This is a genomic window from Arthrobacter glycogeni (genome assembly GCF_054511155.1).
This window is the reverse complement of sequence record NZ_JBTNDE010000002.1, coordinates 114,179-227,678: the sequence shown is the minus strand read 5'-3', so window position 1 is coordinate 227,678 and position 113,500 is coordinate 114,179. Positions and strand designations below refer to the sequence as shown.

At 63.4% G+C, this 113,500-nt stretch carries 111 protein-coding genes, 1 tRNA gene and 2 riboswitches (2 of these 114 cut by a window edge); of the genes, 48 read left to right on the top strand and 64 right to left on the bottom strand.

From position 1 onward, the window contains the following. Positions 1–848: the 5' portion of an aldo/keto reductase family protein gene (locus ACX80O_RS02620; protein ID WP_459305328.1), read on the bottom strand. It extends 157 nt beyond the left edge of the window; 848 of the gene's 1,005 nt are visible here — the first part of the coding sequence; it begins with the start codon at positions 846–848; its stop codon lies off the left edge, out of view. 120 nt (positions 849–968) lie between these two features. On the opposite strand from ACX80O_RS02620, the gene ACX80O_RS02615 reads away from it, so the two are divergent. Both ACX80O_RS02615 and ACX80O_RS02610 read left to right on the top strand, forming a co-directional pair. Then, positions 969–2,042, top strand: a complete 1,074-nt coding sequence (locus ACX80O_RS02615; RefSeq protein WP_459332433.1) for a lipid II:glycine glycyltransferase FemX — start codon at positions 969–971, stop codon at positions 2,040–2,042. A gap of 48 nt (positions 2,043–2,090) precedes the next feature. Beyond that, the gene (locus tag ACX80O_RS02610; protein WP_459332432.1) at positions 2,091–3,869 is read left to right on the top strand and encodes a threonine/serine exporter family protein; all 1,779 of its coding nucleotides are present in this window, start codon (positions 2,091–2,093) and stop codon (positions 3,867–3,869) included. Here ACX80O_RS02610 and ACX80O_RS02605 read toward each other — a convergent pair whose 3' ends face one another. Beyond that, on the bottom strand, positions 3,870–4,634 hold the full coding sequence (locus ACX80O_RS02605) for a uracil-DNA glycosylase (RefSeq protein ID WP_459332431.1): 765 nt from the start codon (positions 4,632–4,634) through the stop codon (positions 3,870–3,872). Positions 4,635–4,776: 142 nt separating this feature from the next. On the opposite strand from ACX80O_RS02605, the gene ACX80O_RS02600 reads away from it, so the two are divergent. From ACX80O_RS02600 to groL, 4 genes are all read left to right on the top strand, one after another. Next, on the top strand, positions 4,777–5,064 hold the full coding sequence (locus tag ACX80O_RS02600) for a DUF3263 domain-containing protein (RefSeq protein ID WP_459305354.1): 288 nt from the start codon (positions 4,777–4,779) through the stop codon (positions 5,062–5,064). A 52-nt stretch (positions 5,065–5,116) separates the two neighbouring features. Continuing rightward, positions 5,117–5,797: a LytR C-terminal domain-containing protein gene (locus ACX80O_RS02595; protein ID WP_459332430.1), complete on the top strand. Its 681-nt coding sequence runs from the start codon at positions 5,117–5,119 to the stop codon at positions 5,795–5,797. A 221-nt stretch (positions 5,798–6,018) separates the two neighbouring features. Beyond that, complete coding sequence (locus ACX80O_RS02590; RefSeq protein ID WP_459332429.1) at positions 6,019–6,861, top strand: GNAT family N-acetyltransferase; 843 nt, start codon at positions 6,019–6,021, stop codon at positions 6,859–6,861. 189 nt (positions 6,862–7,050) lie between these two features. Further along, on the top strand, positions 7,051–8,688 hold the full coding sequence (gene groL / locus ACX80O_RS02585) for a chaperonin GroEL (RefSeq protein WP_459305323.1): 1,638 nt from the start codon (positions 7,051–7,053) through the stop codon (positions 8,686–8,688). Between the two features lie 183 nt (positions 8,689–8,871). Here the strand turns inward: groL and ACX80O_RS02580 are convergent, their stop codons facing one another. The 6 genes from ACX80O_RS02580 to ACX80O_RS02555 all read right to left on the bottom strand — a co-directional run bounded on the left by ACX80O_RS02580 (position 8,872) and on the right by ACX80O_RS02555 (position 15,951). Next, entirely contained in the window at positions 8,872–9,165 is a 294-nt protein-coding gene (locus ACX80O_RS02580) for a WXG100 family type VII secretion target (RefSeq protein ID WP_459332428.1), read from the bottom strand. Positions 9,166–9,256: 91 nt separating this feature from the next. After that, a complete protein-coding gene (locus tag ACX80O_RS02575; protein WP_459332427.1) occupies positions 9,257–10,717 on the bottom strand; it encodes a sensor histidine kinase in 1,461 nt (486 codons plus the stop codon). 7 nt (positions 10,718–10,724) lie between these two features. Continuing rightward, positions 10,725–11,435 (bottom strand): response regulator transcription factor, encoded by a 711-nt coding sequence (locus ACX80O_RS02570; protein ID WP_019483824.1) that lies wholly within the window; start codon positions 11,433–11,435, stop codon positions 10,725–10,727. A gap of 63 nt (positions 11,436–11,498) precedes the next feature. Further along, entirely contained in the window at positions 11,499–13,142 is a 1,644-nt protein-coding gene (locus ACX80O_RS02565) for a DNA repair helicase XPB (RefSeq protein WP_459332426.1), read from the bottom strand. Beyond that, positions 13,135–15,615, bottom strand: coding sequence for a helicase-associated domain-containing protein (locus ACX80O_RS02560; RefSeq protein ID WP_459332425.1), 2,481 nt, complete (start codon positions 15,613–15,615; stop codon positions 13,135–13,137). Before ACX80O_RS02560 ends, ACX80O_RS02565 begins: the two co-directional genes overlap by 8 nt. A gap of 72 nt (positions 15,616–15,687) precedes the next feature. Further along, positions 15,688–15,951 carry a hypothetical protein gene (locus ACX80O_RS02555; protein ID WP_459305318.1) on the bottom strand — a complete coding sequence of 88 codons (264 nt, stop codon included), beginning with the start codon at positions 15,949–15,951 and terminating at the stop codon, positions 15,688–15,690. A 183-nt stretch (positions 15,952–16,134) separates the two neighbouring features. Here ACX80O_RS02555 and ACX80O_RS02550 point away from each other — a divergent pair, with 183 nt between their 5' ends. The 3 genes from ACX80O_RS02550 to ACX80O_RS02540 are packed head-to-tail and all read left to right on the top strand — an operon-like array spanning position 16,135 to position 18,344. Further along, positions 16,135–16,518 (top strand): cold-shock protein, encoded by a 384-nt coding sequence (locus ACX80O_RS02550; RefSeq protein ID WP_459332424.1) that lies wholly within the window; start codon positions 16,135–16,137, stop codon positions 16,516–16,518. An 8-nt stretch (positions 16,519–16,526) separates the two neighbouring features. Continuing rightward, positions 16,527–17,018: a DUF3027 domain-containing protein gene (locus tag ACX80O_RS02545; protein WP_459332423.1), complete on the top strand. Its 492-nt coding sequence runs from the start codon at positions 16,527–16,529 to the stop codon at positions 17,016–17,018. A gap of 48 nt (positions 17,019–17,066) precedes the next feature. After that, positions 17,067–18,344, top strand: coding sequence for an MFS transporter (locus ACX80O_RS02540; protein WP_459332422.1), 1,278 nt, complete (start codon positions 17,067–17,069; stop codon positions 18,342–18,344). A gap of 16 nt (positions 18,345–18,360) precedes the next feature. Here the strand turns inward: ACX80O_RS02540 and serC are convergent, their stop codons facing one another. Then, positions 18,361–19,485, bottom strand: coding sequence for a phosphoserine transaminase (gene serC / locus ACX80O_RS02535; protein ID WP_459305314.1), 1,125 nt, complete (start codon positions 19,483–19,485; stop codon positions 18,361–18,363). 247 nt (positions 19,486–19,732) lie between these two features. Here serC and ACX80O_RS02530 point away from each other — a divergent pair, with 247 nt between their 5' ends. The 7 genes from ACX80O_RS02530 to ACX80O_RS02500 all read left to right on the top strand — a co-directional run bounded on the left by ACX80O_RS02530 (position 19,733) and on the right by ACX80O_RS02500 (position 26,658). Next, positions 19,733–20,440 carry an iron-dependent transcriptional repressor DtxR gene (locus ACX80O_RS02530; protein ID WP_459305313.1) on the top strand — a complete coding sequence of 236 codons (708 nt, stop codon included), beginning with the start codon at positions 19,733–19,735 and terminating at the stop codon, positions 20,438–20,440. Positions 20,441–20,578: 138 nt separating this feature from the next. Then, a riboswitch (cyclic di-AMP (ydaO/yuaA leader) is annotated at positions 20,579–20,752 on the top strand. A 2-nt stretch (positions 20,753–20,754) separates the two neighbouring features. Further along, positions 20,755–21,558, top strand: a complete 804-nt coding sequence (locus ACX80O_RS02525) for a M23 family metallopeptidase (protein ID WP_459332421.1) — start codon at positions 20,755–20,757, stop codon at positions 21,556–21,558. Positions 21,559–21,682: 124 nt separating this feature from the next. Then, positions 21,683–21,847: riboswitch (cyclic di-AMP (ydaO/yuaA leader) on the top strand. 5 nt (positions 21,848–21,852) lie between these two features. Further along, positions 21,853–22,728, top strand: a complete 876-nt coding sequence (locus tag ACX80O_RS02520) for an NlpC/P60 family protein (RefSeq protein ID WP_459332420.1) — start codon at positions 21,853–21,855, stop codon at positions 22,726–22,728. 30 nt (positions 22,729–22,758) lie between these two features. After that, positions 22,759–23,637 (top strand): NlpC/P60 family protein, encoded by an 879-nt coding sequence (locus tag ACX80O_RS02515; RefSeq protein WP_459332419.1) that lies wholly within the window; start codon positions 22,759–22,761, stop codon positions 23,635–23,637. A 230-nt stretch (positions 23,638–23,867) separates the two neighbouring features. Continuing rightward, positions 23,868–24,368: an HNH endonuclease gene (locus ACX80O_RS02510; protein ID WP_459305309.1), complete on the top strand. Its 501-nt coding sequence runs from the start codon at positions 23,868–23,870 to the stop codon at positions 24,366–24,368. After that, positions 24,365–25,312: an NTP transferase domain-containing protein gene (gene mobA / locus ACX80O_RS02505; protein WP_459332418.1), complete on the top strand. Its 948-nt coding sequence runs from the start codon at positions 24,365–24,367 to the stop codon at positions 25,310–25,312. The genes ACX80O_RS02510 and mobA overlap by 4 nt, the downstream gene beginning before the upstream one ends. Next, positions 25,309–26,658, top strand: coding sequence for a molybdopterin molybdotransferase MoeA (locus ACX80O_RS02500; RefSeq protein ID WP_459332417.1), 1,350 nt, complete (start codon positions 25,309–25,311; stop codon positions 26,656–26,658). Before mobA ends, ACX80O_RS02500 begins: the two co-directional genes overlap by 4 nt. Positions 26,659–26,753: 95 nt before the next feature. Here ACX80O_RS02500 and ACX80O_RS02495 read toward each other — a convergent pair whose 3' ends face one another. Further along, positions 26,754–29,075, bottom strand: coding sequence for an FdhF/YdeP family oxidoreductase (locus ACX80O_RS02495; protein WP_459332416.1), 2,322 nt, complete (start codon positions 29,073–29,075; stop codon positions 26,754–26,756). Positions 29,076–29,139: 64 nt separating this feature from the next. Between ACX80O_RS02495 and fdhD the strand changes: the two genes are divergently transcribed. Continuing rightward, positions 29,140–29,979 carry a formate dehydrogenase accessory sulfurtransferase FdhD gene (gene fdhD / locus ACX80O_RS02490; protein WP_459332415.1) on the top strand — a complete coding sequence of 280 codons (840 nt, stop codon included), beginning with the start codon at positions 29,140–29,142 and terminating at the stop codon, positions 29,977–29,979. 29 nt (positions 29,980–30,008) lie between these two features. Next, positions 30,009–31,046: an LLM class flavin-dependent oxidoreductase gene (locus ACX80O_RS02485; protein WP_459305304.1), complete on the top strand. Its 1,038-nt coding sequence runs from the start codon at positions 30,009–30,011 to the stop codon at positions 31,044–31,046. Positions 31,047–31,222: 176 nt separating this feature from the next. On the opposite strand, the gene ACX80O_RS02480 is transcribed toward ACX80O_RS02485, so the two are convergent. From ACX80O_RS02480 to ACX80O_RS02465, 4 genes are read right to left on the bottom strand one after another with little or no spacing between them, the layout of a single operon-like run. Further along, positions 31,223–32,077, bottom strand: a complete 855-nt coding sequence (locus ACX80O_RS02480) for a DUF1684 domain-containing protein (protein ID WP_459332414.1) — start codon at positions 32,075–32,077, stop codon at positions 31,223–31,225. A 34-nt stretch (positions 32,078–32,111) separates the two neighbouring features. Further along, positions 32,112–32,903 carry an amino acid ABC transporter ATP-binding protein gene (locus ACX80O_RS02475; RefSeq protein WP_459305302.1) on the bottom strand — a complete coding sequence of 264 codons (792 nt, stop codon included), beginning with the start codon at positions 32,901–32,903 and terminating at the stop codon, positions 32,112–32,114. After that, positions 32,890–33,549, bottom strand: a complete 660-nt coding sequence (locus ACX80O_RS02470; protein ID WP_459332443.1) for an amino acid ABC transporter permease — start codon at positions 33,547–33,549, stop codon at positions 32,890–32,892. Before ACX80O_RS02470 ends, ACX80O_RS02475 begins: the two co-directional genes overlap by 14 nt. A 47-nt stretch (positions 33,550–33,596) precedes the next feature. Further along, complete coding sequence (locus ACX80O_RS02465; RefSeq protein ID WP_459305301.1) at positions 33,597–34,424, bottom strand: amino acid ABC transporter substrate-binding protein; 828 nt, start codon at positions 34,422–34,424, stop codon at positions 33,597–33,599. A 216-nt stretch (positions 34,425–34,640) separates the two neighbouring features. Here ACX80O_RS02465 and ACX80O_RS02460 point away from each other — a divergent pair, with 216 nt between their 5' ends. After that, positions 34,641–36,524, top strand: coding sequence for an ABC transporter ATP-binding protein (locus ACX80O_RS02460; RefSeq protein ID WP_459332413.1), 1,884 nt, complete (start codon positions 34,641–34,643; stop codon positions 36,522–36,524). A gap of 24 nt (positions 36,525–36,548) precedes the next feature. Here ACX80O_RS02460 and yczE read toward each other — a convergent pair whose 3' ends face one another. Both yczE and ACX80O_RS02450 read right to left on the bottom strand, forming a co-directional pair. After that, on the bottom strand, positions 36,549–37,178 hold the full coding sequence (yczE, locus tag ACX80O_RS02455) for a membrane protein YczE (RefSeq protein ID WP_459305299.1): 630 nt from the start codon (positions 37,176–37,178) through the stop codon (positions 36,549–36,551). A gap of 11 nt (positions 37,179–37,189) precedes the next feature. Then, a complete protein-coding gene (locus ACX80O_RS02450) occupies positions 37,190–37,681 on the bottom strand; it encodes a DUF6314 family protein (RefSeq protein ID WP_459332412.1) in 492 nt (163 codons plus the stop codon). 1,127 nt (positions 37,682–38,808) lie between these two features. On the opposite strand from ACX80O_RS02450, the gene ACX80O_RS02445 reads away from it, so the two are divergent. After that, the gene (locus tag ACX80O_RS02445) at positions 38,809–39,327 is read left to right on the top strand and encodes a tyrosine-type recombinase/integrase (RefSeq protein ID WP_459332411.1); all 519 of its coding nucleotides are present in this window, start codon (positions 38,809–38,811) and stop codon (positions 39,325–39,327) included. Between the two features lies 1 nt (position 39,328). On the opposite strand, the gene ACX80O_RS02440 is transcribed toward ACX80O_RS02445, so the two are convergent. Beyond that, positions 39,329–39,400, bottom strand: a tRNA-Arg gene (locus ACX80O_RS02440). A 514-nt stretch (positions 39,401–39,914) separates the two neighbouring features. Here ACX80O_RS02440 and ACX80O_RS02435 point away from each other — a divergent pair. Next, positions 39,915–40,775 (top strand): hypothetical protein, encoded by an 861-nt coding sequence (locus ACX80O_RS02435; protein WP_459332410.1) that lies wholly within the window; start codon positions 39,915–39,917, stop codon positions 40,773–40,775. A gap of 11 nt (positions 40,776–40,786) precedes the next feature. Next, positions 40,787–43,456, top strand: a complete 2,670-nt coding sequence (locus tag ACX80O_RS02430) for an ATP-binding protein (RefSeq protein WP_459332409.1) — start codon at positions 40,787–40,789, stop codon at positions 43,454–43,456. A gap of 35 nt (positions 43,457–43,491) precedes the next feature. Here ACX80O_RS02430 and ACX80O_RS02425 read toward each other — a convergent pair whose 3' ends face one another. The 27 genes from ACX80O_RS02425 to ACX80O_RS02295 form a co-directional block, all read right to left on the bottom strand. Beyond that, positions 43,492–43,776, bottom strand: coding sequence for a hypothetical protein (locus ACX80O_RS02425; RefSeq protein WP_459332408.1), 285 nt, complete (start codon positions 43,774–43,776; stop codon positions 43,492–43,494). 183 nt (positions 43,777–43,959) lie between these two features. Continuing rightward, on the bottom strand, positions 43,960–44,262 hold the full coding sequence (locus ACX80O_RS02420) for a hypothetical protein (RefSeq protein WP_459332407.1): 303 nt from the start codon (positions 44,260–44,262) through the stop codon (positions 43,960–43,962). A 3-nt stretch (positions 44,263–44,265) separates the two neighbouring features. Further along, positions 44,266–45,234, bottom strand: a complete 969-nt coding sequence (locus ACX80O_RS02415) for an N-acetylmuramoyl-L-alanine amidase (RefSeq protein ID WP_459332406.1) — start codon at positions 45,232–45,234, stop codon at positions 44,266–44,268. 20 nt (positions 45,235–45,254) lie between these two features. Beyond that, positions 45,255–45,401, bottom strand: a complete 147-nt coding sequence (locus ACX80O_RS02410) for a hypothetical protein (protein WP_459332405.1) — start codon at positions 45,399–45,401, stop codon at positions 45,255–45,257. A gap of 74 nt (positions 45,402–45,475) precedes the next feature. Beyond that, on the bottom strand, positions 45,476–45,862 hold the full coding sequence (locus ACX80O_RS02405) for a hypothetical protein (RefSeq protein ID WP_459332404.1): 387 nt from the start codon (positions 45,860–45,862) through the stop codon (positions 45,476–45,478). Further along, positions 45,859–46,278, bottom strand: a complete 420-nt coding sequence (locus ACX80O_RS02400) for a hypothetical protein (RefSeq protein ID WP_459332403.1) — start codon at positions 46,276–46,278, stop codon at positions 45,859–45,861. Before ACX80O_RS02400 ends, ACX80O_RS02405 begins: the two co-directional genes overlap by 4 nt. A 52-nt stretch (positions 46,279–46,330) precedes the next feature. Continuing rightward, complete coding sequence (locus ACX80O_RS02395) at positions 46,331–48,613, bottom strand: polysaccharide deacetylase family protein (RefSeq protein ID WP_459332402.1); 2,283 nt, start codon at positions 48,611–48,613, stop codon at positions 46,331–46,333. 3 nt (positions 48,614–48,616) lie between these two features. Then, complete coding sequence (locus ACX80O_RS02390) at positions 48,617–50,893, bottom strand: hypothetical protein (protein WP_459332401.1); 2,277 nt, start codon at positions 50,891–50,893, stop codon at positions 48,617–48,619. A 1-nt stretch (position 50,894) separates the two neighbouring features. Further along, a complete protein-coding gene (locus ACX80O_RS02385; protein ID WP_459332400.1) occupies positions 50,895–51,713 on the bottom strand; it encodes a hypothetical protein in 819 nt (272 codons plus the stop codon). Then, complete coding sequence (locus tag ACX80O_RS02380; protein WP_459332399.1) at positions 51,714–54,200, bottom strand: phage tail protein; 2,487 nt, start codon at positions 54,198–54,200, stop codon at positions 51,714–51,716. 115 nt (positions 54,201–54,315) lie between these two features. After that, positions 54,316–54,741 (bottom strand): hypothetical protein, encoded by a 426-nt coding sequence (locus ACX80O_RS02375; RefSeq protein WP_459332398.1) that lies wholly within the window; start codon positions 54,739–54,741, stop codon positions 54,316–54,318. Further along, positions 54,738–55,307 (bottom strand): hypothetical protein, encoded by a 570-nt coding sequence (locus ACX80O_RS02370; RefSeq protein WP_459332397.1) that lies wholly within the window; start codon positions 55,305–55,307, stop codon positions 54,738–54,740. The genes ACX80O_RS02375 and ACX80O_RS02370 overlap by 4 nt, the downstream gene beginning before the upstream one ends. After that, on the bottom strand, positions 55,307–56,332 hold the full coding sequence (locus tag ACX80O_RS02365) for a phage tail tube protein (protein ID WP_459332396.1): 1,026 nt from the start codon (positions 56,330–56,332) through the stop codon (positions 55,307–55,309). The genes ACX80O_RS02370 and ACX80O_RS02365 overlap by 1 nt, the downstream gene beginning before the upstream one ends. Next, positions 56,329–56,538, bottom strand: a complete 210-nt coding sequence (locus ACX80O_RS02360; protein WP_459332395.1) for a polysaccharide biosynthesis/export family protein — start codon at positions 56,536–56,538, stop codon at positions 56,329–56,331. Before ACX80O_RS02360 ends, ACX80O_RS02365 begins: the two co-directional genes overlap by 4 nt. A gap of 8 nt (positions 56,539–56,546) precedes the next feature. Further along, complete coding sequence (locus tag ACX80O_RS02355; RefSeq protein ID WP_459332394.1) at positions 56,547–57,020, bottom strand: hypothetical protein; 474 nt, start codon at positions 57,018–57,020, stop codon at positions 56,547–56,549. Beyond that, positions 57,020–57,808: a hypothetical protein gene (locus tag ACX80O_RS02350; RefSeq protein ID WP_459332393.1), complete on the bottom strand. Its 789-nt coding sequence runs from the start codon at positions 57,806–57,808 to the stop codon at positions 57,020–57,022. The genes ACX80O_RS02355 and ACX80O_RS02350 overlap by 1 nt, the downstream gene beginning before the upstream one ends. After that, a complete protein-coding gene (locus ACX80O_RS02345; RefSeq protein ID WP_459332392.1) occupies positions 57,808–58,182 on the bottom strand; it encodes a hypothetical protein in 375 nt (124 codons plus the stop codon). The genes ACX80O_RS02350 and ACX80O_RS02345 overlap by 1 nt, the downstream gene beginning before the upstream one ends. Before the next feature lie 95 nt (positions 58,183–58,277). Further along, the gene (locus tag ACX80O_RS02340; protein ID WP_459332391.1) at positions 58,278–59,492 is read right to left on the bottom strand and encodes a phage major capsid protein; all 1,215 of its coding nucleotides are present in this window, start codon (positions 59,490–59,492) and stop codon (positions 58,278–58,280) included. A 106-nt stretch (positions 59,493–59,598) separates the two neighbouring features. Then, positions 59,599–60,285 carry an HK97 family phage prohead protease gene (locus ACX80O_RS02335; RefSeq protein WP_459332390.1) on the bottom strand — a complete coding sequence of 229 codons (687 nt, stop codon included), beginning with the start codon at positions 60,283–60,285 and terminating at the stop codon, positions 59,599–59,601. Next, positions 60,275–61,621, bottom strand: a complete 1,347-nt coding sequence (locus tag ACX80O_RS02330; protein ID WP_459332389.1) for a phage portal protein — start codon at positions 61,619–61,621, stop codon at positions 60,275–60,277. Before ACX80O_RS02330 ends, ACX80O_RS02335 begins: the two co-directional genes overlap by 11 nt. Continuing rightward, complete coding sequence (locus ACX80O_RS02325) at positions 61,618–61,788, bottom strand: hypothetical protein (RefSeq protein WP_459332388.1); 171 nt, start codon at positions 61,786–61,788, stop codon at positions 61,618–61,620. Before ACX80O_RS02325 ends, ACX80O_RS02330 begins: the two co-directional genes overlap by 4 nt. A 12-nt stretch (positions 61,789–61,800) precedes the next feature. Then, positions 61,801–63,237, bottom strand: a complete 1,437-nt coding sequence (locus ACX80O_RS02320) for a terminase large subunit domain-containing protein (protein WP_459332387.1) — start codon at positions 63,235–63,237, stop codon at positions 61,801–61,803. After that, entirely contained in the window at positions 63,230–63,712 is a 483-nt protein-coding gene (locus ACX80O_RS02315; protein WP_459332386.1) for a hypothetical protein, read from the bottom strand. The genes ACX80O_RS02320 and ACX80O_RS02315 overlap by 8 nt, the downstream gene beginning before the upstream one ends. A gap of 122 nt (positions 63,713–63,834) precedes the next feature. Then, complete coding sequence (locus ACX80O_RS02310; RefSeq protein WP_459332385.1) at positions 63,835–64,221, bottom strand: HNH endonuclease signature motif containing protein; 387 nt, start codon at positions 64,219–64,221, stop codon at positions 63,835–63,837. Between the two features lie 112 nt (positions 64,222–64,333). After that, a complete protein-coding gene (locus ACX80O_RS02305; RefSeq protein ID WP_459332384.1) occupies positions 64,334–65,185 on the bottom strand; it encodes a hypothetical protein in 852 nt (283 codons plus the stop codon). Continuing rightward, positions 65,182–65,520, bottom strand: a complete 339-nt coding sequence (locus ACX80O_RS02300) for a VRR-NUC domain-containing protein (protein WP_459332383.1) — start codon at positions 65,518–65,520, stop codon at positions 65,182–65,184. Before ACX80O_RS02300 ends, ACX80O_RS02305 begins: the two co-directional genes overlap by 4 nt. A gap of 11 nt (positions 65,521–65,531) precedes the next feature. Beyond that, entirely contained in the window at positions 65,532–66,449 is a 918-nt protein-coding gene (locus ACX80O_RS02295) for an HNH endonuclease (RefSeq protein WP_459332442.1), read from the bottom strand. On the opposite strand from ACX80O_RS02295, the gene ACX80O_RS02290 reads away from it, so the two are divergent. Further along, entirely contained in the window at positions 66,387–66,641 is a 255-nt protein-coding gene (locus ACX80O_RS02290) for a hypothetical protein (protein ID WP_459332445.1), read from the top strand. The two genes, ACX80O_RS02295 and ACX80O_RS02290, sit on opposite strands and share 63 nt — an antisense overlap. Here the strand turns inward: ACX80O_RS02290 and ACX80O_RS02285 are convergent. From ACX80O_RS02285 to ACX80O_RS02245, 9 genes are all read right to left on the bottom strand, one after another. After that, positions 66,638–66,952 (bottom strand): hypothetical protein, encoded by a 315-nt coding sequence (locus ACX80O_RS02285; RefSeq protein ID WP_459332382.1) that lies wholly within the window; start codon positions 66,950–66,952, stop codon positions 66,638–66,640. The genes ACX80O_RS02290 and ACX80O_RS02285 overlap by 4 nt on opposite strands. Next, a complete protein-coding gene (locus ACX80O_RS02280) occupies positions 66,949–67,731 on the bottom strand; it encodes a hypothetical protein (RefSeq protein WP_459332381.1) in 783 nt (260 codons plus the stop codon). The genes ACX80O_RS02285 and ACX80O_RS02280 overlap by 4 nt, the downstream gene beginning before the upstream one ends. A gap of 78 nt (positions 67,732–67,809) precedes the next feature. Beyond that, positions 67,810–67,941 (bottom strand): hypothetical protein, encoded by a 132-nt coding sequence (locus ACX80O_RS02275; RefSeq protein ID WP_459332380.1) that lies wholly within the window; start codon positions 67,939–67,941, stop codon positions 67,810–67,812. Positions 67,942–68,061: 120 nt separating this feature from the next. Next, a complete protein-coding gene (locus ACX80O_RS02270) occupies positions 68,062–68,418 on the bottom strand; it encodes a hypothetical protein (RefSeq protein ID WP_459332379.1) in 357 nt (118 codons plus the stop codon). Further along, a complete protein-coding gene (locus ACX80O_RS02265; RefSeq protein ID WP_459332378.1) occupies positions 68,415–69,191 on the bottom strand; it encodes a hypothetical protein in 777 nt (258 codons plus the stop codon). The genes ACX80O_RS02270 and ACX80O_RS02265 overlap by 4 nt, the downstream gene beginning before the upstream one ends. Further along, the gene (locus tag ACX80O_RS02260) at positions 69,188–69,451 is read right to left on the bottom strand and encodes a hypothetical protein (RefSeq protein ID WP_459332377.1); all 264 of its coding nucleotides are present in this window, start codon (positions 69,449–69,451) and stop codon (positions 69,188–69,190) included. Before ACX80O_RS02260 ends, ACX80O_RS02265 begins: the two co-directional genes overlap by 4 nt. Beyond that, positions 69,448–69,642: a hypothetical protein gene (locus ACX80O_RS02255; RefSeq protein ID WP_459332376.1), complete on the bottom strand. Its 195-nt coding sequence runs from the start codon at positions 69,640–69,642 to the stop codon at positions 69,448–69,450. The genes ACX80O_RS02260 and ACX80O_RS02255 overlap by 4 nt, the downstream gene beginning before the upstream one ends. Continuing rightward, positions 69,639–69,911: a hypothetical protein gene (locus tag ACX80O_RS02250; protein WP_459332375.1), complete on the bottom strand. Its 273-nt coding sequence runs from the start codon at positions 69,909–69,911 to the stop codon at positions 69,639–69,641. Before ACX80O_RS02250 ends, ACX80O_RS02255 begins: the two co-directional genes overlap by 4 nt. Next, entirely contained in the window at positions 69,908–70,390 is a 483-nt protein-coding gene (locus ACX80O_RS02245; protein WP_459332374.1) for a hypothetical protein, read from the bottom strand. The genes ACX80O_RS02250 and ACX80O_RS02245 overlap by 4 nt, the downstream gene beginning before the upstream one ends. A gap of 725 nt (positions 70,391–71,115) precedes the next feature. Here ACX80O_RS02245 and ACX80O_RS02240 point away from each other — a divergent pair. Then, positions 71,116–71,961, top strand: a complete 846-nt coding sequence (locus ACX80O_RS02240; protein WP_459332373.1) for a hypothetical protein — start codon at positions 71,116–71,118, stop codon at positions 71,959–71,961. A 161-nt stretch (positions 71,962–72,122) separates the two neighbouring features. Continuing rightward, on the top strand, positions 72,123–72,347 hold the full coding sequence (locus tag ACX80O_RS02235) for a hypothetical protein (protein WP_459305259.1): 225 nt from the start codon (positions 72,123–72,125) through the stop codon (positions 72,345–72,347). A 149-nt stretch (positions 72,348–72,496) separates the two neighbouring features. Here the strand turns inward: ACX80O_RS02235 and ACX80O_RS02230 are convergent, their stop codons facing one another. After that, a complete protein-coding gene (locus tag ACX80O_RS02230; RefSeq protein ID WP_459332372.1) occupies positions 72,497–72,703 on the bottom strand; it encodes a helix-turn-helix domain-containing protein in 207 nt (68 codons plus the stop codon). 116 nt (positions 72,704–72,819) lie between these two features. Here ACX80O_RS02230 and ACX80O_RS02225 point away from each other — a divergent pair, with 116 nt between their 5' ends. Continuing rightward, positions 72,820–73,140 carry a helix-turn-helix domain-containing protein gene (locus tag ACX80O_RS02225; RefSeq protein WP_459332371.1) on the top strand — a complete coding sequence of 107 codons (321 nt, stop codon included), beginning with the start codon at positions 72,820–72,822 and terminating at the stop codon, positions 73,138–73,140. Positions 73,141–73,193: 53 nt separating this feature from the next. Here ACX80O_RS02225 and ACX80O_RS02220 read toward each other — a convergent pair whose 3' ends face one another. Further along, a complete protein-coding gene (locus ACX80O_RS02220; RefSeq protein ID WP_459332370.1) occupies positions 73,194–73,832 on the bottom strand; it encodes a hypothetical protein in 639 nt (212 codons plus the stop codon). 149 nt (positions 73,833–73,981) lie between these two features. Between ACX80O_RS02220 and ACX80O_RS02215 the strand changes: the two genes are divergently transcribed. The 11 genes from ACX80O_RS02215 (at position 73,982) to ACX80O_RS02165 (ending at position 89,017) form a co-directional block, all read left to right on the top strand. Continuing rightward, positions 73,982–75,553 (top strand): alanine/glycine:cation symporter family protein, encoded by a 1,572-nt coding sequence (locus tag ACX80O_RS02215; protein WP_459332369.1) that lies wholly within the window; start codon positions 73,982–73,984, stop codon positions 75,551–75,553. A 126-nt stretch (positions 75,554–75,679) separates the two neighbouring features. Beyond that, complete coding sequence (pcrA, locus tag ACX80O_RS02210; protein ID WP_459332441.1) at positions 75,680–78,217, top strand: DNA helicase PcrA; 2,538 nt, start codon at positions 75,680–75,682, stop codon at positions 78,215–78,217. A gap of 107 nt (positions 78,218–78,324) precedes the next feature. Then, complete coding sequence (locus ACX80O_RS02205; protein ID WP_459332368.1) at positions 78,325–79,581, top strand: glycosyltransferase 87 family protein; 1,257 nt, start codon at positions 78,325–78,327, stop codon at positions 79,579–79,581. Between the two features lie 155 nt (positions 79,582–79,736). Then, positions 79,737–80,906, top strand: coding sequence for an ADP-forming succinate--CoA ligase subunit beta (sucC, locus tag ACX80O_RS02200; RefSeq protein WP_459332367.1), 1,170 nt, complete (start codon positions 79,737–79,739; stop codon positions 80,904–80,906). A 59-nt stretch (positions 80,907–80,965) separates the two neighbouring features. Beyond that, the gene (gene sucD, locus ACX80O_RS02195) at positions 80,966–81,868 is read left to right on the top strand and encodes a succinate--CoA ligase subunit alpha (protein WP_459305252.1); all 903 of its coding nucleotides are present in this window, start codon (positions 80,966–80,968) and stop codon (positions 81,866–81,868) included. Positions 81,869–82,088: 220 nt separating this feature from the next. Beyond that, a complete protein-coding gene (locus tag ACX80O_RS02190) occupies positions 82,089–83,144 on the top strand; it encodes a zinc-dependent alcohol dehydrogenase family protein (protein WP_459305251.1) in 1,056 nt (351 codons plus the stop codon). A gap of 140 nt (positions 83,145–83,284) precedes the next feature. Then, positions 83,285–83,908, top strand: coding sequence for a TetR/AcrR family transcriptional regulator (locus ACX80O_RS02185; RefSeq protein WP_459332366.1), 624 nt, complete (start codon positions 83,285–83,287; stop codon positions 83,906–83,908). Continuing rightward, positions 83,905–85,554: an MDR family MFS transporter gene (locus ACX80O_RS02180; RefSeq protein ID WP_459332365.1), complete on the top strand. Its 1,650-nt coding sequence runs from the start codon at positions 83,905–83,907 to the stop codon at positions 85,552–85,554. The genes ACX80O_RS02185 and ACX80O_RS02180 overlap by 4 nt, the downstream gene beginning before the upstream one ends. 166 nt (positions 85,555–85,720) lie before the next feature. Then, positions 85,721–87,277 carry an alkaline phosphatase D family protein gene (locus tag ACX80O_RS02175; RefSeq protein ID WP_459332364.1) on the top strand — a complete coding sequence of 519 codons (1,557 nt, stop codon included), beginning with the start codon at positions 85,721–85,723 and terminating at the stop codon, positions 87,275–87,277. Continuing rightward, positions 87,274–88,536: an alkaline phosphatase family protein gene (locus ACX80O_RS02170; protein WP_459305247.1), complete on the top strand. Its 1,263-nt coding sequence runs from the start codon at positions 87,274–87,276 to the stop codon at positions 88,534–88,536. The genes ACX80O_RS02175 and ACX80O_RS02170 overlap by 4 nt, the downstream gene beginning before the upstream one ends. Positions 88,537–88,579: 43 nt before the next feature. Beyond that, entirely contained in the window at positions 88,580–89,017 is a 438-nt protein-coding gene (locus ACX80O_RS02165) for an SRPBCC family protein (protein WP_459305246.1), read from the top strand. A gap of 21 nt (positions 89,018–89,038) precedes the next feature. Here ACX80O_RS02165 and ACX80O_RS02160 read toward each other — a convergent pair whose 3' ends face one another. Continuing rightward, positions 89,039–90,136 (bottom strand): VIT1/CCC1 transporter family protein, encoded by a 1,098-nt coding sequence (locus ACX80O_RS02160; protein ID WP_459332363.1) that lies wholly within the window; start codon positions 90,134–90,136, stop codon positions 89,039–89,041. 342 nt (positions 90,137–90,478) lie between these two features. On the opposite strand from ACX80O_RS02160, the gene ACX80O_RS02155 reads away from it, so the two are divergent. From ACX80O_RS02155 to ACX80O_RS02140, 4 genes are all read left to right on the top strand, one after another. Next, the gene (locus tag ACX80O_RS02155; RefSeq protein ID WP_459332362.1) at positions 90,479–90,874 is read left to right on the top strand and encodes a YidH family protein; all 396 of its coding nucleotides are present in this window, start codon (positions 90,479–90,481) and stop codon (positions 90,872–90,874) included. A gap of 10 nt (positions 90,875–90,884) precedes the next feature. Beyond that, the gene (locus ACX80O_RS02150; RefSeq protein WP_459332361.1) at positions 90,885–91,220 is read left to right on the top strand and encodes a DUF202 domain-containing protein; all 336 of its coding nucleotides are present in this window, start codon (positions 90,885–90,887) and stop codon (positions 91,218–91,220) included. An 82-nt stretch (positions 91,221–91,302) separates the two neighbouring features. Continuing rightward, positions 91,303–93,009, top strand: coding sequence for a long-chain-fatty-acid--CoA ligase (locus ACX80O_RS02145; RefSeq protein WP_459332360.1), 1,707 nt, complete (start codon positions 91,303–91,305; stop codon positions 93,007–93,009). Positions 93,010–93,044: 35 nt separating this feature from the next. Continuing rightward, on the top strand, positions 93,045–94,286 hold the full coding sequence (locus ACX80O_RS02140; RefSeq protein ID WP_459332440.1) for an AI-2E family transporter: 1,242 nt from the start codon (positions 93,045–93,047) through the stop codon (positions 94,284–94,286). Between the two features lie 100 nt (positions 94,287–94,386). Here the strand turns inward: ACX80O_RS02140 and ACX80O_RS02135 are convergent, their stop codons facing one another. After that, entirely contained in the window at positions 94,387–95,919 is a 1,533-nt protein-coding gene (locus ACX80O_RS02135; RefSeq protein WP_459332359.1) for a sodium:solute symporter family protein, read from the bottom strand. Between the two features lie 186 nt (positions 95,920–96,105). On the opposite strand from ACX80O_RS02135, the gene ACX80O_RS02130 reads away from it, so the two are divergent. After that, a complete protein-coding gene (locus ACX80O_RS02130; RefSeq protein WP_459305349.1) occupies positions 96,106–96,684 on the top strand; it encodes a helix-turn-helix domain-containing protein in 579 nt (192 codons plus the stop codon). Positions 96,685–96,711: 27 nt separating this feature from the next. Here ACX80O_RS02130 and ACX80O_RS02125 read toward each other — a convergent pair whose 3' ends face one another. After that, the gene (locus tag ACX80O_RS02125) at positions 96,712–98,520 is read right to left on the bottom strand and encodes an APC family permease (protein WP_459332439.1); all 1,809 of its coding nucleotides are present in this window, start codon (positions 98,518–98,520) and stop codon (positions 96,712–96,714) included. 353 nt (positions 98,521–98,873) lie between these two features. Between ACX80O_RS02125 and speB the strand changes: the two genes are divergently transcribed. The 3 genes from speB (at position 98,874) to ACX80O_RS02110 (ending at position 103,483) form a co-directional block, all read left to right on the top strand. Continuing rightward, positions 98,874–99,866, top strand: coding sequence for an agmatinase (gene speB, locus ACX80O_RS02120; RefSeq protein ID WP_459332358.1), 993 nt, complete (start codon positions 98,874–98,876; stop codon positions 99,864–99,866). Next, positions 99,867–101,537 carry a thiamine pyrophosphate-binding protein gene (locus ACX80O_RS02115; protein ID WP_459332357.1) on the top strand — a complete coding sequence of 557 codons (1,671 nt, stop codon included), beginning with the start codon at positions 99,867–99,869 and terminating at the stop codon, positions 101,535–101,537. 563 nt (positions 101,538–102,100) lie between these two features. Next, complete coding sequence (locus ACX80O_RS02110) at positions 102,101–103,483, top strand: HNH endonuclease signature motif containing protein (protein WP_459332356.1); 1,383 nt, start codon at positions 102,101–102,103, stop codon at positions 103,481–103,483. 223 nt (positions 103,484–103,706) lie between these two features. Here the strand turns inward: ACX80O_RS02110 and ACX80O_RS02105 are convergent, their stop codons facing one another. From ACX80O_RS02105 to ACX80O_RS02090, 4 genes are all read right to left on the bottom strand, one after another. Beyond that, positions 103,707–104,834, bottom strand: coding sequence for an FAD-dependent oxidoreductase (locus tag ACX80O_RS02105; RefSeq protein ID WP_459332355.1), 1,128 nt, complete (start codon positions 104,832–104,834; stop codon positions 103,707–103,709). After that, positions 104,827–105,546 carry a class I SAM-dependent methyltransferase gene (locus ACX80O_RS02100; RefSeq protein ID WP_459332354.1) on the bottom strand — a complete coding sequence of 240 codons (720 nt, stop codon included), beginning with the start codon at positions 105,544–105,546 and terminating at the stop codon, positions 104,827–104,829. The genes ACX80O_RS02105 and ACX80O_RS02100 overlap by 8 nt, the downstream gene beginning before the upstream one ends. Continuing rightward, positions 105,547–106,677 carry a type III polyketide synthase gene (locus tag ACX80O_RS02095; RefSeq protein ID WP_459332353.1) on the bottom strand — a complete coding sequence of 377 codons (1,131 nt, stop codon included), beginning with the start codon at positions 106,675–106,677 and terminating at the stop codon, positions 105,547–105,549. It abuts the gene before it with no gap. A gap of 62 nt (positions 106,678–106,739) precedes the next feature. Continuing rightward, positions 106,740–107,210 (bottom strand): SRPBCC domain-containing protein, encoded by a 471-nt coding sequence (locus ACX80O_RS02090; protein WP_459332352.1) that lies wholly within the window; start codon positions 107,208–107,210, stop codon positions 106,740–106,742. Between the two features lie 206 nt (positions 107,211–107,416). Between ACX80O_RS02090 and ACX80O_RS02085 the strand changes: the two genes are divergently transcribed. After that, a complete protein-coding gene (locus tag ACX80O_RS02085; protein ID WP_459305233.1) occupies positions 107,417–108,094 on the top strand; it encodes a hypothetical protein in 678 nt (225 codons plus the stop codon). 86 nt (positions 108,095–108,180) lie between these two features. Continuing rightward, positions 108,181–110,622 (top strand): Tex family protein, encoded by a 2,442-nt coding sequence (locus ACX80O_RS02080; RefSeq protein ID WP_459332351.1) that lies wholly within the window; start codon positions 108,181–108,183, stop codon positions 110,620–110,622. Positions 110,623–110,755: 133 nt separating this feature from the next. Here ACX80O_RS02080 and ACX80O_RS02075 read toward each other — a convergent pair whose 3' ends face one another. Continuing rightward, on the bottom strand, positions 110,756–111,475 hold the full coding sequence (locus ACX80O_RS02075) for a transglycosylase family protein (protein WP_459305231.1): 720 nt from the start codon (positions 111,473–111,475) through the stop codon (positions 110,756–110,758). Positions 111,476–111,745: 270 nt separating this feature from the next. On the opposite strand from ACX80O_RS02075, the gene ACX80O_RS02070 reads away from it, so the two are divergent. Further along, a complete protein-coding gene (locus ACX80O_RS02070) occupies positions 111,746–112,216 on the top strand; it encodes an acyl-CoA thioesterase (RefSeq protein WP_459332350.1) in 471 nt (156 codons plus the stop codon). Positions 112,217–112,303: 87 nt separating this feature from the next. On the opposite strand, the gene fdhA is transcribed toward ACX80O_RS02070, so the two are convergent. Continuing rightward, positions 112,304–113,500: the 3' portion of a formaldehyde dehydrogenase, glutathione-independent gene (gene fdhA, locus ACX80O_RS02065; protein ID WP_459305229.1), read on the bottom strand. The gene runs 21 nt beyond the window's last position; the window shows 1,197 of its 1,218 coding nt (coding positions 22–1,218); its start codon lies off the right edge, out of view; the stop codon is at positions 112,304–112,306.

The window sequence follows — 113,500 nt, the reverse complement described above, 5'->3', positions numbered from 1 at the left end:
ATCGCTGCTGCAACATTCTTGTTCTGCAGTACCCAGGCCACAGCCAACTGCGCCATCGTCAGGCCCAGATCATCGGCGATCGGCTGGAGCTTCTGGACGCCGGTAAGAGTCTCATCGGACATCCATCGCTTGATCATGTTCGAACCGCCCTTCTCGTCGGCAGCCCGCGATCCCTGCTCCGGAGTTCCACCCGGCTGGTACTTACCGGTCAGCACACCCTGAGCCACCGGTGACCAGACAATCTGGGACAGCCCCAGCTCCTCCGATACCGGAACCACCTCTTCCTCAATCACCCGCCACAGCATCGAGTACTGCGGCTGATTGGAAATCAGCTGAAACCCCAGGTCCTTCGCCAGCGCATGCCCGGCCCGGATCTGCCGCGCATCCCATTCGCTGACCCCGATGTACAGCGCCTTGCCCTGGCGGACGACGTCGGCGAAGGCCTGCATGGTTTCTTCGAGGGGTGTTTCGTGGTCGTAGCGGTGCGCCTGATAAAGGTCGACATAGTCGGTCTGGAGTCGTTCGAGTGAACCGTTTATCGACTCCATGATGTGCTTGCGGGAGAGTCCGACGTCATTGGGACCCTTCGGCCCGGTGGGTCCCCACACCTTGGTGAAAATCTCCAGGGATTGGCGCCGCTCGCCCTTCAATGCTTCGCCGAGCACCGTCTCGGCGGCAGTGTTGGCGTATACATCCGCTGTGTCAAAACTGGTGATGCCCACATCCAGTGCCGCGCGCACGCACTGGGTGGCGACGTCGTTCTCCACCTGCGAGCCGTGGGTCAGCCAGTTGCCGTAGGTGATTTCCGAGATCTTGAATCCGCTATGTCCGAGGTATCGATAGTCCATGCTTCCGATGCTATGGCACTCGCCGACGAATGGGGAGGGCCGCCGGGGGAATCCTGACGGTCGCCGTCAGGGCCAACCGTTACACTGAACTGTCTTTGTATCACCACTGATTGAGGGATTTTGGTTAAGTTCACCGCGCGTCTAGCCACGGCCGAGGAGCGGGACAATTGGGACGCGTTGGTGACAGTAAACCCCAACGGCGGAAATATTCTTCAGTCGGCATCTTTCGCGGAAGTGAAGTCACACCACGGCTGGACCCCCCAATTCCTGGTTTTCGAGTGCCCGGACTACACCACGTACAACTTGGTGATCGAGAAGCGGCTGCCCCTCCTGGGTGCCCTCTGGTACCTCATCAAGGGTCCCGATGTGGCGGATCCCGCCCACGTACCAGCCATCCTGGATGCCTGCCGCGATCTGGTCCGCTCCGGGCGGCACAAAGTCTTTGCCGTGAAGGTGGAACCCGACATCCCGGCCGACGACGACGTCGACCGGCTGTTCCTGAATGCGGGCCTGGTCAAGACCTTCGACCTGCAACCCAACGATCACACAGCAATCCTTGACACCACCCCGGAACCGAACCAGTTGCTGCGCAATCTTCATTCGCGGGGTCGCAATGCCGTGAGACGAGCCATCCGCGAGGGCGTCGAAGTGCGCCGGATGGAACCCACCGACGAAAATTTCAGCACCATGTACCGGCTGATGGCTCACATTGAGGATCGCTCGGCCGCAAAGCTCCGCTCCTACGACTATTACAGCCGGTTCTGGAAGAACTTCTCCGATGCAGGCCAGGGCCGACTGTACTTCGTCTACGAGGACGGCGAACCTTCGGTGGGAGCGTTTGTCATCAACTACGGGTTGAAGGGTACCTACAAGGACGGCGGGTCCAAACCCAAGCGTTCCCAGTACGGTGACTCCCATCTGGTGCAGTGGCAAGCCATCAACGATCTGAAGGAAGAGTTTGGGATTATGGAGTATGACTTCTGCGGCACCCCGCCCAGCGACCGGCTCAAAGATCCCACCCATCAGCACCACGGACTGGGACTGTTCAAAACCAGTTTCACCAGAACTGTGACGGACTTTGTCGGCTGTTATGACCTGCCACTCAGTGCGTGGAAGTATCGGGTGTGGAACGCCATTGGCGAACGGGTCGCTCGACAAATCTACTGGCGCAGACACCACCAACCGTTCTACTAAACACCAGCTCCGCTTCTCGCGGGCACACCGGACGAAGGGGTGAATCCCATGGGTGAGAAGACCGAGGCCGACGACGGCCGCAACCCCAACACCAACCCCGCCCCGGTAGCAGAACAGCTGCCGATCGTCCCCACCGCCGGTACCGCGGGCAGCTCGCGCCCGCCGGGCGTCTCGCCGGCCAGCCCACCGGGCGTCCCGCCGGCCACCCGGCCGGTCCACTCGCTGCCAGGGACCCCCGGCGCTCCGGCAACCGGAGAACGCCCGGTGCCAACTGGACGCGCACGGGCAACCAGCAAACCAGACAGGGCCTCGACGGCGAAAACCAAGACCCGGCCCCGTCAGGTAAACGGCAAGCCCGACCGCAGGACATACTCAACACCGACCGACGCGCTGCCCACCACACCACGCTCGGTCCGTCCGGACCGGTCAAACGCCGCTGCCCGCAAGGTGCTTCGACGCCTGGTCCAGGGAGAGGCGCCGCCCACCCAGGCGATGAGCATCGTGGAACGGTTGGCTGGCAGCCCCTACGCCAACCCCATGATCCAGGCCGTCGGTCCGGATATCAACGCCCGCAGGACCCTCGATTTCGCGCTCGGCCTGGCCGAGACGATGTTCCGCTACGGCGCCGGTGCCCTCGAAGTTGAAACCAGCATCATCGCGGTCACCGCAGCGTTTGGGCTGGATAACATTGAGGTGGACATCACCAACCAGTCGGTCATCCTCAACTACTCGGCGAAGGACCAGGCCCCGGTTACGGTATTACGTGTTGTCCGCTCGTGGACCAACAACTATGCCGGTCTGCTGAAAGTGCACCAGCTCGTGACTGACATCGTCGACGGCGGGACCTCCCGGATCGACGCCGCAGCGCGCCTGGATGAGATTACCCACAAACCTAAACCCTTCCCCCGCTGGATGGTGACCGCAGCGTTCGGCATCTTCGGTGCTGCCATCGTGAGTTTCATCGGCGGTGGTCCGCTGGAGTCGTTCATCAGTTTCGCCAGCTGCATTGGTGTCGACCTCCTGTCCCGGCAGCTGGGGAAATGGCGGGTCCCGGAATTCTTCGCCGTCGCCACTTCAGCGGGGATGGTCACTATCGTCGCCATGTTCTTCTGGTGGCTCGACATTGGAGTAGCCCCGTCGCTGGTGGTCGTGGGCGGCATTTTGTTGCTCCTACCCACAGGTCGTCTCGTCTCGGCTACCCAGGATGCGATCAACGGGTACCCGGTCACGGCGGCTGGCAGGTATCTATCAGCATTTCTGGTGTTCGCCGCAATCATCTCGGGAATCGCCGTCGCCCTGGTGGCGGGAGCGTTGGTCGGTATCCCTGAACTCCAGTTGACGACGTCGGCCGAATCCCTCTACCCGCTGCCGGTGGTTGCAGTGCTGGTCTTCATCGCCGTTGCGATGATTTGCGTGGCGGAGCAGACCGACATGAAACTGGTCCTCCCCACATCCCTCATCGGGGTCACAGGGTTCCTGCTGTACTCGCTGGTGGTCACGCTGGGGGTAGGTTACCGGTTGGCCCCTGCGATCGCTGCCGTGCTGATCGGGATGCTGGCCAGGATGGTGGCGCTGAGGATGGGCGCACCACAGCTGGTCGTGGCGGTCCCTGCGGTGATGTTCCTCTATCCGGGGCTGATGGTGTTCAGGTCAATGTATGGACTGACCATCGAGGCCGAGCTGGTGGGCGCCGGAAGTAACAGCCTGTTTAACGCACTGACCATCATCTTGGCCATTGCCGGCGGGGTGGTTCTTGGTGACAACCTGGCCCGACCGCTCACGAAGGGTGTCGGCAGCAACGAACGTCGTCGCAACCGTCGTCGTTAGCTACTGCAGCTGCCAGTCCACCGGATCGGCGCCCAGCTCAGTAAGCAGTGCGTTGGACCGGGAGAACGGTCGGCTGCCGAAAAACCCTCGTGATGCCGACAGCGGACTGGGATGGACAGACTCGATCACCGGAGTATCGCCCAGCAGCGGCTTGATCTGCTGGGCGTCCCGCCCCCACAGCACAGCAACCAGCGGCAGTTTCCTGGCGACGAGTGCTTCGACGGCCGCGCTGGTGACCACATTCCAGCCCAGTCGGCGGTGCGAGGCGGCGTCACCGGCCCGCACCGTCAGGACCCGGTTCAGGAGGAGCACCCCCTGCTGAGCCCACCCCGTAAGATCCCCGTGAGCGGGAACTGAGGCGCCGGTATCGGCGGCGAGCTCCCGGTAAATGTTGACCAGGCTCCTCGGAAGGGGACGGGTGGCGCCCGCTACTGAAAACGATAGCCCGACGGCGTGTCCCGGCGTCGGGTACGGGTCCTGGCCGAGAATCAGCACCTTGACCTGATCCAGGGGGTAGCTGAATGCCCGAAGAATGTGCTGCGCAGCGGGGAGCACCTCTGCGCCGCCGTCAACCTCCGCACGCAGGCGATCAGCGAGAAGATGCAGCTGTGGCTCAACCGGCGCCAGGGCGGCCGCCCAGGACGGATGGACGACATCGGCCACCGGGGCCGGTGCCGCGAAAGGGAACGCAGGGCTGACCGGACCGGTGGACGGTTTGGGGGAGGGGGCTGGCTCGGGGAAGAGAGCGCTCTGGTAATCCGACACCATCCCATCCTTGTGCCCCAGCGCGCCAAATGACAACAGTGTTATTCCCAATTACCATGAAGGGCAGACCAGGTGGCGTGCCAGCACGCTGCATCCAGCTAAGGGGCGATCGGTAGTGACTGAGGCAGCGAGCGCTGACAATGTGGTGCACCCGGAACCTGGGAGCCCCCGCAAGGCGGACGTACTAGGAGATCGGGAGCAGCAGATGCTGGCCCTTGAACGCCAATGGTGGAAGTACTCGGGAGCCAAGGAACAGGCCATCCGGGAGCTGTTCGATCTGTCGGCTACCCACTACTACCAGATCCTCAACGCCACGATCGATACCGAGGCGGCGTTGGCTCACGACCCCATGCTGGTCAAACGACTGCGTAGACTACGTACATCCCGTCAGCGCGCGCGCTCGGCCCGCCGACTCGGCGCTGACATCTGAACGCCCCAGGCGACCTCTTTCCAGCGGCAATATTCAAGGACTACGCAACATTATGAGCCAATACCCCCGGGACGAGTTCGACAAAATCCCCGAATCCGCATCGCGGCAGGGAGTTCACCGGGAGAGGCTGGTTCCCCCGCGGTCCAGCGGACTGGCGTTGAAACTTATTGTGGGAGTGCTGGCGCTCGCCGTCGGGCTGGCCGCGTACTTCATCCTCCCGCGGCTGGGTATCGGCGAGGGCGCAGCGCCCGCGTCCAGTCGGGCCTCCAGCGCACCTGCCTCCGAAACTGCGACGTCGGAGCCGTCACCCTCGCTATCACCCGACGACGAGACCTTCGAGCCTTCACCGCCCGAAGCAAGTCCGCCCGAAGCAAGACCGTCCGAGGAACCGACCACCGAGCCACCGACCACCGTGCCCACGACGACTTCGCCATCACCGGGCGAGGACCCGACGGCGATCGATCGAACCCAGCCAGTGAACGTCTACAACTCCACCGGCATCGGCGGGCTGGCCGGCTCGGCTGCCGGTCGGGTTTCCGGCGGAGGCTGGGCTGTCGGCCAGATCGCTGACTGGGGTGGCGTTCCACCACAGACCTCAGTGATCTTCTACAACAACGCCTCCCAGCTGGCCGCAGCACAGGAATTGGCTGGCATCCTGGGGGTTCCGACCCTGGTAGAGACCACCGGAGTGTCTCCCAACATCACTGTGGTTGTCGGACCCGGGTTCCAGTAGGCATGTACGCAGACGCTGAAGCTGCGAACCTCTACAACCTTCTGAACTCGTGGGGTGCGAGTGACGGGGGCGTATGTGCCGCTCGGCATGGCTGCCGAGTCAGTGCTCGACGTCGGCTGTGGAACGGATGGGTACCTGCACCGGCTCCGCGATGACGGGCACCGGGGACGTCTGGTCGGGCGCGCGCGTGGGAGACCTGGACGCCGGACAACGCCCAGGACGTGGTCGACGGCGCCGGTCGCCCCTTGCGCATCGTCCATGTCGAGGGGCTCGACGGCGACGTGGTGACGTCAACCGAAACCACCGCGAACCCGGACGGCACGACCCTTCGCGCGGACCGCGCACGTCCGCGGTTCCTGGACGCGGATTCCCTCGACAGGTTCCTGGCTGATGCAGGATTCGCGATGGCATCCCGTCACGGCGGCTGGGCGGGCGAGCCATTCACCGCATCGAGTGCCACCATTCTCACCTCCGTGCGGGCTGTCTCCGATGGCCGGATCTCAAGTCATGCTGGAAGGGCAACAGATCCGGCTGCACGACTGGAATGCGACGGATCTTTCCGCCTACCGCGGTGGAACGGCCCCTACTTCCCGCCGCCCACGGAACAGGATGCCGACGACGCCGTGACACGGATCAGCTCACAGCTGGACATTGACGAATGGCCCGGGGTGCGGTGGCGGCTGGTGATCGCCGATCGGCTGACCAACCTGCTGGTGGGGACTGTTTCCTGGCACTGGGAATCGAAGGAAACCGACTGGCCCAGGGCCGGAATGACCGTGTTTGACCCGTCAATGCGGGGTCGGGGAGTAGGTACCGAGGCGCTCGCATTGTGGGCGGACTATCTGTTCACGGCGACAGCCTTCCGCCGCCTGGATTTTTCCACCTGGTCCGGTAACCTCGCCATGTGCGGTGTGGGAGCGAAGCTGGGATGGACCGAAGAGGCCAGGTTTCGTGACGCGCGGGTGGTGCGCGGGACCGTGTACGACTCGGTGGTCTACGGCGTGACCCGTGTTCAATGGGAGAGCCGTCACTTGCACTCAGACAGTCAGAGTGCTAATTATTGAGTTAGCACTCTAAGCCGCTGACTGCTAATTGTTGGTGGTTTTGGATGTGACACGCACACCACTGTGGTGAGGTTCTCGGCAGGACGTAAAGAGATCGTCCGGCCGTTATCCGTCCGTCGCGGGCACCGCAGCAGGTGAGCACAAAGTTTGCTGATAAGCAGGACTGTCCCCGAAAGGACCTAAGCCACTATGGCCAAGATCATTTCTTTTGATGAAGAGGCACGCCGCGGCCTTGAGCGAGGGCTCAACATCCTCGCCGACGCCGTCAAGGTAACGCTGGGCCCACGCGGCCGCAACGTAGTCCTTGAAAAGAAGTGGGGCGCCCCCACGATCACCAACGATGGTGTATCCATCGCCAAGGAGATCGAACTGGACGACCCGTTTGAAAAGATCGGCGCAGAGCTGGTTAAGGAAGTTGCCAAGAAGACTGACGATGTCGCCGGCGACGGTACCACCACCGCCACCGTTCTTGCACAGGCACTGGTCAAGGAAGGCCTGCGGAACGTCGCCGCCGGCGCCGACCCCCTGAGCCTGAAGCGCGGCATCGAGAAGGCTGTTGAAGCAGTCACTCGTGAGCTCCTCGCCTCCGCCAAGGAAATCGAAACCAAGGAAGAGATCGCTGCCACGGCATCCATCTCCGCCGGCGACAACGAGATTGGCGCCCTGATTGCCGAAGCACTGGACAAGGTCGGCAAAGAAGGCGTCATCACCGTCGAGGAATCAAACACTTTCGGCCTCGAGCTTGAGCTCACCGAGGGCATGCGGTTCGACAAGGGATACATCTCCGGTTACTTCGTTACTGACGCCGAGCGCCAGGAAACCGTGCTGGAAGACCCGTACATCCTGATCGTCAACTCCAAAATCGCTAACGTCAAGGACCTGGTTGCTGTTCTCGAAAAGGTCATGCAGTCCGGCAAGCCCCTGCTGATCATCGCCGAGGACATCGAAGGCGAAGCGTTGGCCACCCTGGTTGTCAACAAGATCCGTGGCACGTTCAAGTCGGTAGCCGTCAAGGCCCCAGGCTTCGGCGACCGCCGCAAGGCCCAACTGGCCGACATCGCCATCCTCACCGGTGGCCAGGTTATTGCCGAGGAAGTGGGTCTCAAGCTTGAGAACGCGACCCTTGACCTCCTGGGAAGCGCACGCAAGGTAGTTGTCACCAAGGACGAGACCACCATCGTCGAGGGTGCAGGCAACGCCGAGGAGATCGCCGGACGCGTCAGCCAGATCCGCGCCGAGATCGAAAACTCCGATTCCGACTACGACCGCGAGAAGCTGCAGGAACGCCTGGCCAAGCTGGCCGGCGGCGTTGCAGTCATCAAGGCCGGAGCAGCAACTGAGGTTGAGCTCAAGGAGCGCAAGCACCGCATCGAAGATGCAGTCCGCAACGCCAAGGCAGCAGTCGAAGAGGGAATCGTCGCCGGTGGCGGCGTTGCCCTCATTCAGGCTGGCGCCAAGGCTTTCGCCTCACTGCAGCTCGAAGGCGACGAGGCAACCGGCGCGAACATTGTTCGCGTTGCCATCGACGCCCCGCTGAAGCAGATCGCCTTCAACGCTGGCCTCGAGCCAGGCGTGGTCGTCGACAAGGTCCGCGGACTGCCTGCAGGTCACGGCCTGAACGCAGCCACTGGGGTCTACGAAGACCTGCTGGCTGCCGGAGTCAATGACCCCGTAAAGGTGACCCGCTCTGCCCTGCAGAACGCGGCCTCCATCGCTGGTCTGTTCCTCACCACCGAAGCCGTCGTAGCTGACAAGCCTGAAAAGGCTGCAGCCGGTGGCGGCGGCGGAGACGACATGGGAGGAATGGGCGGAATGGGCGGCTTCTAGCCCCCGTTAGGTCCAGTAGCTCACCAACGCTGTTCAGGAAGGACGGTATCCCACCCGGGGTGCCGTCCTTCCGGCGTTGGTCGGCGAAAGGACGCTATGACCCAGGTACAAGGTACTACGAGCCCAGGGCAGGTGCGGTGCTGTGCCGGTTTGACCGGCACCGGGGCCCAAGGCAGGTGTGGCTCAGTACAGGAACATCCTGGCGTTGCTCAGCTCGGCGTCGGCGTACTGCTGGATGGCAACTGTCAAGGCTTGGTTGAGCTCCGCGAGCGACTCCTCGACCCGCGCCTGGGTGGCACGCCACTGCCTCACTGCCTCCAGAAAGTTGGCTGCAGCCTGGCCCTTCCACAGCATCTCAATATCCAACAGCCCGGCCTGCATGGTGTTCACCTCGGACTGCAGGCGGCCGATGGTGCCCTGAACCTCGTTGCTTTTGGCTGCAAGCGCGTCTGTGTCGACCTGAAAGTTTGTCATCATGGATCTCCTCATCTGCTGACACCTTCGACCCTAGGCCCAGGATGAACGGCAACGGAGGCGAAGCCCCCACATGTGGATAAGGCTCTCGGATTCAGGAACCTGTGGAGGGGGAGTCCTCAGTCTCGGGGGCGCTGTACGGCAATCGGATCGACAGGGTCGCGCCGCCATCGGGCGTCTCCTCCAGCCGGACCGAACCGTCATGCTGGGCTACCAGGGCGGCAACAATCGCCAGCCCCAGGCCGGTGCCCCCGGTTTCCCGATACCTCGACGAATCGGCCCGGTAGAATCGCTCGAAGACCCGGGCCGCGTCTTCCTCGGAAATGCCGGGGCCGTGGTCCCTGACTTCGATGACCGAGTCCATTCGGTCGTGGATTACCGGCTCAACGCCGATGGCAATCTCGATGGGGGTGCCGTCAGGGGTGTAGCGCAGCGCATTGGTCATCAGGTTTGCCACCACCTGCCGCAGCCGTGCCTCGTCGCCCACCGTTGGAGCTGACCGGGCCTGCCCGCCGTCGAGACCGATCACCGTGATCGCCCGGTCCGGGGCGATGGCGCGGGCGTCCAGGGCGGCGTCGTTACCCAGAATGACCAGGTCCAGCGGCTCGGATTTCAGCGGGCGCTGTTCGTCGATCCGGGCCAGGGTCAGTAGATCTTCGACCAGCTCGCCCATCCGCTTGGCTTCGCTCTCGATCCGGCCCATCGCCGACCGCACGTCGTCGTCGTTCTGCAGGGCACCGTGCCGGTACAACTCCGAGAACCCCCTGATGGTCACCAGCGGGGTACGCAGTTCATGGGAAGCATCGGCCACGAAGCGGCGCATCTTGCGTTCGGATTCGGTGCGGGCGGAGAAGGCGGCCTCAATATGGGCGAGCATCGCGTTGACGGAGCGGGACAGGCGCCCCACCTCGGTGGCGGGCCGCTCCACCTCGACCCGGCGGGACAGGTCGCCGGCGGCAATCGCCGCAGCGGTCCGTTCCACTCGCCCGAGGGGCCTGAATTGCCGGGTCACTGCAACGAAGGCGATACCGCTGGCCACGATTGTGGCACCGAGGCCGACGACGAAGATGATCTGCCCTGCCTCCTCAAGAGACCCGTTGATGGTGGACAGATTCGACGCGATGGCGACGCTTCCCTGCCCGTTAGTCAGCTCGATGAGGACCACCCGCCAGCCGGGGCTACCCGGGGCGCTGCCGGGAACGGAGAAGCCCACCTGCCTCCGCTCAATCACCGCCTCAACGCTCACCTCCGGAATGACCGGCACATCGGTCGATTCTTCGGGCAGGGTCGACCTGACCTTCTGCCCCGCCTGATTTCTCAGCTCGCCGTAGAACCTGAGCAGGGTCCCATCGGAAGCACCTGCGGGAAGAATATTCTGAGCCACGTCGTATGCGTTGGCGCGAATGTCCCGATCCATCTGGTCGAGGAGGCTGTTGCGTAACAACGAAACGGTGACGATTCCGGTAATCGCAATGGTGACCACCATGAGCAACGTCATGGTGGCCACCAGTTGGGTGCGGAGCGACGCGGCTTTCCACCGATCGACCAGGTCCAAGCCTGGCCTACCGCTTGTCGGAGGTGCGCAGCAGGTAGCCGACGCCTCTCTTGGTCTGGATCAGGGCTACAGCATCGGGATTCTTGTCGATCTTGCGCCGTAGGTAGGAAATATAGGACTCAACAATCGAGGCGTCACCGTTGAAGTCGTACTCCCACACGTGATCGAGGATCTGCGCCTTGGAGAGCACCCGGTTGGGGTTCATCATCAGGTACCGCAGCAACTTGAACTCGGTGGGGGACAGGTCAATGACCTCCCCGGCGCGGCGGACCTCGTGGGCGTCGTCGTCGAGCTCGAGATCGTCAACCCGGATCACGGCGTCGTCGTCGTCCATCGGTTGGGTGCGGCGGAGCACAGCCCGGATCCTGGCCACCACCTCGTCCAGACTGAACGGCTTGGTGACGTAGTCGTCGCCGCCCACGGTGAGCCCGGTGACCTTGTCGTCAGTGTCATCGCGGGCGGTCAGGAACACCACGGGGAAGTGCCGGCCAGCGGCACGTAGCCGGCGGGTGACGGTGAAACCGTCCATATCCGGGAGCATGACGTCGAGGACTGCCAGGTCTGGGTTGTGGGTCTCGGCAGCGGCCAGCGCCTCACGGCCATTGGCCGCGGCGACGACGTCGAAACCGGCGAACCTGAGGGAGGTGGAGAGGAGCTCACGAATGTTCGGCTCGTCGTCCACTACGAGAAGTTTTGCTTCGGGTCCAGTCTTTTTCACAGTTCCCAGTATCCTCCCAGACACTGGGAGTTCGCTGGATGGTTCGTGATAACTCCCCGCATGTCAGCCTTGAGGAATGTCCGCGGCGTCCATGATGCGGTACGCGTAGCCCTGCTCCGCGAGGAACCGTTGGCGTTTGGCCGCGAAGTCCTGATCGATCGTGTCCCTCGCCACCACCGTGTAGAAGCGGGCGGCGCGGCCGTCGGCCTTGGGGCGCAGCAGACGCCCCAGCCGCTGGGCCTCCTCCTGGCGCGACCCGAAGGAGCCGGACACCTGGATGGCCACCGACGCCTCTGGTAGGTCGATGGAGAAGTTGGCCACCTTCGAAACGACGAGGGTGTGAAGTTCCCCGTTACGAAACTCGCCGAAGAGACGCTGGCGTTCCTTCACGGGGGTGTCGCCCTTGATGACCGGTGCGTTCAGGCGTTCGCCGAGCTCGTCCAACTGGTCAATGTACTGGCCGATCACCAGGAGTTGTTCGCCCTGGTGCGAGGCGACCAGTTTCTCGACCACGCCGGATTTTGTCTCAGAGGTGGCGCAGAGCCGGTACTTGTCGCCGTCGTCGGCCATAGCGTAGGCAACCCGCTCGTCGCGTGGCAGATCCACCCGCACCTCGACGCAGTCGGCCGGCGCAATGTAGCCCTGCGCCTCAATGTCCTTCCATGGCGCGTCGTAGCGTTTGGGGCCGATCAGCGAGAACACTTCGCCCTCCCTGCCGTCCTCCCGGACCAGAGTGGCGGTCAGGCCCAGCCGCCGTCGTGCCTGTAGGTCGGCGGTCATTCGGAAGATGGGGGCGGGCAGTAGATGGACCTCGTCGTAGACGATCAGGCCCCAGTCGTTGGCGTCCAGGAGTTCAAGGTGTGGGTAAAGCCCGCCGCGCCGCAGGGTCAGCACCTGATAGGTGGCGATGGTGACCGGCCGGACCTCTTTGACCGCACCTGAGTACTCACCGATCTCGTCTTCGGTGAGGGTGGTCCGCTTCAGCAGTTCGTCCTTCCACTGACGGGCGGAGACGGTGTTGGTCACCAGGATCAGTGTGGTGGTCTGGGAGGTGGCCATCGCCGCGGCACCCACCAGGGTTTTGCCCGCACCGCAGGGGAGGACGACCACGCCGGAGCCGCCCGCCCAAAAGTTCTCCATCGCCAGCTTCTGGTAGGGGCGCAGGGTCCAACCGTCCTCGAGCAGAGCGATCGGGTGCGGTTTGCCGTCCACGTAGCCGGCGAAGTCTTCGGCCGGCCAGCCCAGCTTCAGGAGCAGTTGCTTGAGCTGCCCGCGCTGGGACGAATGTACGACGACGGTTTCCCCGTCGATCCGGGGGCCCAGTAGCGGCTGGATCTTCTTGGCGTGCAGGACCTCCTCAAGCACCGGGTAGTCGTTGGTGCGCAGGACCAGCCCGTGCTGGTCGTCCTTCTCTAGGCGCAGCCGCCCGTACCGGGACATGGTCTCCTCAATGTCGACCAGCAGGGCGTGGGGGACCGGGAAGCGTGAGTACTTGAGCAGGGTATCGAGGACGTGTTCGGCGTCGAGGCCAGCCGCGCGGGCGTTCCACAGCCCCAGCGGGGTCAGCCGGTAGCTGTGGACGTGTTCGGGGGCGCGTTCCAACTCGGCGAAGGCCGCGATGGCGTGCCGAGCCTCGGTGGACTGTTCATGATCCACCTCAAGGAGGATGGTTTTGTCGCTCTGGACGATCAGTGGGCCGTCAGGCATCAGTTGTTGCCCCTTCATCGAGTGAAACGAGTTCTACGTCCATGATCCGGTGGATGGACACGACCTTCTCTACCTCGTTGGCGGGGTCAATGACTCTCACCCGGCCACCGGATACCGATAGTGGAACAAGGATCTGGCGGGTGGAATTCCCTTGGCTGTCAGCGAACCCGAGCCGGACCGGGCTGCGCAGCCGGATCGCCTTCCGCAGGGTTTCCAGGCCCAACAGGGTGTCACTCTCCGTGGTGGACATGCCGCCCGCTGCCGCGACGCCGGCGCCGCGCAGCACCGCCACCTGGTTGGCGATGTCTTCGGCCGACAGCGTCCACGGGTTGAGTACCACCCGCGACGACGACGCCGTCACGCTGCCTGCGCCGCCTGCGAAGGCGGAGCGCCCAGGACTGGACGGCGCTGAGGAGCCTTCGAGAGCTGGGGCGTAGCCCAGCTCTCGGAGCACCGCAGCGAGTTCCGGCCCGGACGCCTGGGAGATCACCACCGTCGGTGCCAGCTGGACCAGCCCGAGTGCGGCAGCCCGGGGATCCGTCAGGAGAGCTGAGAGTGCGGCGTCGTCGTCACTGCGGACGTAGCTGTTGGCCCGGCCAACGCGCAACCGTCCGTACCGTGACGCTGTGTCATCGACGAGATACTTCAGGGGCTGCGGGACATCGGTGGCCGAGTGGCGCGCCAGAAACGCCAGGATTGCCGTAGCGTCCTGGCCGGCGTCGAATGCTCGGCGCAGTGACTCGGCCGAGAACCGGAAGATGCCGGCCGGGCCCTGCCCTTCGGGGGTGGAGAGGAGCGCCAGCTCGGTGGCCACCTCAGGTTCAAGATAGCCGGGTGCGACGGCGGTCAGATCGGCTTGCAACATGAAGTGGCGCAGCGGAGCGGGCAGGGCACCGCTGAGGACAGCGGCGGCGGCGTCGTGCTGGCCGGCCTCGGTCAGGGCGCCGAGCTCGGTCAGGGCACCCGAGCCCACCAGGCCGAGCTGCGAGGCCTCGGTGAGCATGCCGGGGACCAGCCGGGCAAAGCGCCGCTGTAGCCGGGGCTGGCTCCAGGTGAGCCATTCGATGACATCGGGGACCTGCAGTACCGGGGAAACGGCGCCGTCGTCGGGCCGCCCGGCGGGGTCGGGGCTGAGCGCCGCCAATGCTGCCAGCATCCGGGACCTGATGTGCGGTGCGTCGGGGCGGACCGCCTCGGCGGCCAGCGTGTTGACGGCGGTGCCAGCAGTCAACTGGGTTCCCACCAGGGACGGGGCGCGTTGCGCGTCGAGCCACGAGGTTACCAGCCGGTGCCACTGCTCGACCCGGCTTTGGGCCAGCCAGAGTGTTCCCGGCTCGACCCGCCAGCGGGAAGTGTCGACGTCGAGCACCAGCAGCCCGGCAAGAGCACCGAGCTCCACCAGCCAGGCCGCCTGGTCAGGCTCGACCCGCAGCGACTCGGCGAGCCGCCGGATCTCCCTGACCCCCACCCCGCCGGAACGCAAGGTGGTGATGGGAGAGGCGTCAACGGTCGCCACGAGGTCGGTGACCAGTCGCAGGGTTTCCGCCACAGCGCTGTGGGCAGCGTTGTCCCGCATACTGTTCCGGATGGTGCGAAGCGGTGGTGCGGGGGGATCGCACCGCAGCTGTGCAACGATGAAATGGCCGCGGGCAGCCCGCCCCACGGCGCGCGGCAATTCAACGTGGCCCGCATCGAGACGGGCAAGAAGGCCATGTCGGAGCAGCCATTGAATAGGAGAGGTGTCGTCCTCGGCGCTCGCCGGGGACGCACCAACAGCCGAGACGCTGAACTTGCTCAGAAGATCGCCGGTCCTCGCCGGTGCCAACGCCAGTAGTGCTGTCCAGCCGGCGGGGGAGGACACCGCCCGGTGCAGGGTCTGCGCAGCAGCGTCGGCGGCACTGATCGGCTGGAGTTCAGGATCCCCCGTCTCAGGACCCCCCAATTCGAGACCAAGGTCGCGCAGCCGGTCGACGGCAACGGGCAGCTGTCTGGCGTAGCCGGGCAGCAGCCGCGCCAGCAGTGTGAGCTCCCTGCCCAGACCTGCCGGGTAGGGTCCCAGGGCTTCAGCGAGGGATGCTACCGGCAGATAGAAGCGCCGGTTCCGGTCGGACGCCGGAGTATCAGCGGGCGCCGGCGCGCGCCGGAGCAGCGCCAGCGCATGCAGGTGGGCGAGCAGCGTGTCGAGGACCTTGACCGTCGCACCCTTAATCTCCGAACGGAGCCAGACGGCAGTGGTGCTCTGCCCGGTGTCGGCATGGGTTGAGAGCTGGACGGCGGTCAGCACATCAAGCTCGGGCTCGCTGAGATTTTCCAGGGCTCGTTGCACACTGACCCGGGTTGAGGCGCGGGCGGAGAGCGCAGCGAAATCGGGGACTGGCGGGAGGATGAGATCCGGGCGCGCCGTGAGAAGGTCACGGAGCCGGGCGTCGCTGCGTGCAGCCAGATCGGTGGCTAGATCGCGGATAGCGGACATTATGACAACGTTACCCCGTCTGCAGGCGAGGGCCCCGGGCAGTTCTCCCGGAAGTACCCGGGATAGGGGCGGCTAGGCCCGTTTGCGGGCCCAGATTCCGGAGATCACCAGCAGCATCATGAGGATGAAAGCAACAGGGAGGCATACGTAGGCGCCAGCGACGAAGCCAGGCCACACAGTGCCCTCCAGGAAAGCGGTGACCAGCACAGCGGCCAGGCACAGCAGCCCGACGGCGGCCAGCACCACTGCGGTCACCATCAGGGCGAGCCGCGGGAGATTCCGCCCCGGGGCGCGGGAACCGTGGTCTGGGAGAGGGTGTGGGGAGGTATTTGCCATAACGCTAACAGCGTACACAGCGCGGCCCCTTCGCCGAGCACACTGCCGCAGGGGATATTCTTAGGAGCTAGAGACTTCTCCGACGAGACGCCGGCCGCCGCACGAGCCATGGCACCGGATCCATCCAAGGATCGGCGCAGGTATCAGGTGTCCGTTGCAGCACCGACAGAACGAGGTAATGACGTGCCTATTGGCAAGGTCAAGTGGTTTGACGCTGAAAAGGGCTTTGGTTTCCTGGCTACCGACGACGGCCAGGAGGTCTTCCTGCATGCCTCGGCGCTACCCGCTGGCGTAACCGAGGTGAAGGTCGGCACCAAGCTGGAGTTTGGCGTCGCCGACGGGCGCAAGGGGCAGCAGGCGCTTTCCGCCCGCATCCTTGAGGCCCCGGCGTCGGTAGCGAAGGCAACCCGCAAGAGCGCCGATGACATGGCGGTTATCACCGAAGATCTGATCAAGTTGCTCGATGACGTCTCCAACGGCTTGCGACGCGGCAGGTACCCTGACAAGTCGCACGCCGGCAAGGTGGCAGCTGTCCTCCGCGCGGTTGCCGACGACCTGGACGCGTAGGCGCCACGGTGGACTCAGACCTGGAAATCATTGCGCATACGCCGGACGACCGATTGACCGGTGACCCCTCGGCTGATGCCCCTTCGGCTAACGTCGAGGCCAGCGGGAAAGCCGCAGCCGTTCCGGCTAAGCGCCGCGCGCCCCGGAAGCCCTCCAAGCCCGACGCCGTCCTGGCCGACGCAGTGGAGTTCGCGCGGAACGGTCTCAGTCAGGTGGCAGAGCCCGGGCAGCTCGGCGCCCATGTGGGTGCCTACCCTGACGCCGAACGGGTGGTCACCCACCGGTTCGAAGCCCATCTACCCGGCTATGGCGGCTGGCACTGGTTCGCTACCCTGGCCCGGGTACCACGCGGTAAGGAACCTACTATCTCCGAGGTGGGCCTGCTTCCGTCGGAAACCTCTCTGCTCTCACCACCCTGGGTTCCCTGGGCGGAACGGGTGCGGCCGGAGGATTCCGCCCAGGACGAATCGGTTTCCACCGACGCCGCCGGAGGCGAATAGCCAGTTGGCCCACGGTAGGCGTGGAGCGCTACGGGCGGCACGCAGCTAATGGGAATGTTCCGCTCGCTACACATCCATAATTACCGGGTCTGGTTCTTCGGAGCCTTGGTCTCCAATATTGGCACCTGGATGCAACGGACCGCCCAGGACTGGCTGGTGTATGACATCCTCACCGACCAGGATGCAGCGGCCATGGGCATTGTGATGGCGCTGCAGCTTGGGCCGCAGCTCCTCGTCGCCCCCTGGGCCGGCCTGATTGCCGATTCGGTGGATCGGCGCAAACTGCTCATCATCACCCAATTGTCCATGGCCGCGCTCGGCGTCGGGCTGGGCCTTCTGGTGGTGCTCGGGGTTGCCGAGCTGTGGCACGTCTACGCGTTCGCCCTCGCCCTCGGGTTCGTGTCGGCCGTTGACGCGCCAGCCCGCCAGACCTTCGTCTCGGAACTGGTCCGCGACGACTACCTGCCCAACGCCGTCGCACTGAATAGTGCCTCCTTCAACGGGGCGCGGATGGTTGGCCCCGCGGTCGCGGGGCTGCTGACCGTAGCGGTTGGCCCCGGCTGGGTGTTCTTGATCAACGCCCTGACCTTCGGTGCCATGATCTTCGTGCTGATGACTATCAGACGCTCCGAGCTGCGGGTCCTGGAAAAGTCTCCGCCGGGAAAGGGCCGGATCCGTGAAGGCTTCCGATACGTGCGCAACCGGCCGGACCTGATGATGGTGATGCTCGCCATCTTCATCGTGGGAACGTTCGGACTCAACTTCGCCGTCTTTATCGCGGCGATGGCCCGCACCGAATTCGACAGTGGTGCCGGCGTGTTCGGGGTCCTGTCCTCGGTGATGGCAGTCGGGTCAGTGGCCGGGGCGCTGCTCTCCGCACGGCGCAGCAAGCCGAGGCTGCGGTTCATCTACGGCGCGGCAGCAGCGTTCGGCGTCGCCTGCGCCGCGGCGGCCCTGGCACCTACCGTCTGGCTGTTCGGTCTCGCCCTGGTTCCTGTCGGCCTATTCGCGCTCACCCTCCTGACCAGCGCCAACGCCTACGTCCAGACCACCACGGAACAGGTGATGCGCGGCCGGGTGATGGCCCTGTACTTCGCCATCTTCCTCGGCGGCACCCCACTCGGCGCGCCGATCGTCGGCCTGGTCTCCAACACCTTCGGCCCGCGGTGGAGCCTCGCCGTCGCAGCAGCGGCGGGACTTATCGCTGCGCTGGCCGGGATGATCTGGGCCTGGCGGGCCCACCACCTGCGACTTCGCTTCGACGGGTCACCCCGCCGCCGGCTGCGGATCGTGACCGATTTTGGGGACCCGGTCACCGATCCATGACGCTCTTCGCCGATGGTCAGCCGCCGACGACGTGATCAATACACGTCAGCAGCGCTGATACGTCGTCCGGTTCGATCGAGACGAACGTGGCGATGCGCAACTGGTTGCGGCCCAGCTTCCGGTACGGTTCGACGTCGACAATGCCGTTGTTTCGCAGCACCTTCGCCAGCAGTGCTGCATCGACCGATTCGTCGAAATCAATTGTCGTAATGACATTGGAGCGGTCCTCGACGCGGGTCACGAAGGGGGTTGCGACGTCGGACGCTTCGGCCCACTGGTAGACCCTGCCCGCTGACTCGGCGGTCCGGGCGGCGGCGAACCCGAGCCCGCCGCTGGCGTTCAGCCACTCGACCTGGGCGTTGAGGGTCACCAGGGTGGCCAGCGACGGGGTGTTGTAGGTCTGGTTCAGGAGCGAATTGCCGATGGCTGTCTTGAGGTTCAGGAAGTCGGGGATCCACCGGTCGCTCGCGGCGATCCGGTCCGCGCGTTCCAGCGCCGCGGGGGAGAACATCCCCAGCCACAGTCCGCCGTCGGATCCGAAGTTCTTCTGCGGTGCGAAGTAGTAGACATCGGAGGCGTTCACATCAACGTCCAGCCCGCCCGCGGCTGAGGTTGCGTCGATGAGGACCAGCGCGTCCGGCGCGGCTCCGTCCACCCGGTGGACTGGGGCTGCGACACCAGTGGACGTCTCGTTTTGTGGCCAGGCGTAGACGTCAACGCCGGCTTCCGCCTGCGGGGTCGGCCGGGTTCCCGCCGCCGAGGTGATCACCGACGACGCTTCAAGGAACGGCGTCCGATCAGTAGCTGAGGCGAATTTCGACCCGAATTCGCCGAAGGACAGGTGCTGGGCTTTTTTGTCGATCAAGCCAAAGGATGCTGCATCCCAGAACGCAGTCGCCCCGCCGACGCCCAGGATCACTTCGTAGCCATCCGGTGCGCTGAACAGCTGGGTCAGGCCAGCCCGGATCGACCCAACCAGATGACGCACCGGCGCCTGGCGGTGTGACGTGCCCAGCAGGGTGTGCCCGGCCTGGGCGAGTGCTTCCAATTGTTCGGTGCGAACCTTCGAGGGCCCAGCGCCGAAGCGCCCGTCAGCGGGGAGGAGCCCAGCGGGGATCGTATGGTCCGGGGAAATGCTCATGGTTCCTCCAAGGGATAAGCGCGCAACTTAGAACGGGTTTCATTCTGCCGCACTGCCTGGCTCCCGCGGCATTTATGACCAGGCAACGGGGGTGTGCGTGGTGGCGGCTGGTTGCCGCGGCCAGCAGGAAATAGGTTAACCTTGGGAGGCGGAGAACTCACGTTCGACGCTGGCGTTACGTGCCGCGCTCGCACCGCGAAACCTGCCCGCTGTTCCAACCCGCACCAGTGCCAAGGAGCTGAACCGCATGACGGACCTCATCGATACCACTGAGATGTACCTGCGGACCATCCTGGAACTGGAGGAGGAGAACATTGTCGCCCTCCGCGCCCGGATCGCCGAACGGCTCCGCCACTCAGGTCCAACCGTTTCGCAGACCATCGGGCGGATGGAGCGTGACGGGCTGGTGGTGGTCTCGGGCGACCGCCACCTTGAATTCACTGATCTGGGCCGACGCCGCGCCATCGGTGTCATGCGTAAACACCGCCTCGCTGAACGACTGCTTTCCGATGTGATCGGCCTCGATTGGGCGTACGTTCACGAAGAGGCATGCCGCTGGGAGCACGTGATGAGCGAACGGGTCGAACAGCGCCTGTACGAGCTGCTGGGAAAGCCCACCGAGTCGCCCTACGGCAACCCCATCCCCGGGCTGGAGGCACTCGGTGGACCGCCGACCGAGAACTTCACCGCCGGTGTACGCAGTCTCCTGGCGGTGATGGGAACGAATCCGCTGGGATCGGTGGTCACCCTCGTCCGCCTGGCCGAGCCCATCCAGGTGGATCCCGAGCTGCTGTCGCAGCTTGATGAGGGCGGATTGCGGCCGGGAACGGTTATCAGCGTGCAAACCGTCGGCGATTATGTGTCGGTCCGGGTTGAGGGGATCGAGGGAGCTCTCGAACTACCGCCCGAGGTCGCCGCGCACGTCTTCGTCTCGGTCAGCGAAACGGCACTTTAGGGCGGTAAAGCGCGGTGTAGCCGCAAGTTATCCACAGGAAAAGATAACGAACGTATCTCTTTTGCTTCTGGTCGTGCATAGTGGAAAACTGGCGTTGATACATCAGCGTTACCCGATCCGCACGCCTAACCCTGTCAGCGGATCGGGATGCTCATCACCCGTGACAGGGGCGGAGGACCCATCAACGGCGGCTAATCTGCCGCCTTGGGGTGAAGCTCAGATCCGCTGCCGCTCCGACGGAACAGATCAGGGCCGAGTTCTTTCCCGACTCGAATCCGACAGCTAACTTCGCAGGCATAGACGAAAGGGACCCTTTGTCGAAGCACAACGCTTCGGGACGCCGCCGTGCCGCCGCCGCGGTACCCGCCGCGCGTCCCCGAGACGCCCAGCGACTTGAACGACGACGTCGTGCCGTCCGCGTCCGGAACGACCTCTCACTGACCGGGATGAGCCAGAAGGTCGCGATCGCCGCTGCCGCCTCGGGTCTGGTGCTCACCATCGCACTACCCACTACCGCGGCATCCAGTCCCGCCGAGGGTGTGGCTGCCGCCACCCGCGAGACCGTCTCCACCGTCGAAGCAGCAGCCGCCCCCCGCGATATCACGGTTCCTGACGCCGCGCTGGTCGATTTCGGCCGCACCGCACTGCAGAGTACGTTCGACGCCGACGCCAAGCTCAGCGAGATCATGACCGCGGCAGGATCCGCCGCGGTGCCCGCCTCGGCCGGGGGTTCCCTGTCAGCGCCGATGAGGGATCTAGTCGTCACCTCACCCTTCGGCTACCGGGTTAGCCCGATCACCGGCATGAGCGGTGAGCTCCATTCCGGCCAGGACTTCAGCAGCTCTTGCGGCACCGAAGTTTTCGCCGCAGCGGCCGGCACCGTCTCCTTCACCGGGTGGCACCCCTACGGCGGAGGGAACCGCGTGGTGATTGATCACGGCAACGGGCTCGAATCCACCTACAACCACCTCTCCCTCAGCAGCGTCAAAGAGGGGCAGAAAGTTGGCCGTGGCGAGGTAGTTGCACAGAGCGGCAGTACCGGCGCCTCAACCGGTTGCCACCTGCACTTCGAAGTAGTGGTTGACGGACAGACGGTCGACCCGATGGGCTGGCTGTAACCAAGGACACACCGTTCCGTGACCGGAATGTGACATTGCTCTCGATCTGCTGTACCGTCAACCCCGTGCCAAAATCTCACAGGTTCGGCACTCCCGAGCAGATCGCCTAGCTCTGCCACTGCCCGGGGTCCGTTCGCACAATTCGCATGGCAGAGGCGGGGGAACCAATTAGTGGATTTCGCGAGAAATCCTTGGGGTTAAGTTGCGTACTTCCAGCAGGAAATCATGTGACCGGGTGACTCCCATCCGAATCCGACAGCTCACCCCGCAGGCAATTGGGAGAGGCAATCAAACGTGTCAACCAGCTCTTCTCCGGGCCGCCACCGGGCCGCCCGCCCGCATAACGGCCCCTTGACAGTCATTTCGACCGCCGTCTCGTCAAATGCTGGATCAGTAGGTCGCCAGGCCGCCGTCATTGTCGCAGCGTCAGGACTCGTCCTGACCGCCGGACTGCCAGCACACGGTATTGGCGAGTCGGAGCGTGTTGTCCTCTCCACCCCCCTCAACTCCGTATCGGTCACCGCCGACGCTGTTAGCGCCGCTGCCGCCGCCGACATCACCTTCGAGCGCACCGCCGTTACCGCAACGCCCGCCGTGGTGGAAGCTGCACCAGTAGTCGAATCCGCACCAGTAGCGGAAGCTGCACCAGTCGTCCGGGCCCGTGCCCAGGCCGTCGTCGAGCCAATAGCCGAGGCTGCTGCTCCAGTTGCCGTTGTGGCGCTCGCTGTGCAGGAAGCACCCCCCGCTGCCGAAGCGCCAGCAGCGGCGCCCACGGCCCCCGCGCCCGCACCAGTCGCAGCACCGGTCACAGCTCCTCCAGCCCCCGCTCCAAAGCCGGAGGTCGTTGAAGCTTCCGCAAATGGAGCCGGCGCGGCTCTTGTGGCCAGTGCCTACTCGCAGATCGGCGCAGTGCAAGATTGCACAGTTCTGGTTGAAGTGGCTTTGCGGTCGATTGGTAAAACCGTTGGGGACCTCGGGCCCGAGCAGTTCTACGCATACGGCGACGTGGTCGGTTCACCTCAGCCGGGGGACCTGGTCATCCGCCCGGGACACGTTGCCATCTATGTCGGTAATGGGCAGGTCATCAGTAGCGGAATGAACGGCGTCAATGCGACCATCCTGCATCCGCTCTCCGACCTCGCCGGCTCCAGTTTTGTCCGCGTCCGCTAGAGCTCGAGAATCAAACCAGAGAGTTTCACAATGACTACACATGCAGCTACTGCACGGCACCGTGCCGACAAGCGCCACGACACCAGCTTCTCGACCTTGGCCAAGGCAGTCACCGAAAACGCCGGTGGCGTCGGCCGTCAGGCAGCTGTGATCGTCGCAGCATCCGGCCTCGTTCTGGCGGGTGGTGTGTCGGCCAACGCCGCCGACCTCCCGCTCGAGTCAGTTGAACGGGTGGCCCTCACCTCGGCTCTGGAGATTCAGGCGGCTCCAGCCGTGGTCGAGGCTCCGGCCGACGCAGAGATTGCCTTCAACCGCACTCCGGTCAAGGCGGTAGCAGCACCAGTCGTCGTCGAGGCACCAGCGGTCACCGCACAGGTCGAGACCGTCGTCGAGATCGACGAAGCCCCCGTCGTGGTTCCGGGCGCCGAGGTCGCAGAGGCCGAGGTCGCAGACGTTGAGCCGGTAACTGTTGCACCCGCGGTAGAGGTCGAGCAGGCCGCGCCGGCCCAGACGGCGCCAGCCCAGGCCGCGCTGGCCCAGACGGCGCCAGTAGCCAAGAAAGCCCCGGCCGTTTCCTCAGGGGTGGCAGCCACCATCGCCGCCGCAGCGCAGGGACAGCTCGGGGTCACCCAGGACTGCACCCGCCTCGTCAGCAATGCGCTCGCTGCCGCTGGCATCAACTTTCATGGCTGGCCAGCCGGTTACCTGTCGCTCGGACGCACCGTCAGCGCTGGCGAGGCCATCCCAGGCGACCTAATCTACTATGCAGATGGTGGCGCCGGAGTGGCCCATATCGCCGTCTACATCGGTGGTGGACAGGCCGTACACGGCGGATTCAACGGCAACCAGACAGTCGTCGCACCAGCCGACCTCGGCTCAGGCCCCGTCTTCATCCGCGTCGGCGGCTAAGGCACACAACCCCGTACGCAGGAAGACCCGGGAATTTCGATTCCCGGGTCTTCCTGCGTACCATCCCCGTGCTGTCCCAAGGTCGTCTTCCGACGACACACGCTATGCCGGGCCGCCGGATTAGCAAACCGGGCATCCGTCGAACTACCCTTACTCTCAATAAGTCAGTTGTCGTCCTGCTCTCCCGGACCACAGGGACGCAGGCCCGAAGTCGGCAAAGAGGAATGTGCATGCGCACTCTCGTTCTGAACGCTGGGTATGAGCCATTGGCGGTAGTGACCTTCCGCCGGGCGCTGGTCCTTGTGCTGGCCGGAAAGGCGAGCGTGGTCGCGGAAGGGGAGGACCCGGTGGTGGGACCCACCGACGTCCTGGGCCGCCCCTCGGTTATCCTGCTGAACCGCTACGTAAAGATCCCGTACCGCCACAGCGTGGTGGTGACCCGCCGGGGAGTGTTGCGGCGCGACAACCACCTGTGCGCCTACTGCGGGAAGAGCGCTTCAACTATTGATCATGTGTTCCCACGCTCCCGCGGCGGAGCATCCAGTTGGGAGAACCTCGTGGCATGCTGCCTCCGGTGTAACAATGACAAGAGTGACAAGACCCTCACCTCGCTCGGCTGGCACCTGCGTATAACCCCGCAACCACCGCGCGGCGCTTCGTGGCAGTTCCGCGAAATTGAGAAGCCAGCACCGCAGTGGAGCGCATTCCTCCGGGCGGAGTCCGCCGCTTGAATTCAACACCCCTCGACTTCAACGCCGTAGTGCTGTCCGGGGGCAGGTCGTCGCGCCTCGGCGGTGTCTCGAAGGCACATCTGCACCGTGGAGGACGCACTCTCCTCAGTCTCACATGTGATGCAGTCGCCGCTGCACACCGCACGATCGTGGTGGGTCCCGACCGCGACGACGGACTGCCGGGGGACCCCGTGGCGGGCTCGATGGCGCAGGACTGCGAGTTCATCCGCGAATCCCCTCCCTTCGGTGGGCCAGCAGCAGCCCTGGCCGCCGCCGTCGACCACTTACTTGAGGACACCACGCCGTGGGTGCTGGTTCTCGCCTGCGACATGCCGCGCATCGCGCAGGCCATCCCGGTGCTGTTGGCAGCGGCAGCAGAGTGTCCTGAGTCCTCAGTAGTCGCTCACGACGGCGGCCGGGACCAGCCGCTGGCTGCGCTGTACCGACTGGGGAGCCTCCGCACCGCCGTGACGGCAGCCCAAACCAGCGGTGGAGCCCAGAATCTGTCGATGAAGGCACTCCTTGCTAGGGTGCAATGGAGAACAATTGACGTTCCGCCGGGAAGCACAGCGGATGTCGACACCTGGGCTGACGCCCAATCACTCGGTGTCTCAGGCACGGCACCGACCGAAACCTCAGGAGCAGCGATGAAAAAGCAGGATCAGATCCTTCAGGAATGGAGCGCCCAGCTCATCGAGGCTTTGGAGCTTGAGGGCACCACGATCGACATCGATGCCATCCTGTCCCTCGCCGGGGACGCAGCGCACTCAATTGTTCGGCCCGCCGCGCCGCTGACCACCTTCATTGCGGGCTACGCCGCGGGACTTGCGGTGGGCAGCCAGCAGGCGAGCGAGCGTGTGGCCATGGAATCGGCCATTGAGGCTGCCCGTAGGCAGTGCCCCACCGGCGATGCGGCTGCGCCAACGTCGTCGGACGCCTCGTGAACGAAGCCCCGATGAACGAGTCCGAGACCGGGGAAACGCCCCTGAACGACGCGGGGCAAAGCGAAAGCCCACACAACGAGAGCCGCCCTGAGGCGAGCCCCACCGGGCGGAACCTTGGCTGGGAAGCGGCGCGCCGGGCAGCTTATGATGCGGGATCTCCTCTGGCGAACCAGACCGTCCCCCTCTCCGACGCCCTGGGGCAGACGCTGGCAGAGCCGGTCCGGGCGCTGCAGGCCATCCCGCACTACGCGTCGTCGGCAATGGACGGGTGGGCGGTCAGCGGCAACCCGCCCTGGCAACTGGTCAGCCCCGCCCCGAAGGAAGGGCATCCCTGGCCGCGCGCCACACCACATCGCGACTCAGGCGCCCGGCCGCTGGCCACCGGGGAGGCAACGTTCATCCTCACCGGGGGAGTAGTACCTGACGGAGCCACAGGGATCCTGCGGATGGAACACGGCGCGGCGCGGGGTGCTGTCCTGGACCGCAACGACAGCGCTCGCCCCGACGAGCCGCGGCCGCAGGAACACATTCGCCCGGCCGGTGAAGAGGCATCCGAAGGAAGCGAAACCATCCCGGCGAACGTGACCTTAAACCCAGCGCAGATCGCGCTTGCCGCGGTCTCCGGTTACGACACGCTTCCAGTGCTGCGCGCCCCCCGCGTATCACTGCTGCTCACGGGGGACGAGGTGATCGAGGCGGGTCTGCCCGAGCCTGGGCAGGTCCGTGACACGTTCGGGCCGCAACTCCCCGGCCTGGTTCAGATGATGGGTGGGCATGTCGACACGTCCGGCCGTGCCAAGGACGACCTCGACGACGTCGTCGCCGCCATCAGTGCTGAGGCCATGGACGAGCTATCCCTGGCCCGGGCTTCCGGGGATGTCCTGATCACCACGGGCGGAACAGGCGGTTCGTCGGCTGATCACATCCGGCGTGCGTTGGAAACACTTGAGGCTGAGTTCATCATTGACGGCGTGGCCATGCGTCCCGGACACCCCACGCTCCTTGCCAGGCTCCCGGATGGGCGGTTCCTGGTTGGACTGCCGGGCAACCCGCTGGCAGCGATGATGGCCATGTTCACCGTCGTCGGGCCCTTGCTGGCGGGATTGCGCGGCGCTCCGTTCCCCGAGACCGAGGAAACGACGGTGGGGGAAGATTTCGATGAGCTCGCTGGGCGGAGCCGGTTGGTGCCGTACCGACTGGAATCCGGCAGGGCTGTTGCCGCAACACATCAGCGTTCGGGTATGCTCCGCGGCCTTGCCGCCGCGAGCGGAGTGATGGTGGTGCCAGCCCAGGGATGTGTAGCCGGAGACCGCCTACAAGCCCTGAAGCTTCCCTGGATCAGGTAGCACTGGGTCGCGAACACGGCTTTGGTTCGCACCTACAGAAGCCCCCGTTCGCATGAACGGGGGCTTCTGTAGGTCTAGCTCAGATCGTGTTTAGCTCAGGCGATCTTTTCGAGCCGGATGATGACCGACTTGGAGGTCGGCGTTCCGCTGACGTCGGCTGTTGAATCCAACGGCACCAGGACGTTGGTTTCCGGGTAATACGCGGCGGCGCAGCCCCGCGGTGTGGGGTAGGTGACGGCCCTGAAGTTCTCGGCCCGCCGTTCCACACCATCGGAGAACTGAGACACCAGATGCACTATTTCCCCTTCCGCGATCCCGGCGGCGGCCAGGTCGTCCTCGTGGACCAGTACCACTCGTCGTCCGCCGTGGATGCCGCGGTAACGGTCGTCCTTGCCGTAGATGGTGGTGTTGTACTGGTCGTGCGACCGCAGGGTCTGCAGCAGGAGCCTGCCCTCAGGGACCTTGGGGTACTCGAGGGTGTTGCCGGTGAATACTGCCTTGCCTGACGGAGTGGTGAACATCCTGCCGTCGCGGGGACCATTCGGCAGCACAAATCCGCCGGTTTCGATCCGCGTGTTGTAGTTCTCGAAACCCGGGATGACTACTTCGATGTGGTTCCGGATCACCGAGTAGTCGGCCTGCGCCGCGACCCAGTCGAGCTGGGGGGCGTTGTCGCGGAACGGGCTTTCGGGTCGGGCGAACAACCGGTCACCGAGCTCGCACACGATCGAGATCTCCGAGCGCACGTCTGGTCCGGGGGGACGGAGCCGCCCCCGGGACGCATGCACCGCGCTCATCGAATCCTCGACCGTGACACGCTGGTCACCGCTCGCCTGGGTGTCCCTATCCGTCCGGCCCAGGGCCGGGAGGATCAGGGCACGGCGGCCGGTGATCAGGTGGGAACGGTTCATCTTCGTTGACACCTGGACCGTGAGGCGAGTGTTGCGGAGCGCCTTATCGGTGACGTCGGAGTCGGGGGTGGCTCGCACAAAGTTGCCGCCCATCGCCATGAAGACCTTAGCGCCGCCGTCGCGCATGGATCGGATGGCTGCAACGACATCGACGCCGTGCTTACGTGGCGAGGCGAAGTTGAAGTGGGAGTCCAGCGAGTCGTGGAAGCCGTCGGGCATGCGCTCGAAGATGCCCATGGTGCGGTCGCCCTGCACGTTGGAGTGGCCGCGCACCGGACAGACGCCGGCACCCGGCTTGCCGATGTTGCCCTGCAGCAGCAGGACGTTGACCACATCGCGCAGCGTCTTCACGGAGTGCTTGTGCTGGGTCAGGCCCATCGCCCAGCAGACCACGGTGCCGGGGGAGGCGATCATCCGGTCGCCCACCGAGGTGATCTGCGACTTGGGGATCCCGCTGGCTTCGACAATCTCGTCCCAGGAGACGTCCCGAAGTTCCTGCAGGTATTCCTCCAGGCCGGTGGTGTGTTCCTTGATGAACTGGTGGTCGAAGACCGTCCCGGTCTTTTCCTCCTGCTCCAGCAGATGCTTGCCGAGGCCCTGGAAGAGTGCCTGGTCCCCGCCGAGGCGGATCTGCAGGAAGTCGTCGGCCAACTGGGTGCCGCCGCCGAACTTGGTGCCAAGAATTCCGGAGATCTTTTGCGGGTTCTCGAAGCGCAGCAGCCCCGCTTCGGGCAGCGGGTTGATCGCGACGATCTGGCCGCCGTTCTTTTTGGCCTTCTCCAGCGAGGTGAGCATCCGGGGGTGATTGGTGCCCGGGTTTTGGCCGGCAACCAGGATCAGCGGGGCCTTGTCGACATCCTCAAGGGACACCGTCCCCTTGCCGATGCCGATGGTTTGGGTCAGAGCGGAGCCGGAGGACTCGTGGCACATGTTGGAGCAGTCAGGGAGGTTGTTGGTGCCGATACCGCGCACCATCAACTGGTACAGGAACGCTGCTTCGTTGGAGGTTCGTCCCGAGGTGTAGAACACTGCCTCGTTGGGGCTATCGAGTGCGGCGAGCTCCTCGACGATGATGTCGTATGCCGTGTCCCAGGACACTGGACGGTAATGGGTGCCGCCTTCATCGAGGAGCATCGGGTGGGTAATGCGACCCTGCTGGCCGAGCCAGTACTCGTCACGCTCGTTGAGTTCTTCGATTGAGTGCTTTTCGAAGAACGACGGCGTCACGGTGCGGCGGGTCGCTTCTTCGGCGACAGCCTTGGCGCCGTTTTCGCAGAACTCTGCAGTGTGTCGTTTGTCACCTTCGGGCCAGGCGCAGCCCATGCAGTCGAAACCTTCGGTCTGGTTGACTGACAGTAGCGTCTGCACGCTGCGCACCGGACCCATCTGATCCAGCGAAATTTTCAGAGAGTTGAGGACGGCGGGAAGACCCACCGCCTGCCTTTTCGGCTTGCCGACCTTAATTTCGGCTTCGTTGATTCCATCCTTGGGCGCACGAGTCGCCATTGCCATCACATCCTCGGGTCAGAAGTCCACTAGTCTCATCCTAGGACAAGGGTAGGAGTACAGATTGAAAAAGCGCGTAAGTCAGCGCCGCCAAATCACCAGATTCCGTGTTGGCGCACCGGAAAATGGGATCAGCCGTCGTGAGGATATTCTTGCCGGCGAGGAACCGTTGGAGATCCGATTGAGTTCCCGGTCCTTTTCAGTGACCATGCGCACCCCCGGGGATGACTTCGACTTGGTGGCTGGTTTCCTGGTGTCCGAGGGCATCATCTGGGAGCCCGGACAGCTGGTCAGCCTGCGGTACTGCGCGGGAGTGGATGACGCAGGGCAACAGACGTTCAACGTGGTGGAGTCCCAGCTCAGGCCCGATGTGGTGCTGCCGGATACCGCGATGGAACGTCACGTGTACACGTCAAGTTCCTGCGGGATCTGCGGCACAGCCTCAATCGATGCGGTGCGCAAGTCCTCCCGCTTTGACGTGCACGACGACGACGCCCAGGTTTCGCTTCCGGCGCTCGCCGGGTTGCCCGACCGGCTGCGCGAGTCGCAAAAACTGTTCGACTCGACCGGTGGCGTGCACGCGGCGGGACTGTTCACCCGGGACGGCGAATTGTTATGCCTTCGTGAGGACGTGGGCCGCCATAACGCCGTCGACAAGGTGGTGGGCTGGGCCCTGCGCGAAGGAATGCTGCCTTTGAAGGGGACCATCCTGCAGGTGTCGGGTCGCGCTTCGTTTGAACTGGTGCAGAAGGCTCAGCTCGCGGGGATCCCCGTGCTGTCGGCGGTCAGCGCGCCGTCGTCGTTGGCTGCCGACCTCGCCGAAGACACTGGCATCACCCTGGTGGGGTTCAGCCGCGGCACCTCACTGAACTGCTACACGCACCCGCAGCGGATCGCCGCCTAGACCAACCGACGTCAGGGGTTGCACGCACTATGGAACTTGGCATCTACAGCTTCGGCGACCTCCACCCCAACCCGGTGACGGGGGAACGGGTCTCGCCGCAGCAGCGGCTGGCCGACCTGCTGGAGCGGGCCCGGCTCGCCGATCAGGTGGGGCTTGACTATTTTGGGATCGGCGAGCATCACCGGTCCGACTACGCTGTCTCGTCGGTGGTGCCGGTACTCGCGGCCGCAGCGGCGCAGACCAGCACCATCCACCTCGGTTCAGCCGTCACCGTCCTGAGCACTGAGGACCCGGTGCGGGTCTACCAGCAGTTCGCTACCCTTGACCTGCTCTCGGGTGGGCGGGCCGAGCTGACCGCCGGGCGGGGATCCTTCATCGAGTCCTATCCCCTGTTCGGGGCCGAGCTCGGCGACTACGAGGAGCTGTACGAAGAGAAGATCCGGCTGCTGCTGCAGCTCGACGCTGCCGAACGCATCACCTGGAGTGGCAAGTTCCGTGCGGCGCTGGATGATGCCCTGATCCTGCCGCGGCCCGCCTCGGGGCACCTGGATATCTGGATCGCTACCGGTGGGACGCCGGCGTCATCGGTGCGCGCCGCACGGCTGGGCACACCGGTGATCTTTGCGTTGCTCGGCGGAACGGTGGGGAACTTCGCCCAGCACGCACAGCTGTACCGCCAGACGGCCGCCGACGCCGGGCATGACCCCGCAACCCTGAAGGTGGGACTCAGCGGCGTCGGACTGGTGTTGAGGAAGGACGCGCAATCCACTTTCAAGCCGTACTGGCTGGACACGATGAAGCGGATCTCCTCGGAACGAGGCTTTCCGACGCCCAGCGAAATCACCTACAACATGCAGGCCGCACGTTCGGGGGCCGTTTTTGTGGGGAACCCCGAGGAAGTAGCGGAGAAGATCGTACTGGCCCACTCCCAGATGCGCCACGACCGGCACATCCTGCAGCTGGACTGGTCTTCCGTGCCCCAGGCCCAGGTGCTGGAAGCGATCGAACTTCTGGGCACCGAGGTGCTGCCGCTGGTACGCCGCGAGCTGGGCGCGACCGCGGCCTGACGGGACAATACAGTTAGCCCGCTTCGCTCTGGACCCGCAGGGTCAACCCGGTGAGCGGCATGGACCCATGGGGTCAACCTGGAGATCCGGGGTGGGAATGTCGGCCACCTGGGTCCAGCGTCCCCACCGGAGAGGGGTGGCGCCGGGCTGGTGCCACGGCGGCGGCGGCGGGCTAGCTAGGTGAGGGTCGGCGGCGGGCTAGCTAGGTGGGGAGGCCTAACTGGCTTCCGCTCCCCGGCTTCGACCGGGACGCTGATCTGGTTTCCAGCAGGTGGCATGGGGCAGGTACCAAACGGGGTAAACGCGCTCGGGTAGTTCAACGAGCGGTTGAAGTCGAGGGTGACCAGACCGCCCGGCCGCACCTGATCGGTGATGAGGAAGCGCCACCGGGCGGTGGTACGCCCATTCGTCTCGTCGTGGAATGCCACTTTCAGTGCGCCATCGCGCTGTTGCTCTACCACGAGGGTCTGGGCGACACCGCCGAGGGTAAACGAGACCGATCCGGCCGCCTGAATCACGTCGGGGACCGCGGGGTGGGCGGTCCGGATCGGCATCTCACGGGGCGTCGGGTAGGGCAGGTACCTGCCCTCAACGACGGCGCCGGGACTGTACCCGTAGACCGGCACGCCGTCGAACCCGGTAAATGTGGGAGCTGTGTTGTCACGCGTGCGCACCACGTAGCGGTCGCCGCGGACTGCGAGTTCGACGACGGTGTCCTGATATCGCACCCAGTTCTCGGACGCGCCGTCGTTCAGGACCAGCGTGAGGGGGCCGGTGACGGGCAGGCCGGTACGAACCGCGGTCAGTCCATCACCTGCCTGGGCAGTGAGGGTGGCTCCGGGACCGAAGCCAGGCTCGCTGGCGCTCCAGAGCCCGGGCACCAAGTCCAAAGCTGACGGCACCGCCGGGAGCCACTGCAACGAGGTGAGGGTCAGCCAGCCATGCCCCGCGGCCAGGGAAGCGTCCCGGCGCTCGCGGAAGCTGCGCCACTGCTGGACATCCTCCTGCTGGGCGGCGGTGAGCTGGGACATACTCGATCTCCTGACGGGGACGGCGATGAATGGATCAGAACGGGTGGAGGAGCCGCTGGACGAACCGTTGGGTCCGCTCCTCGTTGGGTGCCCGCAGCACGGTGTCGGGGTGGCCACGTTCGATCACCACGCCCCCGTCCATGAAAACCACCTCATCGGCGACCTCCCGGGCGAAGGCCAGCTCATGGGTGACGATCACCATGGTCCATTGTTCGTCGGCGAGTTCCTTGATGACACCCAGGACTTCACCCACTAGCTCCGGATCGAGCGCCGAGGTGGGTTCGTCAAAGAGTAGCAGCGCGGGCTTCAACGCCAGGGCGCGCACGATACCCACCCGTTGCTGTTGTCCACCCGAGAGCTCGAACGGGTACTGGTCTTTCTTGTCGGCCAGTCCCACCCGTGCCAGCAGCGACTCGGCGTCCCGGATGGCGTCGGCCCGGCGGGTCTTCTTCACCTGTACCGGTCCCTCGATCACATTCTCCAGAACGGTCATGTGGGGAAACAGGTTGTAGTGCTGAAAGACCATGGCGCTTTGGTCCCGTAGCGCCGACAGGTCCTTCGTCTTGACCGGGCGGCCGAAGTTCAAGGACGGGCCACCGGAGATCGAGACGACACCGCCGTCGGGAGTCTCAAGCCCATTAAGACACCTCAGCACAGTGGTTTTGCCGGAGCCGGACGGGCCGATCAGGGCTGTCACTTGTCCGGGTCGGACGGCGAGGTCAATCGATTTCAGCACTACGTTTTCGCCGAAGGCTTTGCTCAGGCCCGTCACGGTGAGCAAGTTGCCTTGCTGCCCGGCGGCGCTGGTGGGTTCAGTGTGCGACATAGCGATCCAACCTCTTCTCCAGATAGGACTGCCCGCTGGAAAGGACGAGGCAGAACACCCAGTAGACCAGCGCGGCCTCCAGATACAACATCATGAATTGCTGGCTGAACGCGGCGATCTCCTCCGCCTGCCTGAACAGCTCGGTCACCAGGATCAGGGACGCGAGGGAGGTGTCCTTCACCAGGCTGATAAAGGTGTTGGACAGCGGCGGTACCGAGACGCGGGCGGCCTGGGGCAGGATGATGCGGCGCATCGTGCGGGCGCGTGACATCCCGATGGTGTGCCCCGCCTCCCACTGGCCTTTGGGTACCGACAGGATCGCGGCGCGGATAATCTCGGCCGCATAGCCCGCCACATTCAGGGAGAACGCGATGATGGCGCTGGGCCAGGGAGGGATCACCACGCCGATTGACGGCAGGCCGTAGAAGATGACGAACAGCTGCACCAACAGGGGAGTACCCCTGATGATCGACACGTACGTCCTGGCCACTCCCGACGCGAACCGGTTGCTGCTCAATCGCATCAGGGCGATCAGCAGCGCCAGGAGCAGGCCGAGGACAAACGACGCCAGGGACAGTGGGATGGTGCCCGTCAGCCCAGCCAGGACCAGCGGGCCGAGCGAATCCCAGAACAGTGTCCAGTCGATAGTGTTCCTCCGTGTACTTAGCCGGTGCTATTCGGTGCTAGCCGGTGCTATTCGGTGACGTTGGACCCGAAGTACTTCTCCGAGATCTCGGCAAGCGTACCGTCTGCGCGCAGGGAGGCGAGCGCCTCATCTACGGCGGCAATCAGGTCGTCGCTGCCCTTGGTGAAGGCGAAGGCGCTCAGCGATTCCTCATCGGTCTCGGCGGCAATCTTGATCGCATCGGTGGGGTTGGTCTGCTGGTAGTCCAGGTAGGTCAGCGTGTCGTTGATGGTGGCGTCGACCCGTCCCTGCTCCAGGAGTGCAACCGACTGCGCCCACCCTTCGACTGCCTCAATCTCGGCGCCGCTTTCCTGCGCCAGCGTGTGCCAGTTGCTGGTCAGCGACTGGGCGGTGGTCTTCCCCTCAAGGTCCTCGAAGGAGGCGATGTCGGTGTTGTCGGCGGTGGTCACGATGACACCGGTGCTGACCGTGTAAGGGTCGGAGAAGTCATAGGTTTCCAGGCGCTCATCGGTGATTGACACCTGGTTGGCGATGACGTCGAACCGGCCGGCATCGAGTCCGGCGAAGATGGCGTCCCACTGGGTTTCCTCGAACTGAGCCTCAACACCGAGTTCCTCGGCGACGGCAGTGATGACCTCAACGTCGAACCCGGTCAGATCGCCGGCGCCGCCCTCATGGAAGGTGAAGGGACGGTAGGTGCCCTCGGTGCCGACGGTGATGACTCCCGCGTCCTGGATCTCCTGGAGCGTGGTGGATCCGGCGGACGCGCTGTCGTCCGCGGACCCGTCGGAAGACGCTTCCCCGCCACCGCAGGCGGCCAGGGAGAGGGTGAGAGCGGTGGCTGCGCCAAGGATTGAAAGACGACGGGTGTTCATTGCTGGGTCCTTAATGACTGGGGGGTGCTGGGAGGTCTCCTGCCGTTCTATCGCGCCAGGTTGGGCTGGCACAAAGCGGGCAGCCACATAGTGCAACAAAGCCCTCAGCGAAATTAGTTCCGGAGACCCGTGTGATCCGGCCAACCCCGGTTCTCCCGGCCCGTGCGGGGCTCTTTGCGGGCATAAGCTGAAGACCTGAGCAATGGAGGCTAGTACATGAGCATGGAAGGCGCTGCCTGGAATTCCCTTTACCGGATTTCCACCGCCAAGGACAGCAACAACAAATTCTCGAGGGAAACGCTCAAGCGGATCCTCGCGTTCGCTGAGCCCTACCGGACCAAACTGATCTTCTTCATCGCGCTGTCGGTGGTGTCGGCCTTCCTTGCCGTCGCGACACCGGTCCTTGCCGGGCAGGTGGTCAACGAGATTATCGCGGGCACAGGCCTCCAGACGGTGGTGTGGCTCGCCGTCGTCATTGCGCTGGTGGCGGTCGCCGACGCGGTGGTGGGTATGGCCACCCGCTGGTATTCCTCCCGCATCGGTGAGGGGGTCATCCTTGACCTGCGCACCAGGGTGTTCGACCATGTGCAGAAAATGCCCATCGCATTTTTCACCCGCACCCGGACGGGCGCCCTGGTCAGCAGGCTGAACAACGATGTGATCGGCGCCCAGCAAGCCTTTAGCGGCACCCTTTCCGGCGTGGTCAGCAACGTCGTGGCGCTGGCACTGACGCTGGTCGTCATGCTGACGACGTCGGTGCTGGTCACAGTGCTGGCCATCGTGATGCTGCCGGTCTTCCTGCTCCCGGCCCGGCGGATGGGGAACCGCCTCGCCGCCCTGCGCCGCGAAGCCGCCGACCACAACTCAGCCATGAGCACGCAGATGACCGAGCGCTTCTCGGCCCCCGGCGCCACCCTGGTAAAACTGTTCGGCCGCCCGCAGGAGGAGTCGCACGAGTTCGCTGTGCGCGCCGCGAGGGTCCGCGATATCGGCGTGCGCATGGCCATGCTGCAATGGGTGTTCGTGACCGCTCTGATGCTGGTGTCGGCGCTGGCCCTCGCCCTGGTGTACGGACTGGGTGGCGCGTTGGCTCTGAACGGGGCCCTGAATACCGGCGAAGTGGTGACCCTCGCGCTGCTGCTGACCCGCCTGTACGCACCGTTGACCAACCTGGCGAACGCCCGCGTGGAGATCATGAGCGCGCTGGTGAGCTTCGAACGGGTTTTCGAGGTCCTCGACCTTGACCCGCTGATCAAGGAAAAGCCGCAGGCCGATACCATCCCCGACGGGCCGGTGTCGGTGGAGTTCGACGACGTCCGGTTCGCTTATCCTTCGGCGGACAAGGTCTCGCTTGCCTCCCTGGAGGAGGTTGCCACCCTCGATACCCGCGGTGGTGAAGAGGTGCTGCACGGGGTGTCGTTCCGGGTGGAGCCGGGGCAGACAATCGCCCTCGTGGGGTCATCCGGTGCTGGGAAGTCGACGATCGCCCAGCTGTTGGCGCGACTGTATGACGTCGACAGCGGAGCGGTCCGTTTGGCCGGCACCGATGTGCGGGATGTGACGTTCGAGTCGCTCAGGCACACCATGGGAATGGTCACCCAGGATGGTCACCTCTTCCATGAAACCATCCGTTCCAACCTGTTGCTGGCCCGGCCCGAAGCGACAGTGGACGAGATGTGGGATGCCATCCGGCGGGCCCGGCTGGAGCAGCTGATCCGGTCGCTCCCCGATCAGCTGGACACAATGGTCGGAGAGCGGGGCTACCGGCTCTCCGGCGGTGAACGCCAGCGGATGACCATTGCCCGGCTCCTGCTCGCCCAGCCGCGGGTGGTCATCCTCGACGAGGCGACGGCGGCCCTCGATTCAACGTCCGAGGCCGCGGTTCAGGCGGCACTGAGTGAAGCTCTTGAGGGTCGCACGGCAATCGTGATCGCGCACCGGCTGTCCACCATCCGCACCGCCGACCAGATCCTGGTGATCGAGGACGGCCAGATTGCCGAGCGAGGCAATCACGAGGAACTGCTGGACCGTGGCGGACGGTATGCGGAACTGCACCGCACCCAGTTTGCTGTCCGGAAGAACGTGGCTCCTGGACTCTAGGTCGCCGGGATGGGTGGGCGCCGCTTAGGTGGCCGGGGCCGCGTCGCCTGCCGAGCCTCGCGGCCGGGGGTCCGGAATATGGAGCAGCGGCAACGCCGCGTTGACCATCGGCCCAATCAGGAGGGCAAACGCGACGGTTCCGACGCCGACCGTGCCGCCGAGGACCCACCCGATGGTGAGCACAGTGAGCTCGATCAGGGTGCGAACCTTCCAGATCTTCCACCCCCACTTCCGGTGGATGCCGGTCATCAGTCCGTCCCGCGGGCCGGGGCCCATCCGCGCCCCGATGTAGAGCCCGGTCGCCAGTGCCAACAGGGTGAGGCCACCGGCAAAAAAGAGGATCTGCGCCCACAGTTCGGTGGGCACCGGGAGTACGGCCAGACCCACCTCGGCGCTGGGCCCCACCAGGGCCACGTTGAGGACGGTTCCGACGCCGGGCTTCTGCCGGATGGGAATCCACAGCAGAAGCACGAGTAGGCCGATGATATTGGTGGCGACGCCGAAGGGGAGGCCTGTTTGTAGCGCGGTGCCCTGCCCGAGCACGTCCCACGGCGAGACGCCGATTCCGGCCTTGATCATCATGGCAATGGCGAAGCCATAGCAGAACAGGCCAATCAGCAGTTGGGGGATGCGCCGGAGGAACAAATGGGTCATAGGGCCAGACATTACGCCTGCGTGGCGCTTCCCGACGACTCGGTTTCGGTGACCCGGCGGAGCCGGGTCACCAACCTGAGATCCTTCTGCGGTCCGCTGACCCACCAGGTGTAGTGCCAGCTGTCCGCGTCAACCAGCACAAAGTGCCCACGATAGACATCGGGCGCGCACTGGTGCACCGGCGAATCCTTCCCGGTGGTGAGGTCGAGGCCGTGGAAGTAGCGGCCATCCGGGAAAAACACCTCAGCTGAAGGTGCAGATCCTGCTGCCCGCCAGAGCAATTCCCGGGTCGCCGGAGCGGGGGAGGACCCGGCCCAGACCAGGGTGCCCCGTTCCCGGTGGAGGAGGGCGCCGTCGTCGTCGGGCGTGAACGACGCAGTGCCACTGAAGGTGCCTGCCAGGCCGGAGGACAGATCCTGCAAGGTGCGGTCCACCGTCCATGCACCGCCGAGGTAGCCGAGAAGCGGGACGGGGTTAAGGCGGTACGGTGCAAATTTGGTCATCGGCCACCCGTCGCGTTGGTGCCCCTGGCCGGAATCGAACCGACGACCTTCCCTTTACAAGCAGGACACAGGTGCAAACTGCACCGTCATCCCACTCTATCCAGCTGCGCCTGGTGAGCTCGGCTTGGTCGCAGCGTGAGCTCGCTGGCAGCCTGCGAGCGCAGCGTGGAGATCTACACCTGTCGTCATAGCGCGATGGCCGTCCGGATTGTCGGCGGCGGTACTCAGTACCGCGCCTACTGCGAACCGTGCGACCTCGGACTGAACTGGTTCGCAGACGATGACGGACGGGGATCTGCCGAGGGTTACGCCGAACGGCACAGGTGCTCAGCATGAGCGCGAGTCGAACCACCTAGACCACACGAAAAAGCCCGCCGGAAGCTTGCAACAACCGGCGGGCGAGGCAATCACCTGCAGTACCAGGCTTCACGATTGCACTTCCCCCAGTTTACGGGAGAGGACCCTTGGAAGCCAGGCCAGCAGGAGACAGCCTCAGCGCGTCTCACAGCCCCTCTCCGCGCGAAACCAGCAGGGGCACGGTCACAACCCTCCTGAACCCGCAGAACCGTCTGCGGGAGGTCCCGGCAGTACACCTGGGCCCAAGGCCACAGCCAGACACGCCTCCTCAGAGTGGCGGGTCTCTTGATCGTGGGCAAATGCTTTTGAGCGGGGTCGGGGTCAGCGGGAGTTTGGGGAAGGGGATACCTCAGAGAGATCTCCCCGATAGGGGCCCTAATGGTTACGTCCCTGCAGGTCAGCCCGATAACGATCCGCTACCGGATGGCACGGGTAAGCCGGATCTGCGCTTAGTGTCAGATTCCATGGGACAAGAAACAGACACCACTCTCGCCCAGTGGAAACACTGGCAATCCGCACAAGGTCTCTCACGCCGAACGATCGAAGACCGCGAGTACTTCATCCGGCACTTCCTCATGACCTCGGGAGCTGAACCGAAGGAGATCCAGCCCCACCAGATCATCGGATACCTAGCCCGGCCAGGGATACGGCAAGCTACCCGAGCCACCTATCACAAGCACCTCAGGGCCTACTCACGCTGGCTCGTCCGAACCGAGCAACGAGTAGATGACCCAACTCTGAAGACGCCGGCCCCGCGGCCGCCGAAAGGCGTGCCCCGCCCCGTTACCCACGGAGACCTCCGCCTGATCCTCGAAGCAGCGCAGCGGCGGAACTGCCGCATGATGATTCTGCTCGGCTCGCTGCAAGGACTTCGTGTTCACGAGATCGCCAAGATCCAAGGGCAGGATGTCGACCTTCACAACCGGACACTCGTGGTCAATGGGAAAGGTGGGAAGATCGCCTACCTACCCCTGCACCAGACGGTCGTGCTGTTTGCCAGCAGCTTTCCCCTGCGAGGCTATTGGTTCCCATCGGCCGACGACCCAGCACGAAGCGTGGCTGCCAACTCAGTCAGCCGAGCAATCAAGCGGGCCATGCAACGAGCGGACGTCCTCGGTACACCTCACCAGCTGCGGCACTACTTTGGATCGACCCTCGTCCAGAACGGCGTGGATCTCAGGACGGTGCAGGAGCTGCTGCGGCACGAGTCGCTGGCAACTACGCAGATATACACTCTCGTGACCGACGCCGCCAGGCGGCAGGCGATGGATACGCTACAAGTGGCCTGAGTGCCCCCGCCGGGAATCGAACCCGGATCTGCCCTTTAGGAGAGGGCTGTCTTATCCGTTGGACTACAGAGGCGAACAACCGAGTCTAACTTAATCCGGGATAGGCCAGAGGTATTAGCTATCGATGAACGCGAAAGCGATAGGACCGCAAGTACTCGCGAACACGCCTCCATTACTTTGACCTGGGTCACCTCACGCTGAGAGGATGTGACGATGAACGGCCTCTAGAGCACTCCTGCTCGCGCCGACATGTATGAACCAAAGGAATCCTCATGGGCGCAAGGACGATCCACCCGTTCCCAGCTAGAATGGCGCCAGACATTGCCCTTGATCACCTTGATGCGATGTCGGGTGACGCAGCTCTAAACGTTCTAGATCCAATGTGTGGGTCGGGGACCGTCCTAGCCGCAGCTGCCAGCCGAGGACATATAGTCCGGGGGTTTGATGTCGACCCTCTGGCTGTTCTTATGAGCTCGGTGGCAACGCGAACGGTAGACACGGATGATCTAGCCGCAGAAGCTCAGCGGGTATGTGATCGGGCGCGCGATTCAGCGTTCAGTGAGCCTCGCTGGGATGACCCAGAGACCGTGAAGTTTGCAGAGTTTTGGTTTGCGGCGAATCAAAGGACCCAACTCAACCGGCTAGCGCGCGAACTGGACGCCGTCACCGACGCAGCCATTCGTGAAGCGCTCCAGATCGCTTTGAGCCGGATCATCATCACGAAGTCACCAAAGGCGTCGCTCGCCGCGGACACTTCTCACAGTAGGCCCCATCGTGTAGCAACAGAGTCTGACTACGACGTTTACCGGGGGTTTGAAGGTTCTGTCGCAAGCCTCAAGAAGCTGCTCGACCAGCGGGTTCTCACGGGTAGCGTCGAGGTAATCAGAGGGGACGCGCGGTCACTCACGCTGCCTTCCGCATCTATAGATCTAGTCATCACGTCTCCGCCGTATCTCAACGCGATCGACTACCTCCGCGGGCATAAGATGTCGCTGATTTGGTTAGGGCACACGATCGCCGAGCTACGAAAGATTCGGTCGAACAGCATTGGAGCCGAACGGGCGTTGGACGGGGACGCGCTAAAGCAGGTGAACAACATGATCGAATTCATCAAAGATTCAGTGGATGAGCCTGATCACCTCCCCCTCGCGACGATCACCCGCTATGCGCATGATCTTGCTCGCTTCTCTCAAGAATTGAGTCGCGTATGTAAGAAGGGCGCTGAGGTGATAACCGTGATTGGGAATTCCACTCTCCGGGGGAACTATATCCAAAACGACGTGCTCGTTCGCTTGGCCTACGAAGCAGCCGGTTTTGAACGACAAGCTCGCATCGAACGTGAGTTGCCGGAGAACCGCCGGTATCTTCCCGTCCGTACCCGCGATCAATCATCGTCAATGGCTAAGAGGATGCGCTCTGAAGTCGTGCTCACCGTTGTGAAGAAGTAGAGGTTAGCTCCGTGAACACTGTCAAAAATGATGATCAGGTTATCGAGCCGGTCGTTGTCTCTACCCCATCCGTTGAGGCTAGTGGGGGGAACACGGTAGAGATCACAAGCCTTGTCCCAAGCGATGAGCATGTGGGAGAGATTCCTGTAAAGATTTCGTATGGCATCATCGAGCGTTTCTCGGAAGGGCTTTATAGCTCGCCCAATAAGACGTTCGAAGAGTTGATCACGAACTCTTACGACGCTGGGGCTCGGGAGGTTTGGGTCTACCTTTCGTCGGACCTCTCAGCGAACGGTGCAACGCTTTTAGTGATTGATGATGGTGAAAGCATGACGCTTGAGGGGCTGGCGGATTTATGGAAGATCGGTGAGTCTAGGAAGCGCAGCAACACTCCTCCTCCGGGACGCAGTAAACCTGTCGGTAAATTCGGAATTGGAAAGCTTGCCACCTACGTCTTGGCTAAGCAACTCACCTATATTGTCCACAGAGACGGTGAGTACCTTGCGGTCACAATGGACTACGGTCGCGTCGCGCATACCGCGGAGCTGATGGACGGCGTCAACCTTTCGCTTGATGTGGTCCGACTGACAAAGCAACAAGCCTTGGATGCGGTCGAGCAATCGCTCGCGGGTACTGCCGTGGCGCAGACATCGAAGGTGCTCGAGGCGCTTCCCAATTTAGAGCATTGGACTGCTGCGCTGCTCTCGAACCTTAAGCCGACGGCGAGAGACATCAAATTGGGACGCCTCCGCTGGGTCCTTCGCAGTGCGCTTCCTTTGAACCCCGAATTCCAGCTGTGGATGAACGACGACGAAGTGAAGTCGTCAAAAGTCGACGGTGAAGAGCTCTGGTCGTTCCTCGCGGGCAAACAGGACAACACACTTCCAAAGAGTGCCGAACGTCCTTGGGGGCCTGGGGAGGGGATCGAAGTCGAGGTATTGGAGTCTGGCAAGACCGTTAAGGTTCCCGCTATCCGCCTTCCAAATGCGGGCATAGTTCGGGGGCAGGCAACTCTCTACAGGCAGCCACTCGCGCGCGGGCGTAGCGAAGACATGGCGCGAAGTCATGGCTTCTTCGTTCGGGTTCGTGGAAGGCTCATTAATCTGTACGAAGCTGATTTCTCTGTCGGACCCGAACTCCGACACGGCACACTTACCCGATTCAGGATGGAAGTCGACGCGGATGATCTCGATGACCAGGTTGCGAGCGCCCGCGAAAACTTGAAAGAGTCAAAGCCCCTGCAGGAGCTGAAGAACTATCTCCTCGCCGTCTTCAATAAGGCTCGCGCTGTCTCAACGGAGCAGGATGACGGAGACGTTATCTCAAACATTGCGAAGAACGGCCGCCTCGCAAAGCCAAGTACCGCGCTAAGTCAGGGTCCGCTGCGGCGGATGCTTCAGCGAGCCGTATCGGGTGAGATCGCAGTCGCTCACAGTTTGGGACTGAGTGATAAGGGTGTAGGGGACGCGGAGAAAATCCTTGCAGATGGTGGTGACGTAATCGACAGCGTGCTCCTCGAGGAGCACGATTCGGCCGAGCCGATGGCTGTGTACGACCCCGTCCGTCGGGCCGTCATCCTTAATCAAACCCACCCATTCGTAAACAATTATATTGGCGGAAAGACGGTTTCTGAGCCGCTCAAGCTCCTAGGTCTAAGTGAAATTCTTACTCAGGCGTACTTGCTCGATGAGAACATTTCCCCTGAAATTATCGAGCGAGTAATGCGTAGACGCGACGCATTCTTACGTGAGCTCACCCTTCGCTTCCCACGTTCTGCTCCGATCATCGCTCAGCGTCTCCGCGATGCAACGAACGATGAGAACGCCTTGGAAGACGCGGTTGGCGACGCCCTCGAACTCCTCGGATTTTCGGTTATTCGTCTCGGAGGCGCACAGCACGGGGCGGACGGCATTGCAACCGCGCGCCTGGGACGCCGGGGGGACGTAAGTTCATCCTACGCATTTACATATGATGCCAAGTCCACGAAAGACTCTGTCCGCGAAGTGCTATCAGAGAATTCGGATGTTGCGATCGCAACCAAGACTCCAGGGAGAATTAGGGCTGACACGGCGCGCACATCGGTGCTTCGCGTGCACCGCGAGAAGGCATCTGCGCGGCATGGTCTCGAAGTCGTGCCCTCCTTTACTCTGCTGATAGCCCCCGATTTTCAGGGCGCGCTCGATGCTGAAGGATTGATCAACGACGTATGTGCCAACGATGAGATAACAGCAATTCGAGTAGACGATCTGGCTAGGCTTGTTGAGTTGTTTGCGCTTCAGGGTCTCAACCCGGCTGATCTTCGTCCTTTATTCGACACGCGAAGCCCCGAAGCTACTCGCGCGTGGGTAAATGCGCAGTCAACCGAAGCCCGTATTCCACGTCCACCGGTCGCGGTCTTGGTCGAGACCTTGGTCGAAAACAGCGAGAAGAAGGCGCCCATTGTCTTCGAGAGCCTCGCGGCCTTCTTGGCCACGAAGAATCACGATATGTCTGTGTCGGAGATCGAGTCTCTCGTGCGCGGCCTCGCTGCTCTCGCGCCAAAGTCTGTGTATACGGACGGCAGATACGTAGCACTTAATGCGAGTCCTGCTGCTCTGTACGCTGAAATACGAGAATCGCTCGATGTATTTGATCCTGAGCTCGTCGCGGAGTACCTCGATACCGTCCCGAGTGCGGTTTGATGATCGCTGTCCTCGGTTGCATGTGGGCGCTACCTCTACTCCAACTGCCTGCGGCTGACCTGCCCTAGCGTTATCCAGGCAAAGCGCGCAAGGCTGTTCTCGACCCATTGGATGTGGACAGAAGTATCTGTCCACGCCACGGCGAACGCCTTCTCTGTCTTGGAGCTGCCGTCCGGGTAGTTGAGCTCGACCCATAGTGGCATCGTCTTGTTGGTGGTGTGCACAACGGCGGGATCCGGCACCTCCACCTGCAAGGGTGGCCGCCAGTTCCGCGCCCCGGGAGCCATGCCCCACGCGTCGCCGTGGAATCCGTGTGTCATGCTGACGAGGGTACTCGCCGGCGGCGACGATTAGGGCTAGACAATAATTCCAAGCGCGCCGTATCCTTGAGAATGCAAGGCCCCGAAAGCAGAGTGTGCACGCTCCGCAGAGGGGCCTTCGGGCTTAACGCAAAGAAAGCCCCCGCCATCCGTGAGGACAGCGGGGGCTTCTTCGTAATCGGGTCAGGCGCGGTGTATTCCGTCGCCGTCCGGAATGGTTTCGCCCTGAACGACGTCGGGTTTGGGTGCGGCGGCGAGGAACGGGAGGAACCGTTCGAGGAAGTGGTTCACCCCGGGTATGGCCATGATCCGGGTTATGGCGCCGCAGATGCCCAAAGCGATCGCAGCATAGCCGGTGGCGCCTTCCGGGTTGCCCATGGTGATGGCTGTGAAGATCGGCGGGCCGAGGACCGCGCCAGCGACGATCGCGGCGAACATGGTGCGGGCGGTGGCCCGCCAGGGGTGATCCTGTTGGGTGATGGCCATGGGTCAGCCCTCCTTGATGGTGACGGTGGTTGTCTCGGTCTTCTCGATCGAATCGACGGCTTCCTTCACTCCGGCGGCCGCGGATGCCTTGACGCCGGCGAGCAGCTTCGCCTCGTCGAATGACTCGCCCTTGGATAGTGCGGCAATTGCGCCGACGAGGGAGTTGATCTGCGCGTCCTGCGACGCGGCCTGCTGCCGCATAGGCGCGAGCTGCTGACGAACGATCCGGTCCGTGAGGGAGCCTAACGCGGTCTCAGCCCACTCGCCCTTCTTGTCGAGGCGGTTCTGGATGAGCTTCGCGCCGGGCGTGCCATGCCAGATGGCGTCGTGAATGCTTCTGAGGTCTTCCTTAGGGATTGCCATTTCGTACCACTCTTTCGGTTCAGGTTTCGGCTTGGGCTTCAGCACTGGTGGCGGAGTTTCGCCAGGTGCAAGGATCTGCTTGATCCGGTCCATCAGTCGTGTGTACGGGAAGTTGGGCCCCGGATCCCACCGGCTGGCAGGTTCGATCTGTCCGTGAGTGCAGAACCCTTTGATGTCCCGGTTGCCGGCCATGACGGCTTCGACTTCCCACGTTTCGAGCCAGCGCAGCGGAATGGCATTTCCCTGGGACTTCTCAATCTCCCAGTAGTAGACCCACTCGTGGGCAAGGTTCTCGAGCTGCTTGAGTCCTTCCGGCGTGAGCCATTCCTCTTCGCTGAACTCTGCGTAGCCGGCTGCCTCGACCCCGAACGCGAATGGATTGGCATACCCCTGCACCCAAGCTGCGAGATGCCAGGGCACCATGCGGACCCGGGCAATCGGGTCGACGAAGGAATGCCAGGAAGCCACTGGACCGGCAGGGAGTGGTGTGTTCGCCCAGTTGGTCAGCGACACCGCGTAGCCCCCGCGGAGGGGGCACTGCGCGCTGTGCTGAGTGAATAGCTGGGTGACCATCCCGGACATGCCGTTGTGCTTGACAGTGTTGGGCATGTTGACGACTGGGGCGACCATTACTCTGTCTCACTTTCGTCGTCGGCATCCCGGACCTGCTGGGCATGCTTGACCACCTGGGCCCACTCAGCATCAGGAAGGATGTGGTCGTGGTGCGGTTGGTTCTCCGGTTGGGGATCCGGTTTCTTGCCAGGGATAAGGGCCATGTCAATCGCCTTTCAGAGGGCATGAAAAAAGCCCCGGGAGTGGGGCTTAGGTGCGGGTTTCCTGACGAGACCTGTCAGGCTTTTGGGTTAGCCTGCTGACGCTCGTGCTCGTCAATCAGGGACGGGTCGAAATATTTGCGCAGTGTGATCGGCACACGCGGCATGGGTCCGTGGCATCCGCCGAGGGCCCACAACATGACCCCCTCGCTGAAGTTGATGGCTGCTTTGAACAACTCGGTGACGGCGTCGAGATCGGACCGCAAAGTCCGTACTTCCTTCTCGACCGCTGCAAGGTCTGTGCGTAGGTCACGGACTTCCTTGAGCAAGTCGCCGGAGAAGGTCACTGCGTTCTCTTCACGGTTTACCTTCGCGGTGGCCATGGCCGCCCGTAAACCGAAGAACCCGGCGATCAAGGCGGAGAGGACTACACCGATCAGTCCGAGCGCTGTTGTCTCGCTCATAAGGTCACCGCCCTCTTGTCACGGTCCTTATCGGCCTGCATCGCCGCGACTACGAAAGGCACCCCCGAGAAAAACAAGTAGATGGACGCGACTTCCCAGCCGGAAGAGTTGTAGCCCGTCAACCAGCCGATGGTGTTCAGGACGCACAGGGCCATGGGCGCAAAGCAGAGCGCCGCGAAAGACACCGCGTCTGCAGGCCTCGAGGCGAACGCACCCAAGATGCCGATTACCGCGCAGCTGATCCACATCCACCCCAATGCAGACATAGGAAGTAGTTCGGTGAACCAGTGCAGAGTGTTCTCCCGGTCAGGGCCGGGCGGCTTCAGGTAGGAACGGCCAATGAAAATGTAGGCTCCAGCGAAGAGGAGCTGGAATGTTCCCCGGTAACCGTTGATACGTGGGCGCTTCAATCGCATGAAGAGTCGCTCCTTTCCGGCCGAGGCCAACTCGAATGTGGGCGGGGCCCTGTCATGCCGCCCACATGTTGGCTTCGCGGACATCGAAGGTGACCCCAGTGGTGGAGTTGATGAAGATGTCCACGCCGTTAAGCCCGGACGCGGGTATGGTGAAGAACTTCCGCAGGTCATGCCACGCCCCATCACCGGGGATGGCGAAGGTTTTCTCCGTGGCGATGATCGTTCCGCCGGCGAGGCGGACCTTCACACTGTTCGCCGCTGCGGAACGGACCACGACATGGGTTTCCCGGGTCCCTCCCTGCAGCGACTTCGACGCGTCCCACCGCCCGTTCGTGGACAGCGCCGCCGTGCTCGCCGGTGACGTGGCGATTCCCCCGGCGGCCGTCCACCCGGTACCAAACCACCCATCGAGGGTGGTGAATGACCCGGAGAGGAGGTTGTGCCGGTAGGTGCTGGTTGGCGTCAGTGCGGGGATCGCGTTCGCCGTGCCGATCATGATCCGGCCGGCGTCACGTTCGGCGGCCAACCATTGCATGCACGCGGTGAACGTCGCCGTGGTCATGTACCCGTCGACGGTGTTGTCTAACTGGCCGGGGTGGAGCATCATGACCTGGCTGTAGGCGCCTTTCTTCGCCGCGTTGACCAGCCCCTGGAACGCTTCGAGGGTGGACTTTTCGTAGGTGACGTGGCCCTGCCCGAGGACGTGCCCGCCCTGCGGGGCGAGATGCCCGCCGCGTGCCCCGTACACGATGCCGTACCGGGACATCAGGAGGTTCCCCGCGATGGTCGAGTGGAAGTCAGCTTCCGTCGCCCCGTAGTAGCCGCCGTAAGGGACGGCAGCCCCTGTGCCTGGCATCGCCCACTTCAGGACCAGGAGGTTCATGTTCGCTTCCATCACGTCCGCTGAATCCACAATTTCGCGGGTCAGCTCAGCTTCCGTCGACGCCGGCCCGTGCGTGTAGGAATGCGCGATCACAGCGAATCCGTCGTTGATGTGCCACGACTGGATTTCCGGGTAGGTCGAATCGGCCACGATGTTGTTGATCGTGCACGCCATGATGCAGGGCAAGTTGTTCGCGCGCAGCACGTCGGCGACCTTGGTCCGGAACGCGGCATGCCAGTCATCAAAGCGCAGCACGATGAACGGTAGGCCCCCGGTGCCCAGGACACCGCCGGAGAGGGCTTTCGCGGACTGTGCCTTGATCTGATGCCTGAGGGCGTAATCCGGGGGGACCGTCGGTGCTGGAGGCTCGGCGGTAAGGTCCTTCCACGCGGACCAGGTCGGGCCGGTCAGGCTGGTGATGCTCCGGACCCAGTACCCGGCCCCGGTGTAGGCCTGGAATACCTGCGAGGCGATGTTGCCGCCGGCGTTCGAGACCCAGAAGTTTCCCGCCGAGCTGATCGGCAGGCCCGTCATGGTGTTCGCCGACGTCGTGGACCCGATCGACCACCGGCCATCGAACGCCGCCGTGTACCAGGTGTCCAGGGCTGCGTTGTTCGGGATTCCGCCCCGGTTCAGGATCGGGGTCACTGCGAGGTCCTTCCACACGGACCACGCCTTCGAAGTAATGGAAATCAGCACCCGGTACCAGATCTTGCCGGTGGCGTAGGTTTTGTACGTCTGGAACCCGATCCCCGGATCAACGACGAACGAGCCGAGGGCGTCCTCCCCAGTCGGTAGCCCGGTGATCGTCCGGGTGCTGGGTGCGGAGCTGATCTTCCACGCCCCCGCGTTCGCCGCCGCGTACCAGGTATCGAGGTTCGTCCCGACAGGGACTTCCCCCTTGTTCCACTTATCCGCTTCCAGCGGTGTAAGACGGTTCCGATCCAACAGCACCTGAGCATCCGTGTACGCCTTCGCGGCGGCCTCCGCCGCGGCCTGATGCCCGTCATCCTCCGACCGCCACAACGCCCGATCCACGGTGCGGTAAGCCTCGTCGCGTTCGTCCGTGTAGGTCTTGGATTCAGCGACTCCCCGCCCGTAAGCGAAGTCCCATGCACCCCAGGCCGCCGCCTGGTAGGAGCGACGGTAGACGCGTGGCATTGCTTCGCGGGTCGTGTATCGCTGCACACCGGTGGTTGCACCCCAAGCCACGACCAAGTCCCCAGAGACAGCGAGAGGTAGGTTCGGTGTGGTGGTGGCATTCTGCGTCCACCTCCCCGACGCCTGAATGGTGTTCAGGTCGGCAGTGTTGACGCCCTTGTCCCACTTCACTGCGTTCAGTGCGTTATCCACCGCGACGATTGCTTCGAGCCAATCATCGACCCGGTCAACAAGCTCGGCGGACGTGATGGACTTCAAACCATTGGCGCCAACTGATCTCATATTTGCCATGCGTCAGGCCTTCCGTAGTGGGTCGGAATCGAGGACAGCATTGGTCTCAGGAGCCCATGCCGTGTCGAACGATTGGTTGCTAGTGGCCCTATAGGCTTCGTCCATTTCGGCGTTGGTCACGCCGGCGGAGTCATCGAGAACACGGACCATGAGTGACTGAGTGAACTCGACGGAGCTCTCACTGCTTTTCACGTCCAAGCTGATCCCCGCGGCAAGACAGGTCAGGGACAACCGTGTGAGCGCCTGGTCTTCGACCGTGGCAATATCGGCGAGCTGCAGCCGCGGCTCGGGAGACACTTCCATGCTCCTGATCACCGGCTTAGGCTTCGAAAGCTCCAATGAAAGCCAGTCAGCGAGCGTCTGGAGAGCTGTGGGGTCTTGGATCCACCAGCCGACGTCGTGTTCGATAGTGGCTGCGGTGATCGGTCCGGTGTTGGCTCCGGTCAGGCGGCGCTTGTGCCAGGTGGTGATCCCTCCGCAGCGCAGGATTGGCAGATTTTGTTTCAGCCACTTCGGCCAGATGCTCGAGGATGTGGTGCTGGTGCGCAGTTCGAAGGTGTTGCCGACGGGGAGCGCGCCGATGCTGGTTTTGATCTTGATTGTTCTGGTATCGATCACCGTCGCCACGACGGATAGCGCGCTCCCTGGTGGTGCTTCGGCGGTGCCGTCGGTGATGATGCCCCCAGAGAAGGATCCCCAGCCGCGATTGAAGTCTGATGTGGATCCGACGTCGCCGAGTTCGGTGAAGGTCGTATCGAGCATCACCCAGTCCACGTCTGCAGGCGGTTCAACGAAGTACTCCGACGTCTGGAATGCCTCCATCGATTCGCTTGGCCCTTGCCAAGCCAACTTGTTCACCCACCGCGACAGATCCGGCAATGGTTCCATATAGGTGATGGTCAGTTCGGCCCGGGCATGTCGGGTGCTAGATTCCCATGCGATGTCCTGAAGATCCTTCGAGGAACTGAAAGTAGTCACCGGGGGTGACGTGGTGAGGATGTCTCGGTTGGTCCACCGGAGGCTTCCCCACTCATCGATGGTCATCGCCGCGCATTCGGCCGCGGCTTGTTCTTTCAGCAGTTGTAAAGCTGAACGGCTCTCTATCGCTGGCGAGGCTTTCAGGCTAAATCGGTGGGCAGCCGGTGCCAGAGACGTATTCCTGACGTGGTTGACGGCCGCATACACCGAGGTGAAGCAGACCTGGACACCGCCGAGAGGATATTTAGCCTGGTGTCCGGAAAACACTTCGATGTGGTCAAATGCTGTCGTGGCCTGTTGGGTCGATATCGCCACATTCCCTGTGATTTCACGGCCATTATCGGACCGCAACGTCCATGCACCCGCGGGAGAAACTCTCAGAGTGAAAACGGTTGAGGTGTTGATGGCCAGCCGGCACGCTTCGGTGACCACGCCGGCCGCCTTGGATTCAGCGATAACGGAACCCGTGGCGCTGATGTTCACACGGACGTAGTCGGCGGCCCACCAGACGGTGAAGGAACCACTCGCTACCCCACCTGAGTAGCCAGGGTCAACGCAGAAGCTCATCTGCATGGTCTGGTTTAGCTTGCCGTCATAGGCGGGTGAGAATGCCGGCGTGTAGTTGGTGTTCAGGGAATAGGCTGCCTGACCCCAAGGCACTGTGACCCATGAGGGCGATCCGACGACGTCGACGGCGCTTGAGTCGCGGACCCTGCCCCGTTCCGGCCACGCCGATCCCATAAGGGTTGCGGAGAACACGCAGGCGTTCTCCTGCGCCGGGGTGGAAAAGAAACCACCAGCTCGAAGGAACTTGTCGGTGAAGAAGGTTGGGGTGATCCCGATGTACCGGTACTCGCCGCCACTGTTGTTCGGGGGCATGACAGCCTGCAGCGCTTCTAGGCTGACGGGCACCTTCAGCCGATCGATGCCGTCAACAATTTTGGACTTGATCTCGTTAGACGCGACCGAACCGGAGGTGTCATCGATCAACCCTGTGAAGACCCTGACGAGGGCGTCACCGTATCCGACGTCGATGGTGATCGAGTCGCCTGGCTTTGGCGGAAACGCCCCGGTCTTCCACGGATGGTCGGAACGTTCCTGAGTGTCCTCGGGCAATGACCAGAGGATAGATCCCGTCGCGGCAGCGATGCTTGAGCCGGCGGAGGCCTGGGCCGGAAGTGAGGAACCAAGTTCCCGGGTGAGGCTGACCGCATCCACTTCCCGGACCACGCCGTTGTGATTGACGACTACATTCGGTTCGGTAGAGAGAAGGTCGGTGGAATACCCCGGAACCTGCTGCAACTTATCCCAACTCCCTTGCCGTTAGTTTCATCGCTGATCGGCGGAACGCGTCGACGTCCACGCTGGCTGCTTCGACAGCCTCGGAAAGACCCAGCAGTGAGACCCTGTTGCAGCCCCGGCCGACGGCCCATGGGGCTGCTTCTCTGGTCCAGGTGAAAGCGGGGAGCGTCAGCTGGGTTGCACCGTAGACCCGCAATTGCGCTGTCGCGGATCCGTCGGGCGCCACGGCGGCTGTAATTCTCCGGCTGAGGTTACCCAGGACCGCTGCACCGGAAACCTCGCCGATGAAGGTGCCCACGGCGTTGAAGAACTCGATCTTCAGGTACGCATTTCCCGAGGCATACACGGAACCCACCACGGGAATCTTCGGCCTGACAGCAAGCCGATCCGGGGTAGAGCGCCGGTAGTGCAGGAACACGTCCGCGCCGTTCGTAATATTTACGGACCGCCCAAAAGGGATGCCATCCGCTGTGATCCCCGCTCCGCCGGGCTTTACGTCCGCGCTCGTAGGAAACGACCCATCCAGCAGCACCGCCTGTTCAGGGGAAAGCAGGCTCGTGACCTGCGCGTAGGGTTCAACCCATACCCACGGCGGCGGGCCGAAAGCACCCAGTTCCAGGGCTTGCAGCGACGCCAGTTCCGCGGCAGTGGAACTGCCCAATCCGATGTTCCACTGCCGCCGCGAGGTCTTGCCGCGCTGCTCGTTGATGGTCCCATCGAGAGTCATCCGCTCCGAGCGAGGACGCGTCTGCGTGATATCGACAACGTCCACCTCTTCAAGCGTTAGGAGGTTGCCTGCCATTCCTACAAATGCCGTCATTTAGCGCTCTCCATATGCAAATTCGAGGTCCTGCAGGGTGGTGTAGAGCTCCCTACCGTCGACCATCAGCCTGAACCGGGCACCGGAGAGCCCATCGCGGATAGCGTCCTTCAGATCATCTGGCCCTGTCCCGCCCTGCTGCTGGGCCCCAGCACCGGACCCAACGGATGCCTGGCGGCCGGACGCGGCTGCCGCTGAAGCGCCGAGGTTCAGGGCCCCGACGTCCGGTACATCGACCAGTGACCCGACAGCAGAGGCAACAGCGCCCCGCATCCCGGATACTCCTTGCACGACGCCCTCACCGATGTTCGCGCCGTAGCCCGCGAATTCCTTCGAGGGTGAGTTGATACCCAGTGCGAGCTTAAACGGGCCCCGAATCCAACCGGGCAGCAGATTCAGGAAGACGTTACCGATCGAGCCCGCCAACGAGCTGATGCCGTTGATCAGGCCTTGGACGATGTCCGCGCCGGCGCCGAGCAGCCACGAGCCGGCCCCTGCCAGTGCGCCCTTGATTCTGCCCGGCAGGCTGGTGAAGAATCCGATGACGTCGCCGATCATGTTCCCAGCGGCGCTGGTCACGTTCCCGAAGATAGAGGAGAACAGGCTCCCTATGAAGCCAAGCACCCCGGAGACGATCGCCTGGACGGTTTGGAGTCCGCCGGAGATGACGTTTCGCACCAGGTTGATCGCCGTCGCGATGATATTGCCGATCTGCGCCCAGATGCCAGCAACGATCTGCTGAATTCCGGACCATACCTGGGACCAGTTCCCACTGATTATCCCTGTGACCACCTGGATAATGCCCTGGATTATTGTCATCGCATTCCGGATGGTGTCCGCGATGAAGGTGAATACCGTCAACACGATCGGCAGTAGGGCGTTTATCACCGCCGGGAGGACCACGGATAGCATCTGGACCAGGGGAACGATAGCCATGGCAATCAGGCTGACAATTACCGGAACCAGCATCGCTAGGGTCTGTGCCAAAGGAGGGATCACTGCGAGCGCGAGCTGCATAAACGCGGTCATCAAAGGCGGCAACAGGGCGGTAACTAGTTGCAGGATGACAGGGATGATCGGCAGCAGTGCCTGCAGCAGGGACATCACCGCGGTGACCACCATCAGGAACACCGGAACCAGCATCTGGATGATGCTTGCCAGCGGCGGGATTACGGTCGTCGCCAATTGCATGAACATGGCCATCAGCGGAGGCAGCAGGGCACTGACCAGTTGCAGGATGACCGGGATGATCGGGAGCAGAGCCTGCACCATTTGCACAATGGCCGCTGCGACCATCTGAAAGACGGGCACCAGCATGATGAGGACCTGCTGCAGGGTGGCCCCGAGCACGGATGCGAGCATGGCGGCCATGCCAGCTATTTGAGGGAGGACTGGCGCGAGCGCCTGGAGCAGGATGCCCAGTGGTGAGAACGCCATCACAAGCTCAAGCAGAGTTGGCACGAGAGGCGAGATGGCATCCCAGATTGCCCTCGCGCCGAAGCCGATCACCTCGAAGGCCCCGGCCACCCCTGATGAGGTGATGTCTGACCCGCCGGCGGCGAAGGCAGCGAACAGGGCGCGGAAGGGCCCAGTGATGGACGCTAGTCCCCCGCCGGCGCCGGTCAGCAGGCCAGGCAGGCCGCCGAGCCAGGCAGACATGCTGGCCATGCCCGGGGATTCGGTGACCCACTTGATTGCCTCGGTGCCGAGATCAGCGAATTGGCCCAGCGCCGGGGCAACAGCGCCGAGCAGGGTCTCGCCCAGGTTGCCCCATGCGTGACCCAGCAGCTCGATTTTGCCCGCCGTAGTGCCAGCGTAGGCTGCGGCGGAACCACCGAACTGGGTGTTCAGTTCCCCGAGGATGATTTTCTGGGCTCCGGCAGTGTCCCCGGCCTCGACCATCGCGTCGATCATGTCGCGTTGCTGGTCCGTGAATTGGACTCCAGCTTTGCCCAGGGCTGTGACACCCTTGACCGGATCGTTAAGTGCTTTACCAACCTGGATGGCGGCGCCCTGCATGTCCACGCCCATGGCCCGCGAGTAGTCCGTCAGCGCTACCGTTGCCTGATCGAAGACGTCGTTACCTTCACCCGCAGCGTTCTTGATATTGGTGAAGGTCAGCAGGGTGTTCGCACCCTGCTGAATGGTCTCCGCTTCCGTAGCGGTGAGGCCTTCGAGCGAGGTGGCCAGGTCCGAAACCTGCTTGGCCGAGACACCTGCGGCCCCGCCCGTGGATTTGATCGTGGCGCTAGTCTGCGTGTTGACGATCTCTACCCGCTTGAGATCTTCCAGTGCACCGCCGACGAAGCTGCCGAGACCAGCGCCGAGTCCGATCAGACCTGTGACGGCGAATGCCCCGGCCGCGAGTTTTCCGACACCACCGAATACGCCTTTGAGCCCATCCGCTTTGCCCTTGACGTCGTCAAAGACCTTGCCGACTCCCTTATCCCGCCCGAAGATGTCGAAGATTAGGTTTGAGCCGGCCACGGATTCACCTCCAGCTATTTAGTTGAGAGCTTCTTGACCTCGCGGACGTAACCGCGCCAGATGTCGTAGCGCATTTCCCAGACGTTCATTGGAGTGATGCCCGACCAGACCCGGCTTACGGTGATGATGTTTTCGAGGACTGAGCCTTCGATGTCCTCGATGTGGTCTTCCGCGCCGGCGCTGGCTCGTCGGCCCGAACGGAATCCGTCCGGGCTACGGTGGGGTCCGCGGCCGGTTCCTCCTCCACCTCCGGGTCCATCGACCATTTGTAAGAATCGAGAGGCACGCCCGAGGACTCCTCGAAGGTGATCTTCTCCCCGGCGTGTTTCCTTGCCAGCCAGATGATCGCAGCGAAAATGCGCAACGCTTCCGGGTCGTCGAGGATGTCCAGAGCCTCCATGCCCTGAAGCTTCTTCGACCCGTTGATCAGCGACTTCATGCCGACGCCGGCTTTTGCCTGCAACTCCATCAGCGTGAGCAGGCTCGGCTTTTGCAGTGCCTCGGCAAGGTTGTATTCCTTGTCCTCGATTACCAGTTTCATGCGTTCCCTATCTCCTTGGATGCTTTGTCGATGGCCTCAACAACGGCCCTTTGGTATTGCGCCCTGTACCGCCTCAGCGGCTTATAGAACCAGGGCTTGCCGTGCTGGTTGACCCACACCTCACGGTCACCGAACACGGGATGCCGGAACGTCGCCCGGCCGTACAGGTACAACATGGGTTGCTTCTCCACCGGCAGCTTCGACTTCGCCGCCGTGATCCGCACACCCTCGCCGGTCACATCACCGGTCTTCTGTGACACCCGGCCTGTACGGATAGCGGTCTTCACCCCGGCCGCGAGCGCGGCACGGACTTCGCCGCGGTTGCGGTTGTAGGTGCCGGTGACGGCGGAGCCGCGTCTGCGTGCTCCCTGTCGGCGCTGATCGGCCTTCGGCGGCAGCGTGCCCAGTACTTCGCGTTGCACGGCGTCCACGGCGGGCTGGGCGGCCGCGCGAAGGTTCTGACGGAGTTCGCGGCGTGCGACTTTGTCCCAGGTGCGGGAAGCCAGCACGAGTTTGCGCAGGCTTCCCGGGTCCAGTTCGACCCTGACTTCGGGGCCCTGGGACATTAGAGTGCAGTGTCTGCTGTGCGGTAGACGATGGAGAGTGGTTCCGTTCCCGCTTTGAGCGCGTCGAGGACGACGAAGTCGATGGACTGGGTGATGACGTCGCCGCCGTTGGACTTGGGGAGTTCCCCGTCGAGGCGTATGTCGTCGATGTAGATCTGCAGGGTGGCGGGGACGCCGGCGCTGATCTCCTGGTTCGCGGCGAACGTGAGGAGCATCGATAGTGGGGTCTGGTCGAGGTACGCGTTCTGCAGGAACGTGGTGTCGAATTCGGCGGTGATCTTGCCCTTGACTTCAGCCAGGCCTACTACTGGACGTCGGCCGCGTTTCCCGTCGCCGCCGAGGGTCCAGCCGCCGCCGTCGATCTTGTTGTCGATGGAGAGGGAGACCTCGGTGATGTTCGCCGCGGGGGTCCCACCGGTGGCGAGGGCGGTGGCGGTGGGTGGTGTGACTGAGCCGCCGATGGCGATGGCCCCGTCGACGAAGGTGTAGAGCTCCGGGTTGACCGCGTAGGACGGTGCTGCGTAGGCGACGTCCTTTTTCACTTCGCGGGTGTCCCAGGTGGTCTTGAGCTTCACGATTTCGCCGGCGGCCGCGGTCAGTTCACCGGATGCGCAGATCCCGCCGTGGAAGGTCAGGGCAGTGGTCGGCCCGCCGCCTAGCGGGGGGATGCCCTTCTGGATGGTGTAGGAGGGCAGGAGACCACGGGTGAGGGTGAAGAGCTGTTGGTAGCCGGTCGTGGTGCCGATCTGGGTGCTGGCGCTTGAGCCGAGGAGGGCGTCGAAGAAGAAGCCCATACCTTTGGTGACCAGTTCGACGTTGATGTCCCCACCGGATTCGTCCTTGACGAGCTTGCGGCGGGCGGCCCGGGCGATCCGGGATCCGACGCGAAGCCCGGCGCCCTGGGCGAAGGTGGGCTTCCAGGCGAGACCTTCGTCGATGAACTCGGGGAAACGGTCCACCACGATGGCGGCCCCGTAACCGGTTTCCTTCTTGAAGCCCAGCGAGCAATCCAGCTGCGTGGTCATGATTCCTCTTTCTTAGCGGTCTGTGCTCCGCCTGTGCGGGGCTTGGTGGTTCGGGGCTTGGCAACGCGGGCGAAGACGTCGGGCTGTTCGAGCAGCTGCTTGGCGAGGTCCTCGCTGACCTCGAACTTTTCGCAGGCTTCCAGGGTCCGTCCGATCAGGGGAAGGTCGATCGCGCCGAGGGGGGACTTATTGCGCAGGGTGGTCATGGTGGCTCCTAACCGGTGATCCGAGCTCGTGCTTCGAAGGTGGCCGTGATGTCGATCGTCCGGCCCTGGGCGATCAGCTCCGGGAGTGTGGCGCCGTCGGACTCGTGTGATTGCAGGAAGCAGTGCCGGACCGCCCCGCCGATGGTGGTGTCTGTCTTACGGGCGTAGATTTCGATTCTTCGCAGCAGGTCGTATGCCCGGGCCGAGCACACTTGTTCCTGCTCCGGGCCGCCGCCCCGGTAGCAGGAGATGATGACGTCGAGGGTCAGCACTTCTTCGCGGCTGCGGTTGGTTCCCATGGTTGCCGGGTCCTGGCGTTCCGTGACGCGTTCGAACGAGACGATGTCATCCGGTTCGAAAGTACCGGGCTGCCCGAAGCTGACAAGCACATTCTCGGTCGCGACGTCGGCCGCGAACGACGCTTTCACCGATTCGAAGAAGTTGTTCTTCCACTCGTAGGCGACAGTCGCTGTGTCTGGCATCAGGCGAAGCCTCCCAGGAGCTCATGTGGGGCGCAGAGCTCGATCACGCGCCGAGGAACAGCAAACCCGGACGGGGTGAATCCCTCAGCGCTGGGTTCCTGCCTCCCACCGCCTGTGGCCTGCTTTCCGATCTGCCACCAGTGACGGATCAATTCGCGTGTTGCGAGACGAATATTCGGCGGGATCACCGGTGTCCCGAAGCTGTAGGTGATGATCACCTCACCGGCGGGAAAGATCTGCGGGTAATAGGTGCTGCCGGCGTAGACGATGCCAGCGGAAAGGTCCGCATGGTAGCTGGTGAACGGTTCCCCGTTGACGGTCACCGACAGAATGACCGAAGGCACCACGGGCAGGACGGCCGGGCCCGCACTGGAGAACACGTGCGTACGCGTGCCGGCCACCACCGGACCGACGATGTCCTCGATAACAGGAGTGGCCGCTGCAATGTATAGGCGAAGATCCTCGACGTCTTTAGCGGGTGCGTTCGGAGGCCAGTTCAGCGAGGACCTCGCCTCATCCAGCGAGATGATCTGGCGCGGATCCTCCGGCCACACATCGACGACGTCGGTGTAAGCATCCGGTGCACTACCGCCAACGGTCCACTTGACCAGATAACGTCCCGGCATCAGCGGGATAAAGGATGCTTCCGCCGGATTACCCGATACCGCCGGGACCGGAGAAAGGATTTTTCCGTCAGGCTGCACCACGGCGAGCGCCACAATGGCGCCCGCCGCGTGCGTCGTCGGCCAGGTGACCTTGACGGCGCCGCCGAGGTCGACGGATGCCATTACTTGGAGGTGCCCTTATCGGCGGCCTTGGCGTCAGCTTCGGACTTCGCCGCAGCATCCGCGACACGCTTCGCCTGTGCGTCGGCAGCGTCGGATGCCACCTTGGCTCGTTCAGCGGCCTGCTTGTCTGCGGCAGCCTTGGACGCGGTTGCTTCGCGGACGGAACGATTTCCCGCTGTGGTGGCTGTCTCTACACCCCCGGGCGTGGTGGCCGTCTCGTCGATGGATGGATCGACGGCCATTCCGTTGGCCAGCAGGGCCAGCGCTTCTTCCTCGGGAAGGCTGATCGATTCGCCGGGTGCAGGCCAATCCTTGCCGTCGCGGGTGCCGGAGATCCTGGCGACCATCCGGACCTTCTTGTTTTTTTCAGCCATGATCAATGCTCCTGGGTTCTGTTGTTTTCGGAGTTGGGGCGGTGATGGTCCAGCGGCGGGCAGGGGAGATAAGTCCTGCCCGCCGCCGGGGTCTATCAGACGGCGGAGCCGGCGAAGTGCTTGACGGCACCCGTCTGGTCCACCAGGACACCGTCGCCGCGGATCAGCGCCCGGTAGGTGATCAAGTCCTTGTCGAACGCGAAGTCGTCGGAGCGCTCGAAGCGGACCCCATTGACGATGCGCGCGAAGTAGGTGGACAGGTCACCGAAGGCCAGCGACTTCGCGCTGAGCCCGATTCCCGCGACGTTGGGGTCCGTGTAGACCGGCTTGCCCTCGATCGTGTCCGGGCGGCCCAGTGCAACCGAGGGCTGCCAGATGTAGCGGCCGTCCGCGTCCTTGATTTTCCGCAAGGTCCCGGCGGTGCCGTCCTTCATGATCCAGCCAGCGTTCGGGCTGTTCCGGTACGGGCCAATCACCGAGTAGAACAGATCGATGATGTTGTCCCATGTTGGGGCGGCGGTCGTTCCGGTGACGCCGAGGGTGGTGGACTGCATCAGGCCGAGCGGCTCGTTTGTCCCGGTACCGGAGACCAGCTTCGCGCCGAACGCGTTGCCGATCGCGCGGCCGGCCTGGCGGGCGATGAAGGCCTCCAGGTCGAAGGCCGAATCGTCGGAGAGCTCGCGGCTGATCTGGCTCAAATTCCCGTACTTGTACGCGAACAGTGAGCGCTTGCCCAGGGTGGGTTCCGACGTCGGAATGATCTGGCCTTCACCGACCTGCGCACCCGTAGGGGCGGACAGCGTCACCGGGACGCTCATCTCTTCACCACTGCTGGTGTAGAGGATGGTCGCGCCGGCCGCGAGGATCGCGGACGTCTCGATTGCGTGCTCCATCAGCTGCCCGTAGAACGTCGTCGGGACGGTCACCCCGCCAGCGGAGGCTGTTCCCTTGACCAGCGCGCGGACTTCCGAACGCTCATCGTGGGTGGGCGAGTAGTCGAAGGACCCGGCCCTGGTCTTGAGCATGCTGCGCAGCATCTCCTCCGCGCCGCCGGCTCCGTTGCGGTCTTCTTCCCTGCCCGGGATCTTCCGCATCGAAGCTTCGATGTCCTTCTGCTCCTGATCGAAGGCAACGAGCTTGTCGGACTGCGCGCGCAGGGAGTCCATCTGCTCGGTGATGGTGTTGAACTTGGTTTCTTCCTCGGCGGAGAGGGCGCGGCCCTCTTTGTCGGCGAGGTCGATGATTGCCTCACCCTCTTTGTGGGCGGTGGCGCGCTGCTCCAGCAGCTTTTTTGCGAGCGCAAGGCTCATGGCATTCCCCTTTCCGGAAATGACAAAGCCCCCGGCGTTGCTGGGGGCTTGGGAATTGGTTTATTGGGGGATGCGGGTGGATTTCGTCCTGCCCACGGATGAGGTATCAGGCGCTGCCCAGAAGGGCTAGGCGGCGCCGGTAGAGGCTTAGATCCGGGTGGATGGCGTCCTGCCCGGGCTTCACCTCTTGCCGTTCCTCTGCAGGAACGGAGTCTGGGTTGAGGAGCCGTTCGCGTAGCTCCTCGGGTTTGGCTTCCCGCACGGCGCTGACGTCCATGTGGAGACGTTCGGCGAGGGAGCGCAGGCCCGTGGTGGTGTCCCGGTAGGCCGGGTTGTTTACCGGGGCGACGTCGACCAGCTGTACAGCCAGTAGGGTCCGCATGGGGAAGCCCTGGTCGGTGAAGTCCCAGTCGTCGGCGACCGTCCGGAAAGCGAACGATGAGTACCTGAGGTCTCCGCGCTTGGCCAGTTCACGGACGTCCCGGCCAGTGGTGGTATCGGGAAGGTCGATGTCGTACCGGAGGCCGGTACCGTCTACCTCGAGGCGCAGCGTCTGGCCTTCCGTGGTTCCGAGCAACTGGTTGTCGTCGTGGTTGTACCGTCCAAGGACGGGCACCAGGTCCGCGAGGGACTTGTTGAACGCTGCCGGGTCGACACGCTCGACGAATCCTCCGAGGTTCTGGGAAAGCTTGTTGAACACAGCGGCGTAACCGCTGAGCGTTCCCAGTCCCTCGTCGGCGGCACGGTACTGGACCGGCTGATTGATGTGGCGCAGCTCCAGATCACGCAGCATCGGGGGTACCTCCGTTTTGGTTGTTGAAGTAGGTGATGAGCGCGGAATCCTTGCTGAGATTTCCGCCGCCCTTGTTGATGATCTCGCGTGCCTCTTCGGCCGTGATGACCTTGCCGACGCCCAGATAGATCTTCTGAATCAGCTCGGCCAGCTGGCGGGCCTGCTGTTGTTCCTCACCGGCGTCTCCGGTCAGCTGGGATGTGATCGCTTTGGTGCCGAACCACTTCTGCCACTGTTCGATCTCTTCGCCCGAGAGCATCTGAAAGTCTTCAAATTCGCGGACCTGGGCGAGTGTGTAGACGCCAGATTCCAACCCGAGCTTGTACGCATCCATGCGGGCCTTCAGATCGCCGCGTACGTTCGCGTTGAGATTGAACTTCATGTATTGCGATGGCGGAAGCAGCCTGTTCATGTGGGTTTCCAGACGGACCGCAGGCGGCTGCAGCGCGCGCATCGTAAACTTCAGCTGGTTGAGCTCGACCGTGGAGTAGGTCAGGCTGCCACCTGACTCCCCACCGATCTCCTCGGGTGGCACCTTGAAGATGGCGGCCAACTGGTTCGCGGTCGCCTTGATTGATTCAAGGAACTTGGAGTCAGCAACACTCATGCCTAGAGACGTGTAGTCCCAGTCGTTGCCTGACACAAATACGTCGTTGTTGTGGACAGCCGATTTGAAGCGGCTCTTGACGACCGAGGACTCCATGAAGCTCAGCGTCTTCTCTTTGTTCTTCAGATGCCCAGATGGGATGCCCGAGCTGCGATAAACGTTGGACCCGAATTCCTGGGCTCGCTCAGCCATTTCTAGCTGCTGGCGGAACAAGCTCACAGGGGACAGCCCCACAACCGAGCCGGGCAGAACGTAATCCGCGATGTGCACGAGCGTCGACTTGTCCAGGCGTTGACCGTGGTGGAAGTACTCAGGTGATGGCTTCGACTCGTCAACGTTGACCGATTCAGGGTTCAGCCACTGGATCTTCTCCGGGATGCCCCACTTGTCTATGGCGACGACGACGCCGTAGGCGTTGCCTTGGAGCTTCAGCGATGTCACGTACTGGTGGATCCACTCGACCCGTGAGCCGACAGGGTTGGGATTCGGGTTGATGACCAGGCCTGGCTGGCGGGGAGTTGCCCGTGATCCATCCGATTTGATCTCTTTCACACCGACCGGCACTGTAGCCAGCGACTCCGCAATCAAGCTGGTTGCGGCATAAGCCGGCACGACATGCAGCGCACGTTTCATTGAGGTAGCCGACATGTTGCCTGTGGCGAAGCCACCCAAAACACCAGCTGTTGGATCAATCGCCCTCGTCTCGGATCGACCGAAGAAAAGGCTCACCGGTCGATCGCCTCCGTCAAACGGGCCCGGTTAGCGACCCGCCACGATACAGCCAGGCACCCCACACCGGCCACTAGGAAGGCGGCCGGCACATAGATAAGGACGAAGCCGGCCACGATAAGAGCAACTCCCAGTAGATCCAGGATGGTTGTTCCTACGTCTTTCATGTGAGCCCTTTCCTAGAGAACTGAGTCCCCGGCGTTGTAGTCGTCGGCGGATTTCTCCATGTACAACCAGCGAGCGATTGTCACCGAGTAGAGCGCGGTGATATCGGCTAGTGACTTAGGCCTACCCCAAATGAAGGCATCGCCGGACTTCAGCTTTGCCACGTTCGCTGCCGCATGATTCAGGTCGTCCGTGTTGAGGATTCGGAGGCGGCCGTCAATGACGTCGTCGAAGAATCCGCCGCACGCATCCACCCTCTGTGGCCCGGTCATCAGGATCACCTCGAAGCCCTCGGCTTCAAGGTCCTTTCGGAGTGACTTCGCTGCCCCGTTCGCATCGACGGCTACCTGGTTGCCACCGAAGCGACTGCGCAGTTCGACCAGCGTCTTGACCACCCAAGCCGTGCCGAGCTGCCGATCCAGACACTCCAGATAGCAGCGTGCCTTGGGATCGTTGGACTTAGCAGCCATACCAATGGCAGACCATTCCCGGTCGGGGTCAGTGTCCACCGTCCAGAACGGTGTCCCATTCCAAAGCACCGCGTCCTCGTCGGCGTATGTGTTCTCCCACAACTCTGTGGGAATGACCCGGTCCGGGGCTTTGGCCTTGGGCCACCAGCTGTAATAAGCACGGTAGGCGTCCTCCGGGTCGGTGGCCGTGAGGATGTCATCCATCACCGTCTGCAGAGAGATGGTGTGGGTGATCGCTGGGTGGGCGCTCAACGCCGTCTGGGGGTCTGAAGGATCAGCATCGAGCGGCGCCGCGAACTCCCAGTACATCGTTCTTGACTCGCGGCCCGAGGTGACTAACGCACGGCCGACCTCCGCCTTCCGGAGGAGATAGGCCGCGTCCAGATCACCGGCCGCGGAAAGGACGAACATTTGCGACCCGGTAACCGTGATCAATGAAGGCTTGATACCTTGCTCGATTGACGTGTCCCGGTGCGCGTAAGCCTCGTCGACATGTGCCTCGTGGAGCGTGTCACCATGTCCGGTCTTCCTACCGACCGCATCGATGCCAAGCTCAGCACCGTTGCCCCACCGGACGGCCTCCGAACCGGCCTGCCAGCGGGGACGATTCAAGTACTGGCCCAACGGCGAGCCCTTGATCGGGTTGTAGAAGTTCTTCTCCAGACGCTTCCGCGCCTTATTCCGATCCTGCGCCGTGTAAAGCATCAGCCCGTCAGCGGTCGTCATCGCCCGGTGCGTCATCTTCCCGCGGGACACTGACGTCTTCCCGCCCTGCCGAGGCAGTATAAGCACGATGTTCTGATACCAGAACAATCCAGTTTCCGGGTCGATCTCGCACGCAACAGCGAGGAAGTCCTGTTGCCAGGGCATTGGCGGGTTGCTCAGCGCCGCCATCACTCGCCCGACCGCGCCGCCGAGTGTCTTGCGAGCTGTGTTGCGGGGTGTGGCGTAGGCCGGAGCAGGGTTGTGTAAGCTACTCATCCGCTGTCGTGAGAGCGGACATATCCCAGCTGCCAGCAGCACCCGGAGCAAGCTCGACCCTGCGGAGCCGATCGAAAACGTTGAACAACCTGGTCTGCATACCGCTAACCAAGTCGAGGCGCTCCATCTGTGGCAGCTGGTCTAGGACCCGCGCGTTGTACTTCGCCAAGACGATCAGGGTGCGCTTGAACGGGGGCTCACCAATCAGGGCATCGAGCTCCCCGCAGAGAGCCCGCTCGATCTGTCCGGGCTCCGCTGACCAGCTGATCGCCGCCGAGGACGGTGTGACTTCCGGCGGCAGGTCATATTCCGGGTGAGCGTCGCCAGCTTCCTGTAGCTTCTTTGTCGCGCGGTACGCCTTCATCTTGTCCGAATGGATCCGACGACAGCCGGCGCAACGGCAACCCTTCCGGTACCCGGTCGCACTGGCCCCCGCTTTCCCATGCCGGTACGGCATCTCAGCTATGTCAGGCATCTGGGTCCCCCTTCAAAAAGTGAACTGATCGCGGCCAGCGAGCGCGGCCGGAATCGCGCTACACCGCGAGGGCGTTACACGGTAAATTCCGGGGGGAAATAAAATGGTAGCGGTGGGCGGGTCTACCGCTCGGAATTCTCTAAAAAACCCGCCTGACTTGGGCGAACGCTCTGACCGAAGCCACTGATTCCGCGGCTCGGACGCCTTTCGGTCTGCGCTGCCACGGCCCATTTCGCCTTGCGTTTCTTGTTCTCTTTGATGGTGTTGCACCGACGATGCATGGGCTGCAGGTTCCACCTGGCAGTGGGATGGCCACCATCCTCTAGCTCGATGATGTGATCGACCGTGCCCGACCACCGATGAGTGGCAGGCAGTGTCAGGTCGATCTCCTGCTGACACGGAGGCCAAGCACACACAACACCGGGAACAAGGATCGTCGCGCAGATCCGGCGCCATACCCTGCCGCCTCGGCCACGCTTCGGATCGTACTCACCGAGCCGCTGAACCATGGATCGGCTCACCTCACCACCACATGACAAAGGCCCCGCCGCTTACGCTTCGGGGCCTTCCGATGTCTCTCGGGTGCAGAACACCACCATCACACGGAAATCTACCACTAAGTCAAGGACCCTCTGCTGAGGCAGCCTGCCGTTGGCGTGTCGCAAGTCTGGCGCGGCTCAGCAACCCAGGGTTGCGCGGGCGGGCTGGACGCCTACCCTTCCTCGCCGTGAGCAGCAGCCACTGCTCCATTGGAATGGTGTGGAGCATATCCACTGTGCACTCAACCGACTGGCTGCCGTCCGCCTGGACAACGCCTTCGAGCTGACCCGGACACGGCAGCCTGTTACCAGTTCCGTCATCGACGAACTGGTGACACTGCGAGTCAACAATCGGGCGGCGGTGCACCTCGGATCCTACCGAGGCACGGACAGCATCCGCTGCCTTCTGTAGATCCTGATAGCTAAGTACCAGATGCCGGCTGCTCGGGTGCGATGCCAGATAGCTGAAGTGAGACTTCGTCAGCCACCCCGCGAGAACATCGGTGCCGTGGTCCGCGGGCAACTGCACTCGTGGCTTGTCCAAGATCAGCTGCTGCACGATAGACCAGACCGCGTCCCTCGCCAGCCCCAAAGCCTCCGAAGCTGAAAGGTCGATGGGTGCAGCCGAGCCGCCGTCCGAACCGGACCGCTCACCGCCGCCCCTAGATCGTGACGCCACCAGTGCATCCTGCAAGTCCGCCCACATCAACTCAATGACGTAGAGGTCGTTCCACATCAGGTTCCTGCAGCCGTGGCACATGTTCGTCCCCACCTCAGCCGGGGCCAGCTGCGGTGGTTTCGCGGCCGAATGGACAGCACAGTTTGCCGGATACGTGGTTGCTTCGACCGCCAGCGAGAACGGCAGCAGCGCGAGCCTGCCCTCCACCCGGTACCGGTACTCCATCGCCAATTCCTCGGTGGTTGGTTTCGTCATGCTGCCTGTCCTCTCAGCTCACGCTGGATACTCTCGCTCGCCCAATCCTCGGGCCGGCGGATGCCTACAGTGATGCCGACCGCAGCGAGTGCAGCCAGCCAAGTCTTTTGGTCCTTCGTCGGATAGCCCTTGGCGCTCTTCAATTCCCAGATGATGAACCTCTTGCGGACGGGATGGACTAACACCAGGTCGGGCCAGCCCTTCTGAGAACGCCGGCTGTCATGGGTGTGATAGACCAGCCAGCCGAGCTCCTCAGCGAGCTGGACGATCTTGTCCTGCAGCTGGGCCTCGGTCCACTGGTTGCACATCCAGAGTCGGTACTCGCTGGCGGTCATGCTCGGGAACCTCATGTGTTCTCCCGGATGCAGATGCGGCAGGGCTGTTCCTCGTGGTGGATATCGCAGGTTGTCTCATCGACGGCCGATCGTTTACCTGACCATCCGTACCAAGGGGAACCATGCTCACCCACAGCAGCGACAGGAGGTGCATCGCCAGCATTATGTGGATTGGAAGACTGGGGTTGAGGTGTCTGGGCTTTACCGGTCCCACGCCTTCTGTTCCTGGGCTTAGGCCGAGGAGGTGCCGGCTGTCCCGGCGGTAACCCTGTAGAAAGACTTACCCTGCCCTGCCCTACCCCAGCCCTGCCCCCGCGCTCACCCTGCCGCGCGCGCCCGAGAAGACTTTCGGCGTCTGATATCACCGTTGATTTCTGTTTGATATCAGATTGATTTTCGGGTTTGATCCGGGCCGAGGAAGCGGTCTCAGCGGCAGCATCAGCTGGCGAGACCTTTTCGGATGACGCTGCGGCGCGCGGTGCGGGGAGCAGCGTCATGCCTGCTTGCTCGGGAGTTCTGGCCGCCTTTTTACGGTTGCAATCCCAGCAGGCGAGTACGACGTTGGTCGCTCCGGTTGCCTTACGCGGGTCGACGTGGTCCATGGTCGGACGTGTGTCCGACTTTTTGTCTGCCCGTAGAAGTTCCCGCGCACAGTATCGGCAGCGGCCGCGAGTGGGGTTGGATGGGTCGTCGGTGCAGTCCCTCGCCCAGACGGCGGCGATGAGCTCAGCACTCTTGAGTTCCTTGCTCTTGTCCCGCTTCACTCTGACCGTGTCGCCCCGGGCGTAGTTGAGGGCGAACCAGTCGTGGAAGAGGTAGGTGCAGGCGGCGACCGATGGGCAGCGTTCACACTCGTGGGACTCAGCGTGCCAGAGCCCTGCGGCGACCAGAAGGTCGGCGAGCTCTCGCGCGAGATCGTAGTTAAGCATGATGCTGACAAGATCCTCGATCGACACAACGCCATCGCTGAGGGAAGCCTGGCAGAAGCTGCCGGCCATCGACCACATGCCAAGCGCAGCAGGGCCGCGCAGGTCACCGCGGAGAGCAGTGCGGATCAGCTGCTGAGCTTTTCGGTTCGCCTGCAGCTGATCATCAATCATGAAATAGGGCATGAGCGTTAGGTGCCCTGCTTTCGGTCGAGGATCCGCTGAACCAGCTGCTGGCCTTCGGCATCGGCCAGCATGCCAACAAGGATTGTTTGGTCTTGAGGCGGTGGCATGAGCTGGAATTGTGCCTGGCGCTGCTCCCGTTGGGCTCCGAGGAGTATGTCTGCCGCCCTCGACACGGCAGCGCCAAGTCTCACTTTGAAGTCACGGAACCAGCGGACAATCTCTATCAGCCCATTTACTTTTTTGGTTGCTCTCCTGGAGGCAGCACGGTGTTTCATCCGCGGGAAGTTCGCGGGTGTCCTGGTCAGTTGGCTTCGGCTCACAAGTCCTCCTCCGGCGCTCCAACTACGTGCAGCCCGGTGCCGTGCTTGAGTAAGTCGCTGACGTTGCTTCTCTCCATGGCATAGGCGATCTCGGGCAGCCGGTCGTACCAGCCCCTCCGCCATTCCTGGAGCTTCGCGGCCAACTCGGTTTCATCCGAAGCGCGCACCGGCATAAGCAGACCGAGGAATGACTCACCGCAGGCGATCAAGATCTGGGAGACTTCCCCAGTTGGCTCGATGAGGAGTGGTTCGTTGTAGGCCGCGGCGGCCGAGCTGAAGAGGCGTAGGTACTTGCCGGTCGTCGCGATCCGATCGGGGACCTTCACATCGGCGGTCAGCGCGCTGATCAGGCGGTTTGCCCACTTCACCGGGAATGGCTCGCCCTGCTCGTGCGGGATCTGGAACAGCTTGCCAGGGAATAGGCCGGCTACGTCGAGGAAAGTGAGGCTGTCCTCTTCGACCGTGATCCTCAGACACTCGCCCATCTCGTCCTCGGGTTGCTTCCCACCGGATTTGAACAGGCCGAGCAGCTCTTTCGCGACGTCGGGGGTTAGCGTGAAGCTGTCCTTATTGATGTCGCCGGTCAGCCCGTCCACTTCCCACACCGAGGTGATGGCGTGGCCTAGCGTGTATCGGTTTGTGGCTGTTACGAATAGGTTGGTATCGGTTGCGGTGAAGTTGACGCAACAGATTGACGGGACGTTCGTATCCGTGCTCGCGTGAGGGATGACTGCCTGCAAGGCCTTGCGCAGGTCGAGAGTGTTGACGTCTAGGATCACGAGTGTTCCTTCCTGATATGGTCCGTGACCATCGTTGCCACGGGGTGAACATATAAGCAGTGGGGACAGCGGTTCGGATCAGCCATCCATCTCCCGGTCCTCTTCGAGTCGCGTGCCGTCGAGTAGATCGAGGAATCCCAGATAGCCGGGTTGTAGCGGTCCGCAGATGTTCTGGTGCCACCAGGATCGAACGGCTCTTATGACTTTCATCGGTTTGTACTCCTCTGGATCGTGCGTTCGTCTTTCGGGTGGCAGGGACAGTTGCGCTGTTTGGAGCAGGTGCCGAATGGGTTCCAGCAGCATCCGCGAGCGCACCGCGTCAGCATGGTTTCATCGGATCCGCTCGATTCCCCAGAGCAGGTCATCGGGCCCAAGGATCGGTAGGTGGCAGATAGCGCACCGCAAAAGGTGATGAGAGCAGACGCCCAGGGCGAGGACCTTTTCCAATTGGCCCCTGGATGCCGCACGGATCGAGCGGAGGTGTTCCTCGCAGACCAGAACCACCTCAGGGCACATCCCGGATAGCGACGTACTGTGCACCTTGAAGGACCACTCAGCAGGCGCCGTGCACTTCGCCTGGCCCTTCAGCGCGCGAGGGAACTCCCCGAAGTCGCACGGAATCTCGAAATCTGCGAGCGCGGTGGTGAGGTCGTTGGTTCGGGTGGTGTCTGAGGGTTGGATGGTCATTGGTTGGCCCCGTTCCGGTTGCCGCGGCGCTTTAGGTAGGCGTCGACGCCGCGGCGGTTCGCTGCGACTTCGTCGTGGGGGTCTGTGGTGGTGGGTCCGGTGATGAAGCTGCTGGGTGGCCCGGATCCGAGGATGGTCGTTTTCGCGGCTTGCGTGGCGATGTCGGCTAGATTCGCTACCGGGGATCCGGGTTGGGCTGGGATGAGTGTGGGGATTGGGGTGGTGTGTGTTGCAGGCAGGGGCAGGCTCTGTGCTGGCATGCGGGAGAGCGGGACGTACTCGGCGTGCTTGGTGGGGCGTGGTGGTTTGGGCTTTGGGACGACGCTGGCGGTTGCCGGCGCGCGCGGGGCCGCTACCGGAGCGGCTACGGGGGCGGTTGCAGCCTGGTTGCCGGTTTCGTCCCCGGATTTGTGGCCGGTTTTGTGGCAGGCGAAGCAGGTCCCGTCCTTGTGCCCCATGGTTACCGTGCCTGGGTGGTCCTTCGCCTTGAGGGCGGCTTTCCTGGTCGGGCGGTTGCACTGTGGGCAGGTGGCCAGGTCAGGGGTGCGCTTCGGCTTCCGTTTGGGTTCGAATACCTCGAAGTTAGGCAGGCGACGTGAGGGCCGGCTGTGTCGCTGCAAATGGACCCAGACGCATGCCGCGCGGACGGCGTCCGCCTGGGTCGGGAAGGTCGTGGCGACGTCGGACGCGAACTGGGCGTCCAGGTGCAAGGTGATGCACCACGACTCCAGGCTCTGGAAGACCACCGCGCGCGGATAGGCCAGGGCGGTCATGCGAAAGCCCTTAGGACGACGCGGACGCGACGGACAGAGGGGCGAGGCTGGCCCGACGCCGTGACCCTGGCCACCAGGTCATGGCGCCCCCAACGGTGAATAGCCGTCTTCATGTTTTTCGCCGAGCTGTAGCCGATCCGCTCGGCGATCAGGTCTTCGGGCACGTCACTGGCCACTAGGAACTCGACGTCCTCAATGGTCGACTCCCGTCGCTTCCTCGGCCGCGGCGGACGGGCCCCGGGCTCAGGCAGCGGGCTCATGGCTGATGTCCGGTTTCGCTGACGAATTTGAGGGCGCCGGCGATCATGAGGACGCTTCCGAGGATCTGCGCCCCGTTGCCGGTCGGGGCGAGGAGCTGTCCGGTCAGCAAAATGATCAGGAAGCCGCCCAGGACGAGCGTCGCGGAGAGCAGTCTGCGGTGCGCGGACGTGAAGCGGGTTGCAGGGTTCACAGCAGGGCCTCCGATGATCCGGTGTTCTGTTTGGGGTCGCTGAGGTAGTAGGAGGCGACCAGCTCGCCGTCGACCATGATCTGTCCGGCGCTGGAGTCAATGTCGATGCGCTTGGCCGTTGTCCAGACCCCACGGACGAATTGCGTCAGCTGGCTGCAAAGCTCGCTCTTATTGCGGTAGTCCAAGTGGGCCGGACGGTTGAAAAGTTCGGTTGGCTTCCCGTTTCGGACAACTACGTGCGCGTCTTTCCGGGTGCGGTAGGCGCTCATTTGCGGTTGCCCCGGCCTGCCATGACCGACGGCGTCGCGACGGCCCCGCCGCGGGTGTTGGTTTTCACCACGGATTCAATACCGAGCGACCCCGGCGTCGGCTCGGCTTCCTGCTCTGCCGTGCTGGCGGCTGCCACCTTCTGTCGGTATCGATCCGCCGCGCGCCGCACGTCCTGGGTGAGCGCCGACAGTTGCCCCTGAGTGATTGCCCAGACGTAGTCAAGGTGCTCGGCCGCGGCGACGGTCTGGCCGGTGCGATCGAGGCTGCGTAGCGTGCTCACCGAATGAAGTAGCCACTTGAGATTGTCGGTGCACTCAGTGAGGCGGTGGTTGCGGCGAGCGATCTCCACAGCACTCTTAGCGTGAGCGTCCTCAAAGGCTTTCAGCCCCATTGCGGGATTGATATCGAGATCCTTCGCACCGAGATAGACGTTGAAAGGCAGCGAGATCGGCGGTGATTCGTCGGCTGGACCGGGCATAGCGGTATCCTTTACTCGATTCAAGAGCCAAGTGATCTGTGCGAACGGGCTTGGCTTTTGGGTTGGTTACGGCGGCTCAGCAGACTTCTTGGCGGATAGGGTGCTGGGCCGCCGGTTTACTTACTGGACAAAATTTGGGGTGGCCGGTGGAGAAGCAATGGGGGAACCCCTTCACCGGCCGGACTCCCGCATGGCGGTCTCAGGACCACACGGGAGAATCTAAGTACAGCGCGGTATGTGGTCACGCACTGCAAGGGGCATCGTGTAAATCCCGATGCCCTCCGTGATCGTCACCTGGCAGCTGGTGCAGTCCACCGAGAACAAGCCATCCACTGACGGGCAAGGCCACACAAGAAAGCCAGGGTGGCCGACACGGCCACGACTGGAGGAGGGCCGTTGGGGGACGCCCTCCTCCAGCCGTGCCAGCAGCGGCGCATGGCTGGGGGACATCGCGCCGCTCTTCCCCGCTCCAGCAGGAGCCTGTGGAAGGAAACCTCCCGCTGGAGACGTCTTTGACTTCCGCGCAAACCGGACAGCGACACGGCACGCGGTGAACCATAGGAACAGGCGGATCATGATGCGGCCTCCTGCGAGCGCGTGGGCTGCGTGGTTTGGCCGGCGGGAGGCGGTGGGGGACAGCCTCCCGCCGACCGTGGTTCTCCGCCTGTAGGGTCAATGGTCACTACACCCGCACCAGAAGGTGCACCTACAGAGGGAGAAGATTTGTGGAGGAACTGGACCCGGACGACCCGTTCCCTATCTCTGAGAACGTTCGGCGAAAGTACTACTGGGCGGTACGTCACCTCCGTCAGTTGGAGAGTGAAATCGGGGAACTCAGGAGCAAGCACATATACGACTCCGTCCCGAACGCCCACACATACTTTCTGGACGAAAAACTCGTAGAGATTACCTTCACGGCCAAAGTCCATGAACGCGCCCCGGAACACTGGGGCCAGATCATCGGCGATATCGCCAGTGCGCTCCGCTCCACCCTTGACCAGGCTGTAATCGACCTCGTAAGCCGCTCGACTGACTTGGGGCCATCGGACATCAAGAAACGAAGCTTCCCGATCATTGGCATTGAAGCCGACAACTTTGAACGGGAATTCGCCAAGGCTCGGAAGAAGCAAATTGCCGGCCTCTCTGAGAAACAGATCGCGGTCATCAAATCCGTACAACCCGTCAAACTGGAACTGAACCCCATCCGCTGGAGTGAGACTCTCGCCGAGATCTCGAACGTCCACAAGCACAGAGGATTCCTCGAAGTCGGGCACATCGCAATGCTGAAAAAACTGAATCTGGGATTTCCCGCTCAAGTCCTGGAGTTCAGCACACCCCGCGTAGCCCTTGAAGATGGCACTTATTTGGGACGGGTACTCTTCTGGGACACTCCCCGAAAGACAGAAGGACACCTCGAAGTTGAGGGCCAAAGCCTGGAAACGCTCAAAGGTGTTCCCCTTCCGGACCACTCGCCTATAAGCCAGGTCCTGCAGGTACTGCTGAATCACGTCTACGAGACGCTCTGCAGGCTCGCTGAAAGCGACCCGGAGAGCAACATCATCTATCCCTAGCAACGCAGGCTTCATGATGCAGCCTCCTGCGAGCGCCCGGGGGGTGGGTAGCCGGCGGGAGACTGTTGGGGGTCGTTTCCCGCCAGCCGGTGTTCTCCGCCTGTAGGGTCAGAGGTCTCTACACCCGCACCGGTTGGTGCACCTACAGAAGGAGAAGTTTCATGGCGACTGGCAAGGTGATCTACGACGGTCAGGAGTTTTTCGTCGATTCCCCGGAGGCGTTCCAGGAGTTCCGGCAAGGCGTCCACAACATCGTTTACACCAATGGCGCACGAGTTATCGACCTCATGACTACATTCGGTCCGGTCGGGCTGATGATCAGCCGTCACGTCCCGGTCCAGATCGTGGAGATTGAGAGTTACGCCGTTGAGGACAGCGTGCTCTAGCGCTGTGGCAACCCGCCCGATCGCTTGGTAGATCGCCAGACCGACCTTCAGTTCAGGGCGGCTGTCGATTGAAGACTTCGCGATCGGGTAGGGGAGCCGCTGCCGACGCGGCCGAATCTGCGGGCCATCGGCCGCTTCGTTCCACGAGCTCATGAAGCAGCCTCCTGCGAGAGCTCGGCCTCACCAAGAGCGTGGATGTCCTCGACCCGAAATATGTACGCTCCGCGAATGCCTGGGAGCTTGCGTTCAGGCTTCAGCTCGTCTCGCTCAACCTTTCGGATGATGCTGCGGACGTTCGTTTTCAGCAGCTTTGCAGCTTCCGCTGTCGTAACTAGCTCTGCGTCAGGAATGGGCATATGTCAAAGGTAAGGGCACCTTTTGCATATGTCAAAGGTTGGCAGAAATGAATAATTCTGAACCATGCCCAAAATTGGTTGTGGACAATCTCTAGAACTTGTCCTACCTTTGACACATGAGCACACAGCCTGCACACACCAGGGTTCCTCGGTTCGAGTTGAAAGATCGACTCCGCCTCGCACGAGAGGTGGCTGGGTTGGAACAGATCGACGTGGCCGAAGCCCTCGACATGAGCCGCGCCACTGTCAGTAACTACGAGCGGGCGGTGACAACCCCGGGCAAGCTGGTCATTAACGCGTGGGCAGTAACCTGCGATGTGGACGTCGAGTGGTTGAAAACCGGCCACGACACCGAAGAAACGCCACCGGGAGATGATCCAAAGGGGCAAGTAGGGCCTGGCGCTGGGGCCGGGCCACGGAGTCCTCATTCCCTTTAGGAGAGGGACGCTCTATCCTACTGAGCTACAGAGGCGGGTACAGCGGTATCAGCTTACCTGCTTTCCGGCAGTGGCCCACCCTGGCCGGTCGGCGGCGCGAGGACCTTGCCGCGCACGCCGGCCGGGAGCAGTACGGCCAGCAGGCCCGCGATGCAGGACAAGCCCAGGAGCACCCAGCGCGCTATGGTGAGTGCCGAGACGAGGGCCACCCGGCCGTCGTCGGGTGATCCGGCGGCCAGCAGGGCATCGATGGCGACGTTTTCCCAGAGGTCCACGATGGCGAAGAGCAGCGGCGGCGACCAGAGCACCCAGCGCAGCCAGCGGCGATCGACGTTCAGCTGGATCAGCAGCAGCCAAGCGATGCCAAAGATGAGCGGGAATAAGGTTCCGGCGGTTTTGTGGAGGTAGCTCAACTGACCCAGGGCGTCGCCGTCCATGGCCGCTTGCAGGTCGGTGACGTGGCCCGCTCCGTAGCCGCCAAACATCATGTCCGGCATGGTCAGCCCGTCGGCCAGTTGACTCATTTGGCCGAGGGAGAGCAAGTGGTAGTACCCGAATAGCAGCACCGCGGTGACAGCGGCGGCGATCAGGACCATGTTTCCGTTGCTGCGGGGGGGAGCTGGCGTCGCCTCCGGGATGCCGGCTGCGGCGGCCCCATGCTTTTTAGCGATCTGTGCACGCGTTTTGGACATTCCCCAATTATCCCCGCTGACCGGCTCAACCGGAGGCACTACATGCCTAACTGAAGGGAGTCTGTGAACTACGTTACGTTTTGGCGTCATTTTCGCGTTATAGGCGTCTGTGATTGCAAACACAAGACGTTCTGCGGTTGTTTTGTTAGATGGCAATTAACCAAGCTCTACCTATAACCAGCGTTGCGGACGAAGTCGGATGGCTCGCAGCCGTCGAGGATGCGATCGACACAGTCTTCGCCCCAGCCACCGAAGTGTTCTCCAGCATCATTTTCTTCCCCGTTACCATCGGGGATTTCAGTTTTCCCATTCTGGTTGCCTGGCTCATCATCGCTGGGTTGGTCTTCACCGTCTACTTCGGGTTCGTCCAGTTCCGCGGGCTCAAGGTCTCTTACGAGGTCATCCGCGGCCGGTACTCCACGAAGGACGACCCGGGGGAGGTCCCACACTTCCAGGCGCTCACCTCAGCCCTGTCTGGCACGGTGGGTCTCGGCAACATTGCCGGTGTTGGGGCTGCGATGGCACTCGGCGGCCCGGGTGCCACGTTCTGGATGATCCTCGCAGGTCTGATCGGCATGGCCACCAAGTTCGCCGAATGTACTCTCGGCGTGAAGTACCGCGAAGTCCACGCGGACGGCACCGTCAGCGGTGGGCCGTTCAAGTACCTCCCGATCGCGTTCGCCAAGTTCGGTAAATTGCCCGCCAAGATTCTGACCGGCATCTTCGCCGTTGCAATCCTCGTTTTTGGTATCGCTGGCGGCAATATGTTCCAGGCCAACCAGACCTTCGCTCAGGTGCAGGAAGTCACCGGCGGCGAGGACGGCCTGCTTGGCAGCGCCGGTGCCGCCCTGATCTTCGGCCTGGTGCTCGCCGGGTTGGTTGCAGCGGTCATCCTCGGTGGCATCAAGTCCATCGGTGCCACCACCAGCCGCCTCGTTCCGGCGATGGCGTTCATCTACGTCGCAGCCTGCCTCACCGTCATCATCGTCAACATCGAGCAGGTGCCGGCAGCCATCGGTGCGATCATTGATGGGGCCTTCAACCCGCAGGGCTTCGCTGGCGGCGTCCTCGGCGTCATGATTGTCGGCTTCCAGCGCGCCTCCTTCTCCAACGAGGCAGGTGTTGGTTCCGCAGCCATCGCACACTCGGCTGTGAAGACCCGCCGCCCGGTCAGCGAAGGGTTCGTTGCCCTCTTCGAACCACTCATAGACACTGTGCTGATCTGTACCATGACCGCGCTCGCCATCGTGATCGCCGGGACGCCGAGCCTGCAGGCCGGCATCGATCAGGTGCAGGGTGGCGGCGACGCGCCCGACGGCGTTATCCTCACCTCCGATGCGTTCGCCACGGTGATCCCCTGGTTCCCGATCGTGCTCGCAATAGCAGTGGCTTTGTTCGCCTACTCAACGCTCATCACCTGGTCTTATTACGGGCTGAAGGCGTGGGAATTCCTCTTCGGCCGTGGCAAAACCGCCGAGGTCGTCTACAAAATCGTTTTCCTGTTCTTCACCGTCGTCGGCTGCGTGCTGAGCTTCGGGCAGGTCATCAAATTTGCCGATGCCGCACTGTTCCTCTGTGCGTTCATCAACCTGCTCGGCGTGTACATGCTGCTGCCGGTCATCAAGCGGGAAATGCGCGAGTACCTGGCAGACCGCAAGAGCGGCAAACTGCTGCAACTCGGTATCGACTCCGAAGACATCGACGCCGCCAAGCCTTCGTAAACTGTCTCTCACGAACGCCCAACGCCCGCCGGCTCAGACGAACCGGCGGGCGTTCTGCGTTTGGGGTACGTCGCCGCCAATCCTGTTTCGTCAGAGCCAGCAACTAGACTTGATGGCACCATGGATATGCTTTTCGACCCACACCTCGGCTCATCACCCGCAAGCGCAGGGCGGCGCCCGACGGCGTCGGCCCGGCCCGGATCCGCCAGCACCGAGTCCGCCAGCACCGAGTCCGCCATTGACGCGGCTGCCGGCTCCGCTGCCGCTCGCTCCGATGAAGTACAGCACGCCAGCGGCGGGCGCCGGGACGACGCGCGGGCACGCGAACTCCTGGTGGGGCTGAACCCGCAGCAGGAGGAAGCGGTGCGCCACAGCGGGTCGCCGCTGCTAATCGTGGCCGGCGCTGGCTCCGGCAAAACCCGGGTGCTCAGCCACCGGATCGCGTACCTCCTGGCCATGGGTCGTGCCCACCACGGCGGAATCCTGGCGATCACCTTCACCAATAAGGCTGCGGCCGAGATGCGCGAACGCATCGAAGCCCTCATCGGTGACGTGGCCAAGCGCATGTGGATCTCCACCTTCCACTCCTCCTGCGTCAGGATTTTGCGGCGCGAGGCAGCATCGGTCGGCCTGAACTCGAACTTCTCCATCTACGATTCGGCCGACACCCTGCGGCTCGTAACCCTGGTGGCCAAGGGACTGGACCTGGACCCCAAGCGGTTCACCCCGAAATCCATCCAGCACAAAATCTCAGCGCTCAAAAATGAGCTGATCGATGAGGAAAGCTACGCCAGCTCGGCCAACCATTCGGACCCGTTCGAGCAGGCCGTCGCCGAGGTCTACACGGGGTACGCTCAGCGGATGCGTCAGGCCAACGCGATGGACTTCGACGACCTGATCGCCCAAACCGTCTACATGTTCAGGGCCTTCCCCGGTGTGGCTGACTACTACCGCCGCCGGTTCCGGCACGTCCTGGTTGACGAATACCAGGACACCAACCATGCCCAGTACGCCCTGGTGCGCGAGATTGTAGGGATCACCCAGAATCCGAGCGACGACGGCGAAACGATTCCGCTGGCCGAGCTGACCGTGGTGGGAGACTCGGACCAGTCAATCTACGCGTTCCGCGGTGCCGACGTCCGGAACATTGTCGAGTTCGAGAACGACTACCCCAACGCCCGCACCATCTTGCTGGAGCAGAATTACCGCTCCACCCAGACCATCCTCAGCGCTGCCAACGCGGTGATTTCCCGGAACCCCGACCGCCCCGACAAGAAGTTGTGGACCGCTGAGGGAGACGGCGAGCTCATCGTGGGCTACGTGGGCGAAAACGAACACGAGGAAGCCCGGTTCATCGCCGAGGAGATTGACCGGCTCCAGGACGAGGAGAACCTCCGCCCCGGTGACGTAGCGATCTTCTACCGCACCAACGCCCAATCCCGCTCCATTGAGGAAATCCTGATGCGCGTGGGCTTGCCCTACAAGGTGGTGGGCGGCACCCGGTTCTACGAGCGCAAGGAAATCAAGGACGCGCTCGCCTATCTGCGGGTGCTGGTGAATCAGGACGACGTCGTCAACCTCCGCCGGGTCCTCAACGAGCCCAAACGCGGGATCGGAGACCGTGCCGAATACGCCGTCGCGGCGCTCGCCGAACGGGAACGCATGTCCTTTATGGCGGCGCTCCGCCGGGCGGACGAGGCACCGGGTCTGGCAACCCGGTCGATGAACGCGGTGAACGGCTTTGTGAAACTGATTGACGACCTCGCCGAGGTGGCCGACGGGTCGGGTGCGTCGGCGGCTCTCGAAGCGGTGCTGGAGCAGACCGGCTACCTGGCGCAACTGCGGTTGAGCAACGACCCGCAGGATGAGTCGCGGGTAGAAAACCTAGCGGAGCTGGTGGCGGTGGTTCGCGAATATGAGCAGGAAAACCCTGACGGTACGTTGGGCGATTTCCTGGAACAGGTTTCGCTGGTGGCCGACGCCGACCAGATCCCCGACGCACCCGAAGGTTCTGCCGCGGAGGTGGAAAAGGCTGTCGCCGAGGCCAAACGCCTGGGTGTGGTCACCCTGATGACCCTGCACACCGCCAAGGGGCTTGAATTCCCGGTGGTGTTCCTGACCGGTATGGAGCAGGGAATATTCCCGCACCAGCGCTCAGCCACCGACCCGAAGGAGCTGGCCGAGGAACGCCGGCTCGCCTACGTGGGGTTGACCCGTGCCCGGCAACGGCTCTACATCACCCGGTCCGAGGTCCGGAGCATGTGGGGCCAGAGCCAGTACAACCCGGCGTCGCAGTTCGTCGGCGAAGTGCCCAATGAACTCATCACGTGGAAACGGGAAGGCGCCTCGGGGCCGGTCTGGTCCGGGGGCGCAGCCATTGGCGGGAACAACCGGTTTAGCGGGTCTTATTGGGGAGCCGGGACCGCGAGCGACGACACGGGGCGGGGGCTGCCCACCCGGTCAGCGACCGTCGTCGGGCGGGTCCAACCGCAAAAGGAAGTCCTCTCGGTCGCCGTGGGAGACAGGGTCAACCACACCAGCTTCGGCAACGGGACCATCCTGGCCGTCGAGGGTGTCGGAGACAAGACGGTGGCGAAAGTGTCGTTCGACGTCGGCGAGAAGCGGCTGCTGCTGCGGTACGCGCCGCTGACCAAGACCGGGTAACAGGCCCGCGCTCAGCGCAGCAGAAGCCAGGCGTCAAGCGGTGTGCCTGTTGCACCACCGGTCCTGCTGTGATTTTCCCGTTGTAAAGTGCCTCTAGACTCGGAGCTATGCGTTTGAAGGTCTCTCACCGGTCGTCGGCGCGGGCGAGGGCCACTGTCTTGGTGCTTGGATTGCCTATAGCGTTGTTCGCCGTGGTGGTTGTGGCGCAGATCCACGGACTCGATTTTCGGGTATACCGCGACGGCGCCCTCGCCATGCTCTGCATGGGCGGCGATCGCGAGCTGTACGGGTCCGCCCCGGGAACGCCCGGTCTGCCTTTCACCTATCCTCCGTTTGCGGCTCTGGCTTTTACCCCCTTCGCCTTTATCCCTGACTGGTTGGGTTTGTGGTTCATTACCGGCACATCGCTGGTATGTCTGGTGCTGACAGCCATCTTCGTCGTCGGCTACCTGACGAAAAATAGATTGGTCCCGGGGCGGGGCGGCGATCCGGGGGTCGGCTCGGTCTGGCCAGTCGTCGTCGCAGCTGTCCTGATAGGTGTGATGGGTCCGTGGCGGGAAGGGCTGGGTTTCGGCCAGATCAATCCCATGATCATGGTGCTCATCGTCATGGACCTTATCCGTCCGGCGACCCGCGTGCCGCGCGGCGCGCTGATTGGATTGGCTGCCGGAATCAAACTCACCCCGCTGGCATTCGGGTTGATCTTCCTGGTGCGCCGCGACTGGCGGGCAGTTATCGCTTTGGGAACCTCGTTCGCCGGAACCATCGCCGTCGGGTGGCTGTTCATGCCTGGACAGGCCAGCACGTTTTGGTTCAGTTCGCTCTCCAATCCCCATCGGGTCGGAGACACGTCCGACATGTATAACGTCTCGCTGAATTCTCTGGTCTCACATCTCGGAGCACCGGAGTCCCTTCAGCGGCCCCTCTGGCTCAGCAGTGCACTGGCCGTGATCCTTCTGGGGTTCTTCACCATCCAGCGCGCGGAACGCAATGGCGACCTGGTGGCGGCGATCAGCGCAAACGCTATTGTGATGCTTGCCATCTCACCGATCTCGTGGTTCCACCACTGGGTGTGGATTGTTCTCATCGTCCCGGCGCTCTATGTTTCGGCAAAACGTCGGCCCCTGGTCGCTCGAAGAATCGGGATTGTCGTGATTATGGCAATGATTCCCCTGTTCATGCTGTCGTCGATCACCATCACCTTTGCCCTGGACGGCAAGGTCAGCGGACGGGGTCCAGTGGGTTTGGAAGTGTTCACGAGTCTCGGCGTCGTGCTGGCGATCGTTGCCCTGGTCTACTGGCTAACCGAGCGACGAGGCTTGATCGCCGACATGACGCCAGGGAAACTGGCTGGCCGAGCCTGACGCTAGGGAGTGCGCCATAGCTCATCCAACGACATTTCTACAAACCATAGAAGTGTGCCCTTGGTCACTAAACCGGTAGTCTGTGCAGGGCGCCGAGCGCCGAGGGACTAAAGTTCCCTGTGTAAACCTACTTCGACGTAGAAGGACACTGGCCTGTGGATCTGTTCGAATATCAGGCGCGCGATCTTTTTGAGGCACACGGGGTACCCGTGCTCGCCGGCATCGTGGCGCACACCCCCGAGGAAGCAAAGGCGGCGGCCGAGAAAATCGGCGGCGTCGTCGTCGTCAAGGCTCAGGTCAAAGTTGGCGGCCGCGGCAAAGCGGGCGGCGTTAAAGTCGCCAAAACGCCCGACGAGGCGTTCAAATACGCCTCGGACATCCTTGGCATGGACATCAAGGGTCACACTGTTCACAAGGTGATGATCGCGCAGGGCGCCGACATCGCCGAGGAGTACTACTTCTCGGTATTGCTGGACCGGTCCAACCGCAACTACCTGGCCATGTGCTCGGTAGAGGGCGGCGTGGAGATCGAGCAGTTGGCCGTGGAGCGCCCCGAGGCGCTGGCCCGCATCGCCGTCGACCCCGCCGTCGGCATTGACCAGGCGAAGGCCCGTGAAATCGTCGAGACGGCTGGGTTCGCCCCTGAGCTGCACGACGGTGTCATCACCGCGATCATCAAGCTGTGGGACGTCTTCGTCAAGGAGGACGCCACCCTCGTGGAGGTGAACCCGCTGGTCAAGACCGGAAGCGGCGAGATCATCGCCCTCGACGGCAAGGTCACCATCGACGAGAACGCTGGCTTCCGTCAGGCAGGCCACGCGGCCCTTGAGGATCAGGATGAAGCCGATCCTCTCGAAGCCAAAGCCAAGGCCAACGACCTCAACTACGTCAAGCTAGACGGCGAAGTGGGAATCATCGGCAACGGTGCCGGCCTGGTCATGTCAACGCTCGACGTCGTCGCCTACGCCGGCGAAGCCCACGGCAACGTGCGGCCAGCCAACTTCCTGGACATTGGCGGTGGAGCATCAGCGGCCGTCATGGCAGCGGGGCTCGACGTCATCCTGAACGACCCGCAGGTCAAGAGCGTGTTCGTGAACGTGTTCGGTGGCATCACCGCGTGTGACGCGGTCGCCAACGGCATTGTTGAGGCGCTTCAGATCCTGGGCGACAAGGAAAACAAGCCCCTGGTAGTCCGCCTCGACGGCAACAACGTTGAGGAAGGCCGCCGCATCCTTGCCGAGGCGAACCACCCGATGGTCACCCTCGCCGACACCATGGATGAAGGCGCCGACAAGGCCGCCGAACTGGCTTACGCCGCCCGCTGATCGAGCCTGCACTTCCCGGCTTACGAACGTGCCGGGTCCAAAGGATTAAGGAATAACGTATGTCAATCTTTCTCACCAAAGACTCCAGGGTCATTGTGCAAGGCATCACCGGCGGCGAAGGCACCAAGCACACCGCGCTGATGCTCGCTGCGGGTACCCAGGTGGTCGGTGGAGTCAACGCCCGCAAGGCTGGCACCACGGTCACCCACGGCGATGTCATCCTGCCGGTCTTCGGCAAGGTCAGCGAAGCCATGACGGAAACCGGCGCGGACGTCTCTATCGTGTTCGTGCCCCCAGCCTTCACCAAGGACGCGGTCGTTGAGGCGATCGAGGCTGGCATCGGCCTCGTCGTCATCATCACGGAAGGTGTTCCCGTGCAGGATTCGGCCGAATTCTGGGCGCTTGCCCAGTCACGCGTCGACGCCGACGGCAACCAGGTCACCCGGATCATTGGACCCAACTGTCCCGGTATCATCACGCCGGGCGAGTCCCTGGTCGGCATCACCCCGGCGAACATCACCGGCAAGGGCGGCGTGGGTCTCGTCTCCAAGTCAGGCACCCTGACCTACCAGATGATGTTCGAGCTGCGCGATCTGGGCTTCTCGACCGCCATCGGCATCGGGGGAGACCCCATCGTGGGGACCACCCATATCGACGCACTTGCTGCGTTCGAGGCGGACCCGGAAACGAAGGCCATCGTCATGATCGGTGAAATTGGTGGCGACGCTGAAGAGCGGGCCGCCGAGTACATCAAGGCCAACGTCACCAAGCCGGTGGTCGGCTATGTGGCGGGCTTCACGGCTCCCGAGGGCAAGACCATGGGTCACGCCGGCGCCATCGTCTCCGGCTCCGCGGGAACGGCCCAGGCCAAGAAGGAAGCCCTTGAGGCTGCCGGGGTCAAGGTGGGCAAGACGCCATCCGAGACCGCCACACTGCTCCGCGAGGTGTACGCGGGACTGTAATTCCTTCACCGAGAGGCCCCGGGGGCTGGATTCGTCCAGCCGCCGGGGCCTTTTTTGTGCCCTCGGCGCACACCCGCCCGTTGGGAGGGGGGCGCCGTCGGGCATAGACCTCCATGCTCACCGGGGAGCCAGTCTTAGTGGGCAGCTGTGCCGGAATCCGTGCCGTGATGGCCGCGCTAGGCTGATTGAAGACCCACACCCCCCAGTCTGAGGAGTATGCATGCGTGCCACAATCATTCACGGTCCCGGCGACATCAGGGTTGAGGACCGTGACTATCCGACGATCAAGCGTCCAACCGACGTCATCGTGAAGGTCACTGCCTCCTGCGTTTGTGGCTCGGATCTCTGGCCGTACCGCGGGATCAGCAAGAACCGCGGCACCCGGGCGATCGGGCACGAGTTCGTTGGCGTCGTCGAGGAGGTCGGCGCCGAGGTGAAAGACCTGGCCGTCGGCGACTTTGTGATTGCCCCCTTTGTCGACAGCTGTGGCGCATGCCCCCAGTGCCTGAACGGAGTGACAGTCGCCTGTGACCACCTCACCTCCTGGGGAGGCGACGATGAGTTCGGGCATTACGTTGAGGGAGCACAAGGTGAGGCTGTCCGCGTACCCCAGGCAGAAGGCACCCTCCGACGGGTTGACGGCGTGACGGATCCCGACCGGGAACTGACCGCGAGTCTGCTCACCCTTTCCGATGTGATGTCCACCGGGCATCACGCCGCGGTGAGTGCTCAGGTGGGCCCGGGCCGCACCGTGGTGGTGGTCGGCGACGGCGCCGTCGGCCTGTGCGGTGTGCTGGCGGCGAAACGGCTCGGTGCCGAGCGCATCATCGCCATGTCCCGGCACGAGGACCGGCAAGCGTTGGCGCGCGAGTTCGGCGCCTCTGACATTGTCGCGGAGCGCGGCGAGGAGGGCGTAGCAAAGGTTCGTGAACTGCTCGGGGGAGTGCTGGCGGACTCGGTGCTCGAGTGCGTAGGCACCAAGGAGTCGATGGAGCAGGCCCTGGCCAGCACCCGTCCCGGCGGAAACCTAGGGTTTGTCGGCGTTCCCGCCGGTGGCGCGGAACTACCCATCGGTGTGCTGTTTTCCAAGAACATCACAGTGGGCGGCGGTATGGCGCCGGCCCACACCTACATCCCGGACCTACTAGCCGATGTGCTTGCCGGGAAGCTCAACCCGGGCAAGGTGTTCGACGTCGAGATGCCACTCGAGGATGCAGCGGAGGCCTACAAAGCCATGGACGAGCGCCGCGCCATCAAGGTGCTCCTGAAGCCGTAGCTCCACCCCTGAACGCGCCGGCAGTTGTTGCACAGCGACTGTCGGCGCGTCGGGCGTTCAGCGCCCACCTGAACACGAAAATTGTGCAGCGCCGCAATTTTGCGGTTGTGTAAAACGTCACCGAGTGGCACAATCGTTCGGTGAGTCAACTACTTTCCCTGCGGGACCGGAAACGCACCGAGACGTGGGCCGCGCTGCATGATGCTGCCGCCCGGCTCACCCTCGAGCACGGCCCCGACCGGGTCACCACCGAGGCGATCGCCGCTCAGGCCAATGTTTCGGCTCGCACCTTCTTCAACTACTTTGGCACCAAAGAGGACGCGATCCTCGGCCTGCAGGATCCGTCAATCGACGACACCTGGCTGACGGCATTCGACGTCGAAGCGAACCTCCTCGACCAGGTGTCCCGATTGCTCGTCCAGGTGGTGCACTCCACCGAGGGTGGCGGCGACGGCGAAAGTCTCCGCATGGAGGTGATGCAGCAGTTCCCGCAACTCCGCCAGCGCCGTTTCGCCTACTTCCTGAAGGTAGAACAGCTGGTCCGCGACGTGGTCACCGTGGGCATCACCGACTCGGCAAAATGGGCCGACGTCGCTCACCAGCACCGGTCCGAAGACATTTCCCGCATGATCGTGCTGATCGCCGGAGCACCCCTGCGCTACGCGATGCAGGAGTCCGCACACGCCCCCACCCTTGACCACCAGTTCGCGGCCCTCACCACCGCCAACGCACTCCTCAGAGAGGTCCTCCCGGAAATCCAATGAGCACCAGTACCACAACCGCACCGGCCGCCGTTGTCGAGAAACGCACCGGCATGCTCCTGCTGTTCATCGGCCTCATGCTCTCCATGCTCCTGGCGGCCCTCAGCCAGATGATCCTCAGCACGGCGCTACCGACGATTGTCGGCGAGCTCAACGGGGTTGACCAGATGCTCTGGGTGATCACCGCCTACATTCTGACCGCCACTATCGTGATGCCGATCTACGGCAAACTCGGAGACCTGATGGGCCGCAAGAACCTGCTGCTTATCGCGATCAGCATCTTCATGGTCGGCTCGATTGTTGGCGGTCTCGCCCCGGACATGCCGTGGCTGATCACGGGCCGCGCCATCCAGGGACTTGGCGGGGGCGGGCTGATGATCCTGTCCCAGGCGATCATCGCCGACGTCGTCCCCGCCCGCGAACGCGGAAAGTACATGGGCACCATGGGTGGCGTCTTCGCGTTCGCCTCGGTCGCCGGACCCCTGCTCGGAGGCTTCTTCACCGAAGGCCCCGGCTGGCGCTGGATGTTCTGGATCAACATGCCGCTCGGCGTCCTCGCGCTCCTCGTGGTGGGGTTCTTCCTGCACCTGCCGAGCCGCAAGATCAACAGCTCCCGGCTCGACATCGGGGGCATGATGCTGCTGGCCATCGCCACCACCTCCGTAGTGCTGGTCGGTACGTGGGGCGGAACCCAGTACGACTGGACCTCGTCGGTCGTCCTCGGTCTCATCGCTGCAACAATCATCAGCGGTGTCGCCTTCGTCATGGTGGAGCGACGCGCCGCCGAGCCGATCCTGCCGATGCACCTCTTCCGGGAACGCAACTTTAACCTGACCACCGCGGGCGGCCTCCTGATCGGCGTCACCATGTTCGGTGCCATTGGCTACCTGCCGACCTACCTGCAGATGGTCACCGGCGCCAGTGCCACCAACTCAGGTCTGCTGATGATTCCGATGATGGGTGCGCTCCTGCTCACTTCCACCGGGTCGGGGATCGTCGTCAGCCGGACCGGCCGTTATAAATGGATGCCCATCGTGGGGGCACTTATTGTCGCCGTCGCACTCTTCCTGCTCTCGACCATCCAGCCGGCCACCGCGCTGTGGATCATCTCCACCTACATTGGTCTGCTCGGCGCGGGCCTGGGCCTCAGCATGCAGATCCTGGTGCTGATCGTGCAGAACACGTTCCCCAACCGGATGGTCGGAACGGCCACCGCCTCCAACAACTACTTCCGCCAGATCGGTGCGACTCTGGGCTCGGCGATCGTCGGCAGCCTCTTCGCCACGCGGGTCGCCGATCTGTTGACCGAACGTCTTCCTGGTGGGTCGGTGACCACCGAGGGCGGCGCCAACTCGCTCACCCCGCAACTGGTCTACACGCTGCCGGACGCCGCCAGGAGCGCAGTGATCGAGTCCTACAACGACGCCCTCACCCCACTTTTCCTCTACCTGGCGCCGCTGGGACTGATAGCTGCCGTGCTGTTGTGCTTTGTGGAGGAAACACCTTTGGCCACGGTAATCGAGCCGGACCCCCTTACATCCGCACCACTGGGCCGGGCCGACATGGGAACCCGGCCAGACACGGGGAACACGCCACCGGAACCAACTTCAGGCCAACTTTCGCCGTCGAGTACTGAAACACTGCGTTAACGTTGCCGCACAGGCGGGATAATTAGTCGCCGGCACCTCATCGTCGTTATCTAATTGAGACATGATGCCCCTCACTCGACGAACTTTACTGCGCTCCGCAGGTGTCACCGCGGTAGCCGGGGCTGCCGCCTGGCCGACAGTCCTTCCTTCGGCCCAGGCTGCTCGTGTGAGCCGGCCCACGGTCAGCCCCCAGTTCCGGTTCGGGGTCGCCTCCGGTGACCCCCTTCCGAACGGCGTGCTGCTGTGGACGCGGGTCACACCGGAAGCCGCCGCGACCCCGGGCTCCGGCAGAGGGGCGGACGTCACGGTTAAGTGGGAGGTGGCATTGGACCCAGCCTTCCGCCGCGTCGTTGCCCGCGGCGCCACGCTGACAGGAGCCTCCCGTGACCACACCGTAAAAGCTGAGCCAAGGGGCCTGGCTCCAGCAACAACCTACTGGTACCGCTTCAGCTTCGGAAAGACCGTCTCACCGGTTGGCCGGACCCGGACTGCACCGGCACTGGGTGCACCGGTGGATAAGCTGCGAATTGGCGTCGTGTCCTGCGCTAACCTCCAGGCAGGTTGGTTCTCTTCCTACCGGCACCTAGCCGCCCGCGGTGACCTGGATCTTGTGCTGCATCTCGGCGACTACCTCTACGAATATGCTCCCGGTGAGTACCAGGCCCGCGACGTCGTCGTCCGGCCGCATGACCCGGCCGTCGAGATGACCACCCTGGAGCACTATCGCCGACGCCACGCGCAGTACAAGACCGACCCTGATCTCCAGGCGCTGCATGCCGCGGCGCCGTTTGTGGTGACCTGGGACGACCATGAGTCTGCCAACGACGCCTGGGCGAATGGTGCGGAGAACCATACCGAGGGAGCCGAGGGGGCCTGGCGAGCGCGGTTCGGCGCCTCGCAGCAGGCCTATGCCGAGTGGATGCCCGTCCGGTATGAACCGGGTGGCAACTTATACCGGCGGCTCACCTTCGGGGCACTGGCCAGCATTTCGATGCTGGATCTGCGTAGCTACCGTAGCGAGCAGGCATCCTCAGTGGTGGATCCCGCCATCAACAGCCCGGACCGCACCATTACCGGTGAAGCTCAAATGTCCTGGCTGCTCAGCGGGTTGACAGCGCCGGAAGCCCAATGGAAGTTGGTGGGCAACCCGGTCATGATCACGCCGGTTCGCTTCCCTTCGACGCTGAGCGCGTCAGAGGTGGGTGCCGTCCAGGAGCTGGTCGGCACCACCACGGTCGACGGTGCTCCTTACAACGTCGATCAGTGGGACGGCTACACGGCCGACCGGTCGCGGGTCCTTCGGCATCTGCGGGACAACGCTGTCACCGACACGGTGTTTCTGACCGGTGACATCCACTCGGGTTGGGCCTGCGACCTTCCGGCGGATCCTCTCACCTACCCGGCTTCGGGCAACTCCGTTGCCACCGAACTGGTCTGCACCTCAGTGACCAGCGACAACCTCGATGACATCCTGAACGTTCCCCCTCGCACAGCGTCGATCGCGGTGGAGGAGGCCTTCAAAGCCAGCAATCCACACGTGAAGTACCTGGACTTCGACTCCCACGGGTACTCGGTGCTGGACGTCACCCCGTCCGGGGTTCGAATGGACTGGTACGTGTTGTCTGAGCGAACAGACAAAGCCTCGACCAGCAGAATTTCCACCTCGTGGCGGGTCGACGCAGGCACTCAACGCGTCACTCCTGCTGCAGGCGGTGTACTGTGAGCGGCTCCTCACGCAGGCAGTTCCTGCGGATAGCCGCGGCAGGTGGAACCGCCGTCGTTCTTTCCGGAATGCACGGTGCGGCTTGGGCGCGGACCACGGCGGCGAGCAGCCCGCTCAGGGTGTATGTGCTGGTGGTGGATGGCTGCAAACCCAGCGAAATTACGTCGTCGCTCACACCGAATTTGGCGCAGCTGCGGTCACAAGGCACCAACTTCCCGGCTGCGCGCTCCCTGCCGGTGATGGAAACCATTCCCAATCACGTCATGATGATGACCGGCGCCCGGCCCGACCGGACCGGGGTGCCAGCGAACAAGATCTATGACCGCGCCGAGTCGGTGCTGCGCGATCTCGACCGGCCCTCCGACCTCCGGTTCATCACCCTCTTGGAACGCCTGAATGCGGCGGGCCATACCACCGGTACCGTGCTCAGCAAGGACTACCTGTTCGGTATTTTCGGTGAGCGGGCAACGTACCGCTGGGAGCCGAACCCGATCATTCCCGTGAGCGGCCATGCCCCGGACGTTGCGACCATGAACGCGCTAATCGCTATGGTGGACTCGGTGGACCCTGACCTGGTCTTCACCAACCTGGGTGATGTGGATCGGATGGGCCACAGCGATCTCAGCGGCACCACGGTGAAGGCCGCGCGTACCGCTGCCCTCAAATCGACTGACCTTCAGGTGGGCCGGTTCATCACCCGTCTTAAAGAAACGGGGAAATGGGAATCCAGCGTAGTTCTCGTGCTGGCCGATCATTCGATGGACTGGTCCATTCCCACCAACGTTATTTCGGTGAATTCCATCCTCGGCACCCGTCCCGACTTGCGCTCGCAACTGGTGATCGCCCAGAACGGTGGCGCCGACCTGTTGTATTGGATTGGTGATCCTGCGGCACGGGAGGCGGCATTGACGGAGATCCGGGGTCTGGTGTTGTCGCACCCGGGAGTGCTCGCCGTTGATGTTCCAGCCAATCTCCGGCTTGGACCGGAGGCGGGGGATCTGATCGCTACCTGCCGGGCTGGCTGGCGCTTCTCGGATCCTGCCGTGGTGTCCAACCCGATTCCCGGAAACCACGGTCACCCGGCGACTGAGCCCATCCCGTTCTTCGTCACCGGAGGCCACCCACGGGTGAAACGCGGCCGGGTATCATCCGAACCGGCGCGAACCATCGACGTCGCACCTACGGTCGGGACACTCTTCGGCCTGGGCGCACCGGCTGGGGGTTATGACGGTGCTCCCCGCACCGTAGCGTTCAAATAGGCGTGGTCTGGGAGCGCCAGCCTGGGCAGGGCAGAATAGGTTCATGAGCCCCTACCTGATTACCCGTGAACGATTCATCAACGCACCCGCAAGCGACATCTTTGAGGTTCTGGCAACGCCCGCGCTGCATAGCGTCATCGACGGCTCGGACACGGTCAAGGGCGAGCAGCCGGGTGGCCCGCAGCGCCTCTACGAAGGTGCCAAGTTCGGGATGGACATGCGCATCGGGGCGAAGTACAAGATCCTCAACAAGGTCACCGAGTTCGAGGAGGGGCGCCGGATCACCTGGCGCCACTTCACGAAGGCCACCTGGAGTTATACCCTTGAGCCCCGCGATGGCGGCACTTTGGTGACCGAGCAGTGGGATGCCCGCTCGGTCACCGGGCGCATCGTCCTGCGGCCCATGGGATTTCTCCGCAAGAATCCCGCCGCGATGGAGAAGACCCTGGTGAAGCTGGAGAAGTACGTCACGAAGGCCTGACCTCCGGACAACAAGACCCGATCAGAGGAGCCCGACCCCGAACAGCAGCCCCAGCAGATAGGTGGCGGCGGCGGCACCCAGTCCGATCGCCACCTGCCGCAGCGCCAGCTTCAGGGGTGACGCGCCCGAGAGCAGCCCGACGACGGCGCCGGTCCCCAGCAGCGCCAAACCGACCAGGACGCAGGCGATGATCACGGCTGGCAGCCCGCTGAGCCCGACCAGGTACGGCAGGATGGGGATCACGGCGCCGGAGGCGAAGAAGCAGAAACTGGACGCGGCTGCCCCCAGCCCCGTCCCGATCTGCTCGTGTTCATCCTGGCTGCCAACGGTTTCTGGTTGGAGGGACAGGCTCGGATCGCAGTCGCAATCAACCAGGCCCAGCCGTTCCGAGGCGCGGTGCTCGGCCGCTTCCCGGGACATCCCCCGGGCCCGGTAGACCAGCACCAGTTCGTTGGCGTCGATGTCCAGCTCTTTGGCAGCGGTCAGGGTGATCTGGGTGGGTCGGGACGCAGCCAGCAGTTCACGCTGCGACCGCACCGACACGTACTCGCCGGCACCCATGGATAAGGCCCCGGCCAGCAGACCGGCGATGCCGCTGAAGAGAACGAACCCGGTGGAGACGCCGGTGGCGCCGACGCCCAGCACCAGGGCCAGGTTGCTGACCAGCCCGTCATTGGCCCCAAATACTGCTGCCCTGAAGTTGCCGGACAGGCGGTTTCGGCCGCGGGTCGCCAGCCCACGGATCACCTCTTCGTGGATCTGCTCATCGGCTGCCATCGCGTCCGTTGCCGTGGGATCCCCGGCGTAGGGTGACCTGCTTTCGGCCCGTTGGGCCAGGGCCAGCACAAACACGCTGCCAAAACGCCGGGCCAGGAAGCCGAGCACCAGGTTACGCAGGGAGGGGCGGGCCGGTTTCCCGGCGTCGGGGCCCAACAAGAATAGCCAGTGTGCTTCGTGCCGACCTTCGGCTTTGGCCAAGGCGAGCAGAATTTCGCGTTCCTCGCCGTCACGGCGGCTCGCCAGATAGCGGTAGGTCGCCGCCTCGGCGCGTTCATCTGCCAGATACTGCCGCCAGCGGCGGATATCGGCGGGCGCTGGATCGTCGTGGGATTGTGTCACGTGGGTCTCCTGGTCTGTAGCGACCAGGGCCGTGACGGGGCTCCGGCCGTCGTAAAGCGGCCGAAGGTCTCGCTCGCCGGCAGCCTTCGCCGGTGGATTGCCGGGCCATCGTCATCGATGGCCAGTGTGTCGACAGGCCGCTGCTCAGTTCCCCGGGTGGCAAGGGTGCTGAACGGGAGCTACTCCCCTTCTCGGGTTCAATCCTATCCCGGGTGCGTTCCAGAGCGAGACCGCCCCTCCGCCGAACAGCGAGATCTGGCGACTCGGCGAGTTCAAGTGGTCGCGAGATCTGACTGTGCGGCGAGAGGAGAAGGGAGGGAGGGGGCTCGCTAGGATGAGGGGATGGCCGTCTCATCAGATAAATCTCCTCACCGCGTGTCTCTGACGCAGCGGTTGCTGGGTGGCGGTACCGATCCGGATCCCCGGTTCACGCTGGCCAACGAGCGGACCTTCCTCGCCTGGATCCGGACATCGCTGGCGCTACTGGCCGGCGGAATCGCCGTTGAGGCCTTCGCCGTCGACCTGTTTGACCCGGTGGTCCGCAAAGCCATCGCGATCCTGCTGTTGTTGCTGGCCATGCTGATCGCTGCAGCGGCGTGCTTCAGATGGTTGAGCGTAGAGCGGGCCATGCGCCACGGATCGCCGCTCCCGCTCCCGCTCCTTGCCCCGTTACTGGCTCTCGGCGCGACGGTGGTCGCGGCCGTCGTCGTCGTTGTCGTGGCCATCCGACCGGCCTGACCGCGTCCGGATGAGCAGCGCGAAGCCCGCTGACACGGGGCTCCAGCCCGAACGCACCTCATTGGCCTGGGGGCGCACACTGTTGGCCCTGGTGATCTGCGGGGTGCTCTTTGTGCGCTGGGTGCCCCAGCACGGGTGGTTTGCCTTGATCCTCATCACCGCGTTGCTGGCTGCGGCGCTCGGGATCTATGTAAGCCAGCGGGTCCGATACCGCCGCAGCCTGAAAGGGATGGGCAGCGGTGTCCTCGCGGCGGACGTGGCAGCAGTACTCGTGACCTCGGCGGTGGTGATGGCAGTCGGCGCGGCTGGTATTTACGCAGTCCTGTTCCGGCCACTACATGACTGAGACGTAATCTAAGGGGCAGTGGGTGATCGGCTGCCCCGCCAATCAGGATAGAGTTCAACAGGCTTAGACAGAAAGTAGACTGATGACTTTTGAAACCACTGCCCCCTGGGTGCGTAACTACGGACCGGGAGTCCCCGCCGCCGTCGCCGTCCCGGATGGTTCCCTTGTCAACCTCGTCGAGGAATCTGCGCAGCTGTACGGCCAGAAGACTGCCCTCGAGTTCTTCGGCGCCGAGACCACGTACCGCCAGCTCGATGAGGCGATCCAGCGGGCCGCCGAGGGGCTGCGCCGGCTCGGCGTGGTGGCGGGCGACCGGGTGGCCCTGGTACTGCCCAACTGCCCGCAGCACGTAGTGGCCTTCTATGCGGTCCTGCGGTTGGGAGCAATTGTGGTCGAACACAACCCCCTCTACACCGACCGCGAGTTGAGGCACCAGTTCGAGGACCACGGAGCGCGGCTGGCGATCGTCTGGGACAAGGCCGCGCAGCGGGTGCAGGACCTCCCGGCCGACGTCCCGGTCACCGCCCTTGTGACGGTCGACCTGACCCGGGCAATGCCGTTCTCCAAACGGGCCGCCCTGCGGCTTCCCGTCCGGAAAGCACGGACGGCCCGGGGTGCGCTGACTACCAGCTCCAAGCTGTCCGGCAGCAGGAGCGTCACCTCCTGGGACTCCCTGGTGGGGAACAAGCGGTTGGCGGCCACCCACCCCGGCCCGGTAGCCACCGACGTCGCCGCCCTGCAATACACCAGCGGCACCACCGGGCACCCAAAGGGAGCAATCCTCACGCATCGGAATCTGCTGGTCAACGCGGCTCAGGGGCGGGCCTGGGTGCCGGGCCTTGACGATGGCAAAGAGGTTATCTACGCTGTCCTGCCGATGTTCCATGCCTACGGGCTGACCCTCTGCCTGACGTTCGCCATGAGTATCGGGGCCCGCCTGGTGCTGTTCCCAAAGTTCGATGAAGACCTGGTGCTGGACGCGGCGAAGACCCATCCGCCCACGTTCCTGCCCGCGGTCCCGCCGATCTATGAGCGTCTGGCGAAGCGCGCTGTGGAGCGCGGTGTCAGCCTGAAGAGCGTTCGCTTCGCAATTTCCGGTGCGATGAACCTGCCGCCTGCAACGATCGAGTTGTGGGAATCGGTGACCGGCGGCTATCTGGTGGAGGGGTACGGGCTGACCGAAACGTCGCCGATCTCCCTTGGGAACCCCATTGGTCCCAGCCGCAAGCCCGGGACCGTGGGGGTGCCGTTCCCGAATACTGAAATCCGCGTGGTCGATCCGGAGGATTCGACAATAGATCGAGAGCCGGGCGACGCCGGTGAACTGCTGATCCGCGGGCCCCAGGTGTTCAAGGGGTACTGGCGAAATGATGAGGACACGCGAGCCGTCCTGAGCGCCGACGGCTGGTTTAAGACCGGAGACATTGTCCGGGTCGACGCCGATTGGTTCGTTACCATCGTGGACCGGATCAAGGAGCTTATTGTGACCGGAGGCTTCAATGTCGCCCCCACCGAGGTGGAGGAAGCTCTGCTGAGTCATGACAGTGTGGCCGACGTCGCGGTGGTTGGAATGCCGCAGGCCGGGGGAGGCGAGGAGGTGGTGGCCGCCGTCGTCGTGCGTGACGGACACCCGTTCAGCGGTGACACCCTGAAGGCGTATTGCCGGGGCTCGCTGGCGGCCTACAAAATACCGCGCCGTATTGTTGAAGTAGACGAACTGCCGAGGTCACTCATTGGCAAGGTGCTGCGGCGCCAGGTTCGAAACCAATTGATTGCCAGCGACAGCTGAGCTGGGTTACCTGAGGAAACAAGGAGATAGTGACTGTGTTTAGCATATTCAGGCGCACCACGGAGGCGCCTCGTGGACAAGAACACCGCGAGGTACCAGCCAGCGTCGACACCGCGCAGGGGCCGGCGAGTCCATGGAAGGACTCCCTGGGCCGCAGCAGTACGAGGGCCGCGCAGGTCCTGCTGCTTCTGATCCTCGCTGTAGTGGTGATTTTCGGGCTAATTCAGATCCGGCTGGTGGTCATTCCGCTGATCATTGCCCTGATTCTGGCGGCCGCGATTGGTCCGCTGGTGAACTGGCTCCGGCGCAAGGGATGGCCAAGTACCGCCGCCACAGCCTTTTCCTTCCTCCTCCTGCTCGGTGTGCTGGGCGGCATCGTCACTGGAATTGTCTTCGCCGTCCAAAGTCAGGCCGACGAGCTGGTCGATAGCGCTTCGCAGGGCTTTGACCAGATTTATGAGTTCATCCTCAACGGCCCGCTGCCGATCGACGAGCAGCAGATCGCTGATGCGCAGGTAGCGTTGGTTGACTTTGCGACCAGCGCCACCGCCGGTGCCGGTGCAGTCAGCGGCATTACTGCCGCCGGAGAGTTCCTTACCGGGGCGGCGCTGATGGTGGTGATCCTGTTTTTCTTCCTCAAGGACGGCGACAGGATCTTCGCTTTCATCCTCCGCCCTTTCAAGGGTGAACGACTGGTCAAGGCGCGTCGGGTGGGCGTCCACGGGTTAGAAACCCTTGGTGGATATGTTCGCGGAACAGCAATCGTTGCGTTGGTGGACTCAGCAGTCATCGGCGTTGCTTTGTTCGTGCTGGGGATTCCGTTGGCACTGCCGCTGGCGGTCATCGTCTTCGTCGGTGCGTTCATCCCCCTCGTGGGTGCGACGGCTGCCGGCGCTCTGGCCGCGTTGGTGGCACTCGTGGCAGAGGGGCCCACGACGGCGCTGATCGTCGTCGTCGTCGTGATCGCGGTAAACCAGATCGAAGGAAACTTCCTGCAGCCGGTGGTGATGGGCCGTTCCCTGAGCGTCCACGCGCTGGTTATTCTGGTGGCGTTGACCGCTGGCACCATTCTGGCCGGCATCGTCGGAGCCATTCTGTCGGTTCCCCTTGCTGCGGTCACGTGGAGTGCCATCAAGTCCTGGACTGGTGAAGAAGATGGTCTGATCACTCCCGCGGACATCAAACAAGCCGAAATCGACACCAAGGCCGACGCCGTTGGCCGCGGTCGCAGCAGCAGGCCCGGACGGAAGATCGGTGCCTCAATAGCCAAACCGTAAACCTCCCGGATCGAGTCAACATCGGGTTCTGGCAGGAAACCGGTTATATCTGTTGACTCGATACTCGGGTGGGGTGGGCTAGCGGGGTCGGTGGCGGGGGCTAGCGCGTGGCGGAGACGCCAGGCACCTGGGCGTCGTCGTCATGCGCACCGGCTACCCGACGCTCCCAGGCGGCCATGACCGCCGGATCGGTCCGCTTGGTGATCAGGGAGACGACAATGAAAACAAACGCCGAGGCGCCCAGACCGTAATAGATCGGCTCGTTCGCGTAGATGCCCTCGTACTGGTTCTCGGCATTGACCTCAAGGTAGATCATGGTGCCCAGCGTGAAGACGGTGCCGGCAGCCATCGACGCAGCTGCGGCAACGCCGGTGGCCCGCTTCCAGACCAGGCCGCCCAGGATGGCGATCAGGAGTCCGCCGACCAGGATGGCGTAGGCGATGGTCAGCGCTGCGACCACATCCTGCACCACGACGGCTAGCGCGATCGTCACCAGGCCCAGGCCCAGCACCCACCGGCGGTTGGCTGCCACATCGTGCTCGGGATTATCGGCGGCCTCTTCGGTGGAGGTGTCGATGGTGGTCTGCCCGCTGCGGCCGAACCAGCTACTCACGAAGGGGACGACGTCGGCGCGCGCCACGGTGGCGGCGGCGATCAGCGATCCTGAGGCGGTGGACATCATGGCGGCCACGGCGGCGGCGAGGACCAGTCCGCCAATACCGATGGGCAGGACGTTGATGGCAATGTCGGCGTAGACGTCGTCCTGGGACTCGATGTTGGGCAGGATGACGCTGGCCGACATGCCGATGACCGCTCCCGCCACACCGTAGAGGATGCAGTACACGCCGGCTGTGACGCCGCCCCACCGGGCTACCGTCGGCGTCTTCGCTGTGAATACGCGCTGCCAGATGTCCTGCCCAATGAGCAGGCCCAGGGTGTAGACCACGAAGTAGGTGATGATGCTTTGGAGCCCGATGCCGGTGATGCTGAAGAACTCGTCTCCCGCGCGCTCGGAGATGCCGTCGAAACCGCCAGCGTTGATCAGGGCGAAGGGAAGCATCAGCGCAAACACGCCGATGGTTTTGATGATGAACTGAGCCATGTCGGCGAGGGTGATGGACCACATGCCGCCGATGGTCGAGTAGATCAGGACGATCGCCCCGCCGACGGCGATGGACGCCGCGCGGTCCCAGCCGAACAGCACCACGAAGATGGTGGCGTAGGCGCCGGTCGAGGTGGCGCAGAGCATCAGGGTATAGGCCAGCATGACGATGCCCGACGCCTTGGTGGCTTCGGCCCCGTACCGCAGGGTGAGCATCTGGGAAACCGTGTAGATCTTCAGTTTCTGTAGGGTGGGCGCAAACAGGAGGCTGAGCAGCAGCACGCCGACGCCGATGGCGACCACCAGCCACATGCCGGAGATGCCGTAGGTGTAGCCGAGGCCGACGCCGCCGACGGTGGACGCGCCGCCGAGCACGACTGCCGCCATGGTGCCGGTATAAAGAAGTGGTCCGAGGCGTCGGCCGGCGACGAGATAGTCGCTGGTGTTCTTGGTGCGGGATTTGCCCCACCAGCCGAAGGCCAGCATGCCCACGAGGTAGATCACCACAATCGTTATATTGATGAATTCCATGGTGCTCCTGAATGAGTGGACGATAAATGGAAAGTAACCTATAGGAAACTTATGTTTCGCTATAGGCTAGTTGTGATCTTCCTAACACGTCAAGTAGGCGGGCAGAAGGTCTACTGGGAAATCCTCGGTATGCTCAGAGTCGATGTTCGCCCGGGGGAGAGCCCTGGTCAGAGAGACGGGACGCCAGTGAAGGCCTTACCTGTAGAACCTAGTAACGCCCCGGTGGCCATCGGGTCACGCATCCGTGCTGCCCGCCAATCCCAGCGGATGACCATTGAGCAGGTCGCCGCTGCAACGTCCCTGACCAAGGGATTCCTTAGCCGGGTTGAGCGGGATCTGACGTCGCCGTCGGTCGCGTCCCTGGTCACGCTGTGCCAGGTGTTGTCAGTGTCGATTGGCGATTTGTTCCAGGTGCCGGAAACCCACCTCACCCGACTCGGCGAGGCGCCGCGCATCAGCCTCGGGGGCGAGGGGATCAACGAGCGCCTGATGACCGCCCGCTCGGAGCGCCGGCTGCAAATGATTCGCGCGGTGATCGAACCCAATGGGCGCGGCGAGTCGGAGCTCTACTCGGTGGACTGCGAAGTCGAAACACTCCATGTGGTGGCGGGCAAATTTGTCCTGATCTTCTCGAATGACCGTTACGAGTTGGAGGCTGGAGACACCGTGACGTTCCCCGGCCGCGAGCCGCACACCTGGGTCAACCCCACCAATGAGCAGGCGATTGTGCTCTGGACTCTGGTTCCTGCCGCCTCGGGCGGATGATCTCCGCTTCCGGCAAGGGGTCCGCTGTCAGCCGACGTGCACCCAGGGCCTGCGGGTCACATCGGGCTCCGCTTCCCGGAGGACCTCCCGGGTCACCGGGGCAATCTCTCCCTCGCCCGTGATGAGGAACTTGAACAGATTAGTCAGCGGATGCCCCTCGGTCCAGCGGAAGTAGACGTGCGGCATCAGGCCGGTGATGTCACGAATGTGCAGCATCACCGCGGCGATGGTGGCGGGCACGTTCGAACTGTGGACCTCGAGGATCCGATAGCCATGCCGGGTCACGCCGTGCACCTGCAGGGCGGTCTCGAACTCTGACGAGTCGTCAACAATCACCTCAATGAACAGCGGATTATCGGCGGGGGTCAAATGGCTGACCGTGCAGGCGTGTTCGAGTTTGCGGCGGTAGGCACCCGCCGTGAGACGCTGCGGCTCGTGCGCGATCAGGAGGATGTCGCCGTCGTCGGTCGAGGCGACGAATCGGAGCGCTTCGTCGTCGAGCCGGATCCCGGTGGTTCGCAGTTCAAACGCGCGGCTAAAACGCGACGCAAGCGAGACCACCACGATGCCCAGGATGAACAGACCGGCGATCCGGACGCCGTCGGGCCGCTCCACCATGTTAATGATGGTGGTCAGCGACAGGACCACGGTGACGAGGCCGAAGCCCAGGGTGGCGAGGGTTTGGCTGCGGCGCCGCGCAGAAAGGGTGACCGCCACCGATGCCGAGGTGATGAGCACCAGCACGCCGGTGGCGTATGCGCCGCCCTGGGCCTCGACGTCGGCCTTGAACGCGATCGTGACCAGGAAGGCGACGGCGGTGAAGACGATGACCAGGGGGCGGACAGCCCTGGACCAATTAGGGGCCATCCCGTATCGCGGGAGGTAGCGGGGGACCAGGTTAAGGAGCCCGGTCATCGCTGAGGCGCCGGCGAACCAGAGGATGGCGATCGTGCTGATGTCGTACGCGGTCCCAAAGCCGTCGCCCAGGTATTTGTGCGCCAGATAGGCCAGCGCACGGCCGTTGGCTTCGCCGCCCTCCTGGAATTCCTCGGCCGGAATCAGGATGGTGGTCGCAATGCTTGACGTGATGAGGAACCCGCTCATGATCAGCGCGGCGGAGGTCAACAGCTTCTTGGCGCCGGCGATGCGGCCTGCCAGGTCTTCTTGCTCACCGCCCGGGTTGCCCTTGATCAAGGGCATGACAACGACGCCGGTCTCGAACCCGGACAGGCCCAGCGCCAGGCGGGGAAAAACCAGCAGTGCCACGACTACCATCATCATGGGGTCGCCATGCTGGGTATTCAGGGCCGTCCACCAGTCCTCGACCAGCGGCGACTGGAGGGCTACCTGCCCGAGAGCCACCACAATCACCACTAGATTCAGTGCCAGGAAGACGGCGACCAGTGCGACGGCGATACCCACTGCTTCACGGAACCCACGGAGGAACACCACCGAGAGCAGAGCCAGGAAGACCAGGGTGATGATGACCTCCTGGCCGTGCATCCAGCCGGGGGCAAATGGGTTTTCGATCAGGTGGGCGCTGGCATCGGCCGCGGAGAGCGTCATGGTGATCAGGAAGCTGGTGGCAGCGAAGCCCAGGAGCACAAGCACCAGCATCTTGCCACTCCAGCGGGGAAGCAGGCGCTCCAGCATAGCGATTGAGCCTTCGCCATTGGGGCTTTCCTCGGCCACACGCTTATACACCGGAAGCGCGCCGAGGAGAGTGACCAGGACCAGGACAATCGTCGCGATGGGGGACAGCACGCCCGCTGCGACGGCGGCGATGGCCGGCTGGTAGCCAAGTGTGGAGAAGTAGTCGACGCCGGTCAGGCACATCACCTTCCACCACGAATGGGTGGCGGTGCTGTTCGACCGCTTCGGCTTCCGTTGGTTCTCGTCGTCCAGCAGCCAATGGCCGAGCCGCCGGGCCCGGCGGGAGGCTTTGATGTTGCGCAGAGTTGTCGTCACGCCTTGACTGTAGGCCCTGCTGAGGACGGAATCGGCGGTATTTATGGATCCTTTACGGAGCAGTTTCGGCCGCTTCCTTGTGGATTCGTCTGCGGCCGGTGTTGACCGAGACGGACATCACAATTAGCCTTATACAAAACAGTTGATGCTTATATGGCAACTTCTGTGTTTACTCTCGACCGATCTGTATGGGCAGCCGCTGCCCCAACCCGGAGGTACCCATGGAACAGCCGCGCGTCACGGCCAATGGAAACGTTGGCCCCATCGACTCCTCACGGATCCCACGCTACGCCGGCGCCGCGACGTTTGCCCGATTGCCGCGGCTCGATGAGGTGGACCGCGCGGATATCGCCGTCGTCGGTGTCCCCTTTGATTCGGGTGTGTCCTACCGACCCGGCGCCCGGTTCGGGGCGAACCACGTCCGCGAGTCCTCACGCCTGCTCCGCCCCTACAACCCGGCCCTGGACATCTCCCCGTTCGAGCGGGTGCAGGTGGCCGACGCCGGTGACATGGCCGTCAATCCCTTCAACATCAATGAAGCGATTGAAACCATCCAGCAGAATGCGCTGGATCTGACGGCCGACGGCGCCAAGCTGGTTACGCTCGGCGGAGACCACACCATTGCGCTGCCGCTGCTCCGCGCGGCGTCCGAACGGGCCGGCGCACCGGTGGCGATGCTGCACTTCGACGCGCACCTCGACACCTGGGACACCTATTTCGGGGCCGAGTACACGCACGGCACCCCCTTCCGTCGCGCGGTGGACGAGGGCATCCTCGACACTGAGGCGATCTCCCACGTGGGTACCCGCGGGCCGCTGTACGGTGTGAAGGACCTTGAGGATGACCGGCGTTTTGGCTTCGGCATCGTCACCTCCTCCGATGTGTTCAGGCAGGGCGTCGACGAGGTGATCGCCAAGCTCAGGGACAGGATCGGCAACCGCCCGCTGTACATCTCCATCGACATCGACGTTCTCGACCCGGCCCACGCGCCCGGAACGGGAACCCCTGAAGCCGGCGGCATCACCAGCCGGGAGCTTCTGGAAATTCTTCGCGGGATGCGCGGCATGAACCTCATCGGGGCCGACGTCGTCGAGGTGGCCCCCGCGTATGATCATGCGGAGATCACCGGCGTTGCCGCATCGCACGTCGCCTACGACCTGGTCAGCCTGCTGGCCGACCAGGCAACTACCAGCACCCCTGCGGAGGAACGCTAAATGGTTACCAGTGACAGTGTCGCAACAGCACCTCCACAGCCCCTGACCGGAGAGCGTAATGGCGGGGATCTCGTCGTCGAGACGCTCAGCGCCCTCGGGGCGACGACGGTCTTCGGGATTCCCGGGCAGCACGCGTTGGGATTGTTCGATGCACTGTCCCGTTCGGATCTGCGCTTTGTGTCCTCGCGGGTGGAGAACAACTCGGCGTTTGCCGCAGACGGGTTCTCCCGCGCCACCGGGCAGGTCGGTGTGCTGTTCCTGTCCACCGGGCCCGGCGCGCTGACGGCGCTCGCCGGACTGCAGGAGGCCTACGCCACCGGAGTGCCAATGGTGGTGATTGCCAGCCAGATTCCGCTGGAGGGCCTCGGCGCCCGCCGCAAGGGCATGCTGCACCAGCTCGATGACCAGAAGGCCTCGGCGGCCAACGTCACCAAGAGTCAGCGGCTCATCCAGCACGCCTCGGGTATTCCGTCTGCGATCCAGGACGCGTGGACTGAGGCCGTGTCGTCCCCGCAGGGTCCGGTCTGGATCGAGGTGCCACAGAATGTGCTGCTCGATCCGGTGATGGTGCCGCAGGTGGAGGATGCGCTCGCCGACCCGTTCGACAACCCGCCCCGGGTGGAGCTGGTCCGCGAGGCCGTGAAATGGCTGACTGAGTCCAGGCGGCCCGCCATCGTCGCGGGCGGCGGCACCCGTCGCGGCCATGCCGAATCGTGGTTGCTGTCGATTGCCGAGAAGCTCGGCGCGCCGGTGCTCTGCTCACCGGGCGGTAACGGGGCCTTCCCCTGGAACCATGAGCTCTCACTGCAGGCGTGGGTAGAGGACCGCTATGTCACCGAGGTCCTTGAGGACGCCGACGTGGTCCTGGTGATCGGGTCATCCCTCGGCGAGGTGACCAGCAACTACTTCACGCTGGAACCGCGTGGGCGGATCATCCAGATCGACGCCGAACCTCGTGTGCTCGAGTCCAACCGACCTGCCCTGGGCATCCGCGCCGACGCCGGTCAGGCCCTCGCGGCTCTGGACGACGCGCTACCCGTGCTGGCCCGCGATCGCACCGGCGGGTACGACGCCGTAGCGCTGGTCGCTGAGACCCTCGCCAAGGTGCAGGGCCGCCTGGATTCGCAGGATCTGGGCAAGGAACGCACGTTCATGGCTGACATCCGGGCAGCTGCACCCGCCGGGTTGCAGACCTTCTGGGACATGACGATCGCCGCGTATTGGGCGTGGAGCTGCTGGGACGCCAAGGACGGCCAGTTCCATTCCGCCCAGGGTGCCGGCGGCCTCGGTTACGGGTTCCCCGGGGCGATTGGCGGCGCCGTCGGGCTGGGAGAACGCGTGCTCGCAGTGTCCGGCGACGGTTCGTCGATGTACTCCATCGCCGAGCTGGCGACCGCGAAGCAGCACAACCTGCCGGTCACCTGGCTGATTGTCGACGACGGTGGTTACGGGATCCTGCGCGAATACATGGAGGGCGCGTTCGGGAAGGCTACCGCAACCGAGCTGACCCGCCCCGACTTCGTGAAGCTCGCAGAAGCGTTTGGCGTGCCGGCGGTCAAGGTGGCGCCGGGTGATGTGCGGCAGGCCTTGGAGGACAGTTTCGCGGCGGAGGGGCCCAACGTCGTCGTCGTCGAGACCCTGCTGCGTCTCTTCGCCCCGACTCACCTTTAGTCTCTTCGCCCGGCCCCCTGGGGCAGCCCAACCCACCTATACCGCACAGGCCTCCGATCCCCCCACCCGCACCAATTACCTGGTCCTCTGAACCTCCCTACCGACGAGTGTGAGGTCTGGCGGGTCGATGACGCTTTGAGTCGCCAGATCCCGCGGTTCGGTGGGAGTGCTCAGAGGTCTTTTCTCGACCGGTTTTTTGGTCTGGAAAATACTTCAGAAAGTTTTTCTGTGTACCTGGTTTGGGCCCTAATAATGTCGGTGGCGGGTGATGGAATGGGGGTATGAAAAGCAGTACAGCTTCTGCTACTGGATCGGGGTTCCGTCCCGATTCCGGTCCGGATTCCGGCTCCACGGGCGGGCCCGCGGATACGTCCACGGGCGGTCCCGCGGGGGCTTCGGGTGGGGCTTCGGGTGGGTATGGTCTGGGTGGTCCGTTGAGTGTCGCCGCCGTGTGGACGACACCTGTGATGAAGGCGCCGGAGCCCCGGCCGAAAAGGGATCTCACTGATTCTCAGACTGACTTTCTGAATTTCTTCCGGGTGGGGTCTGATCCGGATGTGCGGGTGCGTTCCAGTGATGGCCCGCCGGCGTTGACGGGTCGGCTCGGGTTGGTCGCGGTCGCTGGCCTGGACTCTTCCCAGGCGTTGGATGCGTTGAAGGACGTCGGCGAGGCGAGGTCCTGGTTGGATGCGCAGGAAGCGAAGCTCGCCACCCGGGTCCTGGATCTTCAGGCCGAGCGGAGCCGTGCTGGTCGCGGAGAATGGGGTTTCGAACAAACCCTCGCCGCGAGTGAGATTGGCGCCGCCCTGCACTTACCGGAGCGGACCGCTGGGTTCTTAGTCGACCATAGTGTGCTGCTTACCCGGCATTGCCCAGCGACGTTGAACGCGTTGGAGGATGGCAGGCTCTCGCGCCGGCATGCGTGGGCGGTCGCCGAGGAGACCAGCAGTATGCCCCGCACCGCGACCGACGAGTTTGCCGCCGACTACGAGAGCAGACTTATCACGCTGGCGGGCCGGACCACGGTGACGAAGTTCTGCCGTCAGGCCGGGCGGTTACGCGAGGCACTGCACCCCGAGTCGATCACCACCCGGCACCAGAAAGCGGTCAGGGAACGCGGAGTTCTCCTCAACCCGGCCTATGACGGGATGGCCTGGCTCGCAGCGTATTTGCCCGTCGAGGATGCCGCGGGAATCTACCACCGGGTGGACACTGCTGCCCGGAACTTGCAGGGCCCCGACGAACCCCGCACCCTCACCCAACTCAGGGCTGACGTCCTCGTCGACGCACTCACCAGCGCCGGCCCGGGATCCGTTGGTGAGACCAACCCCGAGAGGGCTACCGGTGATTCTCTTACCCGATCACGGGCCGGGTCACAGGCCGAAGCACCCGGTGAAGGCAACCAGTCGCGGGACAGCGACTCGTTTTGGGGTGTGCAGGCGAAGGTCTTCGTGACGGTCCCGGTGCTGACCCTATTGGGCGGGGATGTGCCGGGTGAGTTGGAAGGGTACGGGCCGATCGATCCGGAGACGGCCCGGAAACTCGCCGGGCACGCGCCGTCATTCACGAGGATCCTTTGCCACCCCCACACGGGGGCCAGGCTCGGGGCTGATGCGACCACGTACCGGGTGCCGAAAGATTTGCAGGACGCGGTCAGGGTGCGGGATGGGACGTGCCGTCATCCGGGGTGTAATCGGTTGGCGGTGTTCTGCGAACTCGACCACACGATCCCCTGGTCCCGGGGCGGGAGGACCAGTTACTCAAATCTGTCAGCGCTCTGTAAACGTCACCATATGTTCAAAACGGAGGGTTTCTGGCATTACACCCAACCCGAACCAGGGACGATCATCGCGATCTCCCCCGCCGGGGAAACCTACCTCACCAAACCCAACCCACCACCCACACCACCACCAACACCGCGACCGGAAACCCCACCACCGTTCTAGGGTGAAGCCCTTCGGAACGGCTCGCCTCCGATGCCCCGTGACCCGGCGCAGCTCTAGTGCACGGCCCAGTGAAAGCCGGACCGGGTCCCACCGCCTAGGTGGGAGGTCTGGCGAGACAAACGGCCGCTAGCCCACCGGATCTCACCATTCCGCGGGAAAAGGGCGGAAAGGGTCTACTCACCGGAAAGGGTCTGCTCGGTGGGTTGGCAGAAGAGACGGTGGGCTACTGCATCGTGAAGGTGCGGGCGATGGCGTCGTGCACGGCTGGTACCGCATTGACCCGTTTGAACACGGCGTTCCGCGCGGACAATACCTGCCGGGGCAGGGGACGCCCCAACGCCATGTTGAGGTGCGCCTGGCGTGCAGCCGTCGCAGCAGCCCGACGACGGCGCGTGTCGAACGCCGCCAGTTCCCGGCCGATGTCTCGCCCGTCAACCAGCGACGCACTGATGATCGGCACCAGCTCGGTGGCATCCAGCCATCCCAGGTTCATCCCTTGCCCGCCGATCGGGCTGACCTGGTGGGCTGCGTCGCCGATCAACACCGTCCGGCCTGCCACGAAGCGTTGTGCCAGCCGCCGCTGCACATCGAACGCACTCAGCATTGAGGTGCTGGCAACGTCCACGTCAACACCGGTCCGCGCGCGGATTAATTCCGCCAGGGCGTCCGGCGTGGGCGAGCGAACTAACGACGGCGTCCGCACCACCCAGCGTCGCACCCCGTCGGGCAGCGGGAAGGACTCGACAATCCCGTCCGACTCCAGATACAGCACCGCGGACGACCGGTCCGTTGACGCGTCGGCGAAGTCGCCCATCAGATAGGTGTCCGGGTACCGTTGCAGCGACGCAGACACGCCGACGCTAGTGCGCACGGTGCTCTTGCCGCCGTCGGCCCCAATCACCAGCTGCGCCTGCAACACGTCCCCGGTCGACGTTGTCACCAGCATCGACCCGCTAGCGTCATGTACGCCAGTCACCGACACTCCCCGGCGGAAGGCGCCGGGCGCGACGGCCGCGAGCCGGGTTTCCAGTACCAGCTCGGTCTGGATCTGGGGTATGGCGAGGACAAACGGGTAGTTGCGCGGCAGCCCGGCGAAGGACAACCGCGTCACTTCTTGCCCAGCGCTGCGGGCCACGCCCTGATGGATGGACACCCCGCGGGTAATCAGGTTCTCCGCGATGCCGGCCTGGGCCAGCGCCTGCAGCGCGGGCGGATGGATACCGATGGCCCGCGATTGGATGCTGCGGGACGTCCGCTGCTCCAGCACCAGCACATCGAGTCCCGCCTGCCGCAGCAGGATCGCGGCGAACAGGCCCACTGGTCCGCCGCCGACCAGGATCACATCATGCATGGGACGCCCGGTGGATCAGTAGGGTGTGGGACGGGAACCGCGCGGTAATTTCCCAGTTTGGCGGTACGGCCGCAGCGAGTTCGGCCGCCGTGAAACTGCGCTTGATCGACGTCAGACCGTCCTGGCGGATCAGCGAGCGGCGGAGCGCGAGGGTTCCCAGGGAGAACAGCAGGTAGCCCAGTCGGCTGCGTTCAATGTCGTTGTGCACAGCGATACCTTGGCATAGCTGCTCGGAGTCGGCCAGGAGCCCTCCAAGCTGTCCTGGCGTCAGGTGGTGTAGCAGGTGGTTGGAGGTAACGACGTCGAACCGCTGGCCCTCGGTCACCAGCTCTGCGCTGAACGCCCGCCGGAAGGTGAGTCCCGGCACGGGTGGTTGCGAGGTGGCGAACGTGTGGGCTCGCTCATCAGGGTCAATGGCGAGGATAGACAGCGGCAGGCCGTCACGCGCCGCCCATCGTGCGAAGGCGCGCGGCATGTCGCCGCCGCCCGATCCGATGTCGAGCAGGGTAGAGGGCCGCGATGCCGATAGCTGAGGACGGATCTGCGTGGACCAGGTGCGCCGCCAGCCGGCAACCGCGGCATTGATCAAACCGAACTGGGCGTACGTCCGGTCCAGCAGCACCGGATCGCAATCCGGTTTGTCCATTTCCTCAACCGCGTCAGCGTCCCGGTGCGCGAGGAAACCATTCTCGCGGTGAGCGAGGAACTGCACTCAGGGACCCACCTTGGTGAACAACGCGGTTTCGACGGTCAGGCCTGGGCCGAACGCCATCGAGCAAATTCGCTCATCCTGCCCCGTGAACGGCTGATCGAGAATGTGCTTCAACACGAACATCACCGTGGCGCTGCTCATGTTGCCGTAGTCGCGCAGCGTCTCCCGGGCGGGCACCAACTGGTCTTCTTTCAGATCCAGCTTGGCCTCTACCTTGTCCAGGATGCTGCGCCCGCCCGGGTGGATCGCCCAGTGTTCAATGTCCTTGTACTGCTTCTCCGCCAGGGACGCGTCGCGGGCCAGGAGAGGCTCCAGCGCCTCCACAATGTGCTCGTCGATGATGTGCGGCACGTAGGTTCCGAGCACCATCTCGAATCCTTCATCGCCGATGTTCCACGCCATGGACTCCTCGCCGACCGGCGTCAGGACCGTCTCGAAGAAGTCGAGGCTCAGGGCCGGAGCCGTAGCGGTGTATTCCCTGGCGCTGATGACGGCTGCGGCCGCTCCGTCGGCGAACAACGACGACCCCACAATGGTGTCCGGATTGTTGGACGACCTGACGTGGAGTGAGCACAACTCGGCGGCCACTACCAGCACGACGGCGTCAGGCTCGGCCTCGCAGAAGGATTTGGCGGCTCGCAGGGCAGGAAACGCGGCGTAGCAGCCCATGAAGCCGAGGTGGTAGCGCTGCGCTGCGGGGCTCAGCCCAAGAGCGCGGACCACTTTGTAGTCCGGCCCGGGATTGAAGAAACCGGTGCAGGAAACGGTAATCACATGGGTAATGTCCAGGGGCCCGATCCCCTCGGCGGCGGCGAGCGCCTTACTGGCCGCCTCGACGAACAGTTTGGTGCCCTCTTCCGCGTAAACCTCGTTGCGGACCTTGGTGCTGGGTGACAGGATGCGTCGTTCCGCCGAATCAAAAAACACGGGATTCTCCGACGGCGCGTCGAGGGTCATCTCCTTCACTGCCGTATACCGGGTCTCAATCCCTGACCAATCAAACGCAGCACCGACCAGGCGTGTCCCCAGCCGGCTCAGGCCGGGTTGGGCGGCGAAGACGTCCCTCACATCGGACTGCACCATGACGGTCTCGGGAACGGCGGTTTCGAGGGACCTCATGATTACTGTCATAGTTCATTCTTAGGGGAGTGAGCCCGTTAAGACAATGCGATCTACTGAGCCGGTGAACAGGATTAGCTGTTACCCGGAGCCGGATACTGGGCGTTGTCGTTCTCGAGGAGGGCCTGCAGATTAGTGAGGATCGGAGACCACTCGGCGCTGACCTTCTCAACGTCGGATGGTGCTGCGAGCCGGTCGTGCACCAGACGGAAAAGCATTCCGCCGCCGCTGATCTTTTCGAGGTCGACGGTGACCCTGCTGGCGGCGTCCTCCCGCGGATCGGTCAGCCCGTCCTCGCCGTCGGGCACTTCGCTGAACGTATACGACAGGCGGGTGGGCTCATCAGCTTCCAGTACCACGCCGTGGTGGGTGACTTCCTCGGAGCTTCCATCGTAGAAGCGGACTGGGGATCCGGGAACCCAACTGGATTCCAGCCGCCGCCCAAACCAGTAGCGTCGCGTTACGTCGCCGTCGGTCAGGGCTTCCCACAGGCGCATCGGGGAGGTGGCAATCTCAGTCTCATGCACAAACGCAGGCTCAGTCATAGCAATAGCGTAGCTCAGCCGGTTACGGTTGACCCAGTGCTCAACCGCGGCCGGGCGCGCTTGAACAGATGCAGTGAGAGGCGCTTGCCACGCGCAATGTTGGCTGGGTCACCAAACCCTCGGCCCGCCAGGTACGAATGACAGGTAAGCGCGGCCCGGGATTACGCCGCGGCCTAACCCAATGAGCCCCCAGAGCAAGAGGAACCATGCTGACCAGAACCGCTACGATCCTAGGCATTTCAGTGATCACCGCAGGACTGATCTCCGGCTGCGGTGGGGTGGAGAACAACCCCCTTAACGTGAATAGTGCGCCGCAGCCAAGCCAGGGTGCGAACGTTGCCGAGGCTCCCGCCGCTGGTGTGGTTCCTGCGTCCCTGGGGGATGATCCTTTGCAGTTGGGTGCTAATGGCGCCAAACTCTGTTCGGTTGAACCGGCGCTGGGATACCAGGAGTACACGGTGCTGATCCACAACGAGACGCTCGAGTCGTTCACTATCGACGACGTCAGCCTCGGCTCCCCATCGGGAGTCACCTTGGACTCCGCCGAGGTGACTCCCGCCAATCGTGGTGGTCACGGCACCCATGGCATGGCCGACGGAACCGTCATGGGCGGCGGAGATGAGCATTCCGGTGCCCATGGCGCTGACAAGATGGCCGCTGAGAGTGACATGCCCGAAAATGTCTTCTTCACCGAGCCGGTTCCGGCGGTCGGCTACGAAATTTCCACGCTCGAATACCTCAACGTGGTGGTCTCGGTCTCCCTCGAAGAGGATGCCGAGAGGGGCACTTCCGAGTTCGTCGAAATCGACTACTCCACTGCAGATGGGTCCTTCACGGGCCAGCACCCACTCTCGATCACCATCGACAGTGACTCCTGCGCCTAATCCGGACGCCATAGGGCGGAGCCCTTCGGCGGGTAGACACCCGCGCGTGTGCTGCGGCTGGAAGCTTCCACCCGCGGTAGGCGACAATGATTTACGTGTTATCTCTAACCTCAGACGCCGTTATATTCGATCTTCTCGCCAATGAACTGGGAGTCCACGCCTGGCAGGTGAAAGCCACTGTGGACCTGCTCGACGCAGGATCGACTGTCCCCTTCGTGGCCCGGTACCGCAAGGAGGCCACGGGGTCCCTCGACGACGCTCAACTACGCTCCCTCGATGAGCGGTTAGGCTACTTGCGCGAGTTGCAGGATCGTCGTCGGGCAGTCCTTGAGTCGATCGAGGCGCAGGGGAAGCTCACCGATCTGCTGCGTGCCGCCATCGCTGCCGCTGATACCAAGTCCCGGCTGGAAGACATCTATCTCCCCTTCAAGACCAAACGGCGCACCAAGGCGCAGATCGCCCGGGAGTCCGGTCTGGAATCGCTCGCCGACGCGCTAATAGCAAATCCTTCGTTGGATCCGACCACGGAGGCGGGCCGCTACGTCACCGGTGTGGTGCCGGATGCTGAGGGTGCGCTCGCGGGGGCACGATCCATCCTGGTGGAGCGCGCGGGCCAGAACGCCGACCTGCTGACCTCGGCACGGGAAAGGCTCTGGAAGCAGGGCCTCGTGAGGTCCAAGGTTCGCGCCGGCAAGGAGACCGAGGGGCAAAAGTTCGCCGACTACTTCCAGTTCGCGCAGGCGCCATCTGCCATGCCATCCCACCGTGTCCTCGCCCTGTTCCGCGGCGAGAAAGAGGGGATGCTTGAGTTGTCCATCGCCGAGGCGGATTCGACGGACGCTGCGGAATTCGCCCGGGCGCGGACCAAGTATGAAAGTTCGGTGGCAGCGGTGCTCGGAATCACTTCTACCGGCCGGCCAGCCGACGCTTGGCTCACTCAGACGGTGCAGCAGGGTTGGCGCCGGATTCTCGCCAAACTCTCGCTCGACCTGCGGGTTCGCCTATTCGCTGCCGCGGAGACCGAGGCAGTACGGGTCTTCGCCGCCAACCTCCGGGACGTGCTGCTCGCCGCGCCCGCGGGAGGCCGAACCACTCTCGGGCTTGACCCCGGGCTCCGCACCGGCGTCAAGGTGGCGGTGGTGGACGGCACAGGCAAGGCTGTTGCCACGCAGACCGTTTACCCGCATGCTCCAGTGAAGAAGTGGGACGCCGCGCTGGCTGCCCTCGCGAAACTTGTCGCTGACTACGACGTCGAACTTATTGCCATCGGTAACGGCACCGCATCGCGGGAGACGGACAAGCTCTCCACCGAATTGATCAAGGCGCTGCCGGAACGGAAGCTTCAGAAACTGGTGGTCTCCGAGGCCGGCGCATCGGTGTATTCGGCATCAGCCCTGGCATCCGCCGAACTGCCCGACCTCGATGTGTCCCTGCGGGGTGCGGTGTCGATCGCGCGTCGTCTGCAGGATCCGCTGGCCGAATTGGTCAAGATCGACCCCAAGTCAATCGGGGTGGGTCAGTACCAGCACGACGTGACAGCCGCCAACCTTGAGCGCTCCCTGAACGCGGTGATCGAGGACTGCGTCAACGCCGTCGGAGTGGATGTGAACACTGCTTCGCCTTCCCTCCTGAGCCGGGTGGCCGGCGTCGGCCCGCTGCTGAGCGAGAATATTGTGGCCCACCGCAACACCCACGGGCGTTTTGCCCGCCGGGCCGACCTCCTGAAGGTGTCACGCCTTGGGGCCAAAGCCTTCGAGCAGTGCGCCGGGTTCCTGCGGGTATCGGGCGGCACCGAGCCTCTTGACAACTCAAGCGTCCATCCGGAGGCCTACGGGGTGGCCCGACGGATCCTCAGCGCGGACGGCACGTCGCTCCGCGAGCTGGACCTGACGGCCTTCGTCAACGACACCTTCGGGCCGCCAACCATCAAAGACATCGTCGCCGAGCTGGAGAAGCCAGGGCGCGATCCCCGGCCCGAGTTTGTGACCGCTTCCTTCTCGGAGGGAGTGGAGAAGATTTCCGATCTGGTGCCGGGGATGACGCTCGACGGCGTGGTAACCAATGTCGCAGCCTTTGGTGCGTTCGTCGACGTCGGCGTCCATCAGGACGGGTTGGTCCATATTTCGGCCATGTCGAACCGCTTCGTCAGTGACCCACACGAGGTGGTGAAGTCGGGCCAGGTGGTCAAGGTTAAGGTGCTTGAAGTGGACCCTGAACGCAAACGGATTTCATTAACCCTGCGGCTCGACGACGAACTCCCGAGCTCTCCGGCCGGGCGTGCTGACACTGGGCGCCCGGACCGAGCCCGCGGGGGGAAGCCCGCAACCGGGAAACTTACTGCTGGGAAACCTACTGCCGGGAAACCTACTGCCGGGGAGCCCGCAACCGGGAAACCCCTGAGCGGGAAACACATGGGGGAGGGGCCTGCAAAGGGCCAGCCCGCTGCAGGCAAACACGCCGGACGGACGCCAGCGCCCCCAGCGAATTCGGCAATGGCCGAGGCACTCCGCAAGGCAGGGCTGGCGTAGACAGGGCAAGTGCTCGCGCGACACGCAAGTGGCATTGAACCAACAAACGACGGCAGCCGCCCGGGATCAACCGGACGACTGCCGTCGTTTGTTGGTTCAGTTAACTGGTGGTTCAGCTAACTACAGCGGGAGCCTATGAGGCCGGGAGCTGCAGAACGTCACCGGTGAAGATGAGGTCAGCGTGAATGACCGTGTCAGCGTTAGCTTCGTACAGTGCCTGCCAGCCGCCAGCAACGCCCAGCTTCTTGGCGATGGTAGCGAGGGTGTCGCCGGACTGGATGGTGTAGGTGTCGCCGCTGAGTGCGGGTGCAGCGACTGGGGCTTCGACAGCTGGAGCGGGGGCTGCTGGTGCTGCTGGAGCCTGAGCAACGGGAGCAGCTGGAGCCTGGGCTACGGGTGCCTGTGCGACGGGTGCCTGCTGGACCTGAGGCTGAATCTGCTCAGCCTGAGCCTGCACGGGTGCCTGTGCGACGGGTGCCTGCTGCATTGGCTCTGCTGATGGGTTGGCCCCACCGCTCAGGCCGAGCTTGGACGAGCATGCTGGCCATGCGCCCCAGCCCTGCCCCTGCAGAACGTTCTCTGCTACGGCAATCTGCTGTTCGCGGCTGGCGTCCTGAGGAGCGCCTTGTCCGCCGAAAGCGGCCCAGGTTGAAGGGGTGAACTGCAGTCCACCGGAAAAGCCGTTTCCGGTGTTGATGCCCCAGTTTCCGCCGCTTTCACACTGTGCGAGGGAGTCCCAGGTGCTGCCGGGGGCTGCATTAGCCACACCAGCGGATGCTCCGAGGCCAAGGCCTGCGAGAGCGACGACGGCAACACCGCGGCGAGCGGTAGTACTGAATTTTTGGTTCTTCATGGGTCAGATGCTCCGAAAGGCCACCAACGCTAGTTCCGTCCCCGGACATTTTCGCGCCGCTGCTCGCCTCGACTGTTTAGTGGTCATGTCTGTGGTGGCTACCGGACGAGCAACGTCGGGTGGGTTGGCAGCACCGGGCATATTCCACCACCATCTCAGAAGAGGTAGTGGTGGAGTGTTTCCCTGAACGGGTTATTGTCTACGGTAGAACAGATTCTAATCGTTGCCAAATCGAGACATGTTGATGCTTGACGAAAGTGTGGAAAAGGGATGGATTTGGCTGGCCGGACGCTAACCTGCTGGGTGCCGATGCGGTGGTCCGATATGGACGCCTATGGGCACATCAACAATGTACAGGTCTTACGGCTACTTGAGGAAGCCCGAATCCACGCCTTCGGGCCGCCCGGCGGGACGGGAGCTGATGGCGAGCAGCCTTTAGTAGCGGTGTTCTCCTCGATAGCTCCGGGCGTCCAGGCCCTGGTGGTCGAGCATCGGGTCCGGTTCGTCGATACCCTCGACTACCGAAATATTCCGGTGCGCATCGACGTGTGGGTGAGCGCTCTGTTACCGGCAAGTTTTACCCTCGCCTACCGGATCCGTGATCCCCTCACCGAGGCAGCGTGTGTGAAGGCCGAAACGATTCTCGCTTTCGTCAACACAAACTCGGGGGGCCTGCTCCGTCTGACTGAGGAACAGAAGGATGCTCTTTCACCATTCCTGGGCGAACAGCTCTTCACCTGAACCGATCCCGCGCCCGTTACCCCCGTTACCCCCAAGGCTGGGACCGGGGGGGACGACGCCAGTGCCCCCGGTCCCAGTGACGCGATGCTACGCGGCGACGTACCCGTGGGGGTCGAGCACGTACTTGGTGGCAGCGCCGGCGTCGAACTCCTGATAGCCGCGCGGAGCGTCTGTCAGGCTGATTGCCTTAGCGTTGACGGCCTTGGCAATCTGCACCTTGTCATGCAAAATCGCCATCATCAGACCGCGGTTATATTTCATCACCGGACACTGTCCCGTGGTGAAGGACAGGGACTTAGCCCAGCCCGTTCCGAGGCTAAGGGACAGCGAACCAACCTTTGCGGCGTCGTCGACCGCTCCCGGATCACCCGTGACGTACAGTCCTGGAATGCCCAGGGCGCCGCCGGCGGCGGTGATGCTCATCAGCGAGTTCAGCACGGTGGCCGGTGCTTCGTGGGACGCATCGGCACCGTGACCGCGTGCCTCAAATCCCACAGCATCGACTCCACAGTCCACTTCCGGCACGCCGAGTAGTTGGGCAATCTGGTCCTTCGGATCACCCTTCGACACGTCGACCGTCTCGCAGCCGAAGCTGCGGGCCTGAGCCAGCCGCTCCTCGTTGAGGTCGGCAACGATGACGACTGCAGCACCGAGTAGTTGCGCTGATACTGCCGCGGCAAGACCAACCGGCCCTGCGCCCGCCACATACACGGTCGAGCCCACGCCCACGCCAGCGGTCACCGCACCGTGGAATCCGGTGGGGAAGATATCCGAGAGCATGGTCAGATCCAGGATCTTCTCCAGTGCCTGATCCCGGTCCGGGAACTTGAGCAGATTCCAGTCAGCGTAGGGAACCAGCACGTACTCGGCCTGGCCTCCCACCCAGCCACCCATGTCGACATACCCGTAGGCGCTGCCTGGGCGGTCGGGGTTGACGTTCAAGCAGATGCCCGTCTTGCGTTCCTTACAGTTTCGGCACCGCCCGCAGGCGATGTTGAAGGGCACCGAACAAATGTCGCCTTTCTTGATGAACTCCACGTCGCGGCCTACCTCGACCACTTCGCCGGTGATTTCGTGGCCGAGAACCAGATCGGAGGGGGCAGTGGTACGCCCGCGAACCATGTGCTGGTCGGAGCCGCAAATATTTGTTGTCACAGTCTTGAGGATGACCCCGTGGTGAACCTGACGACCAATATTGGCCGGGTTGACTCCAGGTCCATCTTTGAGCTCGAAGGTGGGATAGTCGATGTCGATGACCTCCACTTTCCCGGGTCCTTTGTAGGC

Excerpts from the sequence above, each read along its gene's own strand:
- ACX80O_RS02610 (WP_459332432.1), top strand. The coding sequence starts at position 2,091 with ATGGGTGAGAAGACCGAGGCCGACGACGGCCGCAACCCCAACACCAAC.
- ACX80O_RS02595 (WP_459332430.1), top strand. The coding sequence starts at position 5,117 with ATGAGCCAATACCCCCGGGACGAGTTCGACAAAATCCCCGAATCCGCA.
- groL (WP_459305323.1), top strand. The coding sequence starts at position 7,051 with ATGGCCAAGATCATTTCTTTTGATGAAGAGGCACGCCGCGGCCTTGAG.
- ACX80O_RS02580 (WP_459332428.1), bottom strand. The coding sequence starts at position 9,165 with ATGATGACAAACTTTCAGGTCGACACAGACGCGCTTGCAGCCAAAAGC.
- ACX80O_RS02565 (WP_459332426.1), bottom strand. The coding sequence starts at position 13,142 with ATGCCTGACGGCCCACTGATCGTCCAGAGCGACAAAACCATCCTCCTT.
- ACX80O_RS02560 (WP_459332425.1), bottom strand. The coding sequence starts at position 15,615 with ATGTCCGCTATCCGCGATCTAGCCACCGATCTGGCTGCACGCAGCGAC.
- ACX80O_RS02555 (WP_459305318.1), bottom strand. The coding sequence starts at position 15,951 with ATGGCAAATACCTCCCCACACCCTCTCCCAGACCACGGTTCCCGCGCC.
- ACX80O_RS02540 (WP_459332422.1), top strand. The coding sequence starts at position 17,067 with ATGGGAATGTTCCGCTCGCTACACATCCATAATTACCGGGTCTGGTTC.
- serC (WP_459305314.1), bottom strand. The coding sequence starts at position 19,485 with ATGAGCATTTCCCCGGACCATACGATCCCCGCTGGGCTCCTCCCCGCT.
- ACX80O_RS02530 (WP_459305313.1), top strand. The coding sequence starts at position 19,733 with ATGACGGACCTCATCGATACCACTGAGATGTACCTGCGGACCATCCTG.
- ACX80O_RS02515 (WP_459332419.1), top strand. The coding sequence starts at position 22,759 with ATGACTACACATGCAGCTACTGCACGGCACCGTGCCGACAAGCGCCAC.
- ACX80O_RS02510 (WP_459305309.1), top strand. The coding sequence starts at position 23,868 with ATGCGCACTCTCGTTCTGAACGCTGGGTATGAGCCATTGGCGGTAGTG.
- ACX80O_RS02495 (WP_459332416.1), bottom strand. The coding sequence starts at position 29,075 with ATGGCGACTCGTGCGCCCAAGGATGGAATCAACGAAGCCGAAATTAAG.
- ACX80O_RS02485 (WP_459305304.1), top strand. The coding sequence starts at position 30,009 with ATGGAACTTGGCATCTACAGCTTCGGCGACCTCCACCCCAACCCGGTG.
- ACX80O_RS02480 (WP_459332414.1), bottom strand. The coding sequence starts at position 32,077 with ATGTCCCAGCTCACCGCCGCCCAGCAGGAGGATGTCCAGCAGTGGCGC.
- ACX80O_RS02475 (WP_459305302.1), bottom strand. The coding sequence starts at position 32,903 with ATGTCGCACACTGAACCCACCAGCGCCGCCGGGCAGCAAGGCAACTTG.
- ACX80O_RS02465 (WP_459305301.1), bottom strand. The coding sequence starts at position 34,424 with ATGAACACCCGTCGTCTTTCAATCCTTGGCGCAGCCACCGCTCTCACC.
- ACX80O_RS02460 (WP_459332413.1), top strand. The coding sequence starts at position 34,641 with ATGAGCATGGAAGGCGCTGCCTGGAATTCCCTTTACCGGATTTCCACC.
- yczE (WP_459305299.1), bottom strand. The coding sequence starts at position 37,178 with ATGACCCATTTGTTCCTCCGGCGCATCCCCCAACTGCTGATTGGCCTG.
- ACX80O_RS02450 (WP_459332412.1), bottom strand. The coding sequence starts at position 37,681 with ATGACCAAATTTGCACCGTACCGCCTTAACCCCGTCCCGCTTCTCGGC.
- ACX80O_RS02425 (WP_459332408.1), bottom strand. The coding sequence starts at position 43,776 with ATGACACACGGATTCCACGGCGACGCGTGGGGCATGGCTCCCGGGGCG.
- ACX80O_RS02420 (WP_459332407.1), bottom strand. The coding sequence starts at position 44,262 with ATGGCCATCACCCAACAGGATCACCCCTGGCGGGCCACCGCCCGCACC.
- ACX80O_RS02415 (WP_459332406.1), bottom strand. The coding sequence starts at position 45,234 with ATGCCCAACACTGTCAAGCACAACGGCATGTCCGGGATGGTCACCCAG.
- ACX80O_RS02410 (WP_459332405.1), bottom strand. The coding sequence starts at position 45,401 with ATGGCCCTTATCCCTGGCAAGAAACCGGATCCCCAACCGGAGAACCAA.
- ACX80O_RS02405 (WP_459332404.1), bottom strand. The coding sequence starts at position 45,862 with ATGAGCGAGACAACAGCGCTCGGACTGATCGGTGTAGTCCTCTCCGCC.
- ACX80O_RS02400 (WP_459332403.1), bottom strand. The coding sequence starts at position 46,278 with ATGCGATTGAAGCGCCCACGTATCAACGGTTACCGGGGAACATTCCAG.
- ACX80O_RS02395 (WP_459332402.1), bottom strand. The coding sequence starts at position 48,613 with ATGGCAAATATGAGATCAGTTGGCGCCAATGGTTTGAAGTCCATCACG.
- ACX80O_RS02385 (WP_459332400.1), bottom strand. The coding sequence starts at position 51,713 with ATGACGGCATTTGTAGGAATGGCAGGCAACCTCCTAACGCTTGAAGAG.
- ACX80O_RS02375 (WP_459332398.1), bottom strand. The coding sequence starts at position 54,741 with ATGAAACTGGTAATCGAGGACAAGGAATACAACCTTGCCGAGGCACTG.
- ACX80O_RS02370 (WP_459332397.1), bottom strand. The coding sequence starts at position 55,307 with ATGTCCCAGGGCCCCGAAGTCAGGGTCGAACTGGACCCGGGAAGCCTG.
- ACX80O_RS02365 (WP_459332396.1), bottom strand. The coding sequence starts at position 56,332 with ATGACCACGCAGCTGGATTGCTCGCTGGGCTTCAAGAAGGAAACCGGT.
- ACX80O_RS02360 (WP_459332395.1), bottom strand. The coding sequence starts at position 56,538 with ATGACCACCCTGCGCAATAAGTCCCCCCTCGGCGCGATCGACCTTCCC.
- ACX80O_RS02355 (WP_459332394.1), bottom strand. The coding sequence starts at position 57,020 with ATGCCAGACACAGCGACTGTCGCCTACGAGTGGAAGAACAACTTCTTC.
- ACX80O_RS02350 (WP_459332393.1), bottom strand. The coding sequence starts at position 57,808 with ATGGCATCCGTCGACCTCGGCGGCGCCGTCAAGGTCACCTGGCCGACG.
- ACX80O_RS02345 (WP_459332392.1), bottom strand. The coding sequence starts at position 58,182 with ATGGCTGAAAAAAACAAGAAGGTCCGGATGGTCGCCAGGATCTCCGGC.
- ACX80O_RS02340 (WP_459332391.1), bottom strand. The coding sequence starts at position 59,492 with ATGAGCCTTGCGCTCGCAAAAAAGCTGCTGGAGCAGCGCGCCACCGCC.
- ACX80O_RS02335 (WP_459332390.1), bottom strand. The coding sequence starts at position 60,285 with ATGCTGCGTGATCTGGAGCTGCGCCACATCAATCAGCCGGTCCAGTAC.
- ACX80O_RS02325 (WP_459332388.1), bottom strand. The coding sequence starts at position 61,788 with ATGAAAGACGTAGGAACAACCATCCTGGATCTACTGGGAGTTGCTCTT.
- ACX80O_RS02320 (WP_459332387.1), bottom strand. The coding sequence starts at position 63,237 with ATGAGTAGCTTACACAACCCTGCTCCGGCCTACGCCACACCCCGCAAC.
- ACX80O_RS02315 (WP_459332386.1), bottom strand. The coding sequence starts at position 63,712 with ATGCCTGACATAGCTGAGATGCCGTACCGGCATGGGAAAGCGGGGGCC.
- ACX80O_RS02310 (WP_459332385.1), bottom strand. The coding sequence starts at position 64,221 with ATGGTTCAGCGGCTCGGTGAGTACGATCCGAAGCGTGGCCGAGGCGGC.
- ACX80O_RS02305 (WP_459332384.1), bottom strand. The coding sequence starts at position 65,185 with ATGACGAAACCAACCACCGAGGAATTGGCGATGGAGTACCGGTACCGG.
- ACX80O_RS02300 (WP_459332383.1), bottom strand. The coding sequence starts at position 65,520 with ATGACCGCCAGCGAGTACCGACTCTGGATGTGCAACCAGTGGACCGAG.
- ACX80O_RS02295 (WP_459332442.1), bottom strand. The coding sequence starts at position 66,449 with ATGCTTAACTACGATCTCGCGCGAGAGCTCGCCGACCTTCTGGTCGCC.
- ACX80O_RS02275 (WP_459332380.1), bottom strand. The coding sequence starts at position 67,941 with ATGAAAGTCATAAGAGCCGTTCGATCCTGGTGGCACCAGAACATCTGC.
- ACX80O_RS02270 (WP_459332379.1), bottom strand. The coding sequence starts at position 68,418 with ATGACCATCCAACCCTCAGACACCACCCGAACCAACGACCTCACCACC.
- ACX80O_RS02265 (WP_459332378.1), bottom strand. The coding sequence starts at position 69,191 with ATGACCGCCCTGGCCTATCCGCGCGCGGTGGTCTTCCAGAGCCTGGAG.
- ACX80O_RS02260 (WP_459332377.1), bottom strand. The coding sequence starts at position 69,451 with ATGAGCCCGCTGCCTGAGCCCGGGGCCCGTCCGCCGCGGCCGAGGAAG.
- ACX80O_RS02250 (WP_459332375.1), bottom strand. The coding sequence starts at position 69,911 with ATGAGCGCCTACCGCACCCGGAAAGACGCGCACGTAGTTGTCCGAAAC.
- ACX80O_RS02245 (WP_459332374.1), bottom strand. The coding sequence starts at position 70,390 with ATGCCCGGTCCAGCCGACGAATCACCGCCGATCTCGCTGCCTTTCAAC.
- ACX80O_RS02235 (WP_459305259.1), top strand. The coding sequence starts at position 72,123 with ATGGCGACTGGCAAGGTGATCTACGACGGTCAGGAGTTTTTCGTCGAT.
- ACX80O_RS02230 (WP_459332372.1), bottom strand. The coding sequence starts at position 72,703 with ATGCCCATTCCTGACGCAGAGCTAGTTACGACAGCGGAAGCTGCAAAG.
- ACX80O_RS02225 (WP_459332371.1), top strand. The coding sequence starts at position 72,820 with ATGAGCACACAGCCTGCACACACCAGGGTTCCTCGGTTCGAGTTGAAA.
- ACX80O_RS02220 (WP_459332370.1), bottom strand. The coding sequence starts at position 73,832 with ATGTCCAAAACGCGTGCACAGATCGCTAAAAAGCATGGGGCCGCCGCA.
- ACX80O_RS02215 (WP_459332369.1), top strand. The coding sequence starts at position 73,982 with ATGGCAATTAACCAAGCTCTACCTATAACCAGCGTTGCGGACGAAGTC.
- pcrA (WP_459332441.1), top strand. The coding sequence starts at position 75,680 with ATGCTTTTCGACCCACACCTCGGCTCATCACCCGCAAGCGCAGGGCGG.
- ACX80O_RS02205 (WP_459332368.1), top strand. The coding sequence starts at position 78,325 with ATGCGTTTGAAGGTCTCTCACCGGTCGTCGGCGCGGGCGAGGGCCACT.
- sucD (WP_459305252.1), top strand. The coding sequence starts at position 80,966 with ATGTCAATCTTTCTCACCAAAGACTCCAGGGTCATTGTGCAAGGCATC.
- ACX80O_RS02190 (WP_459305251.1), top strand. The coding sequence starts at position 82,089 with ATGCGTGCCACAATCATTCACGGTCCCGGCGACATCAGGGTTGAGGAC.
- ACX80O_RS02180 (WP_459332365.1), top strand. The coding sequence starts at position 83,905 with ATGAGCACCAGTACCACAACCGCACCGGCCGCCGTTGTCGAGAAACGC.
- ACX80O_RS02165 (WP_459305246.1), top strand. The coding sequence starts at position 88,580 with ATGAGCCCCTACCTGATTACCCGTGAACGATTCATCAACGCACCCGCA.
- ACX80O_RS02155 (WP_459332362.1), top strand. The coding sequence starts at position 90,479 with ATGGCCGTCTCATCAGATAAATCTCCTCACCGCGTGTCTCTGACGCAG.
- ACX80O_RS02150 (WP_459332361.1), top strand. The coding sequence starts at position 90,885 with ATGAGCAGCGCGAAGCCCGCTGACACGGGGCTCCAGCCCGAACGCACC.
- ACX80O_RS02145 (WP_459332360.1), top strand. The coding sequence starts at position 91,303 with ATGACTTTTGAAACCACTGCCCCCTGGGTGCGTAACTACGGACCGGGA.
- ACX80O_RS02135 (WP_459332359.1), bottom strand. The coding sequence starts at position 95,919 with ATGGAATTCATCAATATAACGATTGTGGTGATCTACCTCGTGGGCATG.
- ACX80O_RS02125 (WP_459332439.1), bottom strand. The coding sequence starts at position 98,520 with ATGTGCCTGACCGGCGTCGACTACTTCTCCACACTTGGCTACCAGCCG.
- speB (WP_459332358.1), top strand. The coding sequence starts at position 98,874 with ATGGAACAGCCGCGCGTCACGGCCAATGGAAACGTTGGCCCCATCGAC.
- ACX80O_RS02115 (WP_459332357.1), top strand. The coding sequence starts at position 99,867 with ATGGTTACCAGTGACAGTGTCGCAACAGCACCTCCACAGCCCCTGACC.
- ACX80O_RS02105 (WP_459332355.1), bottom strand. The coding sequence starts at position 104,834 with ATGCATGATGTGATCCTGGTCGGCGGCGGACCAGTGGGCCTGTTCGCC.
- ACX80O_RS02095 (WP_459332353.1), bottom strand. The coding sequence starts at position 106,677 with ATGACAGTAATCATGAGGTCCCTCGAAACCGCCGTTCCCGAGACCGTC.
- ACX80O_RS02090 (WP_459332352.1), bottom strand. The coding sequence starts at position 107,210 with ATGACTGAGCCTGCGTTTGTGCATGAGACTGAGATTGCCACCTCCCCG.
- ACX80O_RS02085 (WP_459305233.1), top strand. The coding sequence starts at position 107,417 with ATGCTGACCAGAACCGCTACGATCCTAGGCATTTCAGTGATCACCGCA.
- ACX80O_RS02080 (WP_459332351.1), top strand. The coding sequence starts at position 108,181 with ATGATTTACGTGTTATCTCTAACCTCAGACGCCGTTATATTCGATCTT.
- ACX80O_RS02075 (WP_459305231.1), bottom strand. The coding sequence starts at position 111,475 with ATGAAGAACCAAAAATTCAGTACTACCGCTCGCCGCGGTGTTGCCGTC.
- ACX80O_RS02070 (WP_459332350.1), top strand. The coding sequence starts at position 111,746 with ATGGATTTGGCTGGCCGGACGCTAACCTGCTGGGTGCCGATGCGGTGG.